This window comes from Nocardioides humi, from assembly GCF_006494775.1.
GTDB classification, from domain to species: Bacteria; Actinomycetota; Actinomycetes; order Propionibacteriales; family Nocardioidaceae; genus Nocardioides; species Nocardioides humi.
Genome location: NZ_CP041146.1, coordinates 4045996 through 4159430, shown reverse-complemented (window position 1 = coordinate 4159430; position 113435 = coordinate 4045996). Strand labels below are relative to the sequence as shown.

The 113435-nt window shown below is 73.3% G+C and carries 107 protein-coding genes and 5 pseudogenes (2 of these 112 only partly in view); 35 read left to right on the top strand and 77 right to left on the bottom strand.

Going from position 1 to position 113435, the window contains the following annotated elements:
• The 11 genes and pseudogenes from FIV44_RS20225 to FIV44_RS20175 form a co-directional block, all read right to left on the bottom strand.
• Positions 1-995, bottom strand: the 5' portion of a protein-coding gene (locus FIV44_RS20225; protein ID WP_141006019.1) for a hypothetical protein. The gene continues 187 nt to the left of window position 1, outside the view; 995 of the gene's 1182 nt are visible here — the first part of the coding sequence; its start codon is at positions 993-995; the stop codon falls past the left edge of the window.
• A gap of 54 nt (positions 996-1049) precedes the next feature.
• Positions 1050-2480 (bottom strand): adenylosuccinate lyase, encoded by a 1431-nt coding sequence (gene purB / locus FIV44_RS20220; protein WP_141006018.1) that lies wholly within the window; start codon positions 2478-2480, stop codon positions 1050-1052.
• A 27-nt stretch (positions 2481-2507) separates the two neighbouring features.
• Positions 2508-3215 carry a DUF6891 domain-containing protein gene (locus FIV44_RS20215; protein ID WP_141006017.1) on the bottom strand — a complete coding sequence of 236 codons (708 nt, stop codon included), beginning with the start codon at positions 3213-3215 and terminating at the stop codon, positions 2508-2510.
• A 12-nt stretch (positions 3216-3227) separates the two neighbouring features.
• Positions 3228-3782, bottom strand: a complete 555-nt coding sequence (locus FIV44_RS20210; protein WP_181410711.1) for a Uma2 family endonuclease — start codon at positions 3780-3782, stop codon at positions 3228-3230.
• A gap of 124 nt (positions 3783-3906) precedes the next feature.
• Positions 3907-4419, bottom strand: a complete 513-nt coding sequence (locus FIV44_RS20205) for a GNAT family N-acetyltransferase (RefSeq protein WP_141006015.1) — start codon at positions 4417-4419, stop codon at positions 3907-3909.
• Positions 4412-4816 carry a type II toxin-antitoxin system VapC family toxin gene (locus tag FIV44_RS20200; protein WP_141006014.1) on the bottom strand — a complete coding sequence of 135 codons (405 nt, stop codon included), beginning with the start codon at positions 4814-4816 and terminating at the stop codon, positions 4412-4414. Before FIV44_RS20200 ends, FIV44_RS20205 begins: the two co-directional genes overlap by 8 nt.
• Positions 4813-5034: a type II toxin-antitoxin system CcdA family antitoxin gene (locus FIV44_RS20195; protein ID WP_141006013.1), complete on the bottom strand. Its 222-nt coding sequence runs from the start codon at positions 5032-5034 to the stop codon at positions 4813-4815. Before FIV44_RS20195 ends, FIV44_RS20200 begins: the two co-directional genes overlap by 4 nt.
• The gene (locus FIV44_RS20190) at positions 5022-5381 is read right to left on the bottom strand and encodes a hypothetical protein (protein ID WP_141006012.1); all 360 of its coding nucleotides are present in this window, start codon (positions 5379-5381) and stop codon (positions 5022-5024) included. The genes FIV44_RS20195 and FIV44_RS20190 overlap by 13 nt, the downstream gene beginning before the upstream one ends.
• 73 nt (positions 5382-5454) lie before the next feature.
• Positions 5455-5973: a GNAT family N-acetyltransferase gene (locus FIV44_RS20185; RefSeq protein ID WP_141006011.1), complete on the bottom strand. Its 519-nt coding sequence runs from the start codon at positions 5971-5973 to the stop codon at positions 5455-5457.
• Positions 5966-7236 (bottom strand): annotated as a pseudogene (gene purD / locus FIV44_RS20180) (phosphoribosylamine--glycine ligase). Before purD ends, FIV44_RS20185 begins: the two are co-directional and overlap by 8 nt.
• A gap of 71 nt (positions 7237-7307) precedes the next feature.
• Entirely contained in the window at positions 7308-8609 is a 1302-nt protein-coding gene (locus FIV44_RS20175; RefSeq protein ID WP_246086514.1) for an adenylosuccinate synthase, read from the bottom strand.
• Positions 8610-8823: 214 nt separating this feature from the next.
• Between FIV44_RS20175 and FIV44_RS20170 the strand changes: the two genes are divergently transcribed.
• Positions 8824-10269, top strand: a complete 1446-nt coding sequence (locus tag FIV44_RS20170) for a diguanylate cyclase (RefSeq protein ID WP_141006009.1) — start codon at positions 8824-8826, stop codon at positions 10267-10269.
• Here the strand turns inward: FIV44_RS20170 and FIV44_RS20165 are convergent.
• Together FIV44_RS20165 and FIV44_RS20155 are read right to left on the bottom strand one after the other, a co-directional pair.
• Positions 10262-11707 carry a carboxyl transferase domain-containing protein gene (locus FIV44_RS20165; protein WP_141006008.1) on the bottom strand — a complete coding sequence of 482 codons (1446 nt, stop codon included), beginning with the start codon at positions 11705-11707 and terminating at the stop codon, positions 10262-10264. The genes FIV44_RS20170 and FIV44_RS20165 overlap by 8 nt on opposite strands.
• A gap of 208 nt (positions 11708-11915) precedes the next feature.
• Positions 11916-12746 (bottom strand): helix-turn-helix domain-containing protein, encoded by an 831-nt coding sequence (locus FIV44_RS20155; RefSeq protein ID WP_141006007.1) that lies wholly within the window; start codon positions 12744-12746, stop codon positions 11916-11918.
• A 111-nt stretch (positions 12747-12857) separates the two neighbouring features.
• On the opposite strand from FIV44_RS20155, the gene FIV44_RS20150 reads away from it, so the two are divergent.
• Both FIV44_RS20150 and FIV44_RS32440 read left to right on the top strand, forming a co-directional pair.
• On the top strand, positions 12858-13451 hold the full coding sequence (locus FIV44_RS20150; protein ID WP_141006006.1) for an NADPH-dependent FMN reductase: 594 nt from the start codon (positions 12858-12860) through the stop codon (positions 13449-13451).
• A gap of 39 nt (positions 13452-13490) precedes the next feature.
• A complete protein-coding gene (locus FIV44_RS32440; RefSeq protein WP_246086513.1) occupies positions 13491-14210 on the top strand; it encodes a class E sortase in 720 nt (239 codons plus the stop codon).
• On the opposite strand, the gene FIV44_RS20140 is transcribed toward FIV44_RS32440, so the two are convergent.
• Both FIV44_RS20140 and FIV44_RS20135 read right to left on the bottom strand, forming a co-directional pair.
• Positions 14199-15470 carry an MFS transporter gene (locus tag FIV44_RS20140; protein ID WP_219996103.1) on the bottom strand — a complete coding sequence of 424 codons (1272 nt, stop codon included), beginning with the start codon at positions 15468-15470 and terminating at the stop codon, positions 14199-14201. The genes FIV44_RS32440 and FIV44_RS20140 overlap by 12 nt on opposite strands.
• Entirely contained in the window at positions 15463-15930 is a 468-nt protein-coding gene (locus FIV44_RS20135; RefSeq protein WP_181410710.1) for a MarR family winged helix-turn-helix transcriptional regulator, read from the bottom strand. Before FIV44_RS20135 ends, FIV44_RS20140 begins: the two co-directional genes overlap by 8 nt.
• Positions 15931-15979: 49 nt before the next feature.
• On the opposite strand from FIV44_RS20135, the gene FIV44_RS20130 reads away from it, so the two are divergent.
• From FIV44_RS20130 to FIV44_RS30680, 3 genes are all read left to right on the top strand, one after another.
• Positions 15980-16876, top strand: coding sequence for a diacylglycerol/lipid kinase family protein (locus tag FIV44_RS20130; protein WP_181410709.1), 897 nt, complete (start codon positions 15980-15982; stop codon positions 16874-16876).
• A 19-nt stretch (positions 16877-16895) separates the two neighbouring features.
• A complete protein-coding gene (gene lysS / locus FIV44_RS20125) occupies positions 16896-18575 on the top strand; it encodes a lysine--tRNA ligase (protein ID WP_181410708.1) in 1680 nt (559 codons plus the stop codon).
• A gap of 88 nt (positions 18576-18663) precedes the next feature.
• Entirely contained in the window at positions 18664-18837 is a 174-nt protein-coding gene (locus tag FIV44_RS30680; RefSeq protein WP_181410707.1) for a hypothetical protein, read from the top strand.
• A gap of 106 nt (positions 18838-18943) precedes the next feature.
• Here the strand turns inward: FIV44_RS30680 and FIV44_RS20120 are convergent, their stop codons facing one another.
• Positions 18944-19366, bottom strand: a complete 423-nt coding sequence (locus tag FIV44_RS20120) for a DUF3151 domain-containing protein (RefSeq protein WP_141006003.1) — start codon at positions 19364-19366, stop codon at positions 18944-18946.
• Between the two features lie 41 nt (positions 19367-19407).
• Between FIV44_RS20120 and FIV44_RS20115 the strand changes: the two genes are divergently transcribed.
• The gene (locus tag FIV44_RS20115) at positions 19408-20907 is read left to right on the top strand and encodes a DHA2 family efflux MFS transporter permease subunit (protein ID WP_342778839.1); all 1500 of its coding nucleotides are present in this window, start codon (positions 19408-19410) and stop codon (positions 20905-20907) included.
• Positions 20908-20922: 15 nt separating this feature from the next.
• Here FIV44_RS20115 and FIV44_RS20110 read toward each other — a convergent pair whose 3' ends face one another.
• Complete coding sequence (locus FIV44_RS20110; protein WP_141006002.1) at positions 20923-21786, bottom strand: alpha/beta hydrolase; 864 nt, start codon at positions 21784-21786, stop codon at positions 20923-20925.
• 232 nt (positions 21787-22018) lie between these two features.
• Between FIV44_RS20110 and FIV44_RS20105 the strand changes: the two genes are divergently transcribed.
• Positions 22019-23008, top strand: a complete 990-nt coding sequence (locus FIV44_RS20105) for a helix-turn-helix transcriptional regulator (RefSeq protein WP_181410706.1) — start codon at positions 22019-22021, stop codon at positions 23006-23008.
• Between the two features lie 28 nt (positions 23009-23036).
• On the opposite strand, the gene ilvA is transcribed toward FIV44_RS20105, so the two are convergent.
• Both ilvA and fbaA read right to left on the bottom strand, forming a co-directional pair.
• On the bottom strand, positions 23037-24329 hold the full coding sequence (gene ilvA / locus FIV44_RS20100; RefSeq protein ID WP_141006000.1) for a threonine ammonia-lyase IlvA: 1293 nt from the start codon (positions 24327-24329) through the stop codon (positions 23037-23039).
• A 2-nt stretch (positions 24330-24331) separates the two neighbouring features.
• Positions 24332-25363, bottom strand: coding sequence for a class II fructose-bisphosphate aldolase (fbaA, locus tag FIV44_RS20095; RefSeq protein WP_141005999.1), 1032 nt, complete (start codon positions 25361-25363; stop codon positions 24332-24334).
• A 113-nt stretch (positions 25364-25476) separates the two neighbouring features.
• Here fbaA and FIV44_RS20090 point away from each other — a divergent pair, with 113 nt between their 5' ends.
• Together FIV44_RS20090 and FIV44_RS20085 are read left to right on the top strand one after the other, a co-directional pair.
• Positions 25477-26085, top strand: coding sequence for a hypothetical protein (locus tag FIV44_RS20090; RefSeq protein ID WP_141005998.1), 609 nt, complete (start codon positions 25477-25479; stop codon positions 26083-26085).
• Positions 26082-26579 carry a SigE family RNA polymerase sigma factor gene (locus tag FIV44_RS20085; protein WP_141005997.1) on the top strand — a complete coding sequence of 166 codons (498 nt, stop codon included), beginning with the start codon at positions 26082-26084 and terminating at the stop codon, positions 26577-26579. Before FIV44_RS20090 ends, FIV44_RS20085 begins: the two co-directional genes overlap by 4 nt.
• Positions 26580-26585: 6 nt before the next feature.
• Here FIV44_RS20085 and FIV44_RS20080 read toward each other — a convergent pair.
• Positions 26586-27232: pseudogene (locus FIV44_RS20080) on the bottom strand (TrmH family RNA methyltransferase).
• 97 nt (positions 27233-27329) lie between these two features.
• On the opposite strand from FIV44_RS20080, the gene FIV44_RS20075 reads away from it, so the two are divergent.
• The gene (locus FIV44_RS20075) at positions 27330-28112 is read left to right on the top strand and encodes a DedA family protein (RefSeq protein WP_246086511.1); all 783 of its coding nucleotides are present in this window, start codon (positions 27330-27332) and stop codon (positions 28110-28112) included.
• 45 nt (positions 28113-28157) lie between these two features.
• Entirely contained in the window at positions 28158-28598 is a 441-nt protein-coding gene (locus FIV44_RS20070) for a VOC family protein (RefSeq protein WP_141005996.1), read from the top strand.
• Between the two features lie 131 nt (positions 28599-28729).
• Here FIV44_RS20070 and pyrE read toward each other — a convergent pair whose 3' ends face one another.
• Positions 28730-29275 carry an orotate phosphoribosyltransferase gene (pyrE, locus tag FIV44_RS20065; RefSeq protein ID WP_219996102.1) on the bottom strand — a complete coding sequence of 182 codons (546 nt, stop codon included), beginning with the start codon at positions 29273-29275 and terminating at the stop codon, positions 28730-28732.
• 151 nt (positions 29276-29426) lie between these two features.
• Between pyrE and FIV44_RS20060 the strand changes: the two genes are divergently transcribed.
• Both FIV44_RS20060 and FIV44_RS20055 read left to right on the top strand, forming a co-directional pair.
• Positions 29427-30002, top strand: a complete 576-nt coding sequence (locus tag FIV44_RS20060) for a Uma2 family endonuclease (RefSeq protein WP_181410705.1) — start codon at positions 29427-29429, stop codon at positions 30000-30002.
• A gap of 11 nt (positions 30003-30013) precedes the next feature.
• Positions 30014-31186 carry a pyridoxal phosphate-dependent aminotransferase gene (locus tag FIV44_RS20055; protein ID WP_281285750.1) on the top strand — a complete coding sequence of 391 codons (1173 nt, stop codon included), beginning with the start codon at positions 30014-30016 and terminating at the stop codon, positions 31184-31186.
• 45 nt (positions 31187-31231) lie between these two features.
• Here the strand turns inward: FIV44_RS20055 and FIV44_RS20050 are convergent, their stop codons facing one another.
• Entirely contained in the window at positions 31232-32251 is a 1020-nt protein-coding gene (locus tag FIV44_RS20050) for a hypothetical protein (protein ID WP_141005993.1), read from the bottom strand.
• Between the two features lie 73 nt (positions 32252-32324).
• Positions 32325-34343, bottom strand: a complete 2019-nt coding sequence (locus FIV44_RS20045) for a fibronectin type III domain-containing protein (protein ID WP_141005992.1) — start codon at positions 34341-34343, stop codon at positions 32325-32327.
• A gap of 137 nt (positions 34344-34480) precedes the next feature.
• Here FIV44_RS20045 and FIV44_RS20040 point away from each other — a divergent pair, with 137 nt between their 5' ends.
• Positions 34481-36997, top strand: coding sequence for a LuxR C-terminal-related transcriptional regulator (locus FIV44_RS20040; RefSeq protein WP_141005991.1), 2517 nt, complete (start codon positions 34481-34483; stop codon positions 36995-36997).
• Complete coding sequence (locus FIV44_RS20035) at positions 36994-37512, top strand: helix-turn-helix domain-containing protein (protein WP_141005990.1); 519 nt, start codon at positions 36994-36996, stop codon at positions 37510-37512. Before FIV44_RS20040 ends, FIV44_RS20035 begins: the two co-directional genes overlap by 4 nt.
• Positions 37513-37548: 36 nt before the next feature.
• Here FIV44_RS20035 and clpB read toward each other — a convergent pair whose 3' ends face one another.
• Both clpB and FIV44_RS33310 read right to left on the bottom strand, forming a co-directional pair.
• The gene (gene clpB / locus FIV44_RS20030; RefSeq protein WP_141005989.1) at positions 37549-40155 is read right to left on the bottom strand and encodes an ATP-dependent chaperone ClpB; all 2607 of its coding nucleotides are present in this window, start codon (positions 40153-40155) and stop codon (positions 37549-37551) included.
• 137 nt (positions 40156-40292) lie between these two features.
• Complete coding sequence (locus FIV44_RS33310; RefSeq protein WP_141005988.1) at positions 40293-44165, bottom strand: InlB B-repeat-containing protein; 3873 nt, start codon at positions 44163-44165, stop codon at positions 40293-40295.
• 743 nt (positions 44166-44908) lie between these two features.
• Between FIV44_RS33310 and FIV44_RS20020 the strand changes: the two genes are divergently transcribed.
• Together FIV44_RS20020 and FIV44_RS20015 are read left to right on the top strand one after the other, a co-directional pair.
• A complete protein-coding gene (locus FIV44_RS20020) occupies positions 44909-46405 on the top strand; it encodes a helix-turn-helix domain-containing protein (protein ID WP_181410704.1) in 1497 nt (498 codons plus the stop codon).
• Positions 46406-46608: 203 nt separating this feature from the next.
• Positions 46609-47244, top strand: coding sequence for a DUF2238 domain-containing protein (locus FIV44_RS20015; RefSeq protein ID WP_141005986.1), 636 nt, complete (start codon positions 46609-46611; stop codon positions 47242-47244).
• A gap of 13 nt (positions 47245-47257) precedes the next feature.
• Here the strand turns inward: FIV44_RS20015 and FIV44_RS31520 are convergent, their stop codons facing one another.
• The 10 genes from FIV44_RS31520 to FIV44_RS19965 form a co-directional block, all read right to left on the bottom strand.
• Positions 47258-48199: an Abi-alpha family protein gene (locus tag FIV44_RS31520; RefSeq protein ID WP_219996101.1), complete on the bottom strand. Its 942-nt coding sequence runs from the start codon at positions 48197-48199 to the stop codon at positions 47258-47260.
• Positions 48200-48269: 70 nt separating this feature from the next.
• On the bottom strand, positions 48270-49604 hold the full coding sequence (locus tag FIV44_RS20005; RefSeq protein ID WP_246086509.1) for a DUF445 domain-containing protein: 1335 nt from the start codon (positions 49602-49604) through the stop codon (positions 48270-48272).
• A 147-nt stretch (positions 49605-49751) separates the two neighbouring features.
• Positions 49752-50189, bottom strand: coding sequence for a heat shock protein transcriptional repressor HspR (locus tag FIV44_RS20000; protein ID WP_141005984.1), 438 nt, complete (start codon positions 50187-50189; stop codon positions 49752-49754).
• Positions 50189-51382 carry a molecular chaperone DnaJ gene (gene dnaJ, locus FIV44_RS19995; RefSeq protein WP_141005983.1) on the bottom strand — a complete coding sequence of 398 codons (1194 nt, stop codon included), beginning with the start codon at positions 51380-51382 and terminating at the stop codon, positions 50189-50191. Before dnaJ ends, FIV44_RS20000 begins: the two co-directional genes overlap by 1 nt.
• A gap of 33 nt (positions 51383-51415) precedes the next feature.
• Positions 51416-52003, bottom strand: a complete 588-nt coding sequence (gene grpE / locus FIV44_RS19990) for a nucleotide exchange factor GrpE (protein WP_141005982.1) — start codon at positions 52001-52003, stop codon at positions 51416-51418.
• Positions 52000-53859 (bottom strand): molecular chaperone DnaK, encoded by a 1860-nt coding sequence (gene dnaK / locus FIV44_RS19985; RefSeq protein ID WP_141005981.1) that lies wholly within the window; start codon positions 53857-53859, stop codon positions 52000-52002. The genes grpE and dnaK overlap by 4 nt, the downstream gene beginning before the upstream one ends.
• A gap of 361 nt (positions 53860-54220) precedes the next feature.
• Positions 54221-54829, bottom strand: a complete 609-nt coding sequence (locus FIV44_RS19980; protein WP_141005980.1) for a hypothetical protein — start codon at positions 54827-54829, stop codon at positions 54221-54223.
• Positions 54830-54886: 57 nt separating this feature from the next.
• On the bottom strand, positions 54887-55141 hold the full coding sequence (locus FIV44_RS30675) for a helix-turn-helix domain-containing protein (RefSeq protein WP_181410703.1): 255 nt from the start codon (positions 55139-55141) through the stop codon (positions 54887-54889).
• A gap of 40 nt (positions 55142-55181) precedes the next feature.
• Complete coding sequence (locus FIV44_RS19970; protein WP_141005978.1) at positions 55182-55628, bottom strand: nuclear transport factor 2 family protein; 447 nt, start codon at positions 55626-55628, stop codon at positions 55182-55184.
• A gap of 28 nt (positions 55629-55656) precedes the next feature.
• On the bottom strand, positions 55657-56145 hold the full coding sequence (locus FIV44_RS19965) for a nitroreductase family deazaflavin-dependent oxidoreductase (protein ID WP_141005977.1): 489 nt from the start codon (positions 56143-56145) through the stop codon (positions 55657-55659).
• A 45-nt stretch (positions 56146-56190) separates the two neighbouring features.
• On the opposite strand from FIV44_RS19965, the gene FIV44_RS19960 reads away from it, so the two are divergent.
• Both FIV44_RS19960 and FIV44_RS19955 read left to right on the top strand, forming a co-directional pair.
• Complete coding sequence (locus FIV44_RS19960) at positions 56191-57084, top strand: TIGR03619 family F420-dependent LLM class oxidoreductase (RefSeq protein WP_141005976.1); 894 nt, start codon at positions 56191-56193, stop codon at positions 57082-57084.
• Positions 57084-58253 carry a hypothetical protein gene (locus FIV44_RS19955; RefSeq protein WP_141005975.1) on the top strand — a complete coding sequence of 390 codons (1170 nt, stop codon included), beginning with the start codon at positions 57084-57086 and terminating at the stop codon, positions 58251-58253. Before FIV44_RS19960 ends, FIV44_RS19955 begins: the two co-directional genes overlap by 1 nt.
• A 172-nt stretch (positions 58254-58425) precedes the next feature.
• Here the strand turns inward: FIV44_RS19955 and FIV44_RS31515 are convergent, their stop codons facing one another.
• The 11 genes from FIV44_RS31515 to FIV44_RS19910 form a co-directional block, all read right to left on the bottom strand.
• The gene (locus FIV44_RS31515) at positions 58426-58710 is read right to left on the bottom strand and encodes an alpha/beta fold hydrolase (RefSeq protein ID WP_219996100.1); all 285 of its coding nucleotides are present in this window, start codon (positions 58708-58710) and stop codon (positions 58426-58428) included.
• Positions 58698-59261, bottom strand: coding sequence for an alpha/beta fold hydrolase (locus tag FIV44_RS19950; RefSeq protein ID WP_219996099.1), 564 nt, complete (start codon positions 59259-59261; stop codon positions 58698-58700). Before FIV44_RS19950 ends, FIV44_RS31515 begins: the two co-directional genes overlap by 13 nt.
• Before the next feature lie 14 nt (positions 59262-59275).
• On the bottom strand, positions 59276-60421 hold the full coding sequence (locus FIV44_RS19945; RefSeq protein WP_219996098.1) for an ABC transporter substrate-binding protein: 1146 nt from the start codon (positions 60419-60421) through the stop codon (positions 59276-59278).
• A gap of 8 nt (positions 60422-60429) precedes the next feature.
• The gene (locus FIV44_RS33305; RefSeq protein ID WP_219996097.1) at positions 60430-60855 is read right to left on the bottom strand and encodes an ABC transporter substrate-binding protein; all 426 of its coding nucleotides are present in this window, start codon (positions 60853-60855) and stop codon (positions 60430-60432) included.
• Between the two features lie 34 nt (positions 60856-60889).
• Positions 60890-61684, bottom strand: coding sequence for an ATP-binding cassette domain-containing protein (locus FIV44_RS19940; protein ID WP_141005974.1), 795 nt, complete (start codon positions 61682-61684; stop codon positions 60890-60892).
• Positions 61668-62843, bottom strand: a complete 1176-nt coding sequence (locus FIV44_RS19935; protein WP_141005973.1) for an ABC transporter ATP-binding protein — start codon at positions 62841-62843, stop codon at positions 61668-61670. Before FIV44_RS19935 ends, FIV44_RS19940 begins: the two co-directional genes overlap by 17 nt.
• Positions 62765-63649, bottom strand: a complete 885-nt coding sequence (locus FIV44_RS19930; RefSeq protein WP_141005972.1) for an ABC transporter permease — start codon at positions 63647-63649, stop codon at positions 62765-62767. Before FIV44_RS19930 ends, FIV44_RS19935 begins: the two co-directional genes overlap by 79 nt.
• Positions 63646-64590, bottom strand: coding sequence for an ABC transporter permease (locus FIV44_RS19925; RefSeq protein WP_141005971.1), 945 nt, complete (start codon positions 64588-64590; stop codon positions 63646-63648). Before FIV44_RS19925 ends, FIV44_RS19930 begins: the two co-directional genes overlap by 4 nt.
• A 153-nt stretch (positions 64591-64743) precedes the next feature.
• Positions 64744-65808 (bottom strand): extracellular catalytic domain type 1 short-chain-length polyhydroxyalkanoate depolymerase, encoded by a 1065-nt coding sequence (locus tag FIV44_RS19920; RefSeq protein ID WP_141005970.1) that lies wholly within the window; start codon positions 65806-65808, stop codon positions 64744-64746.
• A complete protein-coding gene (locus FIV44_RS19915; RefSeq protein ID WP_141005969.1) occupies positions 65805-67205 on the bottom strand; it encodes an FAD-binding oxidoreductase in 1401 nt (466 codons plus the stop codon). The genes FIV44_RS19920 and FIV44_RS19915 overlap by 4 nt, the downstream gene beginning before the upstream one ends.
• Positions 67206-67253: 48 nt before the next feature.
• Entirely contained in the window at positions 67254-69173 is a 1920-nt protein-coding gene (locus FIV44_RS19910; protein ID WP_141005968.1) for a helix-turn-helix domain-containing protein, read from the bottom strand.
• A 113-nt stretch (positions 69174-69286) separates the two neighbouring features.
• Between FIV44_RS19910 and FIV44_RS19905 the strand changes: the two genes are divergently transcribed.
• Complete coding sequence (locus FIV44_RS19905) at positions 69287-70225, top strand: PfkB family carbohydrate kinase (protein ID WP_141005967.1); 939 nt, start codon at positions 69287-69289, stop codon at positions 70223-70225.
• Between the two features lie 118 nt (positions 70226-70343).
• Entirely contained in the window at positions 70344-70487 is a 144-nt protein-coding gene (locus FIV44_RS19900) for an SRPBCC family protein (RefSeq protein WP_219996096.1), read from the top strand.
• 65 nt (positions 70488-70552) lie between these two features.
• Here FIV44_RS19900 and FIV44_RS19895 read toward each other — a convergent pair whose 3' ends face one another.
• Positions 70553-71401, bottom strand: a complete 849-nt coding sequence (locus FIV44_RS19895; protein WP_219996095.1) for an aldo/keto reductase — start codon at positions 71399-71401, stop codon at positions 70553-70555.
• Positions 71402-71483: 82 nt separating this feature from the next.
• Here FIV44_RS19895 and FIV44_RS19890 point away from each other — a divergent pair, with 82 nt between their 5' ends.
• The gene (locus tag FIV44_RS19890; protein WP_141005965.1) at positions 71484-72281 is read left to right on the top strand and encodes an SDR family oxidoreductase; all 798 of its coding nucleotides are present in this window, start codon (positions 71484-71486) and stop codon (positions 72279-72281) included.
• Positions 72271-73434, top strand: a complete 1164-nt coding sequence (locus tag FIV44_RS19885; protein ID WP_141005964.1) for a sulfotransferase family protein — start codon at positions 72271-72273, stop codon at positions 73432-73434. Before FIV44_RS19890 ends, FIV44_RS19885 begins: the two co-directional genes overlap by 11 nt.
• A 13-nt stretch (positions 73435-73447) precedes the next feature.
• Here the strand turns inward: FIV44_RS19885 and FIV44_RS19880 are convergent, their stop codons facing one another.
• Positions 73448-73807: a VOC family protein gene (locus FIV44_RS19880; RefSeq protein ID WP_141005963.1), complete on the bottom strand. Its 360-nt coding sequence runs from the start codon at positions 73805-73807 to the stop codon at positions 73448-73450.
• A gap of 105 nt (positions 73808-73912) precedes the next feature.
• On the opposite strand from FIV44_RS19880, the gene FIV44_RS19875 reads away from it, so the two are divergent.
• Positions 73913-74203, top strand: coding sequence for a hypothetical protein (locus FIV44_RS19875; RefSeq protein WP_141005962.1), 291 nt, complete (start codon positions 73913-73915; stop codon positions 74201-74203).
• Positions 74191-75255: a hypothetical protein gene (locus FIV44_RS19870; RefSeq protein WP_141005961.1), complete on the top strand. Its 1065-nt coding sequence runs from the start codon at positions 74191-74193 to the stop codon at positions 75253-75255. The genes FIV44_RS19875 and FIV44_RS19870 overlap by 13 nt, the downstream gene beginning before the upstream one ends.
• 162 nt (positions 75256-75417) lie before the next feature.
• Here the strand turns inward: FIV44_RS19870 and FIV44_RS19865 are convergent, their stop codons facing one another.
• The 4 genes from FIV44_RS19865 to FIV44_RS30665 are packed head-to-tail and all read right to left on the bottom strand — an operon-like array spanning position 75418 to position 80261.
• A complete protein-coding gene (locus FIV44_RS19865; RefSeq protein ID WP_246086508.1) occupies positions 75418-76827 on the bottom strand; it encodes a cytochrome P450 in 1410 nt (469 codons plus the stop codon).
• Entirely contained in the window at positions 76827-76982 is a 156-nt protein-coding gene (locus FIV44_RS30670) for a hypothetical protein (protein WP_181410702.1), read from the bottom strand. The genes FIV44_RS19865 and FIV44_RS30670 overlap by 1 nt, the downstream gene beginning before the upstream one ends.
• Before the next feature lie 40 nt (positions 76983-77022).
• Complete coding sequence (locus FIV44_RS33300) at positions 77023-80055, bottom strand: helix-turn-helix transcriptional regulator (protein WP_181410701.1); 3033 nt, start codon at positions 80053-80055, stop codon at positions 77023-77025.
• Between the two features lie 53 nt (positions 80056-80108).
• A complete protein-coding gene (locus FIV44_RS30665; RefSeq protein WP_181410700.1) occupies positions 80109-80261 on the bottom strand; it encodes a hypothetical protein in 153 nt (50 codons plus the stop codon).
• 192 nt (positions 80262-80453) lie between these two features.
• Here FIV44_RS30665 and FIV44_RS19855 point away from each other — a divergent pair, with 192 nt between their 5' ends.
• Entirely contained in the window at positions 80454-81125 is a 672-nt protein-coding gene (locus FIV44_RS19855) for a nitroreductase family protein (protein WP_141005959.1), read from the top strand.
• Positions 81125-83095, top strand: a complete 1971-nt coding sequence (locus FIV44_RS19850; RefSeq protein ID WP_141005958.1) for an ABC transporter ATP-binding protein — start codon at positions 81125-81127, stop codon at positions 83093-83095. Before FIV44_RS19855 ends, FIV44_RS19850 begins: the two co-directional genes overlap by 1 nt.
• 46 nt (positions 83096-83141) lie before the next feature.
• Here FIV44_RS19850 and FIV44_RS19845 read toward each other — a convergent pair whose 3' ends face one another.
• The 6 genes from FIV44_RS19845 to FIV44_RS19825 are packed head-to-tail and all read right to left on the bottom strand — an operon-like array spanning position 83142 to position 90523.
• A complete protein-coding gene (locus tag FIV44_RS19845) occupies positions 83142-85073 on the bottom strand; it encodes a cation:proton antiporter domain-containing protein (RefSeq protein ID WP_246086507.1) in 1932 nt (643 codons plus the stop codon).
• Positions 85073-86950, bottom strand: coding sequence for a Na+/H+ antiporter NhaA (gene nhaA / locus FIV44_RS19840; RefSeq protein WP_219996094.1), 1878 nt, complete (start codon positions 86948-86950; stop codon positions 85073-85075). The genes FIV44_RS19845 and nhaA overlap by 1 nt, the downstream gene beginning before the upstream one ends.
• A 9-nt stretch (positions 86951-86959) precedes the next feature.
• Complete coding sequence (locus tag FIV44_RS32415) at positions 86960-87316, bottom strand: thiamine pyrophosphate-dependent enzyme (RefSeq protein WP_246086506.1); 357 nt, start codon at positions 87314-87316, stop codon at positions 86960-86962.
• A complete protein-coding gene (locus FIV44_RS19835) occupies positions 87316-88560 on the bottom strand; it encodes a thiamine pyrophosphate-binding protein (protein WP_246086505.1) in 1245 nt (414 codons plus the stop codon). Before FIV44_RS19835 ends, FIV44_RS32415 begins: the two co-directional genes overlap by 1 nt.
• The gene (locus FIV44_RS19830) at positions 88557-89507 is read right to left on the bottom strand and encodes an o-succinylbenzoate synthase (protein ID WP_141005957.1); all 951 of its coding nucleotides are present in this window, start codon (positions 89505-89507) and stop codon (positions 88557-88559) included. Before FIV44_RS19830 ends, FIV44_RS19835 begins: the two co-directional genes overlap by 4 nt.
• Complete coding sequence (locus FIV44_RS19825) at positions 89504-90523, bottom strand: AMP-binding protein (RefSeq protein WP_246086504.1); 1020 nt, start codon at positions 90521-90523, stop codon at positions 89504-89506. The genes FIV44_RS19830 and FIV44_RS19825 overlap by 4 nt, the downstream gene beginning before the upstream one ends.
• Positions 90524-90599: 76 nt before the next feature.
• On the opposite strand from FIV44_RS19825, the gene FIV44_RS19820 reads away from it, so the two are divergent.
• The 4 genes from FIV44_RS19820 (at position 90600) to FIV44_RS19805 (ending at position 93346) form a co-directional block, all read left to right on the top strand.
• Positions 90600-90842: a ribbon-helix-helix protein, CopG family gene (locus FIV44_RS19820; protein ID WP_141005955.1), complete on the top strand. Its 243-nt coding sequence runs from the start codon at positions 90600-90602 to the stop codon at positions 90840-90842.
• A gap of 14 nt (positions 90843-90856) precedes the next feature.
• The gene (locus FIV44_RS19815) at positions 90857-91105 is read left to right on the top strand and encodes a type II toxin-antitoxin system RelE family toxin (protein WP_141005954.1); all 249 of its coding nucleotides are present in this window, start codon (positions 90857-90859) and stop codon (positions 91103-91105) included.
• Between the two features lie 74 nt (positions 91106-91179).
• Positions 91180-92454 (top strand): MFS transporter, encoded by a 1275-nt coding sequence (locus FIV44_RS19810; RefSeq protein WP_141005953.1) that lies wholly within the window; start codon positions 91180-91182, stop codon positions 92452-92454.
• Positions 92455-92464: 10 nt separating this feature from the next.
• Positions 92465-93346, top strand: a complete 882-nt coding sequence (locus FIV44_RS19805; protein WP_141005952.1) for a 1,4-dihydroxy-2-naphthoate polyprenyltransferase — start codon at positions 92465-92467, stop codon at positions 93344-93346.
• Positions 93347-93376: 30 nt separating this feature from the next.
• On the opposite strand, the gene FIV44_RS19800 is transcribed toward FIV44_RS19805, so the two are convergent.
• Positions 93377-93640, bottom strand: a complete 264-nt coding sequence (locus tag FIV44_RS19800) for a DUF4229 domain-containing protein (protein ID WP_141005951.1) — start codon at positions 93638-93640, stop codon at positions 93377-93379.
• Positions 93641-93722: 82 nt separating this feature from the next.
• On the opposite strand from FIV44_RS19800, the gene FIV44_RS19795 reads away from it, so the two are divergent.
• Positions 93723-93971 carry a hypothetical protein gene (locus FIV44_RS19795; RefSeq protein ID WP_141005950.1) on the top strand — a complete coding sequence of 83 codons (249 nt, stop codon included), beginning with the start codon at positions 93723-93725 and terminating at the stop codon, positions 93969-93971.
• A gap of 10 nt (positions 93972-93981) precedes the next feature.
• Here the strand turns inward: FIV44_RS19795 and FIV44_RS19790 are convergent, their stop codons facing one another.
• From FIV44_RS19790 to hemL, 9 genes and pseudogenes are all read right to left on the bottom strand, one after another.
• Positions 93982-94941 (bottom strand): hypothetical protein, encoded by a 960-nt coding sequence (locus tag FIV44_RS19790; RefSeq protein ID WP_141005949.1) that lies wholly within the window; start codon positions 94939-94941, stop codon positions 93982-93984.
• Complete coding sequence (locus tag FIV44_RS19785) at positions 94869-95186, bottom strand: hypothetical protein (protein WP_141005948.1); 318 nt, start codon at positions 95184-95186, stop codon at positions 94869-94871. Before FIV44_RS19785 ends, FIV44_RS19790 begins: the two co-directional genes overlap by 73 nt.
• Position 95187: 1 nt before the next feature.
• Positions 95188-95715 carry a hypothetical protein gene (locus FIV44_RS19780; RefSeq protein WP_141005947.1) on the bottom strand — a complete coding sequence of 176 codons (528 nt, stop codon included), beginning with the start codon at positions 95713-95715 and terminating at the stop codon, positions 95188-95190.
• Positions 95716-95799: 84 nt separating this feature from the next.
• On the bottom strand, positions 95800-96837 hold the full coding sequence (ccsB, locus tag FIV44_RS19775; RefSeq protein WP_141005946.1) for a c-type cytochrome biogenesis protein CcsB: 1038 nt from the start codon (positions 96835-96837) through the stop codon (positions 95800-95802).
• Positions 96834-98317: pseudogene (resB, locus tag FIV44_RS19770) on the bottom strand (cytochrome c biogenesis protein ResB). The gene ccsB and the pseudogene resB overlap by 4 nt, the downstream one beginning before the upstream one ends.
• Before the next feature lie 74 nt (positions 98318-98391).
• Entirely contained in the window at positions 98392-99156 is a 765-nt protein-coding gene (locus FIV44_RS19765; protein WP_141005945.1) for a cytochrome c biogenesis CcdA family protein, read from the bottom strand.
• Between the two features lie 9 nt (positions 99157-99165).
• The gene (locus tag FIV44_RS19760; protein WP_141005944.1) at positions 99166-99732 is read right to left on the bottom strand and encodes a TlpA disulfide reductase family protein; all 567 of its coding nucleotides are present in this window, start codon (positions 99730-99732) and stop codon (positions 99166-99168) included.
• Positions 99729-100424, bottom strand: coding sequence for a histidine phosphatase family protein (locus tag FIV44_RS19755; RefSeq protein ID WP_141005943.1), 696 nt, complete (start codon positions 100422-100424; stop codon positions 99729-99731). The genes FIV44_RS19760 and FIV44_RS19755 overlap by 4 nt, the downstream gene beginning before the upstream one ends.
• Positions 100421-101730, bottom strand: a pseudogene (hemL, locus tag FIV44_RS19750) (glutamate-1-semialdehyde 2,1-aminomutase). The gene FIV44_RS19755 and the pseudogene hemL overlap by 4 nt, the downstream one beginning before the upstream one ends.
• A gap of 222 nt (positions 101731-101952) precedes the next feature.
• Here hemL and FIV44_RS19745 point away from each other — a divergent pair.
• Positions 101953-103194, top strand: coding sequence for a lytic transglycosylase domain-containing protein (locus FIV44_RS19745; protein ID WP_141005942.1), 1242 nt, complete (start codon positions 101953-101955; stop codon positions 103192-103194).
• Between the two features lie 206 nt (positions 103195-103400).
• Here the strand turns inward: FIV44_RS19745 and hemB are convergent, their stop codons facing one another.
• The 9 genes and pseudogenes from hemB to FIV44_RS19700 form a co-directional block, all read right to left on the bottom strand.
• Positions 103401-104393 carry a porphobilinogen synthase gene (gene hemB / locus FIV44_RS19740; protein WP_141005941.1) on the bottom strand — a complete coding sequence of 331 codons (993 nt, stop codon included), beginning with the start codon at positions 104391-104393 and terminating at the stop codon, positions 103401-103403.
• A 23-nt stretch (positions 104394-104416) separates the two neighbouring features.
• Complete coding sequence (locus tag FIV44_RS19735) at positions 104417-105760, bottom strand: hypothetical protein (protein WP_141005940.1); 1344 nt, start codon at positions 105758-105760, stop codon at positions 104417-104419.
• Positions 105761-105764: 4 nt separating this feature from the next.
• Positions 105765-106286, bottom strand: coding sequence for a SigE family RNA polymerase sigma factor (locus FIV44_RS19730; protein WP_141005939.1), 522 nt, complete (start codon positions 106284-106286; stop codon positions 105765-105767).
• 163 nt (positions 106287-106449) lie between these two features.
• Entirely contained in the window at positions 106450-108120 is a 1671-nt protein-coding gene (locus FIV44_RS19725; RefSeq protein WP_141005938.1) for a bifunctional uroporphyrinogen-III C-methyltransferase/uroporphyrinogen-III synthase, read from the bottom strand.
• Positions 108117-109125 (bottom strand): annotated as a pseudogene (gene hemC, locus FIV44_RS19720) (hydroxymethylbilane synthase). Before hemC ends, FIV44_RS19725 begins: the two are co-directional and overlap by 4 nt.
• Positions 109122-110429: a glutamyl-tRNA reductase gene (locus tag FIV44_RS19715; protein WP_141005937.1), complete on the bottom strand. Its 1308-nt coding sequence runs from the start codon at positions 110427-110429 to the stop codon at positions 109122-109124. Before FIV44_RS19715 ends, hemC begins: the two are co-directional and overlap by 4 nt.
• Positions 110426-111115: a redox-sensing transcriptional repressor Rex gene (locus FIV44_RS19710; protein WP_141005936.1), complete on the bottom strand. Its 690-nt coding sequence runs from the start codon at positions 111113-111115 to the stop codon at positions 110426-110428. Before FIV44_RS19710 ends, FIV44_RS19715 begins: the two co-directional genes overlap by 4 nt.
• Positions 111116-111247: 132 nt before the next feature.
• A complete protein-coding gene (locus FIV44_RS19705; protein WP_141005935.1) occupies positions 111248-111493 on the bottom strand; it encodes a glutaredoxin family protein in 246 nt (81 codons plus the stop codon).
• Positions 111490-113109: a class I adenylate-forming enzyme family protein gene (locus tag FIV44_RS19700; RefSeq protein WP_141005934.1), complete on the bottom strand. Its 1620-nt coding sequence runs from the start codon at positions 113107-113109 to the stop codon at positions 111490-111492. The genes FIV44_RS19705 and FIV44_RS19700 overlap by 4 nt, the downstream gene beginning before the upstream one ends.
• 42 nt (positions 113110-113151) lie before the next feature.
• On the opposite strand from FIV44_RS19700, the gene FIV44_RS19695 reads away from it, so the two are divergent.
• On the top strand, positions 113152-113435 hold the start of the coding sequence (locus FIV44_RS19695; RefSeq protein ID WP_141005933.1) for an HAD family hydrolase. Its footprint extends 595 nt past the window's final position; the window shows 284 of its 879 coding nt (coding positions 1-284); its start codon is at positions 113152-113154; the stop codon falls past the right edge of the window.

Below are 113435 nucleotides of genomic sequence, written 5' to 3'. Positions count from 1 at the left end.
TTCTGCGTATAGGTCAGCGGGTCGGGATACCCGCCGCACCGGGTCTGCATGCGGCCGTTCCAGCCGACGATGCGACCCTTCTTGACCGAGAAGGTGACGCCGTTCTTGCTGCGGTAGATCCCCGGCCGCGGCCTGGCGGGCGCGGCCACCGGCTTGACCTTCAGCTTGCGGGAGGCGCTCGCGCTGCCGCTGACGACCGTCAGCTCGACCGTGGTCCGCTGCTTCCTGGTCAGCTTGATCGGCACCGACACCCGCGTCTCCTTCCCCGCCGCGAGCGTGCCGACGACGACCTCGGAGGACTTGATCCGCTTGCCCGTGGCCCGCAGGACCACGCCGGTGGCATCGACCTCGCCCGGATTGCGCACGGTCACCCAGTAGCGCCGCGCGACCTTGGGCACCAGCTTCAGCTTGCCCTGGCTGGCTCCGAACAGCTCCACCTCGCCCACGGACACCTGCGGCGCGACGTACGTGTTGGTGAGCGGACCGATCATCACGTCGTAGTCGGCGGCCGTGCTCCCCACGTAGTCGGGACCCACCCGCGCCACCACGCAGTCCCACGATCCGCTCGGCGGCGTCTCGACGCCGGTCAGGTCGTAGGACACCTTCGTGCCCGTGTCGCTCCGCCGGTTCGAGATGACGCAGTTGCCACCCGACTGGCGCCCGAGTCCGATCTGGACGATATTGTCCCCGGTCGACGGCGGTGCCGCCTTGAGCGTGATGTTGGCGGTGACCATCGCGTACGAGCCGCCCGCCGGGTACTCGACCACGACACTCGCCTGCTGGATCTGCCGGTACGCCGGCGTTCCCGCGGCCGGCTTGCCCGGGATGCTCGTGGTCAGGGTCGCCGTCTGCCGGACCAGCGCGTCGGCACCGGCGGGCGGTGTCAGCAGCACCGGCAGCGAGGCCGCGGCGAGGACGGCCGCCGTCGCGGCCGCGAGGCGGCGGCGGCCCCGGATCGTCAGCGTGGTATCTCGTGGGGTCGTCGACGCTGTCACGCCGGGGCTCCTCCCCGGCCGATCCGGCGCCCAAACCCGAGACCGGGGCAGCGGTCAGAGGATCGCGCCCGGGCTGTAGCCGGCGGCCGCGGGGTGCGCGGCGACGAGGGCCTCGACCTGACGGCAGACCTCCTGGGTCTGCGCGACGGCGGCGCCGGTGAAGGTGATCGGCTCGGCGACCAGCGACTGCAGCTGGTCGGTCGTGAGGCCGAGCCGGTCGTCGGCGGCGAGCTTGGCGAAGACGTCGTTCTCGGCCTGGCCCTGGCGCATGGCGAGCGCGGTGCCGACGGCGGCCTCCTTGATCGCCTCGTGCGCGCTCTCGCGGCCGACGCCGTTGCGGACCGCGGCCATCAGCACCTTGGTGGTGGCGAGATAGGGCAGGTAGCGGTCCAGCTCGCGCTGGATCACCGCCGGGAAGGCGCCGAACTCGTCGAGCACGGTGAGGAAGGTCTGGAACAGCCCGTCGACGGCGAAGAAGGCGTCGGGGAGCGCCACCCGTCGTACGACGGAGCAGGAGACGTCGCCCTCGTTCCACTGGTCGCCGGCGAGCTCGCCCACCATCGACAGGTAGCCGCGGGTCACGACGGCCAGGCCGTTGACCCGCTCGCAGGAGCGGGTGTTCATCTTGTGGGGCATCGCCGAGGAGCCGACCTGGCCCTCCTTGAAGCCCTCGGTCACCAGCTCGTTGCCGGCCATCAGCCGGATCGTGGTGGCGAGGTTGGACGGCGCCGCGGTCAGCTGCACCAGCGCGGAGAGGACATCGAAGTCGAGGCTGCGCGGGTAGACCTGGCCGACGCTGGTGAGCACCCGGTCGAAGCCGAGGTGCTGCGCGACGCGCTGCTCGAGATCGGCGAGCTTCCCGGCGTCCCCGCCGAGCAGGTCGAGCATGTCCTGTGCCGTGCCCATCGGGCCCTTGATGCCGCGCAGCGGGTACCGGCCCAGCAGGTCCTCGATCCGCTCCACCGCGATCATCAGCTCGTCGGCCGCCGTCGCGAACCGCTTGCCGAGCGTGGTCGCCTGCGCGGCGACATTGTGGCTCCGGCCGGCCATGACGGTGGCCTCGTGCTCGGCGGCGAGCCGGGCGAGCCGGGCGAGGGTGGCGATCGCACGGTCCCGCAGGAGGGTGAGGGACTGCTTGACCTGGAGCTGCTCGACGTTCTCGGTGAGGTCGCGGCTCGTCATGCCCTTGTGGATGTGCTCGTGCCCTGCGAGCGCCGCGAACTCCTCGATCCGCGCCTTCACGTCGTGCCGGGTGATCCGCTCGCGGTCGGCGATGCTCGCCAGGTCGACGCCCTGCTCACCCTGGGCGACCACCTTCTCGTAGGCCTCCACGACACCGTCGGGTACGTCGATCCCGAGGTCGCGCTGCGCCTTCAGCACGGCGATCCAGAGCCGGCGCTCGAGGACGATCTTGTGCTCCGGCGACCAGATCGCGGTCAGGTCGGCGGCGGCGTAGCGGGTGGCGAGGACGTTCGGCACGGTCACGGGTGCTGATTCTCCCACGTCACCGTCTCAGACCCGGACGACGGTGTCGACGTCGTCGAGCAGGATCCGGGTGTGGAGCTCGCGGTTCCACTCGACCGTGACGCCGTGCCGCTCCAGGACCGGGATGACCTCGCCGACCATCAGGTCGACGGTGAGCCGCTCGTACGTCTCGTCCTTCTGCTCGTCACTGAGCGCCAACCACTCCTGCTCGTCCATGAACGCGTCCAGGAACGCCCCGTAGCCGACGTACGTCGACCGCGAGCCGATCAGGCTCTCGGTGTCCTGCTGGTGGTAGTAGACATAGCCGCGCCAGCTGCGGGAGTCGTCACGCTCGTCGGCGATCTCGGCCGAGGCGCAGGTGCCGCAGCAGGAGAAGTTCTCCCGGGCCACGATTCCGGCATCGGCCAGCGCCGCGAACGCCGCCGTCAACGGCAGCACGTCGTCGGGCCCCCAGTCCGCCTGCTGAGCCCGGCGCGCCGCCAGCACCGCGTCGAACGCACGGTCGGCCTGCTCGTCGCCGATCCCCTCAGCCGCGATCTCCTCGTCCCAGATGTCGAGGATGTCGGGCTCGGCGCTGGTGAGCACCTGGTCCCAGAGGAACGCCCGGAGCCTGGCCTCGGTGTCCGGTGCGAGACCGAGCTCGGCCGGGAGCCGGAATCCCTCCGGCTGCTGGTTCATCGGGTGGGCCGGCGGGTCCGGCTCGGGCAGCCGCAACGGCTCCGCGTCTCGGGTCATCGGACAACCGGGTCAGCCGGCGAGGATGACGGGGAGGTCCACGGCCATGGTGCCGTGACCGGGCACGGTGACCTCGCCGGTGGGCCGGACGTCGTCCAGCCGCAGCAACGACTCCCAGCGACCGTCGACCAGTTCATAGATGTCGAGGCTGCGCGCCTCGGGGTCGACGATCCAGAACTGACCGATGCCGGCCTCGGCGTACTCCGGCGCCTTCTCGAAGGCATCGATGAGGTGAGTGCCCGGGGAGAGGACCTCGACCACGAGGATCGGCGTCTCCTCGACCGGCTCCTTCTCCGGCCGGTGGTCGAACACCATCAGGTCGGGGCGGCGGACCCGGTTGCGCGGGAGTCGCAGCGGCACGTCGGTGTAGATCTTGAGGTCCGGGAACGTCCGCCTCAACACGCTGTAGAGACCAAGACCGGAGTCGCTGTGATCGAGGTTCGGCGGGACGTTCACGATGACGACCTCACCGTCGACCCATTCCGACTTGGGCTTCTCGGGCAGCGCCCACCACTCGTCGTACGACATGCGGATCCGCTCGAAGGCGGGCACGCGGACCTCGGACACGACTGCTCCTGCTGCTGGGGACACATCGACGCTCCTTCCATTCTGCGCTCCGGGGCGGAGCGAAGGAAGGTTGCCGACTTCTCCGGTGGCGGGAAACATCGAGTCGGCGTCATCCACAGCCGGGTCAGCGCGCCGGGCGCACCAGGACCAGCTCACCGTCCTCGTTGCTGCCGCGGACACCGGTGAACCCGGCCTTGGCCGCGACCCGCAGGCTCGCGGTGTTGTCGGGGGCGATCGACGCCCGGACCCGTACGCCGGCCGCGTCGGCGCGGGCGAGCAGCGCACCGAGCGCCTCGGTGGCCAGGCCGTAGCCGCGCGCCGGCCCCACCAGCCCGTAGCCGACCTCGACCTCGGGCACGTCGTCGTCCGCCGGCTCGGGCGGCCCGAAGAAGCCGATGGAGCCGATCACGACCTGCTGCTTGACGGACACGATCGACCGCGGCCCCCACGGGTCGCCGTCGCGCCACAGGGTCGCGGCGCCGCGGTCGTCCTCGCGCGGGAACTCCGGGTGCCAGCCGGGCAGCCGCCCGCCGTCGCGGATCGCCGTCACCGTGGGCTCGTCCCACAGCACCAGCCGGAGCCGCTCGGTCACCACGCCCGCCGGCTGGGTGTCCGGCTGGGTGCTCGGCTCAGTCATCGAGGTCCTCCGCCGCTGCCACGATGACCTCGCACGGCGGATCGGAGCGCTTCAGCCGCGCGTCCGTGGTCAGCAGCGGGCAGGCCAGCCGTTCGGCGAGAGCGACGTAGAGCCCGTCCAGCGCACGCACTCGATCGTTGAGCGCCAGCGCCCTCGCCAGCAGCTCGTCGTCGAGGGGCACCTGGTCCTGCGACAGCGCGGCCGCATCCGCCATCGCCGCCGCGGCGGCGGCCGCATCGAGCAGGCCACCGCGCGCCATCCGCGCGACGGCCGAGAGCACCTCGGCGAGCTGATGGCCCGGGGCGGCGATCGGCTGCTCGAGGTGCTCCAGCACGGCCGGCTTCGCGGGCTGGTCGGTCACGACGTCGACCAGGGCCGAGGCGTCGAGCACGATCATGCGCCGAACTCGTCGCGGACGTCGTCCATGAGGGCCGCGGTGTCGATCCGCCGGGTGGTGCGCGTCGGGCGCGTGCGCGCCGCGGCGATCCAGTCCGCGTTGGCACGCGCGCTCAACGCATCCCGGAAGGCCTGCTGCGCGATCGACGAGATCGGCAGGTCGGTCCGGCGGATCTCGTCGTACAGCGCGTCCGGCACGTAGATGTTCACCTTCGGCATACCCCCATTATACCCCCACGTCGCTCGCGGTGTTCCCGGCGCGCTCCTGGCTCAGTCATCGAGGGCAGGCCGGCCGTGCGCGCCATGAACCAGACGTGCAGGTGCTCGGCGCCGTCGCCGATCCGCTGGACGCGGGGCTCGGGCGTGCAGATCCGGCAGTCCACGCCGCCCTCGCCCTCGCGCGGCTCCTCGGGCGCGGGCGCGGCCAGCGGCTTGGCCGCCAGCGCCCCGTCGACGACCTCCCACGGGAAGACGTCCCACGCCGCGACGGACGGCAGCGGCAGCCGCCCGTGCTCGTCGGCGGCGGCCATCACCCGGGCATGGACCTGTTCGGCGGACTCAGCCATGGCGCCACTCTGCCACCGGACCCGGACCGGTCGTCGCGTTCTCCACAGTCGCGAGGGTCGCCCCTCAGCTTGCTCAGCCGTCGAGCATCCGCTGCCACCAGGCCACGTCGATCCACCGGTCGAACTTGCGACCGACCTCCCGCATCACGCCGACCTGCTCGAACCCGCATGCCCGGTGCAGGCCCTCGCTGGCGTCGTTGGGCAGCGCGATGCAGGCCAGCGCGGTGCGCATGCCCGCGGCCCGCGTCCGGGCCAGCAGCTCGTCGTACAGGAGCCGGCCGATGCCGCGGCCGGTGGCGGCGGGGGCGAGGTAGACGGTGACCTCGCGGGTGCGGTCGTAGGCGCCGCGGTCGCGGAACGGGCCGGAGTACGCGAAGCCGAGGACCTCGCCGCCGGCGACCGCGACCAAGAAGTGGTCGCCCGGATGCGTCGAGGCGAGCTTCCGCTCCCAGGTCGCCCGCGGTGGCGGCGCGGTGTCGAAGGTGGCGTGGCCGTCTCGGACCTCGCGGGCGTAGATCGCGGCGACCGCGTCGAGGTCCCCGTCCTTCGCCGTCCGTACGACGACGGGCCGGTCGGCCGGCGAGTCAGTCATCGGTCAGGGACGCGCCCTCGACCACCCCGAGCGGCTCGGCGGCGATGTCGGAGCGGCGCTGGAGACCGTCGAAGGAGACCAGGTCGGCGGCGGCGTACGCGCGGGCGCGGGCGTCGGCGACGTCGTACCCGACCGCCCGGACGGCGAGCACCCGACCGCCGGCGGTGACCAGGCTGTCGTCGGCCAGCGCGGTGCCGGCGTGGATGACGTCGACGTCGGTGACGCCGTTGGCGCGGCCGACGCCGGTGATGACGTCCCCCTTCGACGAGGACTCGGGATAGCCGGCGGAGGCGAGCACCACGGTGACCGACGCGCCGTCGCGGAACCGCGGCGCCTCGACGTCGGCGAGGCGTCCCACCGCGGCGGCGTGCAGCAGGTCGCCCAGCGGAGAGTCCAGCAGCGCGAGCACCGGCTGCACGTCGGGGTCGCCGAAGCGGCAGTTGAACTCGATCACCCGCGGCCCGGCGGCGGTGAGCGCAAGGCCGACGTACAGGCAGCCGACGAACGGCGCACCGCGGCGTGCCATCTCGTCCAGCGTGGGCTGCACGACGGTCTCGACGACGGTGGCGGCGAGGTCGTCGGGCGCCCACGGCAGCGGGGAGTAGGAGCCCATGCCGCCGGTGTTGGGGCCGCGGCCACCGTCGAAGATCCGCTTGAAGTCCTGCGCCGGCTGCAGCGGGTACGTCGTGCGCCCGTCGCAGACCGCGAACAGCGACACCTCCGGCCCGTCGAGGAACTCCTCGACGACGACCCGGCCGCACCCGGCCGCATGCGCGAGCGCCTCGGCCCGGTCCCGGGTCACCACGACGCCCTTGCCGGCGGCGAGCGCGTCGTCCTTGACGACGTACGGCGGCCCGAACCCGTCGAGCGCGGCCACGACCTCCTCGGGGTGGTGCACGTCCGCGAGCCCGCGGTCGGCACTCCCGCGGCGGCCATGACCTCCTTGGAGAACGCCTTCGAGCCCTCGAGCATCGCGGCCTCCCGGGACGGCCCGAAGACCGCGATCCCCGCATCCCGTACGACGTCCGCGACCCCGGCGACGAGCGGCGCCTCCGGTCCGACCACCACCAGGTCGACGCCGAGCGAGGCGGCGAGGGCGGCGACCGCCGTACCGTCCATCGGGTCGACGTCGTGCAGGCTCGCGAACGCGCCGATGCCCGGGTTGCCCGGCGCCGCATGGACCTCGCTCACCCCGGGGTCACGGGAGAGTGCGAGGGCGAGCGCGTGCTCGCGGCCGCCGGTACCGATCACGAGGGTCTTCACGGGCGACGATCCTATGAGTTGGGTGGGTGAGAGTGACTCACGGACCACTCTCACCCGCCCGACTCGGGCGATCAGCGCAGCGGGTGCCGGACGACCGCCTGCTCGCGCTCGGGACCGACGCCGATCACCGAGATCCGCGCACCGGAGCGCGCCTCGGCGTACTCCACGTAGTCCTGGGCGGCCTTCGGGAGCTCCTCGAAGGTGCGGCAGTGGGAGATGTCCTCGAACCAGCCGGGGAGGTACTCGTAGACCGGCACCGCGTGGTGGAAGTCGGTCTGGTTGACCGGCATCTCGTCGTACCGCCTGCCGTCGACGTCGTAGGCGACGCAGACGGGGACCTGCTCGAGGCCGGTGAGCACGTCGAGCTTGGTGAGGACGAAGTCGGTGACGCCGTTGATCCGCGCGGCGTAGCGGGCGATCACCGTGTCGAACCAGCCGCAGCGGCGCGGGCGGCCGGTGGTGGTGCCGTACTCCCAGCCAGCCTTGCGGAGGAACTCCCCCTTGTCGTCGTGCAGCTCGGTCGGGAAGGGGCCCTCGCCGACGCGGGTCGTGTACGCCTTGACGATCGCGATGACCTGGTCGATCCGGGTCGGCGGGATGCCGGAGCCGGTGCAGGCGCCGCCCGCCGTCGCGCTGCTGGAGGTGACGAACGGGTAGGTGCCGTGGTCGACGTCGAGCAGCGTCGCCTGGCCGGCCTCCAGCAGGACCACCTCGTCGCGGTCGAGCGCCTCGCCGAGCAGGAGCGCGGTGTCGCAGACGTACGGCGCCAGCCGGTCCGCGTGGCTGCGCAGCTCCTCGACGGTCTGCTCCACCGACGGCCCGCGGCGGTTGTAGATCTTGGTGAGGATCTGGCTCTTGAGCTCGAGCGCGCCCTCCACCTTGGCGGTGAGGATCTTCTCGTCGAACAGGTCCTGGACCCGGATGCCGATCCGGTTCATCTTGTCGGCGTACGTCGGGCCGATCCCGCGGCCCGTCGTACCGATCCGGCGGGAGCCGAGGAAGCGCTCGGTGACCTTGTCGAGGGTGCGGTTGTAGTCGGCGATGACGTGCGCGTTGGCGCTGAGCTTGAGCGAGGAGGTGTCGATGCCGCGCGCCTCGAGCCCGTCGATCTCCTGGAACAGGACGTCGATGTCGACCACCACGCCGTTGCCGATCACCGGCGTGCAGCCCGGGGTCAGGATGCCGCTCGGCAGCAGGTGGAGGGCGTACTTCTCGTCGCCGACAACGACCGTGTGGCCGGCGTTGTTGCCGCCGTTGAACTTCACGACGTAGTCGACCTGGCTGCCGAGGTGGTCGGTCGCCTTGCCCTTGCCCTCGTCGCCCCACTGGGCGCCGACGATCACGATTGCTGGCATTCTCGCGTGCTCCTCCACCCGGCTGTCAGAAAAGCAAGCAGCCCCGGGCAAGACCGGGGCTCTTGCGGCGTCACGCTATCAAAGGCGTCGAGCCGCCGGACGCGCCGAGGAGCCGCATCCACTCATGGAACGGGGCCGAGCGGGCACCAGAGGACATGCACCAGGCCCGAACGTGATGATGAGCCTCGTACGCTGGATGCAGCCCCGCGACCCCCGCCTCGCAGGACGCTCCGTGTCGACGCTGTGCGGCGTCGCGGCCGCCGTCACCGTGGCCACCGCCCCGCTGCAGCACCAGCACCTCCGCACGGGACTCGTGCTGGCCGGCGGACTCATCCTGATCGTCGTCGTGTTCAGCCTCCTCTCGCGCCGGCTCGACGCGTCCCACGAGCTGGGCTGGGCGCTGGGGCCGTTCCTCGCCGTCGCCGCTCTGGTGGCCATCGACCTGCTCACCCACGATGCCGCCCTCACCGCGCAGGTCTTCCTCCTGTTCCCCGCGCTCTACGGCGCCTCCCAGCTGGCGCCGATCGGCGCGACCCTCCTCACCGGAGCGTCGGTGATCGGCGAGCTGGTGGTCGTGCTGGTCCAGCTTCCGCTGCGCGAGGCGGTGGTCGACGGCAGCTACGTGATCGCCGCGCTGGTCACGTCGGCGGTCCTGCTCGGCGCTGCCAGCCAGCGCCACGCGCGGACGGTCGCACAGCTCGAACGGCTGGCGGCGGTCGACTCCCTGACCGGGCTCGCCACCCGGCGCGTCCTCGAGAAGGCCGCCGCCGCGGCGCTGTCCGACGCGGACGGCGACGCGGGCACCTCGCTGATCCTGATGGACGTCGACGACTTCAAGTCGATCAACGACACTCACGGCCACGCGGCGGGCGATGACGTGCTCGTCCAGCTCGCCGGGCGCGTCCTCGCGCTCAGCCGGTCCGGCGACATCGTCTGCCGGATCGGCGGGGACGAGATCGCGATGCTGCTGCCCGGCCGCGCCGAGGCGTCGGCCACCGATCGCGCCCAGCGGATCGCGGCCGCCGTGGAGCACGAGCCCTTCCAACTGGCCGACGGCACCGAGCTGGCCGTCTCGGTCAGCGTGGGCCGTGCGCACGCGCCGGCCGGGAGCGCCGATCTGCGCTCGCTCTACGCGTCGGCGGACGCGGATCTCTACGCGACCAAGCACGGCGGGCCCGCCCGGCCCGGCCCCGGGAGCACGCGGAGGACCAGGCGTAGGCACGCGTCGAGACGCGGTGGCGTGCTAGAACAGGTTCTAGTCCTGGGATGCTCCAGGACGCCGATCCGACCACCAGGAGTCACCATGGGCGCCCGCCGCGAGACCATCCTCGAGACCATCCAGCAGTACGTCGACCTCGTCGCCACCGGCAGCTCCGCCGACGTCGTCGCCCTGTACGCCGACGGCGCCACCGTCGAGGACCCGGTGGGCTCCGAGGTGCGCACCACCCGCGAGCAGATCGCCGAGTTCTACGGCGCCCTGGACGGCCTCGAGCAGTCCGCCCGGCTGCTGCACACCCGGATCGCCGGCAACGAGGCCGCCTTCGCGTTCGAGCTGGTGACGAAGGCCGGCGAGCAGACCTACACGCTGGCGCCGATCGACGTGATGACCTTCGACGACGACGGCCGGATCCTGTCCATGCGGGCGTTCTGGTCCGGCGAGGACATGCTCGTCAGCTGACCGGACCCGGGTCGGCGAGGCGGGCGGCGATCTCGGCGACGACAGCCCGGGCGAGCGTCTCGGGGGTGTCCCCCTCCAGCTCGGGTACGACGCCGTGGACGTCGCCGTCCGCGAGCAGGTCGAGCGCGCCGACCTTCTGCGCGGCCGCCATGTCCGCGGCGTGCGACGGGTCGCCGTGGACGATCACGCTCGCCCCCTCGGGCGGGAGCGGGGAGAGCCAGCCGCGCTCGGCGGCCAGCACCGTCCGGGCGGGCAGCAGGGCGAGCGCACCGCCGCCGCAGCCCTGCCCGAGGATCACCGAGACCGTGGGGACGGTCATGGTGACCAGGCCGGCGAGGCAGCGGGCGATCTCGCCGGCGATCGCGCCCTCCTCGGCGGCCTGGGAGAGCTCGGCGCCGGGGGTGTCGATCACCGTGACGAGGGGCAGCCGGAGCTCCTCGGCGAGCTCCATGGCGCGGCGGGCCTCGCGCAGCGCACCCGGCCCCATCGGGGTCGCCGGCGTCTGGCGGGAGCGGTCCTGGCCGACCAGCACGCAGGGCTGCCCGTCGAGCCGGGTCAGCGCGATCAGCACCGAGTCGTCGCGCTCCCCCTCGTCGGTGCCCTTGAGCCGCAGGGTGCTGGCGGCGCCGTACCGCAGCAGGTCCCGCACCCCTGCGCGCTCCGGCGCACGGGTCGCCTCGATGTCCTCCCAGACCGGGTGGTCGAGCACGGTCCCGCTCGCGACCGGCGTACGACGCTCCAGTGCGGGCGCGGACGCCGGGTCGACGAGCACGCCCAGGGCGTGGTCGACGAGCGCCGGCAGGTCCTCGACCGGGACGACGGCGTCGATCACGCCGTGCGCGGCGAGGTTCTCGGCGAGCTGGACGCCGGGAGGGAACGGCCGGCCGTTGAGCGCCTCGAAGACCTTGGGGCCGAGGAAGCCGACGAGCGCACGCGGCTCCGCCACGGTCACGTGGCCCAGCGAGCCCCAGGACGCGTAGACGCCGCCGGTCGTGGGGTGGCGCAGGTGCACGAGGTACGGCAGTCCGGCGCCACGGTGCTCCATCAGCGCGCGCGAGATGTCGACCATCTTCACGAAGGCGCGGGTGCCTTCCTGCATCCGGGTGCCGCCGCTCGACGTCGAGGCCAGCACCGGCAGTCCCTCGGCCGTCGCCCGGCGTACGGCGGCCGCGATCCGGGTGGCGGCGGCGACGCCGATCGACCCGGCCAGGAAGCGGAACTCGTTGACGACGAACGCCACCGGCCGCCCCCGCACGGTGCCGCGGCCGGTGAGCACCGACTCGTCGGTGCCGGCCTTCTCGGCCGCCGCGCGCAGCTCGGCCCGGTAGGCCGCCGGGTGCCCGCTGATGTCGACCGGCGTGTCCCACGACTCGTAGGAGCCCTCGTCGAGCACCAGGTCGATCAGCTCACGTGCGGTCCAGCGGCGCGGCGTACCCATGGCCCGGATCCAACCACGGGCCTCCCCGGCGCACGTGGGCAACAAGTGCCGAAATGGATCAGCCCCGCAGGTAGGTCAGCACGGCGGACACGCGGCGGTCGCTGTCCGGGGCGAGGTCGAGCTTGGCGAAGATGTTGCCGTGGCGCCCGTGCGGTCCATGCTGCGCGGCAGCTCGCCGAGCGAGGCGGTCGGCGGTTGAGACGATGGGCTACCGGACCGCGCGCAGCGACCCGCTGGCAGCCCGGTGCAGCCGGTCGAGCGCGGCGGCGGTCACCTCGTCGGCCGGCAGCAGGACGACCAGCTGCTGGGCGTCGTCCGCCGGGAGCTCGAGCACCTCGCGGTCCAGCCGCAGCTCTCCGACGTCGGGATGGTGCCACCGCAGCGAGCCGTGCCGGGGCACCGCGACGCCGCTGAGGCGACGGGTGAACTCCTCGCCGCCGGCGGCGCCGAGCTCCTCGACGAAGGCCGCCGCGCGGTCGCCGGCGATGCCGGTCCAGATCGACAGCGCCTGCTGGTCGGCCACCCGGTCCCAGTCGGGGAAGGTGCTCCGTGCGCGCTCGTCGGTGAAGACGTAGCGGGTCAGGTTCGGCTCCGGGTCGTCGAGCAGGCCGACGGCGACGGCGAGCCGCTCGTAGCCGGACGTGTACGCGAGCAGGTCCCCGAACCGGTTCGTCACCACGGCCGGCCCGGGCTCGAGCTGGTCGAGGATCGCCCGCACCGACGGGCGGACCTGCGTGCGTCCCGGCTCGCCGGCGAGGCACTGGCCCGCGGAGACCTTGGTGACATTGCGCAGGTGCTCGCGCTCCGACGGGTCCAGGCGCAGCGCCTCGGCGATGGCGGTGACGACCTGCACGGACGGGTTGCGGTCGCGGCCCTGCTCGATCCGGGTGAGGTACTCGACGCTGATCCCGGCGAGGGCCGCCAGCTCCGAGCGCCGCAGGCCCGGTGCGCGGCGGCGTCCGGTCGTGGGCAGGCCGACGGTCGCGGGCGGCGTCGCGTCCCGCCGTGCTCGCAGGAAGTCGCCCAGCGGAGTGGCCATGCCGCCACGATACGGCGCTCCGGCGGACGACCGCGGTGCCGAAGGTGGCCCTGTCGGAGCCAGCCTGATCCCGGTCTGGTTGCCGGCGGCCGGCCGGAACAGAGTGGCGCCATGACCGACAACAGCAGACTCGCCGTCGTCGTCGGCAGCGTCCGGGAGGGCCGGTTCGGACCGGTCGTCGCGGCCTGGGTCGCCGAGCAGGCGCGCGCCTTCGGCGGCTTCGACGTGGACGTGATCGACCTCGCCGACTTCGACATCCCCCTGGCCCTGCCGGCCGGATCGCCCAAGGAGCCCGGCTATCCACGACCGGAGGGGATGACGGACCTGACCGCCCGCCTGGAGGCGGCGGACGCGTTCGTCCTCGTCACGCCCGAGTACAACCACAGCTACCCCGCCTCGCTGAAGGCGGCGATCGACTGGCACTTCACCCAGTGGGCCGCGAAGCCGGTCGCGTTCGCGAGCTACGGCGGGGCGGCCGGCGGGCGCCACGCGGTGCTGCACCTGGAGAACGTGCTGACCGAGCTGCACGCGGTGACCGTGCGCGACGGGCTGGCGTTCGTGAACTACCCGCTGGCCTTCGACCTCGACGAGGGCCGGCCGGCCGACGCGAGCGCCACGACCTACGCCAAGACGCTGCTCGCCCAGCTCGCCTGGTGGACACCGGTCCTGCGCACGGCCCGCGAGCGGGCGCCGTACCCGGGCTGACCCTTCGGGCGGCGCCCACCGCGTCGTACAGTCGAGGGCGTGGTCGGACGCGCTCTCCGCGTCACCCTCCTGGGCCTGGTGCTGGCGGGCTGCTCCGCCGATCGGACCGGTGACCAGGAGCCCGCCGGCGCGCCCTCGGCGACGGCCTCCTCCGGCGCACCGGGCACGGCCACCCCGGCACCGTCGCCGACACCGTCGGCGGCACCGTCGCCGACACCGGAGCCCGAGCCGTCGGACGGCCGGCCCCGGCCGGCGCGACTGACCGTCCCGCGGCTCGGGATCGAGGACCTGCGGATCGAGCCCTATCGCGGGATGACCGACGACGCGCCGGGGACCCGGATCCAGGACCGGGGACTGGCCGCCAGCCCGCACGGACCCCGCGGCGGCGTCGGTCCCGGCGGGATCGGCAACTACCAGGTGACCGCCCACCGGCTCTCCTCCACGCAGGCCTTCCTCGACCTGCCGCGACTGCGCAAGGGCGACCGCGTGGTGGTCGAGGCCGGCGCGGTGCGGTACGTCTACCGGGTCACCGGCACCCGGCGCACGTCGTTCCGCTCGCCGGAGTCGCTCGAGGAGCAGCGCGCGGCCGTCCCGGGGAGCCCCGGCGTCGCGCCGACCCAGGCGATGATCACGCTGTCCACCTGCGCGACGCCGGAGGATCACGCCGCCGGCAACTACTGGTCCGACGAGCTCGGCAATCCGGAGCACCGGATCGACAAGATCGGCGTCCTGGTGCGCGCCCGGCCGTCAGGCGGGTAGCCGGCGCAGCGTCGCGGGACGGCAGACGAGGAGCGCGGCCAGGGGCGCGAGGGCCATCACCACGATGGCTCCCCGCACCGAGACGAGGTCGGCGACGGCGCCCACCGCCAGGGCGGCGATCGGGCGCGATCCGACGAAGCCGACCATCCACAGGGCCATCACCCTGCCGCGCAGCACCTCGGGCACGCGCAGCTGGACCGCGGTGCCGACGGCCGTTGCGGCGATGCTGAACCCGGCGCCCACGAGCCCGTAGCCGACGAGCGACGGCACCACCCCCTGCGCGGCCGCGGTGACGACGGACCCCGCGGTCATGGACAGCAGCCCCAGCGCGACGAACCATTCCGTGGTGATCGCCCTCCGCAGTACGGCGAGTGCCACCAGCCCGAGGACGGCACCGACGCCGAACGCGGTGCTCAGATTGCCGACGAGCGCGGCGCCGCCACCGAGCTGCTCGGCCACCGCCGGCGCGAGAGTGAGCGTCGGCTCGGACCCGAGGCCGATCGCGGTCACGGCCAGCAGGAGCAGGAGGAGCGGACGATCGCCGAGCACGTGACGCAGCCCGGCGCGCACCGAGTAGTCGGTGTCGGCCGCACGCGGCGCCCGCGCCGGGACCCGCACCGGGAGGATGGCGACGAGGAACAGCGCGTGCCCGGCGCCGGCGACCGCGAACCCGGCAGCGACGTCGAGATGCGTGACGACGAAGGCGCCCAGCGCCGGGCCGACGACCCGGGCGATCGTCCCCGGCGCGGTGTTGAGCGTCATCGCGGCGGGGAGCTCCTCGCGCGTGACCAGAGCGGGGACGATCGACTGCATCGCGGGACCGCCGACGACGAAGCCCAGGCCGATGACGAAGGACCCCACCAGCACCGCGCCCGCCGAGGCCCAGCCGCGGGGGTCCGCGAGGCCGTACCAGAGCACCAGGCCGCCGCTCCCGAGCAGGCACAGCAGGCGGCCGACGATGAGCTGCCGCCTCACGTCTCCGGCGTCGGCCCATGTGCCGCTGAGCGGGGTGAGGAAGATCTGCGGACCGAACTGGGCGACCGCGACCAGACCCACCGCGACGGCGGATCCGGTCGCGGTGTACACGGCGATGGCGGCCACCACGGAGTGCACCCAGATGCCGGTGACCGAGAAGACCTTGCCCCAGGTGAGCAGCCCGAAGTCGCGATCGACGAGGAGCCGCATCGTTCCTCGGGCGACGATGACCTGCGGGACCGGACCGTCGGCGGTCGCCGCCAGCGCCGGAGCCGGCTCAGCCATGGCGGGCCTCGACGTCGTCGTAGCCGGCGAGCAGGCGCTCGAGCAGGTCGCAGAGACGGCCCAGGTCCTCCGGTGCCAGCCCGGTCGTGGCCTCGGCCAGGATCTGCTGCCTGTTGGCGGTCGCCCGGTCCAGCGCGGCACGACCGGCGCTGGTGAGATCGAGCCGTGCCCGGCGGAGGTCGTCGGCGCACGCGGCGCGCTCCAGCAACCCGCGGCGGATGGCCGCGCCCACGGCGCGACTCGCCGTGGACTGCTCGACGCGCAGGTCCGCCGCGACCTCGTTGATGGACGGCCTCTCCCCCGCCGCCCGCCGTCGCTCGACGACCCGGAGCATGCTGAGCGCCTCGACACCCGGCCCCACGTCGACACCTTCGAGGAGCCGGTCCCGGTAGCCCGGCCGGCGCACGGCGCGCACCAGCCGGAGCACCTGCTCGTCCAATCGGGTCAACTCGTCGCTCATAAAATATGCATAGTACATGCATAAGAACGGCCCTGCCTATGCTGGCCCCATGTCGGCCGGCGCGGACCTCCTGCTGATCACCAACAGCGACGCCGGTACGGCGGACCGGGAGGCCGTCGACGCGGCCGTGGCCGTGCTCCGGGAGGGTGCCGAGACCGAGGTCCGCGCGACCTCCGGGCCCGCCGAGCTCGACGACCTGCTGGCCCGGGCCGGCGACCGGACGATCGTCGTGGCCGGCGGCGACGGCAGCATCCATGCGGTCGTCCAGGCGCTGTACGACCGGGAGGACCTGGCCGGGCGGACGCTCGCGCTGATCCCGCTCGGCACCGGGAACGACTTCGCCCGCACCCTCGGCGTACCGCTCGAGCCCGAGGCGGCGGCCCACGCGGTCCTCGCCGGGACGCCGCGCCGCACGGACCTCGTCGTCGACGACGGCGAGCAGGTCACCGTGAACAGCGTCCACCTCGGCGCGGGCGCGGAGGCCGGGAAGCGCGGCGCCCGCTGGAAGGCGCGGCTGGGCCGGATCGGGTACCCGATCGGTGCGCTGCAGACCGCGATCAGCCCGCCCAGCCTGCGGGTCCTGGTCGAGGTCGACGGCGAGGTGGTGGTGGACGTCGACCAGCCGGTGCTGATGGTCGCGGTGGGCAACGGCGCGTCGGTCGGCGGCGGCACCGAGCTCACCCCGGGCGCCGAGCCCCACGACGGCCAGGTCGACGTGCTCGTCGCGACGCCGGTCTCGCCGGTCGCCCGGCTCGGCTACCTGCTGCGGCTGCCGTTCGGGCGCCACGAGGAGCACGCCGACGTACGGATCCTGCGGGGGCGCACGGTCCGGGTCAGCGGCACGCCGTTCGACTGCAACAGCGACGGGGAGATCGAGGGGCCGGTACGGTCCCGGACCTGGCGGGTGCTGCCGGCGGCGTACGCGATGGTGGTCCCGCCGCGGTAGCGCAATAGGCTTGGGCGCCGTGGCACGAGGACAGCGCAACCAGCAGGGCGGCCAGCAGGACCCCGGCGACTGGGTGACCCGGACCGCCGACCTGGCGCTCCGGCACGCCGAGACCGTCAACGGCGGCACCCTGCCCGCGCTGGTGACCTGTGCGTCCGGGATCAGCCCGTCGGGGCCGATCCATCTCGGCAACCTGCGCGAGTTCCTCACCGTCCACTTCGTGGCCGAGGAGATCCGGCGGCGCGGGATCGAGGTCCGGCACCTGCACAGCTGGGACGACTACGACCGGTTCCGCAAGGTCCCCGCCGGCGTCGACCCCGCGTGGAACGAGCACATCGGCCGGCCCCTGTCGGCGGTCCCCGACCCGACGGCTGAGTTCCCGAGCTGGGCCGAGCGCTACAAGGCGCCGCTGCGCGCCGCGCTCGCGGAGATGGGCTGCGACATGGTCGAGGTGAGCCAGACCGAGATGTACCGCTCCGGCGCCTACCGAGAGCAGGTGCTCACCGCGATCCGGAAGCGCGGTGAGATCGAGACCGTGATGGCGCGGTTCCGCACCAAGAAGGCGGAGGGCGAGGAGGACGACGAGGGCTCGGCCTCGGGCGACCTGTCCCGGTTCCCCTACAAGCCCTACTGCCGCGGCTGCGGCCGCGACACGGTCACCCTCACCTCCTACGACGACGCGACCACCGATCTCGCCTACACCTGCGACGTGTGCGGCGACTCCTATGTCACGAATGTCGCCACGCAGGACGAGGGCAAGCTGGTCTGGAAGGTCGACTGGCCGATGCGGTGGACGTTCGAGGGCGTGCACTTCGAGCCCGGCGGCGTCGACCACGCCTCGCCCGGGTCGTCGTACACGGTCGGCAAGGAGATCGTCGGCCCGGTCTTCGGCGGCACCGCGCCGTCGTTCGTGGGCTACTCCTTCGTCGGCGTCGCCGGCATGCCGAAGATGTCGTCGTCCAAGGGCGGGGTCCCCACCGCGGCCGAGGCGCTGCGGATCCTGGAGGCCCCGATCCTGCGCTGGCTGTACGTCCGGCGGCAGCCGAAGCAGGCGTTCAACGTCGACTTCGGCCAGGAGGTCCTGCGGCTGTACGACGAATGGGACGCGCTGACGCGGAAGGCCGCGATCCCGGAGAAGCGGGACGCCGCGGTGCTCGCCTGGGAGCGGGCCTCGGCCACCTCGACCGCCGGGACGCTGCCGACCCCGGCGGTCGTCGTACCGTTCCGGATGCTGTCGTCGGTGGCCGACGTCACCGCCGGCTCGCGCGAGATCACCGCCCGCACCGTCGGCGCTCCCGAGGCGGACCTGGAGCCGCGGCTGACGAAGGCGGCGACCTGGATCACCTCGTACGTCGACCCGGAGGACCGCACCACGGTCCGCGCCGCCGCCGACGCCGAGCGGCTGGCCGGCCTGACCGAGGACGAGTCCCGCTGGCTGGGCCTGCTGCTCGACGGCCTGCCCGCCTCGTTCGACGCCCCGACGACCGGCGACGAGCTGACCACGCTGATCTACGGCGTACCCAAGCTGGCCCGCGGCCTCGCCGTCGACGACGCGCCCACCGACGAGGTGAAGGCCGACCAGAAGGCGTTCTTCCGGCTGCTCTACAACCTCCTCGTCGGCGCCGAGCGCGGCCCGCGGCTGCCCACGCTCTTCGCCGCCCTCGGGCCGGAGAAGGTGCGCTCCCTGCTCGCGCCCTGACCGCCGCGCCCGGAAATCTCCGAAATCCGCGTGATGAACCACCGCCGACTCCGTCCGGTCAGGTGTACGTCTCGGACTAGGAGATCTCATGCGGACCAACCAGCTGACCCACAAGCACCGCGCGACCGCCCCCGTCCCGGCGGGTGAGCGGCCGGCGGCGACCCGGGCGCACCGCGCCTCACGGCCCAGCGACCTGCCGATCGCGGCCGCCCTCGGCATCATCCTGCTGCTCGTCGCCGCCTACCTCGCCGTCCGGGCCTGACATGCGGCTGTGGCTGCCCTCGCTGGGCGCCGCGCTGAGCACGCTCGCGCGCGACCTGTGGCGGTCCGCCCGCCGCTGAGCCGCCGCTGAGCCGCCGCTCGCGGAGTCAGGCCAGCAGCTCGTCGTACGCCGTCGGGCTGGAGTCGCGCAGGAACGTGGAGCAGCGCTCCCACTCGTCGGCCTCGCCGATCGCGCGGGCGGCCAGGGCCAGCAGGGCGAGGGCGCGCAGGAAGCCGCGGTTGGGCTCGTGCTCCCACGGGACCGGCCCGTGGCCCTTCCAGCCGTTGCGGCGCAGCAGGTCGAGCGAGCGGTGGTAGCCGACGCGGGCGTAGGCGTAGACCGTGACGTCGTCGGCACCCTCGTCGCGGGCCTGCTCGGCGAGGCTCGCCCAGGCGAGGGGCGACGACGGGAGGCGGCGTACGACGGCGGCGGGTGCCTGGCCCTCGGCGAGGAGGGCCTCGGCGGGGTCGACGGGCAGGTGCGTGGGGGGAGGACCGGCCATCAGGTCGGTGCCGGGCGTGATGCTCATGGCTCCATTGTGGCGGCGGGGAACAGGATGTCGGTGCCCGGGTGTTGACTCTCTCCGTGACCCAGAGCGCACCCACCTCCCCGGCGTCGAGCGCCGCCCCCACCCCGGAGAGCAATCCCTGGCCGGCCCTGTGGGCCCTGGTCATCGGGTTCTTCATGATCCTGGTCGACCTGACCATCGTGACCGTGGCGACGCCGACGATCATCGAGGACCTCGACGCGTCGGTGAACGACGTCGTCTGGGTGACCAGCGCCTACATGCTCGCGTACGCCGTGCCGGTGCTGATCACCGGACGACTGGGCGACCGGTTCGGCTCGAAGTACCTCTACCTCGCCGGCCTGACGGTCTTCACCCTGGCGTCGCTGTGGTGCGGCCTGACCACGACCGTCGAGGCGCTGATCCTGGCCCGGGTCGTGCAGGGCTTCGGGGCCGCGATGATGACGCCGCAGACGATGGCGATCATCACCCGGATCTTCCCGCCGGCCCAGCGCGGCAGCGCCATGGCGGTCTGGGGCGCCACCGCCGGCGTGGCCATGGTGGTCGGCCCGATCCTCGGCGGCGTCCTCACCGACGGCCTCGGCTGGGAGTGGATCTTCTTCATCAACCTCCCGGTGGGCCTGGTCGCGTTCGCGATGGCGTGGCGCCTGGTCCCCGCCCTGCCGACCCACGAGCACCGGTTCGACTGGCTGGGCGTCGCGCTCTCGGGCGTCGCCATGTTCCTGCTCTGCTTCGGCATCCAGGAGGGCCACCAGATGGAGTGGGCGCCCTGGATCATCGCGATGATCGCCGGGGGCCTCGCGCTGCTGGTCACCTTCGTCGTCTGGCAGCGGCTCAACCGGGCCGAGCCGCTGGTGCCGCTGAGCCTGTTCAAGGACCGCAACTTCTCGGTCTCCAACGTCGCCATCGCCTGCATGGGCTCGATCGGCGCGTCCTTCGGCTTCCCGCTCATGCTCTACGCCCAGGCGGTGCGCGGCGACTCGCCCACCGAGGCGGCCCTGCTGATGCTGCCGATGGCCGTGATGTCCATCTTCCTGGCCCAGCCCGTCGGCAAGCTGACCGACCGCCTGCACCCCCGTCAGGTCCTCGGCTTCGGGTTCGCGATCAGCCTCGTCGGCTTCCTGCTGCTCCTGTGGCGTCTCGAGCCCGGCATCGCGGTCTGGGAGATCGCCGCCCCGATGGCGGTCATCGGCATTGGCAACGCCTTCATCTGGGCGCCGACCGCGGCGACCGCGAACCGCAACCTCCCGATGCACCTCGCCGGTGCCGGAGCCGGCGTCTTCAACGCCGTCCGCCAGGTCGGCTCGGTGCTCGGCGCGGCCGCCATCGCCGTACTGATGGACGCCCGTCTGGCCCACTACCTCCCCGGCGCCGCCGCCCACGGCGAGGCCGGCGCCGCCAAGATCCCCGACCCCCACATCGCCGAGCTGTTCAGCAAGGCCATGCAGCAGTCGCTCTGGCTGCCCGCCATCATGTACGCCGTCGGGCTGGTCGCCGTGCTGTTCTACGAGAAGCCACGGCACGAGGGGTTCGGGGCCCACTGACCCGAGCGGCGCTGCTCAGCTCGCGAACCGCCTGACGAAGTCGAGACTGAGCAGGGCGACCTCTTCCCATCCGCTGTCGATGGTCAGCGAGTGGCCGCGGCCGGGTATCTCCACGTATTCCGTGACCGCCGACTTGTTCTTCGCCTGGCGCTCGTATGTCGCGCGCGAGATCGCCGGAGGAACCTGGTGGTCCAGCTCGCCCGCGGTGACGAGCATCGGACCGCGATCGCTCGCCTTGTTGTCCGCCTTGGCCTCGGTGTGCGGGTTGATATTGGCGAAAGCCGCCTGGAAGACCGGCACACCCGACCCGGCGACGTGGCAGCTGTCGTAGAGGGCGCGGGCCTCGTCCTCGTCGACGGCGTTCGCGAAGCCGTAGCGGAACTGCTCGAAGGTCAGCGCGACGGCGCGATGCCGGTTCGCCGGATTGGTCAGGACCGGAGCGGATGCCTTCAGCGCCGCGGCGGGGAGCGGCAGGACGCCGCGGGAGGGGGCCGGGTCGATCGCGACGGTGGCCAGCGATGCACCGCGGCCGGCCAGGATCTGGACCAGCAGGCCGCCGAAGGAGTGGCCGATCAGCACGGGCTTGCGGTCCAGGCCGTCGAGGATCGTCTGCTGGTAGGCGGCGATGTCGCCGATGCTCTTCTTCGCGAAGACCGTCGGGTCCTCGCGCGCGACGACGACGTCGGGCGGGTCGTCGGGCCATCCCGGCGTGACGGCCGCGTAGCCGGCGTCCTCGAAGAACGCCGCCCACCTGTCCCAGCTGGAGTCGAGCAGCCACAGACCGTGCACGAACACGACCGGCTGCCGCCCGGACTCGTTGGCGGCGGCGACCTCGGCGAGGTCGGCGGTGGCCGGTTGGTACTCCACGTCGTCGGACATCGAGAGCTCCTCGGTGGTTGAGCAGGAACGGCGTCGCGCCGATGCTAGGTCCGTGCGTGATCCAGCGGTGTGCTGTGCGTGCACGATCCCCGTCCTGCGTGCACGATGGGACGTCGAGCGGCCGGGGCCTCGACCACGAGCACCTTGACCGCCGAACCGGGCGGACCTAGGTTCTGCTTCACCACGCATGCTCGTCGGCACGCGGACGTTCCTCTTGGGCGGAGTGGTTGCCTTGCGCCTCTACGACTCACGACTCCTCGCGCCGGACGACCGGCTGGACAAGCTGCACGACGCCTATGCCTCCAACCTGTGGGCGAGCCGGCTCGAGGTCCCCCGCGACCAGGCGGGCGGCACCCTCACGACCAGCCTCGACTACTTCCCCCTGGGCACCTGCGCCGTCGTCCAGACGTCGTCCTCCAGCTTCCGCCTGTCACGGACGCCTTCCCTGATCGCCCGTGATCCGTCGGCACTGCTCAGCCTGCCCATCGTCTCCGGCGGCGAGCTGGAGTACCTCGGCGAACGGAGGGTGGTGGGCAGCGGTGACCTGTCGGTGATCGACTCCGAGCAGGTGCAGAGCTTCCATCAGCCGCAGCACGGCTCCGGCACCCTGTTCCAGCTCCCGCGTGACCTGCTCGCACTGCCCCCAGACGTGATCCTCGAGGGATCGCGCCATCTCGAGCACAGTCCGCTCTACCCCGTCGTCCGCGGCTACCTCCACGACCTCTTCCGGCACATCGAGCCGATCTCGCAGGATCCGGTCGCGGCCTCCGCGGCCGAGCAGAGCGGCATCGAGCTGGTGCGCGCGCTCCTCGTCTCCGCCGCTCGGCCACGCGACGGTCTCCGCGACGCCTTCGCCGAGACCTTCGTCAGCAGCGCGCTGGCCTACGCCCGCCGGCATCTGAGCGACCCGTCACTCACCCTGGGACAGGTCGCGGTCCGGCTGAACGTCTCGAGGCGGTACGGGTACGCACGCTTCGCCGAGGCGGGGATCTCGTTCGAGCAGTGGGTCATCGAGCGGCGGCTCCACGGGGCCCGGGCCGCGATGATGTCGCCTGAGCGCAGCCAGGTGACGATCGAGGCCATCGCGCATACGTGGGGGTTCCGCGACGCGAGCCACTTCGTCCGGCGGTTCCGCCAGGCCTTCGGCTGCACGCCCACCCAGTGGCGCCGACGTGCGTCAGGCACGTCCCCCGGTCGGGACGACGACCTCTTGGCGCCCTGACCTGAGGAGCCGCGTGGCCGGCCTCCGGTCAGGACAGCACGAACCCGAACAGCGGGCTGTCCGGCGGCACCTTCTCCACCCGCAGTCGCGACTCCTCCATCCGGGCCAGCAGCCCGGCGAGGTCGTCGGCCGACTGCATCTCGATGCCGACCAGCGCGGGGCCGGTCTCGCGGTTGTTGCGCTTGGTGTACTCGAAGAGCGTGATGTCGTCGTCGGGGCCGAGCACGTGGTCGAGGAAGCGGCGCAGCGCGCCCGGCTCCTGCGGGAACTCCACCAGGAAGTAGTGCTTGAGCCCCTCGTGGACCAGCGCCCGCTCGACGATGTCGGCGTAGCGGGAGACGTCGTTGTTGCCGCCGGAGACGACCACGACGACCCGGCTGCCGGGTGCGAGATCGGCGAGTCCACCCGCCGCCGGCAGCCGGAGCGCGGCGGGGGCCAGGGCGCCGGCGGGCTCGGCGATGATGCCGTCGACCTGGTACAGGTCGAGCATCTCGACGCAGATCAGGCCCTCGGGCACGGCCGCGACCGACAGGTCGACGAGCGCGCGGGCCTCGGCGACGGCGCGGTAGGTGAGGTCGCCGACGCGGCGTACGGCGGCGCCGTCGACGAACGGGTCGACGGTCTCGAGCTCGACCGGGCCACCGGCCGCGAGCGCCGCGGCGAGGGAGGCGGCGCCGGCGGGCTCGGCGGCGACGACGCGTACGCCGGGCAGCCGCTCGCCGAGGACGGTGAGGCAGCCCGCGATCAGGCCGGCACCGCCGACGGGCAGCACCAGCGCGTCCGGCGCCCAGCCCAGGTCGGACGCCTGGGCCAGGATCTCGGCGGCGACGGTGCCCTGGCCGGCGACGATCCCGGCGTGGTCGAAGGCCGGGACCACGGTCGCTCCCGACGCGGCGGCGAAGTCGGAGGCGGCGACCGCCGCGTCGTCGTACGCCTCCCCGGCGATGACGACCTCGACCTGGTCGCCGCCGAGCGCGGCGACCCGGTCGCGCTTCTGCCGCGGCGTGGTGCGGGGCAGGAAGATCGTGGCGTGGACCCCGGCGCGGGCGCAGGCGAAGGCGACGCCCTGCGCGTGGTTGCCCGCGCTCGCACAGGTGACGCCCCGGGACCGCTCCTCCTCCGACAGCCCGGCGAGCACGGTGTACGCGCCGCGGGCCTTGTAGGAGCGGACGGGGGTGAGGTCCTCGCGCTTGAGCCAGACGTCGAGCCCGGTCAGCGCCGAGAGCCGGTCGGCCCGCTGCAGCGGCGTCGGCGGGATGACCGGGCCGAGCAGGGCGGCCGCCCGGTCGACGTCGGCCGCGGTGGGAAGCTCCGGAGCCACCGTCAGCCGACGGACTTGCCGGCCGAGCGGAGGTTCTCGGCGGCCTCGACGACGCGCGCGGCCATGCCGGCCTCCGCCGCCTTGCCCCAGGCGCGCGGGTCGTAGGACTTCTTGTCGCCGACCTCGCCGTCGACCTTCAGCACCCCGTCGTAGTTGCGGAACATGTGGTCGGCCACGGGGCGGGTGAAGGCGTACTGGGTGTCGGTGTCGACGTTCATCTTCACCACGCCGTAGTCGACCGCGGCGGCGATCTCCTCCGCCGTCGAGCCGGATCCGCCGTGGAAGACGAGGTCGAACGGCTTCGCGTCGGCCGCGAGACCCAGCTCGGCGACGACCGCCGCCTGGGCGTCGCGCAGGATCTCCGGGCGCAGCTTGACGTTGCCGGGCTTGTAGACGCCGTGGACGTTGCCGAAGGTGAGGGCGGTCAGGTACCGGCCCTTCTCGCCGGCGCCGAGCGCGCGCACGGTGGCGAGCGCGTCCTCGGGCGTGGTGTAGAGCTTCTCGTCGATCGCGCCGACGATGCCGTCCTCCTCGCCGCCGACGACGCCGACCTCGATCTCGAGGATGATGTGGGCCGCCGCGGCCGCGGCGAGCAGCTCCTCGGCGATCTGCAGGTTCTCGTCCAGCGGTACGGCGGAGCCGTCCCACATGTGCGACTGGAACAGCGGCGCCTCGCCCCGGCCCACCCGCTCGGCGGAGATCGCGATCAGCGGGCGGACGAAGCCGTCGAGCTTGTCCTTCGGGCAGTGGTCGGTGTGCAGCGCGATGTTGACCGGGTAGCTCTTCGCGACCTCGGCGGCGTACGCCGCGAAGGCGACCGAGCCGGTCACCATGTCCTTGACCGACGGCCCGGAGAGATACTCCGCGCCACCGGTCGACACCTGCACGATGCCGTCGGAGCCGGCGTCCGCGAAGCCCTTGAGCGCCGCGTTGAGGGTCTGCGAGGACGTGACGTTGATGGCCGGGAAGGCGAACGCGCCCGACTTCGCGGCGTCGAGCATCTCGGCGTACTTCTCAGGGGTGGCGATGGGCATGCTGCTGGCTCCTGCACGGGGTCCGGTTACGTCCGCCTCAACCTACCGCGACAACCGATCGGTGTCGGCGCGCGTATCCCTGGTTGAGTGACCACCCGAGAACGGAGGACCCCGTGCAGGACATCATCGACCGGCTGGAGGCCGAGCTCGGCGGCCCGCCGCCGGCCCCCACCTTCGACGTCGGTACGACGATCGCCACCGGCCGCCGCGCCGTACGACGTCGCCGACTGGCCGCGGCCGGCGCGACCCTGGCGCTCGCGCTGGTCGCCGGCGGTGCGGGCTGGGCCGCGACGACCCGGTTCGACGGCGCCGAGCGGACGCTGGTGGTCGCCGTCGCACCCGGCGTCTCCGCCGAGGGGCTGGGCTCGACGGACGGGCTCGTCGACGAGTCCCCGGCGGGCTACGACCCGCAGGACGACGACACGATCCTGGTGCGCAGCGGTTGGGAGGTGGTCGAGCGGATCGAGGACCCGGTGACCGGCAGGGACACGGCCGACGGCGGGGGCCCGATCGCCGACTCGGTGGGCCTGGGGCTGCGCAAGGGGGCCACGACCACGTGGGTCGTGCTCTGGCGTCTCACGTCCTCCACCGGCCAACCCCGCACGTCGGCCGGCGGCGGGATCGCCGAGACGGACACCGAGTCCGGCTACGACACCCTCGCCGGCTGGCTCGAGCACCAGCGGGCGCTGGCCTTCACCGACGCCGACGGGGGCGACCGGTGAGGCGCGCGGACCGGGAGGCGGCGTACGTCGAGTTCGCCACCGCCCGCCGCGACCAGCTCCGCCGGATCGCCTACGGCATGTGCGGCGACTGGCACCGCGCCGACGACCTGGTGCAGACCGCGCTGGTCCGCCTGTACGTCGCCTGGCCGCGGGTCACCCGGCACGGCACCGAGGACGCCTACGCCCGCAGGATCCTGCTCAACGCCGCCATCGACGAGTCCCGCCGCGCCGTACGCCGGGAGCTGCCGACCGACGCCCTGCCCGACGTCGCCGCCTCCCCCGGCCTCGACGTCGAGGACCGCGACTCGCTCGTCGCCGCGCTCCAGACGCTGCCCGCCCAGCAGCGGGCCGTCGTGCTCCTGCGCCACTGGCTCGGCCTGTCGGTCGCGGAGGTCGCCGCCGAGCTCGGCATCGCCGAGGGGACGGTCAAGAGCCACACCTCGCGCGGGCTGAGCGCGCTCCGGCACCGGCTGGAGGCGCCGGAGCCGGCGTGACGGCCCTCATCCCCGCCAGGCCTCGTCCCCGCCGAGGTCGGCGTGCTGGCGCACCCACGCGTGCATCGCGATCGCGGCGGCCGCCGAGGCGTTGATCGAGCGGGTGGAGCCGAACTGGGCGATCGAGAAGGTGCCGTCGCAGGCCTCACGCGCGGCCGCGGACAGGCCGGGCCCCTCCTGACCGAAGAGGAAGCAGACCCGCTCGGGATCTCCATGGTCTCCAGGTGGGCGGAGCCGGGGAGGTTGTCGATGCCGAGCAGCGGTACGCCGGCGGCGGCCAGGTGGGCCTGGAGGTCGGCGACGCTCGGGTGGTGCCGGACGTGCTGGTAGCGGTCGGTGACCATCGCGCCGCGGCGGTTCCAGCGGCGGTTGCCGACGATGTGCACCTCGGCGGCGAGGAAGGCGTTGGCGGAGCGGACGATGGTGCCGATGTTGAAGTCGTGCTGCCAGTTCTCGATGGCGACGTGGAAGCCGTGGCGGCGCCGGTCGAGATCGGCGACGATCGCCTCCATCGACCAGTAGCGGTAGCGGTCGACGACATTGCGGCGGTCGCCGTCGCGGAGCAGCGCGGCGTCGTACACCTCGCTTCCGGGCCCCTCCGGCCACGGCCCGTCCCACGGACCGACGCCGACCTCGGGCCGTCCGTGGGGCATCGGGTCGTACGGCGCGCGCGCCTCCTCGTCCACGGGCTCGTCCACGGATCGCACCCTAACCGTCACCCCGTTGGGCCGCGGCCGGTAGCGTGGCGTCGTGAACTCGCTGGTCGCGACCCCGTTCGTCGTGCCGATGCTGCTCGGAATCAAGTGGCTCGACCCCGAATGGCTGCAGCACGAGTACGGCACCATGTTCATCTGGATCGCGATCGGCATCGTGTTCGTCGAGTGCGGGCTCTTCTTCCCGTTCCTGCCGGGCGACACGCTGCTGTTCGCGCTCGGGCTGTTCATCGCGGGCAGCAACAAGACCGGCTACTCCGTGATCGGGATCTCCAACGAGCCCGTCGAGCTCGTCATCGCCTGCGTGCTGCTCATCATCGCCGCCTTCGCCGGCAACGTCGCAGGCTACGAGATCGGCCGCAAGCTCGGCCCGCCGCTGTACGAGCGCGAGGGCCGGATCCTGAAGCGGAAGTACTTCGACAACACCAGCGCCTTCTTCGACAAGCACGGCAACAAGGCGCTGGTGATCGGGCGGTTCGTCCCGTTCGTGCGCACCTACATCACCGTCGTCGCCGGCGTCACCCTGATGGACCGCCGGCGCTTCTTCACCTGGAGCGCGATCGGCGCCGTCCTGTGGGTCGTGTCGATCACGCTGCTGGGCTACTTCCTCGGCGCCGCGATCCCGGCCCTCGGCGAGAACATCGACTACGTCACGCTCGCCATCCTCGCCTTCTCCGCCATCCCACTCGGATGGGAGTGGTGGCGGCACAAGCGGCCCGCCGCGAAGCGGCGCAAGGGGCTCGCGACGAGCCCCGATCCCGCCCCCGAGGCCGCCCCGAGCGTTCAGTCGTCGAGGAGCGATGAGTTCATCTCGAGGTGACAGTCTGCCCCGGTATCGAGTCCACCACGACACCCGGGAGCAGCCATGGCGATCCACCTCGCCCCCTACGTCAACTGGCGCGGCCAGGCCCGCGAGGCGATGGAGTTCTACCAGTCGGTCCTCGGCGGCGAGCTGAGCGTGATGACGTTCGCCGACATGGGCGGCACCGCGGCGGGCGTGGCCGAGGCCGAGGGCGAGGCCGACTGGGTCATGCACTCCGCGCTGAGCGTGTCCGACTCGGTGCTCCTGATGGGCGCCGACCACCCCTCGCACGTGCCCGGTGAGCCGCAGACGCAGCAGGTCAGCATCAGCGGCCCCGCCGAGGACGGCGACACCCTCCGCGCCTGGTGGGCGGGCCTCTCCGAGGGCGCCACCGTCCACGAGCCACTGGCCCCGGCCCCCTGGGGCGACAGCTTCGGGATGCTGAGGGACAAGTACGGCGTCGACTGGCTGGTCAACATCGCTGGTGCGCGCGGGGAGGGCTGAGCCCGGCTGCATGGATCCCCGGATGTCCGGGGATCCATGCGCTTGTCAGGGGTTGCAACACCTGACAAGCGCATGAAGAGCCCCACCGGCGTGACCGATGGGGCTGATGTGACGGGCGCCCCGCCGCGGGATCAGCCCCGGGCGGCGGCCCGGGCCGCGTCCAGCTCCGCCTTCGTCAGCACGGCCCGCACCTCGAGCCCGACGTCCGCCAGCGGGTTCTCCCCCGCCGGGCTGCGGTCGATCGCGCACACCACCGTCTCGACGACCGCACCGCCCGAGCGCAGCGCGCTCGTCGCGTCGCGCACGGCTCCCCCGGTGGTGATGACGTCCTCGATCAGCACGACCCTGCGGCCGTCGTACGACGGGCCCTCCGCGAGCTTGGCGGTGCCGTACTCCTTGGCCTTCTTCCGCACGAACACCGCCGGCAGCCCCACGAGCTGGCTCACCGCGGTCGCGATCGGGATGCCGCCCATCTCCAGGCCGCCGAGCAGCTCGGCGTCGGCCGGCAGCAGCTGCGCGACCTCGCGCGCGACCCGGGCGAGCAGGAGCGGGTCCGCCTCGAAGAGGTACTTGTCGAAGTACTCGTTGCTCACCTGACCCGAGCGGAGCACGAACTCGCCCGTCAGGCGGCAGGTGGCGTCGATGTCGGCGGCGAGGGCGGTGTCGGTGGTCGTCACGAGTCCTGAGGCTATTGCCTTCCGGGCGCCTGTGGACAACGCGGGCTGTCGTCGGACCCTCACGCCATGCTTGGTCTCCCTCCCGTTCTCGGGTCATCATGGAAGGAGCACCGATGTGTCACTGCCTGTCCCCTACCCCGCGAGGCAAGCCATGTCCGCCCTCACCCCGGTCAGCGCACCCGGCATCGAACGGATCCCGATGTCCTTCGAGGAGTTCCGGTCGTTGCCGGACAAGCCGAAGGCCGAGTGGGTCGACGGGGTGGCGGTGATCTACACCATGGCTCCCGTCTCGCGACACGCGTCTTTGCAGTACGAGCTCGCCCACTGGTTCCGGACTCGATTCCCCGACCTGTGGGGCGGGACCGAGGCGGACACCTGGCTGCCCGCCAACCGGATGCGCAGGCCTGATCTGGCGCTGACCGTCCGCACTCCGACCGGTCCCTGGATCGAGGGCACCGACGATCCGCCGCTGATCGTCGTGGAGATCCTCTCCCCGACCACGCGGAGCGAGGACCTGATCCGCAAGGGCCCGGAGTACGCCTCTGCCGGCATTCAGCAGTACTGGATCGTCGACCCCGACGACGATCCGTCCATCGAGGTCAACCAGCTCACCGACGGCGAATGGGTCGAGGTGGCGCGCGTGACCGAGGCGAGCCCGACCGCCACCGTCACGGTGCCCGGGCACGACGAGGTCGAGCTCGACTTCCGGGAGGTGTTCCGGCAGTAGGGTCGGTTCCCGTGCACCCTGCAGCTCATCGCGTCGCCGGCATGGGCGAGACGATCTTCGCCGAGATGTCCGCGCTCGCCGTCCGCACCGGCTCGGTCAACCTCGGCCAGGGCTTCCCCGACACCGACGGCCCGCCCGAGATCATCGGCGCGGCCGTCGACGCGCTCCGAGGCGGCGCCAACCAGTACGCACCCGGCATCGGCGTCCCCGCGCTGCGGCACGCGATCGCCCGCCACCAGCGGCGCCACTACGGCATCGACCTCGATCCCGACTCCCAGGTCGTCGTGACCACCGGCTGCACGGAGGCCATCGCCGGCGCGCTGCTCGGGCTGGTCGACCCGGGCGACGAGGTGGTGGTGCTCGAGCCGTACTACGACTCCTACACGGCGATGATCGACTTCGCCGGCGGCGTACGACGCCCGGTGACCCTGCGCGCGCCGGACTTCCGGCTCGACCCGGCCGAGCTCGAGGCGGCGGTCTCGGACCGGACCAGGCTGATCCTGCTCAACACCCCCCACAACCCGACCGGCCGGGTGCTCGACGCCGCCGAGCTCGCCGCCGTCGCCCGGGTGGCCCGGCAGCACGACCTGCTCGTCGTCACCGACGAGGTCTACGAGCACCTCACCTTCGACGGCCGGCGGCATGTGCCGATCGCGACCCTGCCCGGCATGGCCGAGCGGACGCTGACCCTGTCCAGCGCCGGGAAGTCCTGGTCGGTCACCGGCTGGAAGGTGGGCTGGGCGACCGGTCCGGCGGAGCTGGTCGCGGCGGTGACCGCGGCCAAGCAGTGGCTCACCTTCACCTCCGGCGCTCCCCTGCAGCCGGCGGTGGCCGCGGCGCTCGACGCCGGCGACGCCTTCCCCGCGGCCCTCGCGCGCGATCTCCAGGCCCAGCGCGACCAGCTCGTCGCGGGGCTGCGCGCGGCCGGCCTGACGACCTACCTCCCCGAGGGCACCTACTTCGCCACCACCGACGTCACCGACCTCGGCTGGGCCAGCGGCAGCGACTTCTGCCGCGCGCTGCCGGAGCGCGCCGGTGTCGTGGCGATCCCGTCGGAGGTGTTCTACGACGACCCCGACGCGCCCGGCAGCGGCCGCCACCTGGTGCGCTGGGCGTTCTGCAAGCAGCCCGCGGTCATCGCCGAGGCGGTCCGCCGGCTCGGCGCGGCCGACCTGCGCGCCTGAGCCCGAGATCGGGCCCGCGCCTGAGCCCGAGATCGAGCCCGACGCTCAGCGCCCGGCGTACCACCGGGCGACCTCGGGCCGGATCAGCAGCCAGGTGCTCCCGGCCAGCATCGCCACGAGGATGACCAGCGGCCAGACCCCGAGGGACAGCAGCAGCGCGAGCAGCGCGGCGCACCCGCCCGAGATCGCCAGCGTGATCCGGGCCCAGTTCTGCCCGACGAGGGCGAGGACGGCGAGCACCGCCGCGCCGAGCGCCCAGGCGGCCACCCCGCCGAGGAGCAGGTAGACGCTCGCGACGACGTCCGCCTCGGTCACCTGCGAGGTGTCGAGCCAGGACGGCTGGTCGCGGACGACGTCGGCGAACACCTGCTCGCGGTGCTGCGCCACCCAGGTCCCGACCAGGGCCAGGGCGAGCACGACCAGGCCGGAGGCGATCCAGGTGAGCACGCACGCGGCGACCAGTGCCGGCGGGCGGGCGCCGCGGTCCACGCGACCCCGGGCACCCGGCGGCGGGAGCGGCGCCGGACCGGACGGGGGTACGACGGCAGGCGGCGCCGGCGTCCCGGGCGGAGCCTGCGCCCCCGGTGGCCGGAGCGCGGCGAGCCGGGCGGCACGCCGCTCCTCGTAGCGCTGGATCCACGGGCGTCCGGCGTACCAGTCCCGGGTCGGCTGGAGCCACAGCAGCGCGATCCCGGCGAGCACCATCGGCGCGAGGAAGCCGGCCGTCGCCAGGCCGCCGACGAACAGCAAGGGCGCGAGCACGGTGAGCGCGACCCGCGCGCCCGCCGAGCGCTTGAAGACCTGGATGCCGAGGATCGCCGACGCCGTCGCCGCACCCGCGCCGACCAGGCACAGGATGCGGATCGCGGTCGCCAGGCCGTCGACGCTCAGGCCGAGGTTGGCGGTCATCGGCTCGGTCAGGACCCGCTGGAGCTCCTCCTGGACCTCCAGCGTGTGGAGGGAGGAGATCCGCTGCCAGGCGGCGAGCACGACGAACACGGACCCGCCGACGATCAGCGCACCCGCCAGCGTCGCCTGTCCCGGGCGGGGCTGCTCCTGGCTCATGGCTCCATTCCACCAGACCGGCCCAGCCCCGCCGCGACCCGCCCGGACCGGCGGCGGCCGGCCCGGCCGGGCGTCACGTCGTACGGATGCGGAGGGCGTCGATGGTGACCTTCTTCCTGCCGACCACCACGATCCGGATCTTCTTCGCCTTCTGCGTCGCCGACCAGCTCCTGATCGGGAGGACCTGGCCGTGCCGGGTGCTCGCGGACTTCAGCGAGATCTTCGCGATCCTCTTCTTGCCGTAGTACACGACGACCTTGCCGCACCTCTTGCACGTGGTGGCGACGAGCTCCAGCCCGGCGGCACCGACCTTGCCCTTCGTCACCAGGGCCGCGCCGGGTCTCTTGGCGGTCCGCGCACCACCCTGGTGATAGCCGGCGCCCTTGACCGCCTTCCACCTGCCCTTCCGCTTCAGCGCCGACTCGTCCAGGGTGGTCCAGGATCCGGGGGTCGCCGCCGGCGGGGCGCCGGGTGCGCCGGGTGCCCCGGGGTCGCCGGGCTGGCCCGGACCGGCCGGCGCCGCCGGCGTGGTGAAGCTCGCGGAGAGCCCGGACCAGGCGCCCCAGCCCTTGCTGTTCTGCGCCCGCACCTGGCAGCGGTACTGCCTCTCGGGCGTCAGCCCGGACACCGTTGCCGGCGACGCCGCCGACAACGCCGTCCGACTGGCACCGCCGTCGCTCGACACGCACTCGGTGCCGTACGCCGTGATGGTGTCGCCGCCGTTGGCGGCCGGCGCCGCGAAGGTCACCCCAGCGGTCGTCGCCGACGTGGCGGTCGCCGTCACGCCGCTCGGCGCTCCCGGCGGGGTGGCGCCGAGCGCGATGCTGCTGTAACCGCTCCACGCTCCCTCCACGCCGGCCGCGTTCGTGGCCTTCACCCGACAGTTGTAGCGCCGGCCGGGGATCAGGTCCGAGACGGTGTGCGTGGTGCCGGGGCCTTCCGAGGATCCCGCCGGCACGTGGTTGTCGCCCTCCTGCCAGCACTGCACCCAGTAGCTGCTGATCGGGCTGCCACCGGTCGACGCCGGCGGGGTGAAGGTGGCCCGGATCTTGGTCAGCTCCAGCTCGGTGAGGACCAGATCGGTCGGCGCGCCCGGGGCGGAGGGCGTCGGCGGCACCATCGGGAAGGACAGCGACCCGGCGGACCAGGACCCCCAACCGACGCTGTTCTGCGCCTGCATCCGGCAGCTGTACCGCTTGCCGGCAGTGAGCCCGGACACCGTGATCGGTGAGCTGGGACCGGTGGCGCTGCCCGTGACCCCGCCGTCCTGTGAGAAGCACTCGACACGGTAGGCGGTGATCGCCGACCCGCCGTCGTTCGCGGGCGGGGTGAAGCCGACGCTCACGCTCGTGGCGGAGGGGAACACCTGGACGCTGTTCAGCGACGGTACGCCGGGAGGCGCGCCCGACGGGGCGGTCGGAGCGTAGAAGCTCACCTGCGGCCTGAGGGTGGGGTTGTCGTTGCCGTCGGCGACGTCGACCTCGGAACGGATGACGCTGCCGTTCTGCACGCTCGTCGCCTTGATCGGGACGACGAACTCCCACTGGGAGTCGTTGTAGCCGTTCGTGTTGCTCGGCAGCGGCCACCCGCCGTACCACCCCGACTTCGTGCTGGTGTACCTCCCGTCGGCGGCGATCGCGGACCACTGCGGGCACTCCTGGCCGTTCGTCACCGGCGCCTGCGTCCCCTGGGGAGGCTTGTAGTAGCACTCGATCGGCTCGCTGGTGTCGAAGACCACCCCCGAGGGCAGCACGAACTTCGGGAACGCGAACGGCGTGTCGCAGTGCGTCCCGATCCGCGTCAGCACGGTCGTCATGTACGACGTCTGCCCCACCCTCGGCGAGGTTCCCAGGGTCCCGTGGTAGGCGTTGACGGCATGGATGCCGGGCTCCGGGTACGGCGTCCCCCAGACGATCGACGGGCAGTTGAGGATCGTGGACTGCTGCGAGGTGCCCACGATCCAGTCGTCCGCCGCGTGCGCCGTCCCGGGCGTGACGACGGGGATCACGAGCCCCAGGGCCAGCGCCACCACGGCGGTCAGTCGGCGGATCGCGTGCCGGCCACGACGGCGGCGAGATGGGACGGGGAACATCGAGACTCCTCGAGGGGTGGGCAGACAACGGCGCGGTGGCGCCCGCCCACCCTGATCCGTGCGCTCCTCGCAGCGCATCGTGCTTCTGCGCCACGTGAACGCGCCCTTCAGCAAGCCCTTCTCGATACCCTCCGGGCGTGGGCACGCTGCTGGTGGCGCGGGAGGACGAGGTCGACGCGGTGCGCGCCTCGCTCACCGCGAGCCCGGCGGGCATCGTGGTGTTCGGCGAGACCGGGGTGGGCAAGACCGCGCTGGTCCACGCCGCCCTGGCGGGACGGCGCGTGCGGGAGGGCGGGTGCCTGGCGACCCTGTCCTGGGCGCCGTACCTCGCCTTCCGGCGGGCGTTCGGCGACGACCTCCCGGACGAGTGCTGGGCCGGTGACGCCGAGTACGCCGCCGAGCGGATCGAGCGCGCGCTCGGCGACGACATCCTGCACGTCGACGACGTCCAGTGGGCCGATCCCGACACCCGTCGGGTCCTGCACGCGCTCGTCGGACGCGTTCGCCTGGTCGCCACCGTCCGGCGGGGCGACCCGGGCGCCGCCGACCCGCTCGAGCAGCTGACGGCGGCCGGACTCGGGCGGCTGAACCTCGAGCCGCTCGAGCCCGCGGACGCCGGCGAGCTCGTCCGGCGCCTGCGGCCCGCACTGACGCCGAGCGAGGTGACCTCGCTGGTGGAGCGGTCCGGCGGCAACCCGCTGCTGCTCGAGGAGCTGGCCGACGCCGACGCCGACATCGCGACCCTGCACCGCGCCGTCCTCGCGCGCTGCCGGCAGCTGCCGGAGCCGCAGGTCGAGGACCTCGCCCTGCTGGCGCTCGCGGGCCAGCCGCTCGCCGCGACCGACCTCGACGACGCGGCCGGCCTGGTCGAGTCCGGCATCGTCGTGCACGAGCACGGGTCGCTCACCATCCGGCACGCCCTGATCGGCGAGGTCATCGACGATCTCCTCACCGAGGAGCGCCAGCTGCGGGCTCATCGCCGGCTCGCGGACCTGCTCACCCATCCCGGTCAGCGAGCCCGCCACCTGCTGGCGGCCGGCGAGCTCGAGGCCGCTCATGCCGCGGCCATGCGCGCGGTGGCCGAGGCGCTCACGCCCGGCGAGCGGATCGCGCACCTGGGGACGGCGGCGCGGTGCGTCGACCCGGTCGAGGGCGCGGAGTTCCGGCTGCGCGCGGCGGAGGAGGCGAGCGCGGTCGACCTGCTCGACGTCGCGGCCTCGCTGCTGGACGGGCTGCCCGATCGACCGGACCTGCGCTTCCGCGTCGCCCGGCAGCGCTACGCGCAGGCCGTTCATGTCGGCGACACCGCCGCCCTGCCCGGCCTCGCCGCGCGCATGGCGGACCTGGCCGCGCCCGGCACCGGCGAGGAGGTGCTGGCGCTGATGGACCTGAACTACGCGATCCTCACCACCACCGGCAGCCCCGAGGGCATGGCGGAGGCGCTGGGGGTGGCGGAGCGCGCGATGGCGCGCGCCGAGGAGGTCGACGCCGAGCGATCCGCCGCCCTGAAGGCCTTCGCCGACACGCTCCTGGTCTCGGGCGACGACCGCTGGCGCGACGCGATGCCCCGGGCGCTGGCCCGGGCGCGCGCCGAGGGGAACCTCGCCCGCGAATGGCGCATCGCCAGCAACTGGGTCGAGGCGTACCAGTCCTACGGTCCGCTGGCCGAGGGGCTGGCCCTGGCCGACGAGACGGCCGCGCGGTTCGACGCCCTCCGCCTGGTGGCGATCCGCCGCAACTTCGAGTTCCACCGCTTCGAGCTCCTGCACAGCCTCGCCGACTACCCGGCCATCATCGACGGCGTCCCCGAGCTGCTCCGCGCACCCGGGCTGCCGGCACTGGTCGAGGTCGACCTGCACTGCATCCTCGCCGAGGCCGAGCTCCAGACCGGGCAGGTCGAGGACGGGCTGGCGCGACTGGCCTCCGGTCCCCCGACCTCCACCGAGCGCGGCCAGGTCGAGGTGCACCGGATCCTGGCGGAGACGCACCTCGACGCCCTGCGCGGCGACCTCGCCGCCGAGCAGCTCGCCGCCCTCGACCGCTACGACCTCCCCCAGCTGAGCCGGACCATGGTCGCTCCGACCCGGGCGTGGACCGCGCGGGCACTGGGCGAGCCCGCGCCGCGTCGCCCGGACCTGCTGCCCGAGACGGGGATGCTCTCCGGGGTGGCGCCCGAGCTCGACGGGATCGACGCGGTCCGTCGGGACGACTTCACCGCCGCGGCCCGGCACTTCCGGATCGCGGCGGAGCGGTACCGCGACGGGTTCGTCCCCCGGATGGTGCGCTGCCTGTGGTTCGTCGGCGAGGCGCTCCGCCTCGCCGCGGACCCCGCCGCCGAGGCGGCGCTGATCGCGGCCGAGGACGAGTCCCGCAGCCACGGCATGGTGGCGATCCGGGTCCACTGCGAGCGCTCGCTGCGGCTGCTCGGCGTACGACGCTCGGCGGTGGTGGCGCGCAGCGGCGACTCCCCGCTCACCGAGCGCGAGCACGAGGTCTCCCTGCTGGTGGCCGACGGCCTGACCGACGCCGACATCGGCTCCCGGCTCGGGCTGCAGCGCCGGACCGTGCAGACCCTGCTGGCCAACGCCCGGGCGAAGCTCGGCGCCGAGAACCGCGCCCATCTCGTCCGGCTGGTCACCGAGGACGCTCCGTGAGCCTTCCGTTCGTGGTCGTCGAGGGACCGGCCGAGGTGCTGGCCGATGCCCACGCGGAGCTGGTCTCGCTCGGGTGGGAGGTCACCGAGGACCTCACCGCGTCCGCGCGGTCGGGCGATCGGGTCTGGTCGCTCGCGGTCACCGACGACGCCACGGCCGCCCTCGCCGTCCTCGCGGCGGTCGAGGGCGCCGGGCTGCTGGTCGACGCCCGCGCCGAGCGCGCCACCGTGGATCGGCTCTGCGACGACCTGCGCCGGCTGGGCCGCCTCGACCACCGCATCGGCGATCCCGGTCCGCTGCTGAGCGCCGTCGAGCGCCGCCTCCTCGACCTGCTGTCGGACGGCGTCGGCCTCGGGGCGGCCGCGACGCGACTGCACCTCGCCCGCCGGACCGCCGACCGGCGGCTGGCCTCGGCCCGGTCGACGCTCGGCGTCGAGACGACGACGCAGGCGATCGCCGCCCATCGCCGCCGGCTCGACCGCCTGCCCCGCCCCGGTGGCTCCGCGCCGGGCTGAGCGTCGGCCCCTCGCCGCAGAGCGCGCGGCCAGACCTCAGGCGGTGGTGAGCACCAGCCCGTCCTCGCCCCGGTCGACCGTGACCGCGCCACCGTCGGCGACCTCGCCACCGATCAGCATCCGCGCGAGCGGGTCGCCGATGGCGGTCTGGATCAGGCGGCGCAGCGGCCGTGCGCCGTACGCCGGGTCGTAGCCCACGTCGGCCAGCCACTCCCGCGCCCCGGGGGTCACCGAGAGCGAGATCCGGCGGGCGGACAGGCGGGCCTCCAGCGAGCGCAGCAGCAGCTCGACGATCTGCGCGAGATCCTCGCGGGTCAGCGCGTCGAAGGTGACGATCTCGTCCAGCCGGTTGAGGAACTCGGGCTTGAACGACGCCCGCACCATGCCCAGCACCGACTCCTTCTGGACCTCGGGCGACAGCGCCGGGTCGACCAGGAACTGCGAGCCGAGGTTGGAGGTGAGGATCAGGATCGTGTTGCGGAAGTCGACCGTGCGGCCCTGGCCGTCGGTCAGCCGCCCGTCGTCGAGCACCTGCAGCAGGATGTCGAAGACCTCGGGGTGCGCCTTCTCGACCTCGTCGAGCAGGACCACGGAGTACGGGCGCCGGCGGACCGCCTCGGTGAGCTGGCCGCCCTCGTCGTACCCGACATAGCCGGGAGGGGCGCCGACGAGGCGGGACACGGAGTGCTTCTCGGAGTACTCGCTCATGTCGATGCGCACGATCGCGCGGTCGTCGTCGAACAGGAAGTCCGCGAGCGACTTGGCGAGCTCGGTCTTGCCGACGCCGGTGGGGCCGAGGAACAGGAAGGAGCCGGTGGGGCGGTTGGGGTCGGAGATCCCGGCCCGCGCCCGTCGTACGGCGTCGCTGACCGCGCGCACCGCCTCGGCCTGCCCGATCAGGCGGGCGCCGATGACCTGCTCCATGTCGAGCAGCTTGGCGGTCTCGCCCTGCAGCAGGCGGCCCGTGGGGATGCCGGTCCAGGCCTCGACGACCTCGGCGATCTGGGTCGCCCCGACCTCCTCGCCGACCAGCTTGTCCTCGGGCGACTCGCTGTCCTCGACCGCCTCGACGGCCTTGATCTGCTCCTCCAGAACGGGGATCTGGCCGTAGAGGATCTCGCTGGCGCGCCCGAGGTCGCCCTCGCGCTGCAGTCGCTCGGCCTCGATCCGGAGCTGGTCGAGCTGGCGGCGCAGCGCGCCCTCGCCCTCGAGCTCGGACTTCTCCCGCTCCCAGCGGGCCTCCAGGCCGCGCAGCGACTCCTCCTTGTCGGCGAGGTCGGCGCGCAGCGCCTCCAGCCGGTCGACGGAGGCGGCGTCGGACTCCTTGGCGAGCGCGAACTCCTCCATCTTGAGCCGGTCGACCTGGCGGCGGAGCTGGTCGATCTCCTCCGGGGAGGACTCGATCTCCATCCGCAGCCGGGACGCGGCCTCGTCGACGAGGTCGATCGCCTTGTCCGGGAGCTGCCGGCCGCTGATGTAGCGGTCGGAGAGCGTCGCGGCGGCGACCAGCGCGGCGTCGGTGATCCGGACGCCGTGGTGGGCCTCGTACTTCTCCTGGATGCCGCGCAGGATCTGGATGGTGTCCTCGACCGACGGCTCGCCGACGAAGACCTGCTGGAAGCGGCGCTCCAGCGCGGGGTCCTTCTCGATCGACTCGCGGTACTCGTCGAGCGTCGTCGCGCCGATCATGTGCAGCTCGCCGCGGGCCAGCATCGGCTTGAGCATGTTGCCCGCGTCCATCTGGCTGTCGCCGCCGGCGCCCGCGCCGACGACGGTGTGCAGCTCGTCGATGAACGTGATGACCTGGCCCTCGGACTGCTTGATCTCGTCGAGCACGGCCTTGAGCCGCTCCTCGAACTCGCCGCGGTACTTCGCGCCCGCGACCATGCCCATCAGGTCGAGCGAGAGCACCCGCTTGCCCTTGAGGGAGTCGGGGACGTCGCCGTCGACCACGCGCTGGGCGAGGCCCTCGACGACGGCCGTCTTGCCGACGCCGGGCTCGCCGATCAGCACCGGGTTGTTCTTGGTACGACGGCTCAGCACCTGGATGACCCGGCGGATCTCCTGGTCCCGGCCGATCACCGGGTCGAGCTTGCCCTCCTCGGCGGCGGCGGTGAGGTCGACGGAGTACTTCTCCAGCGCCTCGTACGTCGACTCGGCATCCTGCGACGTGACGCGGCGGTTGCCCCGGACAGCGGTGAGCGACTCGCGCAGCGAGTCGGCGTCGAGGCCCGCGTCGGTGAGCACCGTCTGCGCGGACGACTCGACGGTGGCCAGCGCGATCAGCAGGTGCTCGGTGGCGACGTACTCGTCCTTCATCGACCGGGCGAGGTCGAGCGCGGAGGCGAGGACGCGGGTCAGCGCGGCCGAGCCGGCCGGCTGCTGGACGGTCGCGCCGCTGGCGCGCGGCAGGGCGTCGCGGGCGGTGGACGCCGCGTGGACGAGCGCGCTCACGTCGACGCCCGCTCTGTGCACGAGGTGGGCGGCCGCGCTACCGCCTGTGTCATCTTGCTGCAGCAGCAGGGCGACGAGCAGGTGGATCGGCTCGACGGTGGTGTTGCCCGCCGTGGTCGCGGCGAGTTGGGCGGCCTCGATCGCCTCGCGGCTGCGCGTGGTGAACTTGTCGGCCCCGAATTGGCTCATGTGCAGAGTCTCTCCTGTGTCGTTGGGATGATCGAGTTACTACCCCAACATCAGGAAAGTTGAGTCTGTTCCACTCAACATCGCGCTATCTTCGCGAGCTGGAGGGATCCCCGGACATCCGGGGATCCGTCCAGCCCTCACCGGTGCCGGACCACCACGTCGACGAACCGGTTGCGCGGCGCGCCGCCCTTCCTGGTCGCGGTGTTGCCGACGCCGACCACCCGGACCTTGGTGCGGACCTGGACGCCGCGCCGGACCAGGTAGGCGCAGGCCGCCTTCGCCCGGCGCACCGACAGCCTGTGGGCGATCCGGTTGCCGACCCGGTTGCCGGTCCGGGCCGTGTGGCCGACACAGGTCAGCACGGACACCTGCTCGGCCTGCGCGGCGATCCGGTCGAGGAAGCGCTTGCCGGCGGCGGTGAGCCGGGCGCCGTCGGGTCCGAACATCGCGCTCGCCCCGCGCCGGGTCTGCTTGGGCGCGAACAGCAGCGACGGCCGCTCCGCGTGCCGGGTGAGGCCGTTGTCCAGCACACCGATCGCCAGCAGGGTGACGGCCACGCCGCCGAGGGCCGGCCGGGTGAGCCGCCGGCCCGCCCGGGTCAGCCTGACCTGCACCACGGCGTCCGCCGTGCTCGCCGTCGCCTCGCCCTGCGCCAGGACGACGGTGCTGCCCTTGTGCCGGGTGGTCACGGTCGCCGCACAGCTGCGCAGCGTGCCGGTGGTGGCATGGCAGCGGACCTCGAAGCGGTCCGCCGTCACGATCACCGGGTGCGCGTCCACCGTGAGGTCGCCCTCCGGGGCCCAGTGCGCGTAGAGGGTGACCGGCGCGGTGACCAGCGTGGCGAAGGCGTACGGCGTGCTGCCGCCGGCCGAGGTGTACCACCCGGTGAAGCTGTAGCCCGCGCGGGTCGGGTCCGCCGGCCGGCCGACCGCCGTGCCGTACGCGACCGAGACCGGGGCGACCGCGGAGCCTCCCGCACTGTCGAAGGTCACCGTCACGGGCGCGCGGACGGTGAGCGTGGCGGCCCGGGTCTCGGCGGTGCCGGCCGGATTCGAGAAGACGGCGCGGTACCGGTTGCCGTCCATGTCTTCCGTGACACCGGTCAGGTCGAGCGTCTCGGAGGTCGCTCCGGACACGTCCGCCCAGCCCGTGCCGTCGTCGACCTGCCACCGCACGCCGGGCGCCGGACGTCCCGAGGCCGCGGCCGTGAAGCCGGCGTCGGCCCCGGCGTTCACCTCGGCGTCGTCGGGCTCGAGCGTGACGACCGGCGCGGTCTGCACCGTCAGCGTGGCCGGCGTGGTGGTCAGGGGGCCGCCGACGCTGTTGCTGAACCGGACCCGGTACCGGTAGCCGTCCATCGACGCCGACACGTTCGGCACGGTCAGGGTCGTCGGCTGGCCGGACACGGTGGCGATCTCGCCGCCCTCGGCGACCCAGTGCTCGCCTCCGTCGTGGCTGACCTCCCATCTCGCCACCGGGTCCGGGACCCCGGTGGCCGTCGCCGTGAAGGTGGCGTCCACGCCCTCGATCGCCGTCACGTCGTCCGGCTGGTCGGTGATCACGGTGGCGACATCGGCCAGCGTCCAGTGCGCCGTGAGGGTCAGGTCGTCGGTGACGATCGTCGCGAAGTCGTACGCCGACTCGCCGTCGTACCAGCCGTCGAAGGTGTAGCCGGGGCGGGTCGGGTCGGCCGGCGCGTCGACGGCGGTCCCGTAGGGCACCTCGACCGGTGCGACGGCCGAGCCGCCCGCAGGGTCGAAGGTGACCGTCACCAGGCTGGCCTGCTCGACCGCGCCCGCGTCGCAGGCGGCGCCCTGGAAGCGGGCGGCGCCGGTCTGGTCCTTGCCGGCACCGACGGCGGCCGGGCAGTGCGCGACGCCGGCGGGGACCAGGTCGACCGCGGGGCTGGTCGCGGCGGGCTTGAAGGACGCGGTCGGGCCGCCGTGGTCCCCGAGCGAGCCGAGCGCCAGATCGCTCACCTCGCCCTGGCTGCCGGTGGCGGTGAGGTCGCAGGTGTCGTCGTCGACGAGGTTGTGGCCGCCGTCGTTCACCGGCCCCGCGCAGGCACCGCCGGCGGCGTCCGCGACGATCGAGCCGGTCAGCGTGACCAGGCTGGCGTCGCCCTCGACCACCCCGCCGCTGATGCCGGCGATGGTGCTGCCGGTGAAGGTGACCGCACCGGTGGTCGTGCCGGGGTCGACGTACACGGCGCTGGTGAGGCCGGTGAAGGTGCTGTTGCGCACCTCGACCGTGCCGCCACAGGCGCGAACGCCGTAGTACGGCCACCACTCGGGGGCGCTGGTCACCAGCACCCGGTCGAGGGTGATGGCCCCGGAGCAGGACAGCGCGAAGTCGAGCCGGAGGTCGCGGAGTGTCAGGGAGGGCGTGTGGGGCGCGTAGATGTAGACCCCCGAGCCGATCCGGGTCCCGTCCGGGTGACCGACGATCGTGACGTCGCGGTCGCTGCCGGTGAAGGTGGCACCGGCGGGGAACACCCCCGGTCCCAGGTGGATGGTCGCGGTCGCGGCGGCCTGGCCGTACGCATAGCTCAACGTCGCGCAGGCAGCCGCGGGAGACGAGCAGTCACCGGTGTCGGCACCACCGTTCTCGGGCATCTCGACGTACACGTCGGCCGGCGGTCCCGCGATCTCCTCGACCGAGCCGGCGTTGCACGCGGTGCCCTGGCGGCGCTCGGCACCGGTCTGGTCGGTGACCGTGCCGGTGACAGCCGGGCAGGCCGTGGTGCCGAGCGGGACCGCGTCGACCACGGGGCTGGCGGCCCACGGCAGGAAGGTCCTGGTCGGCCCGCCGTTGTCGGCGAGCGCGCCGAGACCGACATCGGACACGTGCTGCGTGGTGGCGTGCGAGAACCGGTTGGCCCCGCTGCCGCAGCCGTCCTCGACGTTGTGCCCCTGGTCGACGATCTTGCTGCCGTTGCCGAACGAGCCGCACGGGCCGCTGACGATCGAGCCGGCCACGTTGATCACGCCGAACGCGTTGCCGCCCAGGGAGTAGCTGGGGCTTACCACGGTGCTGGAGACGAGGTCGACGGTGGCGCCGAAGGTCTGGACGCCGGCGCCGGCGATCGTGCTGTTGCGGATGGCCATCGTCCCGTTCCCGCTGATCGCGATGGCCGCGTCGTCGTCCTCGTTGAGGACCGTGACCCGGTCCAGGCTCACGTCGCCCTCAGCGGCGAGGTTCTGCTGGCTCGTGGAGAGCAGGGTCAGGTCCCGGAACGCCAGGTCCGCGTCGCCGCCGGTGAAGATCCGGCCGTTGACGGTGCTGCCACCGGGATCGCCGACCACCGCCACGGTCTTCGTGCCGTCCAGCGTGCCGCCGCCGGACGGGACCGTCCCCGGCCCGACATGGACGGTCCCGCCATCGGCCACCTGGCCGTAGGCGTACCTCAGCGTCGCGCAGGCCGTCCCCACCACGGCGCAGTCGCCGGTGTCGGTGCCGGCGGCCGCGACGTACACGTCCTCAGGAGCCGGCGGTACGACGGTCGGGTCGGCGTACGTGATGCTGATGTAGCCGTCGCCGCCGGTCGGCGAGGTGTGCGGGTTGGCGCCGACGGTGTAGCTCACCTCGGTCACCGAGGCGTCGGCATGGCTCGACCCGCCACCTCCTCCGCCGCCGGCGAGGCCGGCGAAGGAGACCGTGCCCTGGCCACCGCCGTACCAGCCCTCGCCACCGCCCGCGGCCGCCGCACCGGCGGTCCACCCCGACATGTTGCCGAAGCCGCCGCCGGACGTCGCGGAGCCCGAGCGGCCGGTCCGGGTGGTGACCCCGTCGGTCGCCGTACCGCCCGCGCCGCCGGCCGCGGCCGTGCCACCGCCGCCGCCCTTGCCGGTGCCGCCGGAGGTGTCGCCGCCGGGAGCGCCCACCTCTCCCCCGTCGCCGCCCGCGCCGCCGGTCTCCGCGGCCGCGTCGTCGGACCGGCCCGCGCCGCCACCGCCGCCCGCGACCAGCAGGGTCGACCAGGTGTCGGAGCCCTCGTCGTAGGCCTCCACCCGGCTGGCCCCGCCGCCACCGCCGGAGGCGTCCTCCCGGAGCCCCCGCCCCAGATGCCGCCCTCGGAGACACCGGCGAAGATGCCGTCCCCGCTGGTGGTGCCCGCTCCGCCCACGCCGCCGGGCGTGATCCGGTAGCTGACGCCGGGCGTGGTGGCGACGGTGCCGGTCAGTGAGCCGCCGGCGCCGGGCGTCGCGTCGCCGAAGGCGGCGGTGCCACCGGCCGCACCGACCAGGGTGAAGGTCGCGCTGGTCACCCCGTCCGGCACGGTCCAGTGCTGGAAGTCCTCGTCGGGGCCGAAGGTCTCCGTGCACCTGCCCGGGACGGTGGCGCAGTCCCAGGCGGCGGCCGCGGCGGGCGGAGCCCCCTGCATCGCGACGGCGGAGCCGGCGGCGCCGGCCAGCAGGGTGAGCACGAGGGAGCGGGACAGGCGTGACCTGCGGGAGCCGGGCATCGAGGAACCTCTCGGGGGCCGATCGGGAGCAGGCCCATCGTGGACCGCGCTCCCCCGGTGCCGGGCCGGATTGCCCGCCGAAGCCTCAGATGTCGCCCGGCAAGTCACCCGGTGACGTCGTGTCGCGGCCGGCCGAGTCCCCCGCTGCCCCCAGAGCAGGACGCGACCCCACATCGCGCTGTCCACGGCCGGCCGCGCGGAGGACGACGTTCGCACACGTCCGGCGCGGGGAGGTGATTGTTTCGGCAGCACTGGTGCGTGAAACGCGCCCCTGTCAGCATGGCGGACGTGGCTCGGCACTCCGACGAGATCGACGACCCCTCGCCATTGGCGGGCGCGCGGATCGACGTACCGGCACGGATCGGCTGGCTGCTGCGGACCAACCGGGTGGCGGCGGGCGTCCCGCTGCGGGAGTTCGCCGCCCGCGCCGGGAGCGGCGACGGCAGCCACCTCTCCCCCGCCACGCTCTCCCGCGTGGAGACCACCGGGCGGCGCAGCGGCGTCGTCGTCGCGGCCTACGAGCAGGCGCTCGGGCTGCCCTACGGCCATCTCCGGGCCCCGCTCGACGTCCTGTGCCGGACCTTCTCCTACGCGCCCGCCGACGCCGAGCCGTTCGTCCCCGAGCCCACCCTCGCGGCCTTCTCCGCGGCCTGCGACGCGGTCGCCGGCGAGCCGGACGGCCACGACTGGCTGCGCTTCGCGGAGTACCACGCGCTCAGCCCGTTCGGCCTGCCCGAGACGGGCGTGCGTCCGTTCGTCGACCGGCTGGCGAGCGAGGTGGGCCGGGCCACCGGGACCGCCTACCAGCTGCGCTACGAGGCGCTCGCCAAGCTGCGCTGCAGTCCGTACGCCGACGTGGTCGCCGCCGCCGTACGACGGGCGGTGGACGTGCCCGGCATGCAGCGCCCCGCCGACCTGCTCAGCGCGGTGACCGAGCGGCCCGGCCCGGAGCTGGCCCGCTGGTGCGGCGAGCTGCTGTCCGACCCGTCGTGGCAGGTGGCGCGGGCGGGCTGCCTGGGGATCCAGAACATGCGCAGCGTGGGCGGGCTGCGGCGCACCGACTGGTATCCGCTGGTCCCGGTGTTCGCGGACGCCTGCGACGCCGCGGCCGGCGACCCGCTGCGGGCGCCGATCCTCAGCGCCACCCTCGCCTGCTGCCCGCCGGAGTTCCGCACCAGCGTGCAGGAGCGCCTCCGGCACCCGCTCGTCGCACCGCGGCGGGCGGCCGCGTGGACGCGCACCCGGCGCAACCGGCACTTCACCCACGCCGCCACCCTGGCCGCCGGGATCTCGCGCGCGAGCGCCGGCGAGACGATGCTGGCCCGGCTGCTGTTCGAGGTGCTCTACGACTTCCGGGCCACCCACGTGGTCACGTCGTCGTTCCTGCTGGCGGCCTCGCCGTTCGCCGACGCCGTGCGCGAGCAGCTGTGCGCGACGGCGCTCGACGGCCCCGACGAGACCACCCGCCACGGCGCGGCCCTCGCCTTCGCCAACCTGATGGTGCCCTTCGAGCGCGCGGATCCCGCGCCCTGGCTGGCCGCGGAGGACCCGGTCGTGCGCGGCGCCGGGCTCACCGTCTGCGGGTTCGCCGGCGCGCCGCTGCCGCCCGCGCTGCTGCGGACGTACGTCGTCGCGGACGACGAGCTCGCCCGCGACGCCCTGTTCGCGGCCGGCATGTCCGGCCAGCCCGAGCTCGACGAGATCGCCGCCGACCCCGCCCTGCCCGCCGCCGTCCGCGCCGGCGCCCGGTGGTGGCGCGCCGAGGGCGGCCGGATCGTGCGCTAGATGAATGAGTCCAAGGGATCGTGCTGCGAGCGGCGCTCGGCGCCGCGCTCGCAAGGCGCCGAGGCGAAGGCATGCTGGACGCACGTCGAGCATCGGCAACGCCGCGAGCGTGGATGCTGAGCGTCGCGCAGCGTGCGAGGCCTTCGACTCATTCATCTAGCCAGCGTGCGAGAATCACGGCTCACCGACGACAGGAGCGCCGTATGAGCCGGGTCGCTGCCGTCCGCTACCCCGCGACGCCGTTCCTGCGGACGGCGGACGTGGCCGCCAAGGGGATGCTCGTCCTGCTGCTGCTCCTCGCGGTGATCGATCCCGACGGCAGCAACCTGCGGGACAAGGCCGCCGAGGCGCGGGCGATCGGCTATCCGCTGGCGTCCTTCACCGTGCCGGTGATCTGGCTGCTGTGGTGGAAGGACCGCGCGCCCTTCCCCTGGCTGCCCGACCTGCTGGTGACGCTGACCTGCTTCACCGACATCCTCGGCAACCGGATGGACCTCTACGACCGGATCGTCTGGTTCGACGACGTCATGCACTTCGTCAACACCGGGCTGATCGCGACCGCGGTCATCCTGCTGACGCTGCACCACAGCGCGAGCCGGATCCGCGTGGTCGAGCGGGCGCTCGCCGTCGGCGCCACGGCGGCGATCGCCTGGGAGATCGCCGAGTACGCCGCCTTCATCCACGGCCACTCCGAGCGGGCGTTCGCCTACGAGGACACCCTCGGCGACCTCGGGCTGGGCGTCCTCGGCTCGATCACCGCGGCGCTGGTGATCCACCACCTCTGGCGCCGCGGCCAGCTCCGCGAGAGCGTGGCCCGGCCGGAGCCGCTCGACCGCTGACCCGGGAGCGTGCTCAGCCGTCGATCTCCGGCGGGGTCTCGTGCTCGGGCAGGTCGTCGCTCGCGGCGGTCCGCTCGTCGACCAGCGCCAGCTTGCAGAACTCCTCGCCGAAGGGCGTGAGGTGGATGCTGCGCCGGACGACCTTGGCGAACTTCACCGAGTGCAGCGCCGCGAGGACGTCGGGCTGCGCCTCGAGCACCTGGTACTCCAGGTGGTCGTGCACCGGCTCGCGGGAGAACCAGACCAGGCCGAGCCGGAACAGGTTGTTGAGGTACGACGGCACCTGCTCCAGGTAGCGGAGGCCGGCCCGCGGCCCGACCATGTTGAGCCCGGGCGCGATCAGCTGGCTGCTGACCATGCCGATCGGCCCGCCGGTGCGGACGTCGACCGACGGCTGCGGGCCGTCGCGCAGCATCATCACCAGGATCCGGGCCTCGTCGGGCGCGAGCTCGTCGAGGATCCGGTCGAACGCCGGGTGCCGGTCGTCCTGACTCCACACGTCGCGGGAGCGCTCGAGCAGCTCGTTGCCGCGCTCGCGCAGGGACTGCGGTCGCGACGCGATCACCTGGCCGTCGACGACCGGCGTCACCATCGTCTCGCGCGGCCGGTCGGCGCTGGCGCCGAGGGTCTCGCCCGCGCGCATCAGGGCGGTCGCGACGGGCACCCCGCCGGACACCTGCTTGGCGACCTCGCCGAGCGCGCCGACGTACGAGCCGACATCGCGGATCAGCGCGGTCGCCTCGTCGCGGCTGGTGACGGCGCGGCCGACCCGCATCCAGTTGCGGGTCGTGGTCCGCAGCCCCCAGCCGGCGGTGTGCAGCGCGGCCGAGCCGGCGACCCGCGCCAGCCCGGGCAGCGAGTCGGCGACGGCAGGGCCGGTCAGCGCGGGGAGCCGCGGCAGGCCATCCTTGTCGAGGTCGTCGTCGGTCATGTCGCCCTTCCGGTGCTCGGACATGTGTTCACGGGGGAGGTCACGGCGGGAACCCAGGTCCGGACCGGGGGTGGGTCCAGCAAGCACCGACTGGTCATGATGGTGGGAACCCGGGGATCCAACCCCAATTGAAGATGCCCAGGTGGATGAACCCGCCGGCGGCCCCCATGATCGCGCCGTGGGCGTAGAGCATCCACTCGTCCTCCTTGATCGCCGAGCGCATCATCTCGACGAAGTCGCGCGGCGGCAGCTCCTTGGTGCGCCGGGCGATGAGCACCCGGATCTTCTCCGACTGCTGGCGGCTGAAGTCGGCGTCGCGGAACGGCGTGATGGTGCGGCCGACCGCCTCCTGCGCGAAGGAGTCCTTGATGCTGTCGTACCGCCGCCCGCCCATCGCGACGTTGACCGCGCCGCGCAGCGGGCCGGCGGCCTTGTCGATCGCGGGCCGCATCGCGGTGGCGATCATCTGCCGGGTGCGATCGCCGCGCGGGCCGTCCATGAGGAAGTCGCCGATCCGCTCGAGCGTGATCACGTCGTCGGCGATGATCCGGGCGTAGACCTCGGCGCACTCGTCCTGGCGGCGCAGGAACAGGCCCTGCACCTTGATGCCGAGGATCCGCCGCTCCTCCGGCGGGTCGAAGATCAGCCACATGCCGAGCAGGTTGGTGGTCCAGCCGACGACGATGCCGAGCAGCGGCAGCAACCACCAGATGTGCCAGGTCTGGTCGACGATCGCGACCGGGATGCCCAGCAGGAAGCCGAAGATGAAGCCGAAGGCGACCATCAGGTTGAGCTCGCGCTGGCCGACGTCCTTGAAGACCTTGACCACCAGCTCGGGGTTCTTCCGGAAGTGGTCGATGACCATGATCTTCGGGTCGAGCAGCTGGTTGATGTGGACGCCGATCTCGTCGGTGATCGTCTTGACCACGCCCGGCAGCTGGGCCTGGACCCGGTCGATGACGGCCTGGCGCACCGGGCGCGGCAGGTCCCGCCACAGCCGCGGGTGCTCGCGCATCATCACGTCGTCGACGAGCGCCGGGAGGTCGGGGCGGAAGACCGCGACGATGTGCTCGGCGATCTGGTCGGGCTCGAGCTGGGCGTAGAACTCGGCCGGCGTACCGAGCTTGGCGATCACCTTGTCGACGGCGATGCTGCCCATCTTGGCGGCGCGCGCGGGCACGATCCCCTGCCAGCCGAGGCCGCCCTCCATCCAGCCGGGCACCTCCTGCAGCTTGCGCGGCAGCACGCCGGCCACCTCGCGCAGGCCGGGGATCCGGAAGCCGTGGAAGTCGATCGGCTTGAAGAGCATCCACAGCCCGGACCAGTTGATCAGCCAGCCGATGATCCCGGTGAAGAAGGGGATCGACACGAAGGCGAACCAGTCGACGTGGTCGGCCCAGTCCCTGAGCCAGTCCAGCACTGCGTCCACGCGCACCTCTCGTCCCGTGAGTCTCGCCGGCGTGCCCCCATGCACCCGGACAGACCCGACGGGTGGAGGTTAACGCCTGTTGTGGCGAACGGCACAGGGATCTCAGGTCACGGTGTCGCACCAACCTGCGCCGACCCCACCGCGGTGTCAGGGGTTGCGGCGCCAGACGACGACGGACTGGCCGACGGTCGTGCCGGGGAGGGCGGGGAGGTTGCTGCGCGGGAGACTCGGGCGCGTGGAGGTGGCCTGGCGGAGCGCCTCGCGGGTGGCGTCCAGCTCCGCGACCAGCTCGGCGTTGCGGGACCGCAGCGCGGCCACGGCGTTCTCGAGGTCGAGGATCCGCTTGACGCCCTCGATGCCGATGCCGGCGGCGGTGAGCTGGGCGATCTCGCGCAGCCGCTCGATGTCGCGGTAGGAGTACCGCCGGCCGCCGCCGCCCGTGCGGCCGGGCGTGATCAGCCCGACCCGCTCGTAGGTCCGCAGCGTCTGCGGGTGCAGGCCGCTGAGCTGGGCCGCCACGCTGATGACGTAGACGGCGTCCTCCTCGCCCGGAGGCCCCTGCGGCGGTCGGGCGGCGGCGGCCATCAGCCGGCGTCCTGGAACAGGCCCGACCGCAGCTGGGTGTCGGCGGTCGCGGCGGCGTACGCCTCCAGGGCCGCCCTGGCGTCGGCGTCGAGGGTGCTGGGCACCTGCACCTCGACCGTCGCCAGTAGGTCGCCCCGCGAGCCGTCGGCCTTGGCGGCGCCCTTGCCCCGCACCCGGAAGGTGCGGCCGTTGGGCGTGCCGGCCGGGACCTTGAGGGTCACCGGCGCAGCGCCGAGCGTGGGGATCTTGATCTCGGCACCGAGCGCGAGCTCCGCGAACGAGACGGGTACGTCGACGGTGAGATGCTCGCCCTTGCGGCCGAACACGCGGTGCCCGGTGACCTTGACGGTGACGTAGAGGTCACCGGCGGGGCCGCCGTTCTCGCCCGGCGCGCCCTTGCCGCGCAGCCGGATCCGCTGCCCGTCCTTCACCCCGGCCGGGATCTTCGCCTGGATGGTCCGGGTGGACCGGCCCAGGCCCGAGCCGTGGCAGGTGGGGCAGGGGTCGTCGTACACGAGCTGGCGTCCGCCGCAGGTCGGGCACGTCTCGTTCATCGAGAACGCGCCGCCGACGGAGGCGGTGACGAAGCCGCTGCCGTCGCAGGTCGGGCACACGTGCGGCTGGGTGCCGGGCTTGCCGCCCGTCCCGTGGCAGGTCGCGCAGGCGCCGTCGGAGCTGACCCGCAGCGACACGGTCGCGCCCTCGAGCGCCTCGGTGAAGCCGATCGTGGCCGTCGTCTCCAGGTCGGCGCCGCGGGTGGCCCGGGCCCGGGCGCGGCCCCGGCCGCCCCCGCCGAACAGGTCGCCGAAGAGGTCGCCGAACCCGCCGCCCCCACCGCCCGCGCGGTCGCGGAGCAGGTCCTCGACGTTCACATTGCCGCCGAAGCCACCGCCGAAGCCGCCGGCACCGCCGCCGAAGCCGGCCCCCGCGGGGAACCCGCCGCGGCTGAACATCTCGCGGGCCTGGTCGTACTTCTTGCGCTTGTCGGCGTCCCCGAGGACGTCGTACGCCTCGGCCACCGCCTTGAACCGGTCGTGCTTGGCGGTGTCGTCGGGGTGCGAGTCGGGGTGGTTGGCGCGCGCGAGCTTGCGGTACGCCTTCTTGATCTCGTCCTGCGTCGCCGACTTCGCGACCCCGAGCTCCTTGTAGAAGTCCTTGGTCGCCCAGTCGGACCGGATCCCGTCGTCACTCATCTCGCACGCACCTCCCTTCGTTCATGTCTGTCGTCAAGCCGGGTCGACCACCAGCACCTGCGCTGCGCGGACCACCCGGTCGCCGATCTTGTAGCCGGCCTTCGCGACCACCTTGCACGTCGTCACCTCGACCTCGGCGTCGGTGCCGATGTGCGAGAGCGCCTCGTGGATGGTCGGGTCGAACGCGTCGCCCGGCTCGCCGAACTTCACCAGGCCGAGCCCGGCGACGACGCGCTCGAGCTGCTCGGCCACGGCCTTGAAGCCGCCCTCGAGCGGCTCGTGCTCGCGGGCCCGGTCGATGGTGTCGAGGACGTCGATGATCGGCGTGAGCGCGGCGTACGTCGCGTTCTCGCGGAGCAGCTCCCGGTCGCGGTCGACGCGGCGCTTGTAGTTGAGGAACTCCGCCTGCAGGCGCTGCAGGTCGAGGGTCCGCTCCTCCAGCTCCATCCTCGTGACGGCGAGCTCGTCGGCCTCGGGGGTCGCCTCCGCCTGCTCGGCCGCCGTGTCGGCGGGCTCCGACGCCGCGGGCGGCTCCGGTGCCTCGGACTGGTCCTGGCCCTCGGGCGAGGGAGCCGCAGTCTCCTGCGGCTCCCCCTCCGGGGTGAGGTTCTCCTCGGTCACTTGGCGTCGCCCTCGGGGTCCTCGTCGACGATCTCGGCCTCGACGACGTCGTCGTCCGACTCACCGGTCGCGCCGGTGGTGCCCCCCGCCGCGGCGGACTCGGCCTCGGCGGCGGCGTACATCGCGGCACCCATCTTCTGGCTGGACTCGCCCAGCTTGGAGATGGCGCCGGTGAGGTCCTCGGCGCTGGACTCCTGGTTCTCGAGCACGCCCTTGAGCGCCTCGAGGTCGGTGGTCACCTCCGCCTTGACGTCGTCCGGGATCTTGTCGCCGTTGTCGGCGAGGAACTTCTCGGTCGTGTAGACGAGCTGGTCGCCCTGGTTGCGGACCTCGACGGCCTCGCGACGCTTGGCGTCCTCCTCGGCGTACTGCTCGGCCTCCTTGACCATCCGGTCGATGTCGTCCTTGGACAGCGCGCTGCCGCCGGAGATGGTCATCGACTGCTCGCGGCCGGACGCCTGGTCCTTGGCGGAGACGTGGACGATGCCGTTGGCGTCGATGTCGAAGGTGACCTCGATCTTCGGTACGCCGCGCGGGGCCGGCGGGAGGCCGGTCAGCTCGAAGTTGCCGAGCGGCTGGTTCTGCGACCAGATGGCCCGCTCGCCCTGGGCGACCTTGATCTCCACCGACGGCTGGTTGTCGTCGGCGGTGGTGAAGATCTCCGAGCGCTTGGTCGGGATCGTGGTGTTGCGCTCGATGAGCGTGGTGAACACGCCGCCCTTGGTCTCGATGCCGAGGCTGAGCGGGGTGACGTCGAGGAGCAACACGTCCTTGACCTCACCGGCGAGGACACCGGCCTGCAGGGCCGCGCCGACGGCGACGACCTCGTCCGGGTTGACGCCCTTGTTGGGCTCCTTGCCGCCGAGCAGCTCCTTGACGAGCTCGGTCACCGCGGGCATCCGGGTCGAGCCGCCGACGAGGACCACGTGGTCGATGTCGGCGACCTTGACGCCGGCGTCCTTGAGGACGTTCTGGAAGGGCGCCTTGGTGCGCTCGAGCAGGCTCGCGGTGAGCCGCTGGAACTCCGCGCGGGTGAGCCGCTCCTCGAAGTGCAGCGGGCCGTTCTCGCCGTGGGTGATGTAGGGCAGGTGGATCGTGGTGTCGCTCGAGGAGGACAGCTCGATCTTCGCCTTCTCCGCGGCCTCCTGGAGGCGCTGGGCGGCGATCTTGTCGGCGGAGAGGTCGACGCCGTTGGCGTCCTTGAACTTCTTGACCATCCACTCGACGATCGCGTTGTCCCAGTCGTCGCCACCGAGGTGGTTGTCGCCGCTGGTGGCCTTCACCTCGACGACGCCCTCGCCGATCTCCAGCAGGGACACGTCGAACGTGCCGCCACCGAGGTCGTAGACGAGGATGGTCTGGTCGTCGCCCTTGTCGAGGCCGTACGCCAGCGCGGCCGCGGTGGGCTCGTTGACGATCCGGTCGACCGTGAGGCCCGCGATCTCGCCGGCCTCCTTGGTGGCCTGGCGCTGCGCGTCGGAGAAGTACGCCGGGACCGTGATCACCGCGTTGGTGACGGTCTCGCCGAGGTAGGCCTCCGCGTCGCGCTTCAGCTTCTGCAGGATGAACGCCGAGATCTGCTGCGGCGTGAAGTCCTTGTCCACCGGGTCGCCGATGTGGGTGGTCCAGTCGGTGCCCATGTGGCGCTTGACCGACCGGATGGTGCGGTCGACGTTGGTGACCGCCTGGCGCTTCGCGACCTCGCCGACGAGCACCTCACCGCTCTTCGCGAAGGCGACGACGGACGGCGTGGTCCGCGCTCCCTCCGCGTTGGCGATGACCGTGGGCTCGCCGCCCTCGAGGACCGCGACGACGCTGTTCGTCGTACCGAGGTCGATGCCGACAGCTCGTGCCATGTGTGTTTCCTCCGTGAGTTCAGATGTGGATGCAAGTTAGTTGAGCCGGATGGACTCAAGTCTGACACAGGCTGCAACGGCGGCCCGCGCCGGGTTGTTCCCGACGGGGCGAGGAGATCTCCGGGGCCGGGGGCCGGTGGCGGCGCGTGGCGGCGCGTGGCGGCGCGTGGCGGCGCGTGGCGGCGCGCGCTGTAACACGTTGTTTGCCGGTGTACCCGCCGCGCGCCTGCTCTAGCAGCCCTGCACAGACCGGGCCGACCGACGTCATGGGGCTGCTAGAGCAGCGATCAACGTGTTACAGCGAGCCCGAGCCACGCCCCGGAAACCCCGGACGCGTCCCCGGCCGACTCCATCAGATCAGTCAGCCGACGGTGACGCTGATCTCGTTGCTCACGGTGCCGCTGTCGCGGTCGACCACACGGAACCGGTTGACCCCGCTGACGCCGGTGAAGATGTAGCTGGAGAAGGTGCCGTTGGTGACGCCGACGCTGGCGGGGAAGTCGGCCCAGTCGCCGTTCTCGAAGCGCTGCACCCACAAGATCGCGCCCTCGCCGCCCGGGTAGACGCCGCTGAAGTAGATCCGCTCGCCGCTGGCGACCGCGGTGGCGAGCGCCTGCAGCGAGATCTCGCCGGACGCCGCGGACTCGCTGGTGGTCTCCGACGTCGGCTCGTCCTCGGGGATGTCGGTCTCGGTGGTGTCGGTGGTGGCCGGCTCGTCGGTGTCCTCGGTGTGGAGGGTGACCAGCGGGCCGGTCTCCTCGTCGGTCTCCACGGGCGTCGGCAGGTACATCGACTGCCGGACCGTGGACCGTGCCGAGGAGTCGCCGTCGTCGCTGCCGAGCCCGAGCACCTTCGTGCCGACCAGGGCCACCACGCCCAGGATCAGGCCGACACCCAGCGCCACCGCGACCAGCGCCACCAGCCCGTTGAGCACGGGACGTTCGGAGGGGGACTGCCGCTGGTCGCTCACCCGCCCATTGTCCGTGTCCCCTGGTCGGCAGCCAAACACGCGGGCCACCGGCGGGACTCAGAAGCAGCCCGGGCTCAGTCCGGTCGCCGCCCGGAACGCGGCGCCGTACGACGCCGGCGACCGGTAGCCGACGGCGCTCGCCACCCCGGCGAGCGGGCGCCCCCGGGCGATCTCGTACGTCGACCGGTGCAGCCGGACCCGCGCCCGGAGCGCGACGAACGAGAGGCCGACGTCGCCCTGGACGAGCCGGGTGAGCGAGCGCGGGCTGCGCGCGAGGGCGTCGTCAGCGTCGGCGGGGTGTACCTCCAGCACCTGCTCGTGCGGGAGGCGCGACGCCAGTGAGCGGGACCGCTCAGAAGCCGCGGGTCCAGACGACCTGCTCGTGCAGCCTCCGGGAGCGCCAGCCGTCCGCCGTCCGCACGAAGGTGTGCCGATACAGGCCGCCGACCTCGACCACCCGCTCACCGCCCTTGCCGTCTGGCCGATCGAATGAGGACAGCCGCATCGGGTTGTGGAAGTACGCCGTCACGGCGGCCTCGTCGTGGGAGTCGGCGAAGTCGAAGGCGATCTGCCCGACCGTGTGCAGCCGGTGGGCGGAGAACCCCGGCAGCACCTCGGCGAGCCAGGCCTTGACGACCGGGTAGCTGTCGACGACGCCGCCGCTCTCGGTGTAGTCGATGTGGGCGTCGGGGGTGAAGACGGTGTCGAGGCGGTCGAAGTCGCCCTCGTCGACGGCGAGGGTGTAGCGGGTGATCGCGTCGGCGATCTCGGCGCGGTCGATCAGCTCCTGCAGGTCCACGGGGTTGCTCCTAGCCGGTTCAGCGGGGTCAGCGGGGCTCGAGGACGACGACGGGGATCTCGCGGTCGGTCCAGGACTGGTAGCTCTCGAAGTCGGCGTACAGCTCGACCAGGCGCGGCCACAGCGCGGCCCGCTCCTCCGGTCCGGCCACCCGGGCGCGCACGGCTCGGCTCCGCTCCGCCGGTACGGCGACGGTCGTGTCCGGGTGCGCGACCAGGTTGTGGAACCACTGCGGGTGCTTCGGCAGCCCGCCCTGGGAGGCGACGATCACCAGGTCCGCGCCGTCGCGCAGGTAGAGCAGCGGGGTGGTGAACCGCCTGCCGCTCCTCCGGCCGACGTGGTCGAGGAGCAGCACCGGGACGGGCTTGCGCCAGCCCGCTCCGATCCGCCATGTCGCGCCGATCCGGCCGTTGGTGAGCCGGTAGACCGCGACGTTCGCCTTCGCGCCGTACTTCATGATCGTGCCGACGATCGGCCTGTCGAGGCCGTCGGGACGCTCCTTGGGCAGTGCCGCCATGGGATGACTCTGGCAGAAATCTAGAACAGGTTCTAGTGTGGCGGCATGCGTTTCTCCTTCGCCGAGGGCATGACCCACGCCGACTACTACGCCCCGCTCGCCCAGGCCTGCGAGGCCGCGGGCTACACCTCGATGACGATCGCGGACAGCCTCATCTACCCGCAGGAGTCCGACTCGAAGTACCCCTACACCGACACCGGGGACCGCGAGTTCCTGCTCGGCAAGGAGTTCATCGAGACGTTCATCCTGTGCGCGCACCTGTTCGCGGTGACCTCGACGCTGCGCCTGACGCCGTTCGTGCTCAAGCTGCCGATCCGGCCGCCGGTGCTCGTGGCCAAGCAGGCCTCCTCGCTGGCGTTCCTGTCCGGCAACCGGCTCGGCCTCGGCGTCGGGCTCTCGCCGTGGCCCGAGGACTTCGCGGCGCTCGGCGTCCCGTGGGAGCGGCGCGGCAAGCGGATGGACGAGTGCATGGACATCCTCCGCGGCCTGACCCAGCCCGGCGACGAGCCCACCTTCTTCGGCTACAGCGGCGAGTTCTACGACATCGAGCCGCTCCAGCAGTGCCCCGCCCCGACCGAGAGGATCCCGCTGCTCGTGGGCGGCCACTCCGACGCGGCGCTGCGGCGCGCCGTACGCAAGGGCGACGGGTGGATGCACGCCGGCGGCGACGGCGAGGAGCTCGACCGCCTGCTGACCCGCCTCGCCGAGATCCGCGCCGAGGAGGGCGACACCCGCGGGCCGGACGAGTTCGAGGTCCACGTCATCTCGTACGACGCCTACACGGTCGACGGCGTGAAGCGACTCGAGGACAAGGGCGTCACCGACTGCATCGTCGGCTTCCGGGTGCCCTACATCAAAGGCCCGGACACCGAGCCGCTCGAGACGAAGGTCAAGCACCTCGAGCAGTACGCCGAGAGCATCATCGCCGAGGTCGCCTGATGAGCGCGTCGCTCGGGCTGACCGGCCCGCTGCAGGCGGCGATCGCGGAGGCCGAGGAGCTGATCGCCAACGCCCCGTTCATCCGGATCGAGGCGGACCGGCTCGAGGGCTACGACTACCTCGCCGGCCGGATCCGGATGGCGCTGCAGACCGCCTTCGACTACGACCTCGAGCAGCCGCTCTTCATCAACCCGACGCACCAGTTCTCGCGGCAGGGCCTCGACAACCCCGACGCCGTCTACTTCCACGCCTACCTGCGCGAGGGCGTCTCGTATGTCATCAAGGGGCGGCGGGGCACGTCGGCGGACCTGTCCTTCCAGGTGATGGGCGGGACGTACTCCGCCGACTCGGCCGCCACGTCCCTCATGGCGTTCGACGACCGCGAGCTGTCGATCGACGACGACGGCGGCTTCTCCTTCGCGTACACCGCCGAGCCGGGCGCGAAGACCCTGATCGTGCGCGAGGTCTTCAACGACTGGGACACCGAGACCCGCGGGACCCTGACCATCGAGCGGGTCGACACCGTGGGGCGGGCTCGGCGTCCGCTGAGCGAGGAGGTGCTGCGGAAGAGGTACGAGGTCGCCGCCCGGTCGCTGGTCGGCTCGATCCAGACCTGGTTCGCCTTCCCCCACTTCTTCCAGTACCAGGAGCCGGCCAACACCCTCACCGTCCCCGCCTCCACCCCCGGCGGCCTGTCCTCGCAGTTCTCCTCCATCGGCCACTACGAGCTGGCCGAGGACGAGGCCATGATCGTGAGCGTTCCGCGCTGTGACGACTGCACCTACCAGGCGATCCAGATCGGCTCCGACTGGTACGCCTCCACCGACTACGAGACCCACCAGACCTCGCTCACCAAGGCCCAGGCCTCGGCCGACGACGACGGCGTGATGCGCTTCGTCATCTCCGAGCGGCCGCCCGCACTCCTCGACGGCGCGCCCGCTCCCGCCGCGAACTGGCTGGAGACCACCGGCCACCGCACCGGCCCGATCATGCTGCGCTGGCAGCAGCTGTCGCGCGCGCTGACCGCCGAGGACGGGCCCTCCGTCGACGTCGTCCCGGTCGCCGAGGTGGCCAAGCGGCTTCCGGGCCTGGTGGGGCTCTCGGCGGAGCAGTACGCCGAGCGGATCGCCGCACGGCAGCGCGCGGTCGCGCGGCGGATGATCTCGTAGCGCGGTCGTCCGCTCCGGCGCTCCGCTCAGCTTGGATCCGTGGATGGGCGCCGTAGCGAGCCCATCCACGGATCCAAGCTCAGATCTCGCGGAGCGCCCGGTAACGGTCGGCGAGCACCCGCCGGGCGACGGGGAGACAGACGCGTCCGCGCACCGGCGGGTGCGCCCCGGGTCATCGCACGACGTCCTCGAGGAACGCGAGCAGCGCCGCGTTGAACTCCTCCGGTCGGTCGAGGTTCGCGGCGTGCCCGCAGTCGTCGAGGACGACCGCCCTGCCCCGGGTGGTCGAGGCGGCGGTGATCTCGGCGTGCTCGGCCGGCCAGTACTGGCTGTCGGCGCCCGCGACCATGAGGACGGGTACGTCGGCGCGCGCGACGACGTCGCGCCAGTCCTGCAGCGCGTGGTCCTGCAGCAGCGGGAGGGTGACCGGGTGCAGGCCGGGCATCAGCGCGGCCATGGCCTCCTGCGGGTCGCCGCCCACGCGCCGGGCCAGCACGGCGAGGGTCGCGAGCGTCCGCTCGGGCCCGGCGCCGCGGCCGGTCGCCGGTATCTCCGCCGAGAAGTAGGTGCCGGCGTTCGTGCGGTCGTAGCCGTAGAAGCCGTGCTCCCAGCCGTCCCGTTGAGCATGCGCGGCGTCTGGTCGACGCTCACGACGGCGCGGATCCGGTCGGTGCCGTGCAGGTCGAGGCACGCCCACACCGTGCTCGCGCCCTGCGAGCCGCCGACGACCACGGCGTCGTCGATCGCCAGCTGGGTCAGCGCCTCGTGGAGGTCCTGCCCGTGCCGGCCCATCCGCTGCCCGTAGGCGGGGAAGTCCGACAGCCCGTGGTTGCGGCGGTCCAGGCAGACGACCCGGTGACCGGCGGCGGCGAGCGCGTCGACCTGCAGCTGCCAGGTGAATGCGGAGGCCATGAAGCCCGCGACGAGCACGACCGTCGTTCCCGTCGTGCCCGGGCCCGTGTCGGTGTGGTGCAGCCGGACGCCGTCGGAGGTGCGAACCGTGGTCATGTGGGTGCTTTCTCTCAGGAGGCGGGCGTCCAGGACAGCACGTCGAGCGCGCCGGCATTGCCCACGTCGCCGAAGCTCCCGATGCCACGGGCGAAGGCGTACGCCGGGGTCTGGACCAGCGGGACGAACCACGCCTGCTCCACGACGGCGCGGTTGAGCGCGACGGCAGCGGCCGGGACCTCCTCCTCCGGCGCCGCGGCCATGGCCTCGAACGCGCCGATCACCTCCTCCCCCTTGCTGGCGAACGGGTTGAGCGGCGACGCCGGCGAGGCGAAGTTCTGCAGCGCGTTGGTGAACATGTTGGTGCCGGCGTTGAAGAACACGGCGGCGTACTCCTTGGTCGCCATGTCGGCGATCAGCTGGTTGAGGTCGGCGCCGATGCTCTTCAGCCTCACCGTGACGCCCACCTCCTCCAGCTGGGACGCGACGGCCTGGGCGAGCGTGTCGGTCTGGAACAGGCTCATGGACAGTGCGTCGATCTCGAAGCCGTCGGCGTAGCCGGCCTCGGCCAGCAGCTCGCGGGCCAGGTCCGGGTCGTAGGCGTACGTCTCGTCCAGCGCCTCGTCGTGTCCGTCGGTGCCCACCGGCGCGATCTGCGCCGTGGGGGTGAAGTCGCCGCCCAGCGCGGCGGCGATCGCCTTCCGGTCGACGGCGTGGTTGAGGGCACGGCGCACCCGGACGTCGCCGAGCGCCTCGGTCAGCTCGCCGGCGCGGTCCATGAGGAACAGGGCCTGCACGAAGCCGGGGCCCTCGGCGATGTCGACGCCGCCGGCCTTGCGCGCCTGGCTCACGATGTCGCCCTGGGAGTTCATGTCGACCTGGATCTGGCCGCTCTTGAGGGCCTGCAGGGCCGCGTTGGCGTCCGGGAGGACCCGCACGACGACCTTCTCCCAGTGGATCGCGTCCGGGTTCCAGTAGTTGTCGTTGGGCACGAAGGTGTAGTGGTCGCCGTCCACGGTCTGCGCGGTGTCGAGGACGTAGGCACCCGCTCCGTGCGTCTCGGTCGTGAGCTTCGAGGGATCCGCCAGTCCCGCCGGGCTGATGACATTGCCCCAGTTGGACGACTGGCTGAACACGACCGGGAGGATCGGGTTCGGCGCGTTCAGCGTGACCGCCACCGTCTGCTCGTCGGTGGCCTTCGCCGACTCGACGCCGGTCATGAAGTGGCTCAGGGGCCGGGGTTGGCGATGTAGTGGTTGATCGTGGCTGCCACGGACTCGGCCGTCACGGGGGTGCCGTCGGCGAATTCGGCGTCGGTGCGGATCTTCATCTCGAAGGCCTTGTTGCCCTCGCCGACGTAGCCCCACTCGGTGGCCAGCCCGGGGCTGAGGCTGCCGTCGCTGTTGAGCCGGATGAGCGGCTCGTAGGAGAGCCACTGCACGATGTTCTGTCCGCCGTTGCCGTTCTTGCCGGGGTCGAGGCTCTGCGGCTTCAGGGGCAGGGCGATGGTGAGCGTCCCGTCCGAGCCTGCCCCGGAGGACGCGGAGCCGCCGCAGGCGGCCAGGCCGGTGGCGCCGACGACGGCCGCGATCAGGGCGCTGGCCACGCGCCGTCGCGAGCCGCGCGCACGACGGCGGGGGTGGTGCTGGGACATGACGGTCTCCTTGGATCGATGTGCTGGAACGGAGTCAGGCGATGCCGCGCGAGACACGCGGGTCGGCGATCGGGGCCGAGTCGAGGAGCGAGCGGGTGTAGGGATGGCCGGGTGCCGCGCAGACGGCGGCGGTGTCGCCGGTCTCGACGAGCTCGCCATGGCGCAGGACGGCGACGCGGTGGCACAGGTAGCGCACGACGGCGAGGTCGTGGGTGATGAACAGGTACGTCAGGGACAGCTCGTCCTGCAGCTCCACGAGCAGGTTGAGGACCTGGGCCTGGATCGAGAGGTCCAGGGCGCTCACGGCCTCGTCGCAGACGACCAGCTCCGGACGCGGGACCAGGGCCCGGGCGATGGCGATGCGCTGACGCTGTCCACCGGAGAAGGAGCCCGGATACCGGTCCGCGGCCGACGCCGGTACGCCGACCCGCTCGAGCATCGCGAGGCTGCGTGCGCGCGCCTCCTCCCGGCCGATGTCGGAGCGTGACACGAGGGTCTCGGCGACCGACTGGACGATGGTCCGCTGGGGGTTGAGGGCGAGGAAGGGGTTCTGGAAGACGACCTGCATCCGCTGGCTGAGCGCCCGGCGCTCCCGGCGGGAGGCGTGGGTGATGTCCCGGCCGTCGAAGCGCACGGCGCCGCCGGCGACCGGGACGAGGCCGAGCAGGGCGCGGCTGAGGGTGGTCTTGCCCGATCCCGACTCGCCGACCAGGCCGAGCGTCTCCCCCCGGCGTACCTCCAGGCTCACGCCGTCGAGCACCCGCCGGCCGCGTCCACGGCGGCCGCCGTAGACGACGGTGAGATCCTCCAGCTCAACGAGCGGCGACATCGACGACCTCCTCCTGCAGGGGCGGCAGCGGGACCGCGGCCGGGCCGACCGGGTGCAGGCAGCGCACCCGGCGCTCGTCGAGCTCGACGAGCGGGATGGCGCCGCTGCTGCAGTCCGGGCGCCGCCGCTCGCAGCGCTCGGCGAAGGCGCACCCGGCGGGCCGCGCGTCGGCGGGCGGCACCTGGCCGGGGATGGAGCGCAGTCGCCGGCGGAATCCGGCCTCGGCCGGGTTGGCCTCCATCAGCGCCCGCGTGTACGGATGCCGCGGCTGCTCGAACAGCGCGACGACGTCGCCCTGCTCGACCACGCCGCCGGCGTACATCACCACCGCGCGGTCGCACAGCTCGGCGACCACGCCCCAGTCGTGGGTGACGATGACGATCGCGAGGCCGTCGCTGTCGCGCAGGTCGCGCAGCAGCTGCAGGATCTCGGCCTGGACCGTGACGTCGAGCGCGGTCGTCGGCTCATCGGCGAGCAGCACCTGGGGGCGTCCGGCGAGCGCCCGGGCGATGGCCACCCGCTGCGCCATGCCGCCGGACAGCTCGTGCGGATGGGACGCGAGGACCCGCTCGGGGTCGGGCAGGCGGACGTGGTCGAGCAGCTCCCGGACCCGGCGGTCGACCTCCTGACGCGACCCGCCGTCGTGGTGCCGCACCAGCTCGCGCAGCTGGGCACGCACGGTGAAGGCGGGGTCGAGGCCGGCCACCGGCTCCTGCGGCACGAACGCGACGGCGCTGCCGCGCAGGGCGCGCATCCCACGGTCCGTGAGCGCCAGCGCGTCCCGGCCGCCGACCCGGAGCCGGGCGGCGCTCATCCGGAGACCGGGCGGCAGCAGCCGCAGCAGGGCGGAGAGGGTGAGGGTCTTGCCGCAGCCGGACTCGCCGACGACGCCCACGACCTCGCCGGGAGCGACGACCAGGTCGACCCCGTCGACGAGGGCCGTGTCACCGTGCAGGACCCGCAGGCCGCGCAGCTCGAGCGCCACCTCGCCCGCCGTGGTCTCGGGAGTCGCCTCCCGGCGTACGACGGGGGTGCGCAGCCGGCGCCAGGAGGCGGGCCCGGTCGCGCTCCGGTCGGCGCTCACGTCGCGCACCACGTCACCGAGCACGCCGAAGGCCAGCGCCGTCGCGACGATGATCCCGCCGCTCGGGACCAGCATCCAGGGCTGGTTGGCGATCGCCGCGGACGCGTCGGCGACCAGACCGCCCCAGCTGGGGGTCGGGGCTGGACGCCGAGCGCGAGGTAGTTGAGGCCCGACTCGACCAGGAGCGCGGAGCAGGCGAGGAGCGAGGCCTGGACGATGACCGGCGGCAGCACGCGGGGCAGGACATGCCGGAGCACGACCTGGGCGGGCCGCAGGCCGGCGACCTCGGCCGCCAGGACGTACTCGTCCCGCCGTACCGCCAGGGTCGCGGCGCGGACGATGCGGACCAGGCCGGCCGAGGCCAGCAGGCCGAACGTGACCATCGCCGCCGTCTCGTTGCGGCTGAAGATGGCGAGCACGACCAGGAGGGTGACCACGAGCGGGATCGCGAGGGCGATGTCGCAGGCCCGCATCACGATCCGGTCGACGAGACCGCCGCGGTAGCCCGCGACCAGGCCCACGAGCAGGCCGACGAGCACGAACACGACGACGGCCTGGGCGACCGCGGCCAGGGTGACCTGGCCGCCGTGCAGGATCCGGCTCAGGATGTCGCGGCCGAGCTGGTCGGCGCCGAGCAGGTGCTCGCCGCTGGGCAGTGCGTAGCTGGCGGGCAGGTCCTGCGCGAGCGGACCGTAGGGCGCGACCTGGTCGGCGAGGACGGCGCCGGCCGCGACCAGCAGGATCCAACCGGCGGCGAGGGCCCCGGCAGGGCGGCGCAGCACCCGCAGCCAGAGCCTGCCGCGGCGGCGGCGCGGTGCGGTCTGCGCCGGGGCGAGGCCGGCCCCGGGCGCGACGGCGGTGGTGGCGAGCTGCTCGGTCATCGGCCGGCCTCCATCCGCGGGCTCAGCCAGCCGTAGCCCACGTCGGTGACCAGGTTGGACGCCATCACCACCAGGGTGTACGTGGTGACCACCCCGACCAGGACGGGTAGATCGTGCTGCAGGGTCGCCGAGACGGCGAGCTGGCCGAGGCCGGGCAGGGCGAAGACCTGCTCGACCAGGATCGTGCCGCCCAGGAGGCCGATCATCACCAGGCCGACGACGGTGGTGACGGGGACGGCGGCGTTCTTGAGGCAGTGCTTCAGGAGGATCGCCCGGTCCGGCAGGCCGTTGGCGCGCAGGGCGCGGACGTACTCGGTGCCCATCGCGTCGAGCACCGCACCGCGGGTCTGCTTCGCGATCGTCGCCACGCCGGCGGTGGCGAGCGTCAGCACCGGAAGGGTGTAGGACCGCAGCCAGCCCAGCGGGTCCTCCGCGAAGGGCACGAACCCGGTGGCGGGGAACCAGCCGAGGCGGCTGGCGAAGACCAGGATGAGCAGCAGGCCGAGCCAGAAGGTCGGCACCGCCATCCCGAGCATCGCCAGGGCGTCGGTCACCCGGCCGGCGACACCGCCGCGGACCGCGCCGACGACCCCGATCGCGACCCCGAGCACCGCGGCGATCACGGTGGCGCCCACGATGAGGGTGAGCGTGACGCCGACCCGGCTCCGCAGGATCTCGACCACCGGCTCGTGGGTGAACAGCGAGTCGCCGAGGTCGCCCCGCGCGGCCGCCGCGAGCCAGCCGCCGTACTGGGCGGGGAGCGACCGGTCCAGCCCGAGCTGCTCGCGGACCTGGGCGTACGCCGCCGGGTCGGTGTTGGTGCCCAGGACGGTCCGGGCGGCGTCGCCGGGCGCCAGCGAGGCGAGCACGAACGTCAGCGCCGAGACGATGGCGAGCGAGGGGAGTGACCACAGCAGGCGGTGGAGCACGAGCTGGCGCACGGGCCTGCCTCCTTCGGCATGAGGACGGATGGGGCGTGACGACGGTCACGCGATGGTGTTCATCGGACCACGCAGGGCCGGCGCCGGGCATGGACGAAATCTCTGGACCTGGCAGCGGCCCGGGATGATTTCTCTAGGAAGTGGCGGACGGGCTCATCGGCACCGGCCGCCGAGCGCGGCGGGTGGACCGGCCGGTCCCGTCTGCTCCAGGAGGAAGCGGTAGGCGACCTCCCTCATGTCCGGACCCGCCGGATCCACGTCGAGGTCGAGCAGACCCTGCGGTCGGCCGCCGGAGTAGGCGTGCGCCAGGCCGTGGACCAGCCAGGTCTGGCCGAGGAGGCAGCCGTGGGCGTCGGCGTAGCTCTCCCGGTCGACGGTGCGCCCGCCCCACTGGAGCCGATCGCGCCGCACCGGGCTGCGCGGCACCGAGCCGTTCGCGCTCCGGTCGTCGGACCAGTCGTTGGTCACCAGCCACTGGTGCACGAGGGCGCGCTGCCCGGCGAGGACGGCGGGAACGTCGAGCGTCCCCCACGACACCAGGAACGGCATCCGCCGGGCCCGAGGCCCCATGGCGAGATAGGCCAGCGCGCCCGACTCGTCCGCGGACAGGGTGATGCCCGGGGTGAGGGTCCCGAGGAGGCAGTTCAGACCGCCGTACATGCAGCCCACCTCGGCGTGCAGCGCGTCGTACAGCTCCGGTCGCGTGGCGGCCACGACCACCGCCATGCCCGCTCCCGCGGAGATCCCGCTGACGAGCACCCGGCGGCCGTCGCCCTGCTCGGTCCGGACGGCCGCACGGGTGACGGCAGCGACCAGCGAGCCGACCGGATCGGCCCGCCCGTTGCGCGCGGCCCGCGACCAGTCCCAGATGCCGAGCAGTCCCGCGTCCGGCGGTGCCTGCGGGTAGACGGCGACGAAGCCCAGGCGATCGGCGAGCTCGTTCAGCCCCGACTTCCGGGCGGCCTCGCGCGCGTCCATGTTGCCGCCGTGGAGGTGGACGACGACCGGCGCGTCGCCGCGCAGCCGGGCTGGCCGGTAGGCGTACCAGGTCATGGTTCCGTCGGCCGTGGTGAGGGTCCGGGGTGTCATCTCGGGCGCGACGGCCGAGGACATCCCGGGGGCCGCCGGGGTCGCCGGAGCCGCCGGGGTCGCGGTCGGGACGAGCAGCGCCGTCGCGGCGGCCAGCACGACCGCGGCGAGCGAGGTCACGCCCCTCACCCGACACCCTCGATGGCGACGACCTTGCCGGGGTTGAGGATCAGCGCGGGGTCGAGGGCGCGCTTGATCGCGCGGTGCAGCCCGAGCACCTCGGGCGAGGCCTCGCGCTCGAGCCCCTCGCGCTTGAGCAGCCCGACGCCGTGCTCCCCCGTGACGGTGCCGCCGAGGCCGATCGCGGCGTCGAGGATGTCCTCGAAGGCGGCCTGGGCACGTACCCGCGCGGCGTCGTCGCCCGGCGGAGTGATGAGCAACGGGTGCAGGTTGCCGTCGCCGGCGTGGGCGATATTGGCGATCCGCACGTCGTGGTGCTCGGCGATCTTCTCGATCCGCGCCAGCATCTCGGGCACGTGGTCCTTCGGCACGCACACGTCCTCGGTCAGCACCGGGCCGAGGCGCTCGAGCGCGGGATAGGCGAGCCTGCGCGCCTCGAACAGCGCCTCGGCCTCCCCCGGGTCGGTGGACCGGTCCGCCCAGGTCGCGCCGGCGCCGGTGAAGCAGTCGACGATCCGGTCCGCCACCTGCTCCCCCGTCACGCCGGGCTCGTCCACACGGGCCAGCAGCACCGCCTCCGCGTCGACCGAGAGACCCATGTTCTTCCACGCGTCCACGGCCTCCAGGCAGTGCCGGTCGACCAGCTCCAGGGCCGCCGGCGTGATCCCGGCGGCGCCGACGGCGCGGACCGCGGCCCCGGCGTCGACGACCGACGCGAAGTGCCCGGCCACGGTGATCGCGGCGGGCGGCAGCGGCCGCAGCCGCACGGTGACCTCGGTGACGATCCCCAGCGTGCCCTCCGAGCCCACCATGAGACCGACCAGGTCGAAGCCGGCCACGCCCTTCGCCGTACGACGCCCCAGGCGGACCACCGCGCCGGTGCCCGTGACCACCTCCAGCGCCAGCACGTAGTCGCGGGTCACGCCGTACTTCACGCAGCACAGGCCGCCGGCGTTGGTGGCGACGTTGCCGCCGATCGTCGACCACGGCGAGCTCGCCGGGTCCGGCGGGTACCACAGGCCGTGGCCGGCGACGGCTGCCCGCAGGTCGTCGTTGACCACGCCGGGCTCGACGACGGCCAGCTGCTCCAGCGGGTTGATCTCCCGGATCGCCCGCATCGGCTCCAGCGACAGCACGACACCGCCCTCCACCGCGTTCGCGCCGCCGGACAGTCCGGTGCCCGCCCCCCGAGACACCACCGGCACCCGGTGGCGATGGCAGGCGGCGACGACGGCCTGGACGTCCGCCGTGCTCCGTGCCCGCACGACCGCCAACGGCACGCCGCACGGGGCCCACTCGGCATGGTCGCGGCTCAGCGCCTCGGTCGAGACCGGGTCGGTGACCACCTGCTCGGCGCCCACGGCGTCGACGATCTCTGCCAGCAGCGTGCTCCCGGGGGCGGTCATGCGCCCATCCGACCACCGGCCCGTCCGAGCTGGCGTCGGGCAGAATCTCTACGCTTGCCGGGTCGCCTCGGACGTTTCCTCCACCGGCGAGCGCGGATCGGCCGACGGCGAGGCGAGGACGGCGGCGAGCCGGCGCAGCTGCAGGGCCAGCTGCAGCTCGAGGACCCGATCCGGATCGCGCCAGTCGGGCCCGAGCACCTCCTCGATCCGCTCGAGCCGGTTGTAGAGCGTGTTGGCATGGACGTGCAGCTCCGCGCAGGTGCGGGCATGGTGCTGGGCCTGGCGGAGGTAGACGTCCACCGTGGTCACCAGATCGCGGCCGCGCAGCCGGTCCTGCGCCAGGAGCGCACCGAGGGTCGCGTCGACGAAGTCCGCGATCTGGCCGCGGCCGGCGCTGCTGAACAGGGAGCGGTAGACCCCCAGCTCCGCGGGCTGGGCCACGGCCTGCCCGCGCCCCAGCGCGAGCAGCAGGGTGGCGGTCTGGCGGGCGGCCTCGTACGCCGCGCGGACCTCGCCCACCCCACCGCCGCAGTCCGCGATGCCGATCGCCGCCGGCAGCGGATCTCCACCGAGCGCGACCACGCGCGCCCGGACCGCCGCGGCCTCGGTCCGCGGGACGAGGAGGACGATCTGCCCGGCGTGCTCGGCCGACCAGCCGCGCAGCTCCGAGGCGAGCCGGGCCGCGAGGGCCTCCGCGGGGCGATGGTCGCCGGCACCGGGGTCCAGGACCGCGACGCAGCGCAGCAGGTCCAGGTCGAGCCCGGCCGCCCGGGCCCGGCGCCGGATGCTGCCGGCGTCGACGTCGGGAGCCAGCAGGGCGTGCACGAGCTCGCCACGGGTGCGCAGCTCCGCCTCCGCCACGACCCGCTCCGACGAGATCACGAGCGCCACGGAGACGGCGCCGATCTCGAGCAGGCGCACCGTCTCGTCGTCGACCTCCGGCGAGCCCGGGACGAGCACGCAGCCGGCGTAGCCGCCGCGCAGCGCGACCACCGTGGCGGCGAGCTCGCCGTCGGTCGCGGGGCGCCGCACGGTGCGGGCGTCGGCGAACCACTCCGGCCGAGGGAGGTCCGCGGGCAGCACGAGACCCTCCTGAGGAGCGCCGAGCACCCGCCCGTCGTTGTCGAGGACGACGACCGGCGCACGCACCACCTCGCCGATGGCGGCGGCGACCTCGCTCACGCCGCCGCCGGCCAGCACGATCTCCGTGAGACGGTCGCGCAGGGCGGCAGCCCGCTGGCGGCGTACGTCGAGCTCGCGCAGGCTGGCGTTGGAGGAGCGCAGGTCGTCCAGGGCCTGCTGGTACCGGCCGAAGATCTGGGCGTTGCGCAGCGCGACGGCGGCATGGGCGGCCAGCCCGGCGAGCAGCTCGACCTCCTGCTCGAGGAAGCGGCGGCTGCGGCGCTCGGCGGCCAGCAGCACGCCGATGGTCTCGCCGCCGACCTGCAGGGGCACGCCGAGGATGCCCTCGAGCTGCTCGCTGCGCGCGGCCCGCTCCAACGACTCGCCGCGGGCGAGCCGCTCGTCCGCGAGATAGGACTCGCTCCACATCGGGCGCCCGGTGCTGACCACCTGGCCGCCCAGGCCCTGGCCCTCGCTCAGGACCTGCCCGCGCAGCGCGGATCCCATCGAGCCGTCGGCGCTCTCGATCCGCAGCGAGCCGTCGTCGTGCCGGACCATGATGTAGGCGACGTCGACGCCGAGCAGCTGGCGCGAGCGCGCGACGACCTCCTGCAACACGGCGCTGGTGTCGTGCAGCGAGGCCAGCCTGCGGGCGAGGTCGTTGAGCGCCGCGAGGTTGCGCGCCTGCAGCCGGCGCTCGGCGAGCCTGCTGTGCAGGGTCTCCGCGAGCGCGGCCTCCGCCTCGGTGCCCGCGCGCTCCGGGCCGTGTGCGCCTCGCGGAGGACGCGGTCCCGATGCGCGCGCAGGTCCTCGACGGTGGCGTCCTCGACGAGCAGCGACAGCCACGTCTCCCCGGGGCCGTCGGCCGTCCCGGCGACGTGCTCGCCCGACTCGCTCATCCGGTCATCGTAGGAGGACGGCGACAGCACCCGTCCCGCCGATGCGATAGACATGCCGCCATGCAGCAGGTTGCGCTCGTGGCCGGGGAGTCGCTCGTCGACGTCGTACGCAGTCGCGACGGATCGGTGAGCACGCGCGCCGGGGGCAGCGCGGCCAATGTCGCCGTCGCCCTGGCCCGCCTGGACCGGCCGGTCCGGTTCGCGACCAGCTTCGCCGCCGACGACGCGGGGGCGCTGGTGGCGGATCACCTGCGGTCCGCCGGGGTCGTGCTCGCGGGCGATCCGCACGTCGTCGACCGCACCTCGGTGGCCCGGGCGTCGATCGGCGAGGACGGTGCGGCGGCGTACGAGTTCGCCATCGACTGGCGACTCGCCGAGGACCCCGCGGCCCTCGCGGCACCCGAGGGCGGGGCCGTGGTCGTCGTGCACGCCTGCTCCTACAGCGCGGTGCTGCCGCCGGGCGCGGAGCAGGTCGGGGCCGTCGTCCGGTCGCTGCGCGACACCGCGACGATCAGCTACGACGTCAACGCGCGGCCCGCGCTCACCGGCACCGGTCCCGACGTCGTCGCCCGCATCGAGCGTCTGGTCGCGCTGGCCGACGTCGTGAAGGCCTCGGACGAGGACCTGGCCGCGCTCTACCCCGGCGCGCCGGAGGCGGAGGCCGTGGCCCGGCTGCTCGCATCGGGTCCCGCCGCCGTCGTCGTCACGCGCGGGGCCGACGGCGCCACCGCCGTCACCCGCGGCGGCGTCGTCGACGTCCCCGCGGTCGATCGCGGCCTCGCCGACACCATCGGCGCCGGCGACACCTTCTCCGCCGCGATCCTCGATGCCCTGTGGGAGCGCGACCTCCTCGGCGCCGGCGCCCGGCGCGCACTGCACGCCCTCGCACCGGACGGCTGGCGGGAGGTCCTCCGCCACGCCGCCGCGGCCGCCGCCGTCACCGTCTCGCGGCCCGGCGCCGACCCGCCGTACCGCAGCGAGCTCACCGCCTCACGCTGAGGGCTCTCCACAGGCCGGGGCCGCCGGGCAGCGAGATGTCGCAGGTCCGGACGATGCTGGCCCGTGTCTCGGATCGGTCGAGCTCATCGACGATCCGGCGTTCGCGGGCACGATGACGATGACGTGGTCGGTCGCGCCCGACGGCGGCGGCACGCGCGTGGAGTTCCGCGCCGACGACGTCCCCACCGGGGTCTCCGCCGAGGCCCACGCCGCGGGGCTCGCGGCCTCGCTCGCGAACCTCGCGGGCCACGTCGAGCGCTGAGCGGGGCGCAGGCGCGGTCTCGGGCCGACCTCGAGCTCGCACCCGGTGCCGGCCACCGGCTCCGCTCAGCTCGGGATCCAGTCGAAGGTGTCCGGGTTCGGGCCCTGGCGACCGGCCTCGCCCTTGTCCAGCGCGGCGAGGGCGGCCACCTCGTCGGCGGCGAGCGCGAAGTCGAAGACCTCGACGTTCTCCGCCAGCCGGGCCTTGCTCAGCGACTTGGGGAAGACGATGTCGCCACGGTCGATGGCCCAGCGCAGGAGCACCTGGGCCGGCGTCTTGCCGTGGCGCTCGGCGAGCGCGGTCACGGCCGGGTCGGTCAGCTCGCCGCCGCCCTGCCCGAGCGGGGACCAGGCCTGGACGTGGGAGCCGTGGCCGGAGGTCGCGGCACGGACGGCGTCGTTGGCGAAGTAGGGGTGCGCCTCGACCTGGTTGACGGCGGGGACGACGCCGGTCGCGGCGACGATCCGGTCGAGGTGGTCGGGCTGGAAGTTGGAGACGCCGACGGAGGTGGTCAGGCCGGCCTCGCGCAGCTCGAGGAGGGCCTCCCAGGTCGAGACGAAGTCGCCGTCGTACTGCGTCGGCAGCGGCCAGTGGATGAGGAAGAGGTCGACCTTCTCCAGGCCGAGCTTGTCGAGCGATACCCGCAGCGAGTCCTTCGCCTGGGCGGGGTCGTGGCGGTTGTTGTTGAGCTTGGTGGTGACGTAGAGGTCCTCGCGGGCGAGGCCGGAGCGGGCGATCGCGGCGCCGACCCCCTCCTCGTTGCCGTACATCTGGGCGGTGTCGACGTGGCGGTAGCCGAGCTCGAACGCATCGGACACGACGCGCTCGGTCTCGCCGGCCGGCACCTGCCAGACGCCGAGGCCGAACTGCGGGATGGAGGTCTGGTCGTTGAGGGTGATCGAAGGAGTGGTCACGACCAGGTGCAACCGATCGGCGCGTCGACTATTCCGGCTCCGCCCCTCGACCAGAACTGAAACACGTTCTACTCTGTCCGCCATGGTGGATCTGCTGACCGACAAGGTCGTCGTGCTCTCCGGTGTCGGGCCGGGCCTCGGACGCTCGCTGGGCGAGGAGGCGGCGCGGATGGGTGCCGACCTGGTGCTCGCCAGCCGCACCCCGAAGCGGCTCGAGAAGATGGCCGAGGTGGTCCGGGCGCACGGGCGCCGGGCGCTCGTCGTACCGACCGACATCACCGACGAGGACCAGCGCAAGCAGCTGGTCGAGGCGGCACTCGACGAGTTCGGCAAGGTGGACTGCCTGATCAACAACGCCTTCGGCATCCCGCCGATGGACCCGATCAGCACGCTCGACCTCGACGGACTGCGCACCGCCAACGAGACCAACGTCTTCGCGCCCCTGCGGCTCTCGGCGCTCTTCGCCGACGCCCTCGCGCAGACCGACGACGAGCCGGGCGGCTCGATCATCATGGTCAACTCGTGCGTGGTCTACAGCAGCCAGCCGGAGTACAGCGGCTACAAGCTGTCCAAGGGCACGCTCAAGCACCTCGCCTCCTCGCTCGCGACCGAGCTCGGCCCGCGCGGCATCCGGGTCAACAGCGTCGCGCCGTCGTACATCTACGAGGACGTCAACAAGGCCTACTTCGACTGGCTCGCCAGCGAGTCCGGGCGCACCCACGAGGAGGTGTACGCCGAGAAGGCGGCGCCCACGGACCTCAAGCGGCTCGCCTCGCCCGAGGAGGTCGCCCGGGCGACCCTGTTCCTCGCGTCGGACCTGGCCTCCGCCGTCACCGGAGTCATGCTGAACGTCGACTGCGGCGAGTTCCATGTCGACTGAGGGCCCCCGCCAGCGCCCCGACGTCGGCATCTTCGAGGACATCTGCGCCGCGGCGACCCGCACCACCGGCCTGACCGACTTCGGCTTCGCGGACGCGCCGGGCCACGAGGAGGCGTTCCGGATCCTGGTCGAGGACCTCGGCTCGCCGGAGGCCGGGCTGACCGGGGTCGGCAACTACTTCATGCGCTCGCAGGTCAAGAGCGCGCTGGTCGCGCGGCTGCTCACCCAGGCCCGGTTCGCCGAGTTCCCCGACCATGCGGCGGTGCGGATCGAGCGGCCGATCTTCGTGCTCGGCCTCCCCCGCACCGGCACGACGGCCCTGAGCCGGCTGCTCTGCGCGGACCCCGCCCACCAGGGCCTGGAGATGTGGCTGACCGAGTTCCCCCAGCCGCGCCCGCCGCGGGACACCTGGGAGGACGACCCGATCTTCACCGCCATGCAGGCGGCCTTCCGCGAGCACCACATCACCAACCCCGAGTTCATGGGCATCCACTACTCCGACGCGACCGAGCCCGAGGAGTGCTGGCGGGTGCTGCGCCAGACCGGCAAGTCGCTCGGCTTCGAGTCGCTGGCCCACGTGCCGGCGTACTCCCGCTGGCTGGCCACCCAGGGCTGGACCGACGCCTACGAGCGGCACCGGCGCAACCTGCAGCTGATCGGGCTCAACGACACCGACCGGCGGTGGGTGCTGAAGAACCCCTCGCACCTGATCGCGCTCGACGCGCTGCTGGAGGTCTACCCCGACGCGCTCGTCGTGATGACCCAGCGCGACCCGGTCACCTCCGTCGCGTCCGCCTGCTCGCTCTCCGCCGAGGCGACCGCCGGCCACTCGACCACCTTCGTCGGCGAGACGCTCGGCCGCGACCAACTGGGGCACCTGACCCGGCAGTGGCACGCGTTCTGGCAGGCCCGGGCCAAGTACGACGAGCGCCAGTTCTTCGACGTCGACTACCGCGCGTTCGTCCAGGACCCGGTGGGCACCGTCGGCGCGATCTACGACGCCTTCGGCCTCACCTGGAGCCCCGCGGCCCGACAGGCCGTCCGCCGGCTCGACGAGGAGTCGCGCAGCGGCCCGCGCCGCCCGGCGCACTCCTACGACCTGTCCGACTACGGCATCACCGAGGACGAGGTCCGGGAGTCCTTCACCCGCTGAGTCGCGCCGGCGCTCAGGCCTGGCAGAGGCAGAACGGATGCCCGGCGGGGTCGAGGAAGACCCGGAAGGACGTGCCCGGCTGGTGGGGGTGCTTCGTCGCGCCCAGGGCGAGGGTGGCGGCCTCCGCCTCGTCGAGGTCGTCGACGTCCACGTCGAGGTGCACCTGCTGGGGGACGTCCTGGCCGGGCCACTCCGGCGGGCGGTAGTCGCCGACCTGCTGGAGGTGGATGTGGTGGTCGCCCGAGGACACGGTGGCCCAGCTGCCGTCGGGATCGACCCGGGGCGGCCAGCCGAGGAGGGCGCCGTAGAACTCGGCGAGCGCCTTCGGGTCGGGGCAGTCGAGGACGAACTGGGGATTGCGTGCGATAGCCATGTCCCGACGCTAGGCGCGGCCACCGACACCGGCCCGCACGCTCGTGTCCACAGGCCCGGAGCACCGAGGTTTGTCCACAGGGGCGGGGAGCCGAGGCTGCCGCGCATGACGTTCACCGTGGACCCCGCCGCCCTGCGCCGGGCCGCCCACCGCCTCGACGAGGAGGCGGGCGAGCTGCGCGCCCGGCGTACCGCCGTCGCCGCGCCCGACGCCGGCGCGCTGACCACACTGGTCCGGCTCGCGCTGGCGACCTGCACCGACGGCGCGGCCGAGGTCGAGGCGGCGTTCACGGCCAACGCCGCGGGCCTGCGGTACGTCGCCCGGACGGCCGCCGACACCGACGACCTGGTCGCCCAGCACCTCCTCGACGTGGGGGTGCCGCTGTGGAGCTCCTGACCCGGGTGGCCGGCGCGCCCGGCGACTGCCTCGACGCCGCCCGGGCGCTGCGGCGGCTCGCGTCCGCCCTGGCCGACGCCGACCGGCTGGCGCTGCGGCACCGGCGGTTCCCCGAGGAGGACTTCGCCGGCGACAGCGCCGACGGCTTTCGCGGCGCGTCCGGCGAGCTCGCCGACGGCCTCGACGGGTTCCGGCCGGGGGTGGCGAGGCTGGCCACCGCACTGCGCGGGTACGGCGACCGGCTGGCGGAGGTGCAGGCGACGATGCGCCGCGTGCGGCGTACCGCCCGCGGCCACGGCCTCCTGCACGGCACCGTCGTGCGGCTGCCCGCCGCGCCGGCGCCCGAGCAGCTCCGGGTGCTCCGGGCGCTCGCACCGATCGTCGCCGCGGCGTGGACCGTGCTCGCCCGGGCCGAGGACGACGTCCGCGCCGCCGCCGACCTGGTCGATCCGGCCATCCGGTCGAACCCGCTCGTCGCGGCCTATCCGGCCACCGCCGTACCTCCCTCGGCGGACACCGGCGGCCCGGTCCGCTGGCCGCCCGACGAGACCGCCTGGCCTCCCGAGCACCCGACCCCGACACCCGAACCCACCGGAGGTGGCCCCATGTCCCACGACGTCTCCCTCGCCGTCCCCCGCCGCTGGGCGACCCGCGACGACCCCGCCCCCGGCGTCGCCCTCCACGCCCGGGCGCCGGCGGCCGCGGCCTCCGGCTTCACCCCCGAGCTGGTGGTCCGCACCGGGCCCGTCGGCGACGCCTCCTCGCTGACCGACTGGCGCGCCGACGCGCTGTCGACCCTCGCCCTCCAGCTGGACGACCTCGAGGTCGAGGACGCCGACCTGATCGACCTCGACGGCGAGCCGGTGGCCTACCACCGGTTCTCCCACCGGATCGGCGGCGTCGACGTCGTGTGCGACCAGTGGGCCTGGCTGCACGACGGCCTCGGCGTCACCCTGACCGGCACCGTCGCCCGTGCCGACTACGCCGACTACTGCGACCTGTTCGAGGACGTCGCCGCCACCGTGGAGCTGGTGCCGCGTGCGGCGGCGTGAGCCTGGAGCCGTGGATGGGCGCCGTAGCGAGCGGCGCTCCAGGGGTGTGATCGCAAGGCGCGGGCGCGAGGGCAGTCTGGTTGACTGTTGAGCGTCCGCAACGCCGCGAGCGCGCCGCTGGAGTGTCGCGTAGTAGGTGTCCATCCACGGATCCAGGCTGAATCAGCGCGCGCGGACCCGGATCCGCGCGCCCCGCCGGGGCACGCTGGTGATGTTGCGGACCTTGGGCACCTCGGTGCCGACGGCGGTGACGTCGTACCGGCGGAACACCTCGCGCAGCACCTCGACGCCCTCCATCAGCGAGAATCCCGCGCCGATACAGCGGCGCACGCCGCCGCCGAACGGGATCCACACGTTGAGCGGCGGGACGTCGTCACCGAGGAAGCGCTCGGGGCGGAAGACGTCCGGGTCGGTGAAGCTCGCGGCCCGCTGGTGGCTGACGATGATCGACGGCCCGACGGTGGTGCCGCGCGGGAGGTCCCAGCCGCCGACGGTGGCGGGCTCCATCAGGGTGCGCACGACCATCGGGATGATCGGGTGCAGCCGCATCGACTCCTTGAGCACCGCCTCCAGCCAGGCGTCGTCGCCCTCGTCGACCGCGCGCTGGGTGCGGGCCAGCAGATCGGGGCTGCGGCCGACCTCGACCAGCGCCCAGGACAGCGCGGACGCGGTGGTCTCGTGCCCGGCGAGCAGCAGGGTGACCAGCTGGTCGCGCAGCTCCACGTCGGAGAGCCCGCCCTCGCCGGGTGCGGCGTCCGGGTCGTGGGCGGCGAGCAGCCGGGACAGCACGTCGGAGCGGTCGGCGAGGTCCCCGGCGGTGCGGCGCTCGCGGATCTCGGCGTACATCAGGCGGTCGAGCTCGACCTGGTTGTCGACGGTACGCCGCCAGGGGCCGAGCCGCTGCAGGCGCGGGTACGCCCAGCCGAGCAGGATGGCCGGGCTGATCTCGACGGTGCGGTTGACCGCGGGCCGCAGCCGCGCGCGCCGGTCCTCGTCGGTGACGCCGAAGACGACGCGCAGGATCACCTCGAGGGTGAGCGCGTTCATCCGCTCCAGGACCCGGAAGGCCTCGTCCTCAGCCTTCGTCCGCCGGTGGGCGTCGTCGCGAGCGCCGCCAGGCGGGTGTGATGGCAAGGCGCCGGCGCGAGGGCGGTCTGGTTGCACCGTTGAGCGTCGGCACCGCTGCCAGCGCGCCCGCATGGTGGTGCGCAGCAGGCGGCCACCGGTGGACGGAGGCTCTTGCCATCCGGCGACCTCGGCGGCGGCGACCTCGGCGACCAACGAGCGGTAGCCGCGCAGCGCGTGGCCGAGGAACGCCGGCATCAGCAGCTTGCGGGCGCGGTGGTGCTCGCCGCCGTCCTGCAGGAGCAGGGAGTGCTCGCCCATGATCGGGCCGAGGATCGCGTTCCCGCGCCCGGCGTGGAAGACCTCGGGGTCCGCGGCGAAGATCTCCTTCGTCACGGCGGGCGAGGTGAACAGGACCAACGGGCGGTTGCCCGGGACCAGGTTCAGGGTGAAGGCCTCGCCGTACCTCCGGTGCAGCCACGGGTGGAACTGGTGCCGGAACCGCATCAGCGCCACCGTCTGCACGATCGCCGGCCAGCGCGGGCCCGGGGGAGCCGGTCCATCGGCACCGGCGGCAGGTCGCCGCCGCCCACGACGCTGGTGCGCCGGAAGCGCTGCAGGGTCAGCGGCAGGGTGTCCTCGCGGTCCTCGGTCGTCGTCACCCGATCGACGCTACGCCGCGGTCACCGGCGAGACACCCTCCTACGGTAGGAGATCGTCGCGGCGCGCGATCGCCGCCGCCTCGGTCCGGCCGGAGGCGCCGAGCTTGCCCAGGATGTTGGAGACGTGGACGCTGACGGTCTTGGTGCTGATGAACAGCTGCTTGCCGATCTCGCCGTTGGACCGGCCCTCTGCGACGAGCGCGAGGATCTCCAGCTCGCGCGCGGTGAGCGCGGCGCCGCCGGTGTGGCCGGTCGCGGTCGTCCCCCGGGACGCACCGGACTCGGCCAGCAGGTCGGCCACCATCCCCGGCGCGCGCAGCCGGTCGGCCAGGGCACGGGCCTGGCCGGCCTCGTCGCGGGCACGGGCGGTGTCGCCGGTGAGCCGCAGGATCTGGGAGTACGCCGCGCGCACGCGCAGCAGCACCGGGACGTTGCCGACCTTGGCGGTCGAGTCGAGCGCCGTCTCCCAGGCGGCGAGCAGCTCGTCGCGCCGCGGCCCGTCGGCGCTGGCAGCCCCCTCGGCGCTGGCAGACCCCTCAGCACCGTCGGCGCGGTCGGCACCCGCGAGCCAGTGCACCCGGAGATGCTCGGCGACCAGCCGGTCGGTCCACATCCGGCCCTCGGGACCCCACGGGCCGCTGCGCTCGCGGATCGCCGCGAGCACGGCCTCGCCGTCGGCGAGCAGCCGGTCGGCGCGGGCGACGAGGGTACGGCGCTCGGCGGAGCTGGCCCGAGGCAGCGCGCGGCCGATCGCGGCCAGTGTGGACGCGGCAAGGCGGATCTGGCCGCCGAAGGACTCGCCCCAGATCCGGCCGAGCACCTCCACGACGTCGTCGTAGACGCCGATGGCCGCGGTCGCGTCGCCGCGGTCGGCGTGGACGTCGATCTCGACGCCGGCGCTGTAGACCGCGATGCCGCCCTCGTCCTCCCACAGGGCGCGCAGCGCCTGCAGCCGGGTGAGGACGTCCGCGCCGCGCGCGGCGCGGACCGCCAGGCGGGCGGGCTCGACGATCCCCAGCGGGATGGGCGGCCCGCCGAGCCCGTCGACCGCCTCGACGAGCGCGACCACGTCGTCCCACTGGCCGAGGGCGTAGGCGACCCAGGCCAGCTGCCAGCGGGACTCGATGCTGTAGGGCGCCCAGACCAAGCCGGCCCGCTCCCCCAGGTCCACGGCCGAGCGGAACCAGCGGGCCGCCTGCTCCCAGTCGGCGGAGTCCTGGTAGGACCGGCCCAGCAGCCAGCGCCCACGGAGCTCGGCCTGGAAGGCACCGGCGCGCACGGCGCTGTCGACCGCCGACTCGAGCGCCCGGCGCAGAGCGTCCTGCGCGGTGCCCTCCACGGTCTTGACCCCCAGCCCGCTCAGCGTGGTCTGGATGTCGGAGGCCAGCTCGGGCATGGCCAGGCGCTCCGCCATGGCCAGCGCCTCGGTGGCGAGGGACTCCGCCTCGTCCTGCAGGTCCGGTCGGTAGCTGTCGAGGATCCGCGCGTGGGTGGCCAGGACCTTCGCCCGCAGCGAGCTCTCGCCCTCCGGAGCCAGCGCCACCGCCTCCGCGGAGACCTCCACGGGGTCGAGCTCGGTCTCGGTCATGGAGAGGATCACGGCGTGGCTGTGGAGCAGCCGGCAGCGGTCGAGGTCGGGGCCGTCGGGTGGCAGCTGCGCGAGCCGGGCGGCGACCAGTTGGCCGGCCCGCACGGCGTTGCCTCCGACGATGAGCGCGTTGGCGGCCCAGGACACCAGCTGGGCGTGGTCGACGTCGAGCCGGGCGACCCGGTCGGGGTCCTCCAGCAGCTCGAGAGCCTGCTCGTAGTGGTCGGCCGCCTCGTCCGGCCCACCGACGGCCATCGCCTCGTGGCCCGCCTCGATGCTGGCCGTGACGGCGCGATCGAGGTCGTTGGCGCGCCGCGCGTGGCGGGCCAGCTCGGCCGACGTGCCGCGGGCCGCGCCGGTGGACAGCGCGGCGACGTACCGCGCGTGCAGCCGCACCCGCTCGCCGGGCAGCAGGTCGTCGTAGATCGCCTCGCCGAGCAGGGCGTGGCGGAAGGAGTAGAGGTGGCCGCCGACCTCGAGCACGTTCATCTCGACCGCCTGCCGGATGCCGGCGTCGAGCCGGTCGACGGGCACGTCGGCGGTGGCCGCGAGCAGATCGTGGGTGACCCGCCGGCCGGCGACGCTGGCGACCCGGGCCACGTGGCGGGCCTCGTCGGAGAGACGGTCGAGCCGGACCAGCAGCAGATCGGCGAGATCGCCCGGAACGTCGCCGTCGGCGCACGACCCGGAGGCGACCAGCTCCTCCACGAAGAACGCGTTGCCCTCGGCCCGGTCGACGATCCGGGTCACCGACCGCTCGTCGAGCCCGAACGGGTCGAGCTCGTGGACCAGCGCCCGGACCGCCTCCGCGGGCAGCGGGCCGAGCGCGAGCCGGCTGACCTGCGGCAGCCGGGTCCACTCGGCGACCTGGCGGCGCAGGGGGTGGCGGCGGTGCAGGTCGTCGGAGCGGTAGGACGCCACGATCGCGACCGGACGGGAGAACGCGCGGGTGAACAGGAACCCGAGCATCTCGCGCGTCGACTGGTCGGCCCAGTGCAGGTCCTCGACGACGAGCAGCACCGGCGCCTCGGTGGCCGCCGCCTCGAGCAGTGCGTGGACGGCCACGAAGATGTCGCCGCGGTCGGCGCCGCGGCTGCGGTCGTCGGAGGAGTCCTCGCCGACGACGCGGGTACGGCGGCCCGGCTGGAGCCGGGTCAGGGCCGGGTGGACGGCGGCGACCGCCTCGACCAGGTCGGGGTGGTGGGCGTCGAGCCGGCCGAGCACCTCGCTGAACGGGAGGTAGGGCAGCGCGCTGTCGCCGAAGTCGAGGCAGTGCCCGGCCAGCACCTGCCAGCCGGCCTCGAGCGCGTGGTCGCGCAGCGCCCGCAGCAGCCGGGTCTTGCCGACGCCGGCGTCGCCGGACAGCAGCACCGCCCGCTGCTGGGTCCCGGACTCGGCGGCGCTGACCGCGTCGTCGAGCACCGCGATCGCCTCGGCGAGCTCGGTGTCACGCCCGACCATGGTCAGGCTGCTGTGTGCGGCCACGGGCACCATCATGGCGTCCGCCACCGACAGTGCCGGCACGGGTACGGCGTCCCTCAGCGGGCGCGACGGGCGAGACTGGGGTCGGTCGCGAAGATCCGCCGCAGCCACGAGGCGCGGCTCCGGCCGGCCCGGCTCGCGGCCATCCCGCGGGCCACCTGCTGGCGGCGGTAGTCGTTCTCTGCACTGGTGAAGTAGTCGCTGCTCATGAGGTAGAGACTCGTCGCCTGAGGTAGGCCCGCACATCGGACAACTGCCCTATCCGGGCCGCCCGCCTACCTCAGGTCCTGCTCCGGCGAGCTGCTCTATCTCCGCAATTGAACGGTTCCAGCAGGTTTCTCCTGCGAAACCGTGCTCAATCCGTTCAATTGCGCCGAAACGGCGACCCCTAGGCTGGCCGGATGGAGTTCGCCGAGGTGGTCCGCCGACGCCGGATGACGCGCGCCTACACGGCCGAGCCGGTGGACCCCGCGGTGCTGGAGCGGGCGCTCGACCACGCCACCCGGGCGCCGAGCGCCGGGTTCGCCCAGGGGTGGGCGTTCGTCGTGCTCGACACGCCCGACGCGGTCCGCGGGTTCTGGGCCGCGCAGACCGACGACGCCGGCGAGGACGGTACGCCGGACCGGTGGCTGGCGGGCATGATGACCGCGCCCGTGGTGGTCGTGCCGTGCAGTCGCCGCGACGCCTACCTCGACCGGTACGCCGAGCCGGACAAGCGCCGCGCCGGCCTCGGCACGCACGACGAGAGTCGCTGGGCGATGCCGTACTGGCACCTCGACACCGCCATGGCCGCGCTGCTGCTGCTCCAGTCGGTGACCGACGCCGGCCTCGGCGCCTGCTTCTTCGGGCTGGTCCCCGACCGGGTCGACGCCGTGAAGGCCCGGCTCGGCCTCGCCGACACCGCCGAGGAGGAGGCGCCGCACCCGATCGGCGCGATCACGATCGGCCACCCGGCACCGCCCGCGACGGGGGCGCGGGGGTCGGCGAGTCGCCGTCGTCGTACCCCGTGGCGGGAGGTGGCCCACCGCGGCCGCTGGGGCGCGGGCTGGGGCCCGGCCGGAGGGGACAGCTGATGCCGCGGCCGAGCTCCACGATCACGCATCTGTCCCCCGACGAGCTGTACGGCAACCAGGACGTCCTCCCGCGCGTCGCGCGGCTGCTGCGGCCCTACCGCGCCCAGATCGCGCTGGTGCTGGTGGCGGTCGTCGCGTCGGCGGCGCTGCAGTCGCTGGTGCCCTTCCTGACCCGCGCGGTCTTCGACGACGCGCTCTTCCCGATCGACGGCGGCGGCGCGCGGCTGCACCTGCTGGCGTGGCTGGTCGCCGGGATGTGCGCGATCCCGATCGCGACGGCACTGATCGGGATCGGGCAGAACTGGCTGACCTCGACGGTCGGGAACTCCGCGATGGCCGACCTGCGCGGCGACCTCTTCGAGCACCTGCAGAAGATGGAGCTGGCGTTCTTCACCGCGACCAAGACCGGCGCGATCCAGTCCCGGCTCGCCAACGACGTCGCGGGCGTGCGGACGGTGCTCACCGACACCGCGACCACCATCGTGCAGAACTCCGTCACGGTGACCGCGGCCTTCGTGTCGATGGTCGTGCTGTCGTGGCAGCTGACCGTGCTGACGCTGATCCTGATGCCGCTGTTCATCACCCTGCAGCTGCGGGTCGGACGGCGCCGGCAGCGGCTCGCCCGGCGTACCCAGGAGTCCCTCTCGGAGATGACCGCGATCACCGAGGAGGCGCTGTCGGTGAGCGGGATCCTGCTCGCCAAGGTGTTCAACCGGTCCGAGTCGGAGGTCGCGCGCTACCGGGAGGCGAACCGCCGCCAGACCCGGCTCCAGGTCGAGCAGGCGATGACCGGGCGCACCTTCTTCGCGGTCGTGCAGACCTTCTTCGCGATCACCCCGGCACTGATCTACCTCGTCGCCGGGTGGATGCTCACCGGCTCGCTCCCGGTCGGCGACGGCACCCTCACCGCCGGCACGCTCGTCGCGTTCACCACGCTGCAGGGCCGGCTGCAGATGCCCCTGCTGCAGCTGATGCGCGTCTCGCTGGACGTGCAGACGTCGCTGGCCCTGTTCCGGCGGATCTTCGAGTACCTCGACCTCGAGCCGGCCATCACCGAGCGGCCCGGCGCGGTCGCGCTCGACCCCGATCGCCTGCGGGGCCGGGTCGAGCTGCGCGGCGTGCGGTTCCGCTACCCCGATCCGCGGACGCTGTCCGGCACCTTCCACGGCGACCGGTTCGGCGAGAGCGGTGTACGGATCGAGGACGAGCCGACCGACGACGAGCGCTCGGCCGAGCCGGGCTGGGCGCTCGACGACGTCTCCCTGGTCGTCGAGCCCGGGCAGCTCGCCGCGATCGTGGGGCCCTCGGGCAGCGGCAAGACCACGGCGACGTACCTCGTCCCGCGGTTCTACGACGTGACCGAGGGCGCGGTCCTCATCGACGGGCACGACGTCCGCGAGCTCACCCTCTCCTCGCTCGCCGACGCGGTCGGGATGGTCACCCAGGAGCCGTACCTCTTCCACGGCACCATCCGCGACAACATCGCCTACGCCCGCCCGGGCGCGTCGCCCGCGGAGATCGTGCAGGCCGCGCGCGACGCCAACATCCACGACCGGATCATGAGCTTTCCCGAGGGCTACGAGACGATCACCGGCGAGCGCGGGTATCGGCTCTCCGGCGGCGAGAAGCAGCGCCTCGCGATCGCCCGCGTCCTGCTCAAGGACCCGCGGATCCTGATCCTCGACGAGGCCACCTCCGCCCTCGACACCGAGACCGAGCGGCTGGTGCAGGAGGCCCTGGAGCGCGCCACGCGCTCCCGCACCACCATCGCCATCGCCCACCGCCTCTCCACCATCCGCTCCGCCGACGTGATCTTCGGCCTCGAGGACGGCCGCCTGGTCGAGCGCGGCACCCACCGCGAGCTGATGGCCCTCGGCGGCCTCTACAAGCGCCTCTACGACGAGCAGTTCTCCCGCGAGCCCCACGGCCGCCGGCACTGCGACAGCCGCCGCGCCGACGTCCCGCTGTGAGGCGCCCGGGTTGCAGGAATCGCCGCTGAAGCGGCGAAACTGGCACTTACTGGCCGTTGCAACGGTCAAGAAGCGCAGGAATCACCACTGAAGCGGCGATTCCTGCACCCCCCTCACCCGCTCTGGTGATGCACGAAGCACCAGCGCCAGTCCTCGTCCGGCTCGACCGAGCGCATGACGGGATGCTGGGTCGCGCGGAAGTGGGCGGTGGCGTGGCGGCGGGTGAGGAGTCGCAGCAGCCGACGTTGCCGCAGGTCAGGCACATCCGCAGCGCGACCCAGCGGGTGCCCTCGGCGAGGCAGTCGGCGCAGGCGGGCTCGGCCGGCGGGTCCAGGAGCGGGACGTGGGCGAGGTGCTCGCAGCCGTCGCGGCGCTGGACCCGGCCGGTGGTGCGGAGGTCGGCGCGGGCAGCGTCGGCGGCGTCGAGCATCGACTCCTCGACGTCCAGCATGGCGAGCACGTCGCTGACGACCTCGGACGGTACGGCGCCCGTCGAGCGGATCTCCAGCACCCGGCGGCGCTCCGCGTCGATCATCTCGCCGCGCCAGCGGGCGTACAGGTCGCTGGGGCTCTCCTCGCCCTCGGTGGTGCCGAGCCGCTCCCAGGCGGCGAAGTTGCGCTGCTCGATGCGCTGGACGATCAGCTCGCGGACGTGGTGCGGGTCGTCGCCCTCGGCGGCGAGCTCGTCGAGACGGCGGAAGCCGGCCTTCGCGGCCTGCTGGAGGAGCGTCGCCCGGGCGAGCGCGTCGTCGTGCGGATCGGGCGAGGGTACGCCGAGCCGGCGGGCGAGCCACGGCAGGGTCAGGCCCTGGCCGAGCAGGGTGCCGGCGACGACGGTGAAGGCGACGATCAGCACGATCTCGCGGTGCTCGGTGTCGAGCGGCACGACGAACGCCGCGGCGAGCGTCACCACCCCGCGCATCCCGGCCCAGCCGATCAGCAGCGAGTAGCGCCAGGACACCTTCTCGCCGGTGACGGGGTCGGGGCCGGGCCGCATCAGCAGCGCCCGGGCCGCGAAGACCCAGAGCAGCCGGAGCACGACGACGGCGGCCAGCGTCGCGGCGCAGGCGAGCACCGTCGTCCGGGCGCCGAGCTCGCTGCCGCCGACCTCGCGGATCAGCCAGTCCGCCTGCAGGCCGATCAGCAGGAAGACGGTGTTCTCGAGGATGTAGGCGATCGTGCGCCAGTTGGTGCGCTCGGCGATCCGCGACGGCGCGGTCTGCAGGAGCGGCGCGACGTGCCCGAGCAGCAGGCCGGCGACGACGACCGCCACGACGCCGGAGGCGTGGATCTCCTCGGCGGCGATGTACGCCGCGAACGGGATCACCAGCGAGATGGCGGTGTCCAGCAGCGGATCGGTCACCCGCTTGCGCACGAAGCCCACGACCAGGAAGGTCAGTCCGCCGACGAGCACGCCGCCGCCCGCGGCGACCACGAAGTCGAGCCCGATCTCCCACAGCGTCACCGACGAGCCGAGCGCCGCGATCGCCATCCGCAGCGCCACCAGCGCGGTCGCGTCGTTGAGGAGGGACTCGCCCTCCAGGATCGTGACGACCCGGCGGGGCAGCCCGATCCGGCGGCCGATCGCGGTGGCGGCGACGGCGTCCGGCGGGGCGACGACGGCCCCGATGGCGAGTGCCAGCGGCCAGTCGAGATCGGGTACGACGAGCCGCAGCACCGCCGCGACGCCGAGCGTGCTGAAGACGACCAGCCCCACCGACAGCAGCAGGATCGGGCGGCGGTTGGCGTTGAAGTCGACCAGCGAGGTGGTGACCGCGGCGGCGTACAGCAGCGGCGGCAGCAGGCCGAGCAGCACCTCCTCCGGCTCCAGGTGCACCTCCGGCACGCCCGGCAGGTACGACGCGGCGACGCCCACGACGACGAGGGTCAGCGGCGCCGGCAGGTCGCGCTTCTCCGACAGCGCGGTGACGGTCAGGACCGTCACCGCCACGGCCAGGAGGAGGAGCGCGATCTCCATCAGCGTCCGGGATCCAGCGCCTCGAGCGCGGCGATCAGGCTCTGGGCGTCGAACGGCCCCTCGTGACGGCGCTCGCCGACGAAGAACGTGGGCGTCCCGCGTACGCCGCTGGCCTCGGCGCTGGCCATGTCGCGCTCGAGGCGCGCGACCAGCGCCGGGTCGTCCAGGTCGGCGGCGAACCGGTCGACGTCGAGGCCCAGCCGCTCGGCGTACCCGAGCAGGTCGTCGCGCTCGAGGTGCGCCTGGCTCTCGAACAGCAGCTCGTGCATGTCCCAGTACCGGCCCTGCTCGCCGGCGGCCTCGGCCGCCACGCCGGCGAGGACCGCGTGCGGATGCACGTCGAGGGGGAGGTGCCGCGGGACGTAGCGCAGCCGGTCGCCGAAGTGGTCGCGGACCTCGCGTGCGGCGCCGGTCGCGCGGGCGCAGAAGGGGCACTCGAAGTCGAGGTACTCCACCAGCGTCAGCGGCGCGTCGGACGGACCGTTGACGTGGTCGCGCTCGGGGTCGACCGGGTCGCTCAGCCGGGTCGGCAGGGCGGCGTCGCGCTGGTCGAAGAACCGGGCCGCGACCGCGAACGCCAGCCAGCCGACGACCACCGCGAGCACGGCGGCGAGCAGGACGCCGACCTTGGCCTGGTCCTGCAGCCGCTGGTCGGTGAAGGCGAGGCCGATGATGAGCAGGGAGACGGTGAACCCGATCCCGGAGAGCGCGGCGCCGCCGAGGGTGTGCCCGGCCGCGACGCCCTCGGGCAGCGACCCCAGCCGGAGGCGTACGGCGCCGAGCGCCCCGGCCCCGATGCCGACGAGCTTGCCAACCACCAGGCCCAGCACCACGCCCCAGGTCACCGGCGAGGACAGGGCGTCCCCGAGGACGCCGTCGCGCAGGTCGATGCCGGCGTTGGCGAGCGCGAACACGGGCACGATGACGAAGCTGGTCCAGCCGTGCAGCGCCTCCTGCAGCCGCTCGTTGACCGACACGGCGCGGTTGAGGCTGTGGCGCGCCGCGCGCTGCACCTCGGGCAGCGGCGACTGCTGGAAACGGCGGACCCGCTCCGCGGCCTGCTGCACGAGTCGGCGGTCCGGGTCGGCGGCCGGGACGAGGAGGCCGGACAGCATGCCGGCGATGGAGGCGTGCACCCCCGACTGCAGGGTCGCGATCCACAGCACGACCACCGTGGCGACGTACGGCGAGGCGCGCCACTCCCCCACGCGGTCGAGGACGACGAGCGCCACCAGGCAGGCGCCGGCCACGGCCAGCGCGGTCAGGTCGATCGAGTCGGAGTAGACGACGCCGATGACGGTGACGGCGACGATGTCGTCGATGACGGTGAGGGTGAGCAGGAAGATCCGCAGCTGCGTGGACACGCTGGGCCCGACCAGCGCGAGCGTGCCGAGCAGGAAGGCAGTGTCGGTGCCGATCACCACGCCCCAGCCGGCCGCGCTGTCGCCGGACGGGTTGAGCGCGAGGTAGAGCAGCGCCGGGACGACCATGCCGCCGATGCCGGCGATGACGGGTACGACGAGGCGGCTGCGCTCGGTCAGCTCGCCGACCGAGAACTCCCGGCGCACCTCGAGCCCGATCACGAAGAAGAACACCACCATCAGGCCGTCGTTGACCCAGTGGTGCAGGTCCATGCTCAGCCCGCCGCCGGCGAAGGTCAGCTCGAGGGTCTGGTGCCACAGGCGCTCGTAGCCGTCCGACCACGGTGAGTTGGCCCAGGCGAGGGCGACCAGCGCGACCGCGACCAGCAGTCCCGCGCTCGCGGCCTCGGTGTGGATGAAGTGCCGCAGGGACGGGGCGACGCGGGCGTCTCGCGCTTCCGCCGTCTCCGGCTCCCGCTCTCCGGACGTCGACGGCGAACAGGTGTCGCTGGCCACCTGATCAGCCTAGATGACCAGCTTCCGGATCCGCCGGTCCAGCTCGCGTCGGCCGCTCCGGTCGACGACCGCCTCGACCACCTCGATGCCGCCGTTGGGGCTGGCGAGCGCCTGGTCGAGCTCGGGTCGGGAGGTGACCCGCAGGTGGGGCACCCGGGCCGCCGCGCACAGGCTGGCGAGGTCGTGGCCGTGGGGCGTGCCGAAGAGCCGCTCGAAGGACGCCGCGTGCGCCGGCGCGCCCTGCTCCAGCATGGAGAAGATCGCGCCGCCGTCGTCATTGGGTACCACGATCGTCAGGTCCGGCCGGGGCTCCTCCGGCCCCAGCACCAGCGCGGTCTGGTCGTGCAGGAAGGTGAGATCGCCCATCAGGGCGAGGCTCCGGGTCGAGTCGCGCCGCCCGAGGGCCGCGCCGATCGCGGTGCTGATCGTGCCGTCGATGCCGGCGAGGCCGCGGTTCGCGACGATCTTGCGGCGGGTGCCGACGGTGGTCGGGCGGAGCATGAGGTCGAGGTCGCGGATCGGGCTGGACGCGCCCACGACCAGCAGCCCGCCGGCGGGGAGGGCAGCGTGCGTGGCCGCCGCGACGTCGTACGGCGTGAGGGCGGGCTCGCTCGCCAGCAGCCGGTCGACGCGCCGGGCGAGATCGCGGTCCGCCGTACGCCAGGCGTCGAGCCAGGCGGGGTCGTCGGGACCGTTCTCGGCCCATGCCGGGGCGTCGATCGTGCGGGAGCCCGGGGGCTGACCGGCCACACGCCCCGGCCGGGCACGACCAGCACCTCGACGTCGGCCCGCTCCAGGAGCAGGGTGACCGGCCGTGAGAGCGTGGGCCGGCCGAACACCACGACCCGCTCGATCGTGTCGCCGAGAGCGGTCTCCAGCAGCAGTCGGTAGGTCCGCAGCGCGTTCTCGCCCGTCCGGGACCCGCTCGACGGCTCGGCCAGCAGCGGCCAGCCCGCCGCCTCCGCCAGCCGCCGCGCCGGCGGCCCGGAGTCGTCCCCCGCCACCACGACCGTCCGCGGCCCCTGCCGCAGGTCGGTGTGCTCGCGCCCCATGCGAATTTGTCCCGATTCGGGTGTCTCCACGACGAATTCGCATGGGGCGCGGTGCGGGGGGAGGGCAGGCACAAGCGGGGCGTCGAGCTGCAGGTTGAGGTGGACGACGGCGCCCCACGGAGCGGGCACCGCCTCGAGAGCGGCGACCGACGCCACGTCGTACGACCTCACCAGGGGGCCGAAGATGCCGATCTGGTCGGTGGTCTGGTTGGCGCCGGTCCCCCGGAGCCGGGCGGGACGGTCGGCCGAGACGACGACCAGCCCGACGCCGGCGTGGACCGCCTCCAGGACGGCGGGGTGGAGGTTGGCGACCGCGGTGCCGGAGGTGGTGAGGACGGCGGCGCGCGAGCCCGACTTGGTCAGGCCGAGCGCGAGGAAGCCCGCCGTCCGCTCGTCGATCCGAGTGTGCAGCCGGAAGGCCCCGGCCTGCGCGGCCGCCCACAGCGCCATCGCCAACGGCGCGTTGCGCGAGCCCGGCGCGACCACGACCTCGCCCACCCCGGCGCGGAGCAGCCGCGCGACGAGGGCGTCGGCGAGCACCGCGGGGGTATCGGTCATGGACGCCGATCCTTCCGCACCGCCCGGACCGCGGCGAGCCGGGCCTCCCAGTGCGCGACCCGCTCGGGCGCCGCGACCAGGGCGTCCAGCCGTCCCTCGTCCACCATCGGCCGGACGACGGGCAGCGCGCCGTCGACCGGCAGCAGCGGCTCCCCGACGACGTCGGCGGTGAGCAGCTGCACGGTCGCCAGCCCGCAGGCGTACGGCAGCTCCGGCAGCGCCGCGGCGAGCGCCACGCCCGCGGCGATCCCGACCGAGGTCTCCAGCGCGCTCGACACCACGACGGGCAGCCCGATCCGCTCGGCGATCTCCAGGCAGGCCCGGACGCCGCCGAGCGGCTGCACCTTGAGCACGGCGATGTCGGCGGCCGCCAGGTCGCGCACCCGGTAGGGATCCTCGGCCCGCCGGATCGACTCGTCCGCGGCGACCGGCACGTCCACCCGGCGCCGCACGACCGCGAGGTCCTCGACGCTCGCGACCGGCTGCTCGACGTACTCCAGCCCGCCCGCCGCGCGGTCCAGCCGGCCGATCGCGGCCACGGCGTCGTCGACGGACCAGCCGCCGTTGGCGTCGACCCGGATCCGCCCGTCGGGGCCGAGCGCGTCGCGGACCGCCTCCAGCCGGGCCACCTCGTCGGCGAGGGTCTGGCCAGGCTCGGCGACCTTCACCTTCGCGGTCCGGCAGCCGCCGGCGCGCACGATCTCGTGGGCGCGCTCGGGGCCGACCGCGGGCACGGTGACGTTGACCGGCACCCGGTCCCGCAGTGGCGCCGGCCAGTCGTCGGCCGCCGCCTCCTCGGCACAGCGCAGCCAGGGCTCGGCGACCTCGGCCGGGTACTCCAGGAACGGGCTCCACTCCCCCCACCCCGCCGGCCCCTCCAGCAGCGCGGCCTCGCGGACCGTGATCCCGCGGAAGCGGGTGCGCATGGGGATCGACACCACCCTCACGGCGCCACCTCCCCGGCCTCCACGAGCCGCAGCAGCGCCTGCCGGTCGGGCTTGCCGTTGGGCAGCAGCGGCATCGCGTCCAGCCGGACCACCTCGCGCGGCGCCCAGGCCCGCGGGTGCGCCCCGGCCACCCAGTCCCGCAGGGCTTCGAGGTCGGGCGGCCCCACCACGAACGCCACGACCCGGTTGCCCCACTCGGGATCCGGTACGCCGAGCACCTCCGCCGCGCCCACCTCCGGGTGCGCCCGCAGCCGCTCGGCCACCGCGGGCCCCGGCACGTTGAGCCCGCCGCTCACGATCACGTCGTCGACCCGCCCGATCACGGAGAGCCGGCCGTCCTCGTCGAACCGGCCGGCATCGGCGGTGAGGAACCAGCCGTCCACGAGCACCTCCCGGGTCAGGTCCGGCTGCCCGTCGTACCCGCTGAACAGGGTCGGCCCGGCGATCCGGATCCGCCCGCCCTCGCCCAGCGCCACCGCGACGCCGTCGAGCGGCAGGCCGTCGTACACGCAGCCGCCGGCGGTCTCCGCCGACCCGTACGTCGCCACCACCCGCACCCCGGCGTCCTCGGCGCGCGAGCGCAGCGCGGCACCGATCGGCCCACCGCCGAGCAGCACCGTGTGCGCCCGCCGCAGCGCCGCCCGATCGGACGCCGAGGACAGCATCCGGGTCAGCTGGGTCGGCACCAGCGACACGAACCAGCCCTCGCCCGCGGGCCAGCCGTCGCGCTCCAGCAGCGTCGGCTCGTGGCCGGCGACGAGCGACCGGGCGACCACCTGCAGCCCCGCGACATAGGTCGGCGGCAGCGCGAGCACCCACGGCCCGCTCGCACCGAGCCGGGCGGCGGACGCCCGCACCGACGAGAGCAGCGCGTCACGCGTCAGCAGCACCCGCTTCGGCGTACCCGTCGAACCGGACGTCTCGACCACGACAGGCGCCTGGCCCGTCCCGTCCAGCCAGCCGCGCACCCGCGCCACCACCGCGTCGTACCCGCCCACCAGGCTCACCGCTGCCACACCCGCGAACCTATCGGCCGACACCCCGACCCGGATCTGGTACCACGCGGTACCACTGCTTGCTACGATCGCGACCATGGCGATGAACCTGCGGCTCGATCCGGCCGACGACCGGCTGCTCACCGAGCGCGCCCGGCAGGAGAGCCGCAGCAAGCAGGAGATCGTGCGGCAGGCCGTCCACGACTACCTGAACGACGAGGTTCGTCGCCTCGAGGATCTCGAGGACGACCTGGCCCTCGCCCGCTTCCGGCTGCGCGAGCAGCTTGGCCCGATCGCCTACGTACCCCAAGCCGAGGCTCGGGCACGACTCGGGCTCTGACCCCGCCAGATCTCGTGGTCTACGACGTCATCTGGGACCCCGAGGCGCTGGCGGCGGCCGAGCGGTTTCTCGTCAACGACCGCGAAGGTCTGGCCGCCGTCTTCGACCGCACCGACGCGCTCGCGCACGATCCCCGGCCCTCGACTGCCATGGCCGGGGGCAGCGACCACTGGCGACTCCGCATCGGGGCCTACCGGGTGCTCTACAGGATCACCGACACCACGGTGACCGTCGACGTGATCCACCTCGGCCGCGCCGGCTGACCGGCACCCCGGCTGCGCCGGCCGACCGGTCATCCACCTGACAGACGCCATCCGTCCCGGCGAGGATGATCCCGATGACCATCGGACTCTCGGGACGCATCGCCCGTCTCGCCGGACCCACCTCGCTCGTCCGCCGGCTCTCGGCCCAGTCGGTCCTGTCCGCCTTCGGCGACGGGGTCTTCCTGACCGGCAGCGCGGTGTTCTTCACCCAGATCGTCGGGCTCTCGGCGGCCCGGGTCGGGCTGGGGCTGTCGATCGCGGGACTGGTGACCTTCCTGCTCGCCGTACCTCTCGGCAAGCTCAGCGACCGGTACGGCGCCAAGCGGGTCTGGGCGCTCACCTCGCTGGTCGAGGCGGTGCTCTACCTCGCCTGGCCGGCCGTCGGCGGACTGGGCGCGTTCATCGCGATGATGATCGTGCTGGAGAACGTGTCGTCGGCGAGCCGGTCGGCCCGCAACGCCTACCGCTTCGACGTGTTCCCGCGCGAGGAGCGGGTCTCCTCCAACGCCTACTTCCGGGCCGCCCGCAATGTCGGCTACACCCTCGGGGCGCTGCTCGCCGGCGTCGCGCTCGCCACCAACGACGACAACGTGATCCGCGCCGTGCCCGTGGCCACCGCGGTGCTCCTCGTCCTCAACGCCGCCCTCGTGGCGCGGCTGCCCGCCGCCGTGCACCACGCCGAGGAGGCTCCGCTCGAGGCGGCGCTGGAGGACGCAGGTGATCGCCGCAGCGCGCTGCGCAACAAGGGGTACGTCGCCATGGCGGTCTGCGGCGGCGTGCTCGGCACCCACCAGGTGCTGCTCAACGTCGTCATCCCGCTCTGGCTGGTCGAGGCGACCGACGCGCCGCGGGTGCTGCTCGCCTGGCTGTTCGGCACCAACACGGTGATGGCGGTCGCCCTCCAGGTCGCCGCGGCCCGGGGCGTCACGACCGTCGCCGACTCGCTGCGCGCCCAGCGCCGCGGAGCCTTCTTCTTCGTGCTCTCCTGCGCGATCGTGCTGGTCACCCACGACACCATCGGCTGGGTCACGATCGCGCTGGTCTGGATCGGGCACGTCACCGTGACCGGCGCCGAGCTGTTCCAGTCCGCCGGCGAGTGGGGCCTGCAGGCGGAGCTGTCGGATCCCGCCCGCCGCGGGGAGTACCAGGGCGTCTCGCAGCTCGGGTACACGCTCGGCACCGTGTGGGCGCCGGCGGCGTACACCTTCCTCGCGCTGGAGTGGGGCACTCCCGGCTGGTGCGTGATCGCCGGGATCGTGGTCGTCGCGGCGGTGCTCATCCACCCGGCTGCCCGCGCGGCCGAGCGGCACCTGACCCGGTTGGACGCCTCCGCGAGCCAGCCTGCTTGAATCCCTCTTCATGGCCACAGCAGCGCACTGGATCGCGGGCGCCCGCGTCCGCACCCTCCCCGCGGCGGTCGCGCCGGTGGTCGTCGGCACCGGCATCGCGGTGTACGCCGACCGCGGCGTGTGGTGGAAGGCGCTGCTCGCCGCCGTGGTCAGCCTGGCCCTCCAGGTGGGCGTCAACTACGCCAACGACTACTCCGACGGCATCCGCGGCACCGACGACGAGCGGGTCGGACCGCTGCGCCTGGTCGGCTCCGGACTCGCCTCCCCCGCGGCCGTGAGGCGGGCGGCGTTCCTGGCCTTCGGCGTCGCCGCCGTGGCCGGGCTGGCGCTCGCCGCCACCACGTCGTGGTGGCTGGTCCTGGTCGGCGCGCTCAGCGTCCTCGCCGCCTGGTACTACACCGGCGGCTCGAAGCCCTACGGCTACCTCGGCCTCGGCGAGGTGATGGTCTTCGTCTTCTTCGGGCTGGTCGCCGTCGTCGGCACCACCTGGGTGCAGACCGAGGCGTGGGGGACGCCGGGCTGGGCGTCCGTCGCCGCCGGGACGGGCGTCGGCGCCCTGGCCTGCGCGATCCTGGTCGCCAACAACCTGCGCGACATCCCCACCGACCGGGTCGCGGGCAAGCTGACGCTCGCCGTGCGGCTCGGCGACCGTCGTACCCGCGGCTTCTACGCCGTCCTCGTCGCCGCCGCGGCCGCCGCGGTCGTGGTGCTCGCCGCCCTCACGACCTGGTGGGCGCTGCTCGGCCTCGGCTTCCTGCTCCCCGCCGGCGCCTCCGCGCGGACGGTGCTCGCCGGCGCCCAGGGGCCTGCGCTCATCCCCGTGCTGCAGCGGACCGGGCTCGCGGAGCTGGCCTGGGCGGTGCTGGCCGGCGCCGGCCTCGTCCTCGGCTGAGCCTCGAGGCCGAGCTGCGGCGGGCGGGGCTCAGCCCTCGCCATCCTCCTTGGAGCGCATCTCCTCGTACTTCCTGGAGATCCGCTCCGCACGCCCCTCGACCCGGGCGGCGAACGCGGAGCGCTGCCGCTCGAGCAGGACGTACGACGCGACGCCGCTGATCAGGAAGGCGATCACGATGACCCACAGCACGTCGACGGTGTCGGCGACGAGCAGCCACACCCCCGCCACGACGCAGAACGCGCCGACGAACAGCCCGATGCGCAGGCCCGTGTAGACCAGGAACTCCTTCACGACACCACCCTAAGCAGGGCCGACCTGTCCGCAGTCATCGGGAGGGGACGCGGGGCAACCATTCACGGCCTACTCTGGTGGTGTGAAGCTGTTGCTCGTCGTCCTCGTGTTCGCGGCCGCGACCTATCTCGCGGTCCGCTGGCTGCAGGACCACGGGTACGGCGACCAGCCCGCCCGCCGTCGTACCCCCAAGCCGCAGCCGCCGACCCGGCCGGTCGCGCCCGACGACGACGAGGGCTTCCTGCGCGACCTGGAGTGGCAGCGCCGACAGGAGGAGCGGCACCGGGACGATCATCCCCAGCCGCCCGACAACCCCGATCAGCAGTCCTGATCAGCCCTGATCAGTAGCCGTAGGGCGCGCCGTTCTCGTTGAGGTTCTTCGCGGGGACCGACGGCAGCTCCCACTCGTTGCGGTCGCCCTGGAGGTCGAGCATGGCGTCCTCGACGGCCTTGGCCCGGAACGGGATCTCGTCGGCGTGCTCGACGTTGGCGACGGTCTCGCCGTTGTAGAGGTCGTCCATCGCCTCGTCGTACTTGAGGTAGATCTTCTCGTACACGTGCTTCGTGATCGCCTGGTAGAGCCCGTTGGCCGTCCAGTCCTCGAAGGTCGCCGGCTCGATGTGCAGGTCGGGGGTGCTGTCGCCGGTGGCGATGTGGCCCACGAGGGAGGTGAGGCCCTTGATCGCCTCGATCCCGGTGTTGACGCCCTCGGTCGCGGTCTTGACCGCGGGGATCAGCCGGAGCAGCTTCCACACGTCGGCGGCGATGGCGAGGATGTTGGCGATGTCGACGTCGGCGCCGCCGGGGTTCGGCGGCGTCTTCAGGCCGCACTCGACCCAGAACGCCAGCATGATCTCCAGCGCCGCGCGCACGCTCTCGACGTAGGCCATCGCGGCTTCCTGGGTGCCGTGGATGATCCCGGTCGCGGCCGCGAAGCCGCCGGTGATCTGCGCCGACATCACCGTGAAGAGGGCGAGCGCGTCGTTGTAGTTCTCGTGGAACAGGAAGAACTGGGTGGCGCCCTCCCCCTGCCAGCGCTGCAGCATCTTGCCGATGTCGGTCCACTGGTCGCGCGCGCCCAGGCCCAGCTCGGTCACGACGTCCTGCTTGAGGTCGAGCACGGCGTTGGCCATCGCGTTGGTGTCGACGTGGGTGAACTGCTGGCAGAGGTTGTTGAGGTAGAGCGCCAGGCCGTCCGCCCACCCCAGGCCGTTGTTGTACGACGTGTTCAGGTTGGTCTTGATCTCGGAGGCGACCCGGTTCTTCTCCTCCTCGGTGACGTCGTACGGCAGCCACAGCACGGCCGACGACGACCCGCCGTAGTGCTCGTGCGCCTTGACCTTCCACTTGGCATCGGGGCACGGCGTCGACCAGTCACGGAGGCTGACCCCTGCTGCTGGTAGAGCTCGCGCAGCTCCGGGTCGGGCGGGTCGGAGTGGTTGACGGTCTCGAGGTACTCGGTCGCGAGCTCGTTGCCGCGCAGGTAGCCGAGGTACTTCTCGATGTCCATGCAGATCTTGAAGAACTCGATCCGGTCGAAGGCCATGTCACCAGTTCCTGTCGACGTCGGGTACGTCGGGCTGGTTCTCGCCGCCGTCGCCCCGGTCGGACTGGTCCTCGCTCGGCGGGGTCGGGTCCTCCTCGGCGTCGACGTGGTGCGTCGTACCCGGCGGGCCGTACGGCGGCGGGACCTCCACGTCGTACCCCGGGGCCTCCGGGTTCGGCAGCTCCGTCGTCTCGTGAGGCGTCGGCATGGGCGTGTTCTTGAGCTCGTCGGACATGGCGTCGAAGTCGGCCTTCGCCTGCGCGTCCGTGGCGACGTAGTCGTCGGCGGTGATCTTGATGGCGACCGAGCAGTTGTCCATGGTGGTCACCGCCCGGCCCAGCACCGCGTGCATGTCGCCGCCCACGTGGAGCATCGACGTCAGCACCGCCGGGTCACCGGCGTGGGCGGCCTCGACGTTGAGGGTGGCCAGGCTCGCCTGCAGCTTGTTGGTCAGTCGGGTCAGGTGGTCCGCCTCCGCCGGGATGTCCTTCTTGGCGGCCCGGTACATCATCTCGATCGGGGTCTCCACGTCTCGACGATCCCCGTCCGCGGCCGCGCGAAACCCGGTCCTCGGCGGGTCGGCCGTCCTCGGACGGGTCCGCCGGCGGCGTACCTACCGAAGGGGTCGCCAGGACGGCTGTTCGGCGACGGTTCCGGCGGGTGCGTCGACCACCCGCTCCACGGCGTACGAGTGCTGGCTCGTGGTCGAGAAGTAGTTGATGCCGATGAAGTTGAACCAGAGCGTGCCGAGGCCGACGAGCGCGAGCAGGGCGGCCTTGCGGCCCTTCCAGCCGGCGGTGGCGCGGGCGTGGAGGTAGCCGGCGTAGACGACCCAGGTGATGAACGCCCACACCTCCTTGGGGTCCCAGTTCCAGTAGCGGGACCACGCCTCGTGGGCCCAGATCGGGCCGGTGATGAGGACCGCGAAGGTCCACACGGGGAACGCGAAGGCGTGCACCCGGTAGGCGAGCCGGTCGAGGGCGTCCAGCTGGGGCACCCGGGCCAGCCAGCCGCCGAGCGCGCGCCCGGCCGCCTCCGCGCGCCGCTCGGCGCGCATCCGGACGAGGTAGACGATCGAGGCGATGCCGCCGAGGGTGAAGGCGCCGGTGGCGATCACGGCGGAGATCACGTGGATGACCAGCCACGGCGAGTTGAGGGCCTCGGTCAGCGGCGCGACCGCGTCGTACAGCCAGATCACGGCGACCATCAGCGTGGCGACGACGAACCCGACGACGAGCGGGCCCATCCAGCCGAGCCCGAACCTCTTGTAGAGCACGAGGTAGAGCAGCGCGACGACGAAGGTGCCGGAGAGCGTGAACTCGTACATATTGCCCCAGGGCACCCGGTTCGGGTCCGCGGCCATGCCTCGGCCCACGAGCCCCACGAGGTGCGCCGCGCACGCGATCGCGGTGAGCAGCAGGCCGAGCCGGCCCAGGAAGGCCACCCGGTCCGCCCTGGCCGGCGCACCGCCCGGCTCGCCCGGCTCGCCGGCCTCGTCCGCCGCACCGCCGGCGCCGACCAGCTCGCGCTCGGCGGCCGGCTGGCGCAGCGCGGCCCACTCCGCCAGGTAGACCACCAGGGCGAGGAAGTAGACGATGCCGGCCGTCGCGATGGCCTGGTTGCTGAGCGTCTCCCACGCGGTGTTGCTCACGACTGCCTCACGTTCTCGGATGTCTCCTTGAGCTCCTCGAGCAGGGCGGCCAGGACCTCGTCCATCTCGCCGTTGCCGGAGCGATCGAGTACGGCGACCTCGACCCGAGTGCCGCCGGTGCCGTCCATTGTGCCCGAGGCCCGCACCCACACCCGGCGCGGCCGGATGAACAGCGACGCGCACAGGCCGATCAGGGCGAGGATCACGCCGAGCAGGGCGAGCCCCTTGCCGGGCGTCTGGCTGATCTGGACCCGGATCCACGGGTCGACCCGCTCGAAGGTGACCGACCCGAGCCCGTCGGGCAGGTCGACGGTGTCGCCGGGCTGGAGGTCGACGCGCAGCGGCTTGCCGTCGTCCTTGGTGATCGGGGTGGCCTTGGACTTGTCGAGGACGTAGACCGACTGCGAGCGGCCGTCGTCGAGCCCGAGGTCGCCGGTGTAGGCCAGCATCGACAGGGTGGGGTTGAGGTCGTCGCCGAACACGGTGACCGGGTTGCCGTCGACCATCTCGAAGCTCGGGAAGAAGAGCCCGTCCAGCCCGATCTTGCCCGGCTTGGCGGACGAGGCGTTCACGACGCCGTACGACAGGAAGCTGGCGTCGCGCGGCAGGAACACCGTCGGGCCGGTGTAGGCGATGTCGCCGTTGCCGTCGCGGACGGTGATGACCGGGGCGTACCCGTGGCCGATGAGGAACACGTCGGTGCCGTCGATCTCGAGCGGGTGGTTGACCCGGAGGTCGTAGGTCCGCGGCTCCCCGTCGCCGACGCGGTAGGTCACCGCCGCGGAGAACTTCCGGGCCTGCCCGAACCGCGGGCCCTCCTTGAGCCAGTCGACGGAGAACTCGTCGACGCTGAACCGGAAGTTCTCCATCTGGCTCTGCCGGAACAGGCCGCCGGGCTTGAAGTCGTCGTACTGGGTGAGGTTGTTGCTGAAGGTCGTGCCCTGGACGAGGATCACGCCCCCTGGTAGCCCCACAGCCCGCCCATCGCGACGCCGGCGAGCACGATCAGCAGGGAGAGGTGGAAGACCAGGTTGCCGGCCTCCCGGAGGTACCCGCGCTCGGCCGCCACGAAGTCGTCGCCGTCGCCGGTACGGCGCAGCCGGTGCCGCCGCCCGAGCACGGCCCGGGCCCGGTCCAGGACGTCGGCGGCCGCGACCTCGGTCGAGTACGACGCCTGCACGGGCAGCCGGGTCAGGTGCCGGGGTGCCGCGGGCGGCTGGGCCCGCAGCGCGCGGTAGTAGACGAGCAGCCGCGGGATGATGCAGCCGACGAGTGAGAGCACGAGCAGCAGGTAGATGGCGGAGAACCACGGCGAGCTGTAGACCGAGAAGAGGTCGAGCCGCTCGTAGACCGGCGTGAGCTTGGGGTGCTCCTGCTTCCACCGGGTCACCGCCAGCGAGTCGACGCCGGACTGCGGGATGACCGAGCCCGGGATCGCGGCGAGCGCGAGCAGCAGCAGGAGCAGCAGCGCCGTCCGCATCGAGGTGATCTGCCGCCACGCCCAGCGGCCCAGCTCACGGGCGGTGAGCTCGCCGGGACGGCGCTCCGCGGCGCTCATAGCACCGTCTCGCCGAAGTCGACGGTACGCAGCTGGGCCCACTGCACGACGTGGTCCCACCAGCCGGTGACCATCAGCACGCCGATGAGGACGAGGAAGAGCCCGCCGACCCGCATGAAGGCGAGCTGGTGCCGTCGTACCCAGCCCAGGGCGCGGGAGAGGCGGTGGTAGGCGAGCGCGACGGCGATGAACGGCAGGCCCAGGCCGAGCGCGTAGCAGAGCGCCAGCAGGCCGCCGCGGGCCGCGGTCGCGCCGTCGGCGAAGGTGAGGTTGAGGATCACCCCGAAGGTCGGCCCGACACAGGGCGTCCAGCCGATCGCGAACAGCGCGCCGATCAGGGGGGCGGCGCCGAGCCCGACCGCGGGGACCTTGTGGATGCGCAGGTCGCGCTGGAACGGCGAGAGGAAGCCGGCGAACACCAGGCCGAGCACGATCAGCACGATGCCGAGGCCCAGCTGCAGCTCGTCCTGCCACCGGCGCAGCGACCGGCCGATGGACCCGAACGCCGTGCCGTAGAGCACGAACACGACCGCGAACCCGAGCACGAAGAGCACCGAGCCGAGCAGCATCCGGCCGCGCCTCCGGTCGCCCTCGCCGGCGACGATGTCGGCACCGGAGAGACCGGTGGCGTACGACAGGTAGCCCGGCAGCAGCGGCAGCACGCACGGGGAGAAGAAGGAGACCAGGCCGGCGATCACCGCCACCGGCACCGCCAGCCCGAGCGAGCCCGCGGCGGCCTGGTCGCTGAACCACTCACCCATCGCCGCGCCTCACGCCCCCTCGGCGAGGACGTCCTCGACCACGGTCGTCAGCGTGGTCTTCGACGGGATGGCGCCGTTGATCAGCGCCGCGACCCGGCCCTGCTGGTCGAGCACCACCGTCGCCGGCATGTACGGGGGCGCATAGTCGCCGAGCTCGAGCAGCGTCTCGCTGCCGGGGTCGTAGAGCGAGGGGTAGTCGACGCCCCGGTCGCGCTCGAACGCGGCGGCGTTCTCGGGCGCGAGGTCGCGGATGTTGATGCCGACGAACGCCACGTCGTCGCCGAGCTCCCTCTCGGCCTCGACGAGCATCGGCATCTCCGAGCGGCACGGCCCGCAGCCGGACCACCACACGTTGAGGACGACGACCTTGCCGCGCAGGTCGGTGACGTCCAGCGGCTCGCCCTGGACCGTCGTACCGCTGATCGCGACCGGCTCCTCGCGGTCGGCGGCCGCGACGGCGACGACCTTCCCGTTGCCGGCGACGTAGTCGAGGTCGCCGGTCCCCCCGATGTCGGTGCACGCGGTCATCAGGAGGAGCAGCGCGGCCAGGACGGCCGCGCGGACGGTGCGGCTCATTCCGGGGGCGTCCCCTCGGGCCGGTTCTCCTCCGGCGCGTCGCCCGCCGAGAAGGGGGCGGCGATGTCGCCGGTCGGGATCAGGTCGATCGCCGGCTCGGCGTACGAGATCTCGACGAGCTCCTCGCCGGCGAACCCGAAGGACGTGACCGAGCACAGCGTGCACTGCCGCTTGCGCGGGTCGTGGAGGTAGGAGCGCCGCTCGGCCGCGAGACGGGTGGTCCAGATCGGCAGCTGGTGGGACACCAGCACGGCCTCGTGGCCGGCGGCGTCGCGGCGTGCGTCGTGGACGGCGGCCATCATCCGCTCGACGATGGCCTTGTAGGGCTCGCCCCACGACGGCCGATAAGGGTTGTAGAGGTGGCGCCACAGCAGCGGGTTGCGCAGCGCGTTGTTGCCCTTGCCGAAGGTGAGGCCCTCGAACCGGTTGGCCGACTCGATCACCCGCGGCTCCGCGCCGACCTCGAGCCGCAGGGCGGCGGCCAGCGGCGCGGCGGTCTCCTGCGCGCGCTCCAGCGGCGAGGAGCGGATCACCGTGATGTCGTTGCCCTGCAGCGCCTCGGCGACCCGGTCGGCCATCGCCCGGCCGCGGACGGAGAGGTGGAAGCCGTCGCGGCGGCCGTAGAGGACGCCCTCCGGATTGTGGACCTCGCCGTGGCGGACCAGGTGGACGATCGTGTCAGGGGTGCTCACGCGTTGGCTCCGTACGTCGCGGCGGCGGCGCGGGCGGCCGCCGGGAGGGCGTCGAGGACCTGCTGGACGGCGCGGTCGTCGTGGGCGGACGAGACGAACCAGGCCTCGAACGCCGACGGCGGGAGGTGGACGCCTTGGTCGAGCATCGCGTGGAAGAGGGCGGCGTACGCCGGCACGCTGGTGCGCTGCGCCTCCGCATAGCTCGTCACCGGCTCCTCGGTGAGGAAGACCGAGAACATCGAGCCGGTCGACTGGATCACGTGGGGCAGCCCGGCGGCGGCGAAGGACTCGGCGATCCCGGCGCGCAGCGCGTCGGCGACGACGTCGAGGCGGGCGTAGACCTCGTCGGTCGCGGCGGTGAGCGTCGCGAGGCCGGCGGCGGTGGCGACCGGGTTCCCGGACAGGGTGCCGGCCTGGTAGACGGGACCCTCCGGGGCGAGCTGCGCCATCACGTCGGCGCGGCCGCCGAAGGCCGCGGCCGGGAGGCCGCCGCCCATCACCTTGCCGAAGGTCATCAGGTCGGGGATCCAGCCCTCGACGGCGCCGTCGGTGCCCCACTGGCCGGCCTTCGAGACGCGGAACCCGGTCATCACCTCGTCGCTGACGAACAGCGCTCCGTGGGTGCGGCAGGTCTCGGCGAGGAAGGCGTTGAACCCGGGCGCCGGCGGGACCACGCCCATGTTGCCGGGGCGGCCTCGGTGATCAGGCAGGCGATCCGGTCGCCGTGCTCGGCGAAGGCGGCGGTCACCGCCTCCCGGTCGTTGTAGGGCAGGACCAGGGTGAGCTCGGTGGAGCTGACCGGCACGCCCGGCGTACCCGGGATGGAGAAGGTGGTCAGCCCCGAGCCCGCCGCGGCGAGCAACGCGTCGACGTGACCGTGGTAGCAGCCGGCGAACTTCACGACCACGTCGCGGCCGGTGAAGCCGCGCGCGAGCCGGATCGCCGACATGGTCGCCTCGGTGCCGGAGGAGACGAGGCGGAGCCGCTCGACCGGCGTCCGGTCCACGATCGCCTCGACGAGCGCGACCTCGCCCTCCGTCGGCGTGCCGTACGACGTCCCGCGGGCCACCGCCGCCCGGACGGCCTCGACCACGGCGGGGTGCCCGTGGCCGAGCAGCATCGGGCCCCAGGAGCAGATCAGGTCGACGTACTCGTTGCCGTCGGCGTCGGTCAGCCACGGCCCGGTCGCCGACGAGATGAAGCGCGGGGTGCCGCCCACCGCGTCGAACGCGCGGACCGGGGAGTTCACCCCGCCGGGGGTCACCGCGCGGGCCCGGGCGAAGAGGGCCTCGGAGGCGGAGGTCAGGGGTGCGGACACCGCGCCATTGTCGCCGATGGGCCCCAACCGGCCGTCATCGCGGGGGTGCCTTTGTGCTCACGCCCATAGCACGCCCACGCTCTTGTGCGCGGGATCATGTGACACCCGTAACGTCGGTGTGTCACGATTCGTTGACTCGGTGCACAGGTGGGCACTGAGGGAGTGCCCACGCGATGGGGCCACTCGTGGCCAGGGGAGAGAGTCAGGGACATGTCGAGGAAGCGTCTGGGGCGGCTGCAGCGCGTCGCCACCATCATTCCGCTCGCTCTGCTGTCGGCGGCTTGGACCGCATCGGTCGCCGGCATCGGTGGCATCGGCTCGCCGGTCCAGGCGGCCGAGACGCCCGGTCAGGTGACCGACGGCACCAGCGTGCCCGAGGAGTCCATCGAGGACCCGGCCAGCCTCTCCGACCCGGCCTCGGTCGAGGGCCTGGAGGACGGCAACGAGGCCGGCATCGTGTCGGCGGCGTCCACCAACGCCATCCCCGCCGCCGCGCTCGCGGCCTACCAGCGGGCCGAGACGGTCATCAACTCCGCCGACGCCTCGTGCAACCTCACCTGGCAGCTGATCGCCGCGATCGGCCGCGTGGAGTCCAACCACGGCCGGGTCGGCGGCAACGTCCTCGACAACGACGGCGTGGCGACCCCCGGCATCTACGGCCCGGCGCTCGACGGCACCAACGGCACCAAGGCCATCTCCGACACCGACGCGGGCGTCTACGACAACGACACCCAGTGGGACCGCGCGGTCGGCCCGATGCAGTTCATCCCCTCGACCTGGCAGGTCGTGGGCGTGGACGCCGACGACGACGCCTCCCGCAACCCGCAGGACATCGACGACGCGGCCCTCGCCGCGGCCGTCTACCTCTGCTCCGGCGACGGCGACCTGTCCACGGTCGTCGGCCAGCGCGCCGCGGTCTACCGCTACAACCACAGCCAGGCGTACGTCGACCTGGTCCTCAAGATCATGAACGCCTACCTCGAGGGCGACTACACCTCGGTGCCGAACTACTCGACCGCCGCGGGCTACGTCGTTCCCGAGCCGCCGAGCTTCGACGTCCGCAGCCCCGGGACGATCAAGAAGGGCAAGGGCACCAAGAGCTCCACCACCGGCTCCCCCACCGCCGACCCGAGCACCGGCTCCAACGGCAGCACGGACGGCAACACCGGCAACGGCAACAGCGGTGGCGGCAACGGCAACGGTGGCGGCGGCAACAACGGCGGCGACAACGGCGGCAAGACGCCGACGATCCCGAAGACCAACACGCCCCTCGACCCGGTCGTCGAGGGCGTCGACGAGGGCGTCGGCGCGGTCACCTCGAACCTGATCAGCGGCGTCCTCGGCCTGCTGACCAAGCAGGACGCCGCCAAGGCCTGCCAGGCCCAGTATCCGAAGCTCACCCAGTCGGTGCAGCTCCTCAACTGCCTGCTGAGCTACGGCCTCAAGCCCTAGCCATCCCGCACGACCCGCGTGAGCCCCGGACCTCGATCCCCCCAAGGTCCGGGGCTCACGCGCGTCCTGGGCCGCCAGACGGCCTGTCACCGCGCCTGCCTCGACCGCGGGGCCGGCAGCGTGTCGCCCGCGCGAAGCGCATCGGAGGCAAGCATGGGCCCGGAGGGTCCGTGCGCAGCCTTCGATAGGCGACACGCTCGGCCAGATCAGAGCAGCCGGGCCACCTCGGTTGCCCAGTAGGTGAGGATGACGTCGGCGCCGGCGCGGTGGATCGAGGTGAGCGTCTCGAGGATGGCGGGCTCGCGCTCGATCCAGCCGTGGGCGGCGGCGGCCTCGAGCATGGAGTACTCCCCCGAGATGTTGTACGCCGCGGTGGGCACCCCGAGCGCGCCGGCGGCGTCGGCCACCCGGCGCAGCACGTCGAGATAGGCCAGGGCCGGCTTCACCATGACGATGTCCGCCCCCTCCTCGATGTCGAGCAGCGCCTCCCGCACGCCCTCGCCCGCGTTGCGGCGGCCGTCCTGCTGGTAGGTGCGCCGGTCGCCCTGCAGCGAGCTGTCCACGGCCTCGCGGAACGGGCCGAAGAAGGCGGAGGCGTACTTCGCGGAGTACGCCAGGATCCCGGTGTCGGTGAACCCGGCTCCGTCGAGGGCGGCCCGGATCACCGCGACCTGGCCGTCCATCATGCCGCTGGGGCCGACCAGGCCGGCGCCCGCCCGTGCCTGCACGACCGCCATGTCGGCGTACCGCTCCAGGGTGGCGTCGTTGTCGACCCGGCCGGTGGCGTCGAGCACCCCGCAGTGGCCGTGGTCGGTGAACTCGTCGAGGCACAGGTCGCCCATCACGACCAGCGCGTCGCCGACCTCGGCCACGACGTCGGCGATCGCGACGTTGAGGATGCCGTCGGGGTCGGTGGCGCCGGAGCCGGTCGCGTCCTTGCTCTCCGGTACGCCGAACAGCATGATCCCGCGCAGCCCCGCCTCCGCCGCCTCGACCGCCGCCTTCCGCAGCGAGTCGCGGGTGTGCTGCACGACGCCCGGCATCGAGCCGATCGGCGTCGGCTCGGCGGCGCCCTCGCGGACGAACGCCGGCAGCACCAGCTGGCTCGGCCGCAGCGTCGTCTCCGCGACCAGGTCGCGCATCGCGGCCGTGGTCCGCAGACGTCGGGGACGGATCACCGGGCGCTGGATCTCGCTCATCCCTCCATTGTCGCGCAGGGGCGTCAGCGCCACCTGGCCAGCCACTGGGTGGCGCCGGGGACCAGTCCCCGCGCGTCGGTCCGCTCGCCGTACGGCGTGTCCCAGAGCAGGTAGCCGTCGGGGCTCGGCCCGCCGACCGCCCACGACGAGACACCGTCGGTGACCCGGACGAACCGGCCGCTGCCGGGCTCGTAGACATAGGTCCCGGCGCGCTCCGGCTGGTACGAGGTCACCTGCACCACGCCGCCGGTCACCCAGCCGTCGATGCCGTCGCCCTGGATGGTGGTGACCGGCTCGCCGTCGGTCGTCAGCACCTGGACCCGGTCGTCGCGGCCGTCGGCGTAGGTGCCGCAGTACTGGCTGAGCACGATCCGGTCGTCCACCACGCCGAAGCCGAGCAGGTTGCACCGCTCCCCCGAGTGCGGGTCGAAGTCGTGCTCGGCGCCGGTGGCGAGGTCGCGGACGTGCACCCGGCCGCCCCGTCCGTTGGTGGCGTCGGTCCACACCATCGCGTCGTCGGTGAAGGCGACGTCGCCGACCCGCAGCCCCTCGTCGCGTACGTCGGCCGGGTCGGTCAGCGACACCGACCACAGGTCGTAGGTCTCCCCCTCGGCGCCGGCGTCGTCCGCCTCGCCGTCGGGTCCGGTGGGCCAGCCGCCGGGCGGCGGGGAGCCCACTGTGGCCGGCACGCCGACGTACATCCGTCCGCCCGGGCCGGGCTCGGCCTGGAACAGGTCGGCGCCCGCGGGCAGCCCCGGCCACTCGAGCGTCGACCAGGCGCGGGTCCCGCGGTCGTAGACCGACGCCCGGACCCCGTCCCCCGACTCGCCCCGCGCGCCGAGCAGCACGATCCGGTCGGTCCCGAGCACCGCCGGCCTCAGCTGCCCCTGCTCGTCGAGCGACGGCAGCCAGTCCTTGTCGCCGGTGGCCGGGTCGAGCAGCGCGTAGCGGACCGTGTTCTCGACGCCGTGGGGGCCGTCGCGGAACAGGATCAGCCCGTCGTCGGTGACCCCGTCGTAGTACTGGCCGTTGGCGGACTCCAGGTCCTCGTTGGTGTACTGCGCCAGCACGTCGTAGTCGACGCCCTCCTGGGCCCGGTCGGCGTCGGCGAGCCCGATCACCGGCCCGTCGGGACGAGGTACGCCGCCCGCCGCGGCGTCCCGGCCCGCGTCGGTCTGCCCGGCGAGCACCCCGGCGGTGGCGACGCCGACCACGCCGACCACGGCCGCGGCCAGTCCCCCGGCGAACCGGGCCCGGCGTCGTCGTACCTGCCGGCGGCCGCCCGCCAGCACGGCCGCCAGGTCGATGTCGTCGGCGGGCGGGGTCTCCGCAGCCTCGCGCAGCAGGGCACGCATCTCGTTCACCATGTCGTCACCACTTTCCGGCTCCCAGGGTCAGCTCGCCGAGCGACGAGTCCTCGAACACGGAGCGGAGCCGGTCCAGCGCACGCGCGGTCTGGCTCTTGACGGTGCCCTCGCTGCAGCCCAGCGCCCGGGCCGTGTCGGCGACGCTGAGGTCGTCGAAGTACCGCAGCACCACGCACGCCCGCTGCCGCGGCGGCAGCTCGGTCATCACCTGCAGCAGCGTCGCGCGGGCGCTCACCAGCTCGGCGACGTCGAGCTCGGCCGGTCGCTGGGGATCGGCCTCCACGACCAGCTCCGTGCTCGACCGCCGCCGGGCGTGGTCGAGCACGACGCTCACCAGCGCCCTGCGGGCGTAGGCGTACTCGCGGCCGGCCCGGGTCAGCCGCGGCCACGCGACGTACACCCGGATCAGCGCCTCCTGGACGTGATCCGCCGCCCGGTCCCAGTCGCCGCACAGCAGGTACGCCGTCCGGCGCAGCCGGTCCCGCGCCCCCTGGGCGAAGGCGACGAACTCGTCCTCGTCACGCATCGGTCATCCGCTCCATGACGCACCCAACGCAGTGACCACGCGATCAGGTTGCACGACCCGGCACAAACTCACCTCGCAAATACGCCGACCCGGCGCATCCTTACCTTCTCTCGAGGTAAGGATGCGCCGGGTCGGCGAGTTTTCGGGGTCAGGATGCGCCGGGTCAGGCCTTGCGACGGCGGGCGGAGGGCTTGCGGTCGCTCGGCTTGGTGACCGGCTCGCCGGCCTCGACCATCGCCGCCCGGCGGCTGGCGCCGAAGCCGGCGAGGGCCTCGACGAGCAGCTCGACGTCCGGCTTGGGGGCCAGTACGTCGACGCGCAGGCCGTGCTCCTCGGCGGTCTTGGCCGTGGCGGGCCCGATCACCGCGATGATCGTGGACGGGTGCGGCTTGCCGGCGATGCCGACCAGGTTGCGCACGGTCGAGGACGACGTGAACACGACCGCGTCGAACTTGCCGGTCTTGATCGCGTCGCGGGTCGGCGCCGGCGGCGGCGCGGCGCGCACCGTGCGGTAGGCGGTGACGTCGTCGCACTCCCAGCCGAGGTCGATCAGGCCGGCGACGAGGTTCTCGGTGGCGATGTCGGCGCGCGGCAGGAAGACCCGGTTGATCGGGTCGAGCTGCTCGTCGTACTCCGGCCAGTCCTCCAGCAGTCCCGCGGCCGACTGCTCGCCCGACGGGACGAGGTCGGCGCGCAGGCCCCAGGCGGCGATCGCGGCGGCGGTCTTCTCTCCGACCGCGGCGATCTTGAGGCCGGAGAAGGCGCGGGCGTCGAGGCCGTACTCCTCGAACTTCTCGCGGACCGCCTTCACGGCGTTCACCGAGGTGAACGCGATCCACTCGTAGCGGCCCTCGACCAGGCCGCGCACGGCCTTGTCCATCTGCTGGGGGTTGCGCGGCGGCTCGACCGAGATCGTCGGGACCTCCTCCGGGACACCGCCGAACTCACGGATCCGGTTCGACAGCGACGCGGACTGCTCCTTGGTGCGCGGCACCAGCACCCGCCAGCCGAACAGCGGCTTGGTCTCGAACCACGACAGCTTCTCGCGCAGGTCGACGACGGCGCCGACGACGGTGATCGCCGGCGGGGCGATCCGGGCGGCCCGGGCGTCGGCGGCGATCCGCTCCAGGGTGGAGGTGACCGTCTGCTGCTCGGTGGTGGTGCCGACCCGGGTCATCGCGACCGGCGTCTCCGGCGAGCGGCCGAGCGCGATCAGCTGCTTGGCGATGTCGCCGATCTGGCCGACGGCCGAGAGCAGGACCAGGGTCGGGGTGTCGGCGTACCGCTTCCAGTCGACCTTCTCGCCGCAGGTGACCACGGCCATCTCGCGGTGGTCCTTGGTGGTGAGCGGGATGCCGGCGTACGCCGGGACCGCGCCGACCGAGGAGACGCCCGGCACGACCTCGAACGCGAGGTTCGCCTTGGCGACCGCCTGGGCCTCCTCCGGCCCGGAGGCGTACAGGAAGGGGTCGCCGCCGAGCAGGCGGACGACGCGCACGCCGCGCTTGGCCTGCTTGACGACGACCTTGGCGCGGGCGGCGTGGGTGAGCGGCTGGCCGTCCTCGCCGAAGCCGCCGTCGATGATCTCCGGCTCCGCGGCCGGCTCGTCGCCGACCTGCTCGGCGCGGGCGCGCACCACCGCGACCAGGTCGGCGTGACCGGGCTCCTCGGTGATGACCACGTCGGCGTCCTGGATCAGCCTGACGGCGCGCACGGTCAGCAGGTCGGGGTCACCGGGGCCGGTGCCGACGAAGGCGGTGAAGCCGGGGCCTCCGGGCTGGACCTGGGCGGCGGGAGTCGGGGCAGCCTTCTTGGCTGCGGTGGCTCGCGTCATGGGTTGGGCACCTCTGCAGATCGTGCGGACGGGTGGGAGTTCGGGTCGGGGGAGCGGTTCGGCCGGGCCATCAGCTCGTCGGCGCCGTCGGCCAGCATCTCGGCGCCGAGGTCGCCGCCGAGCTTGGCGGCGTCGGCGGGCCAGGACGCGGGCTCGGGGCCGAGCGCGGCCGATGCGGAGCGGCGTACGGCGAGGGCGCCGTCCTCGGACAGCACGACCGCCCGCAGCCACAGCTCGGGGCCGTCGTCGCCCTCGGCGACCTCGGCGAGCGCACCGATCGGCGCGGCGCAGCCGCCCTCGAGCGTGGCCATCAGCGTGCGCTCGGCGGTGACGGCGGCGCGGGTGCCGGGGTCGTCGAGCTGGGCGAGCAGGCCGAGGGTGGCGCTGTCGTCGGCGCGGCACTCGACGGCCAGAGCGCCCTGGCCGGGGCCGGGAGCACCTGCAGCGGGTCGAGCACCTCGGTGACCTCGTCGAGCCGGCCGAGCCGGGCCAGGCCGGCGCGGGCGAGCACGACGGCGTCGTAGCGGCCCTCGCGGACGCGGCCGATCCGGGTGTCGACGTTGCCGCGTACGCCGACCAGGTCGACGCCGAGGCCGAGCGCCTCGATCTGGGCGACCCGGCGGGGGATCCGGTGGCGACCCGGCTGCCCTGCGGCAGCTCGCCGAGGGTGAGTCCGTCGCGGGCGACGACGACGTCGCGGGGATCCTCACGCGGGGGCACGGCGGCCAGCGCGATCCCCTCGGCGGCGTACGTCGGCAGGTCCTTGAGGGAGTGCACGGCGACGTCGACCTCGCCGGCGAGCAGCGCGTCGCGCAGGGCGCTGACGAACACGCCGGTGGACGGGACCCCCGCGAGCGGGGTGTCCGTGGCCTGGCTGCGGTCGCCGTCGGTGGTGATCTCGACCAGCGCGGTGGCGACGCCGCGGTCCTCGAGAGCCGCGGCGACGTGGCCGGACTGGGTGGTCGCGAGGGCGCTGCGGCGGGTGCCGATGCGCAGGGTCGTCATGACAGGCCCTCCTCGCTGACGACGGGGCGGGTCACGGCGTCGACCGCGTCGGGGTCGAGCGCGAAGAGCTCGGCCAGCGCGGCGGCGTACGAGACCGCGCCCTGCTCGTTGGCGAGCTCCTTGACCCGGACGGTCGGCTCGTGGAGGAGCTTGTCGGCCACCCGGCGGACGGTGTGCCGGATCTCGTCGCGGGTCGTCTCGTCGAGGTCCGGCAGCCGGCCCTCGAGCCGGGTCATCTCGGCGTCGACGACGGCGGTGGCCATCGAGCGGAGCGCGACGACGGTCGGGGTGACGCTGGCCTGGCGGCGGGCGGCGAGGAAGGCGGTGACCTCCTCGCCGAGGATCCGGCGCACCTCCTGGACCTCGCGGCCGGTGGCGCCGCCGTGGAGCAGCTCGGCGAGCTCGGCCAGGCCGACCAGGCGCACGCCCGGCAGCTCGGCGACGTCGGGGGCGACGTCGTGGGGCAGCGCGAGGTCGATCAGCGCGAGCGGCCGGTCGACGCCGGCCCGGACGCGGGACAGCAGCGCCCGGTCGATGAGGGTGCCCGAGGAGCCGGTGCAGCTGATCACGATGTCGGCGCGCGCGAGCTCCTCGCCGAGGTCGGCCAGCCGGACCGCCTCGCCGGAGTTCTGCACCGCCAGCCGGACCGCGCGCTCGACCGAACGGTTGACGATCGACAGGTGCCCGGCGCCGAGGCGGCCGGCGGTCGCGCTGGCGAGGCCCGCCATCGCGCCGGCGCCGACCACGACGACGTACTTGTCCTCGACCGGGCCGACGACCTTCGCGGTCTCGTCGAGCGCCGCGCTCACCAGGGTGGGGGCGACCTGGTCGATGTCGGTCTCGGCACGGGTGCGCTTGCCGACCCGGAGGGCCTGCTGGAACAGCATGTTGAGCGCCGGGCCGACGGTGCCGAGCTCCTGGCCGCGGCGCAGCGCCTCGCGGGTCTGGCCGAGGATCTGGCCCTCTCCGACCGCCATCGAGTCGAGGCCGGCGGCGACCTGGAAGAGGTGGGAGATCGCGCCGTCGTCGTAGTGGACGTAGAGGTGCGGGAGCATCGCCTCCGTCGACTCGCCGGCGCGGTCGACGAGGAGCCGGGAGATCTGCTCGATGCTGCCGTGGAAGCGCTCGACCTCGGTGTAGATCTCGAGCCGGTTGCAGGTCGCGATGACCGTCGCCTCGCTGACGTGCTCGCACGACGCGGCATCGGCGATCAGCTTGTGCACGCCGTCGCGGTCGAGCGCGACCCGCTCGAGCAGGGAGACCGGCGCGGAGTTGTGGGAGATGCCCACCACCAGGACGCTCATGCGGCACCTCCGTCGGCGGGCGCGACGCCGGAACCGTTGGCCTTGCGCTGCTCGTGGTAGGCGAGGATCTGCAGCTCGATGGACAGGTCGACCTTGCGCACGTCGACGCCCTCGGGCACCGCCAGCACGGCGGGCGCGAAGTTGAGGATGCTGGTGATCCCGATCGCGACCATCCGGTCGGCGACGTCCTGCGCGGCGACCGCCGGGGTGGCGATCACGCCGATCGCGACGTCGTGCTCGCGGACGATCTCCTCGAGATCGGCGAAGGGGCGGACGACGACGCCCGCCACGGTCTGCCCGACCAGGCCGGGGTCGGCGTCGAGGAGCGCGACCACCCGGAAGCCGCGGCTGCGGAAGCCGGAGTAGTTGGCGAGCGCGTGGCCCAGGTTGCCGATGCCGACGACGACGACCGGCCAGTCCTGGGTCACCCCGATCTCACGGGCGATCTGGTAGCGGAGGTAGTCGACGTCGTACCCGACGCCGCGGGTGCCGTAGCTGCCGAGGTAGGACAGGTCCTTGCGGAGCTTGGCGCTGTTGACGCCCGCACTCGTCGCGAGGTCCTCGCTCGAGCAGGTGCGGATCCCGCTGTCGGCCAGCGCCGTCAGTGCCCGCAGGTAGACGGGCAGGCGGGCGACCGTGGCCTCCGGGATGACCCGGGCGGCATCCGTCGAACTCCGTGTGGTCACAGCTCCACTTTCCAGCCGCGCAGCCGAACGTCAGTGGCGCGGCTCGTTCACTGTAGGAGTTTGTGAACGTGAGAACAAAATGCCCGCGGACGCAACTCCGCGCGGCGACGGATGGGTCACACCCCGCGGTCGTCAGGAGCGCAGCGCCGCACGCAGCCGGTCGGGGCTCACCCGCCAGAAGTCGTGCTGCCGCCCGTCGACGAAGGTCACCGGGATCTCCTCGGCGAACCGGTCGGCGAGTGCGGGGTCGTCGTCGATGGACAGCTCCTCGTAGCTCTCCCCCAGCTCGGCGCACACGGCCTCGATCACCGCGCGCGCGTCGTCGCACAGATGGCAGCCGGGGCGGCTGTAGAGGGTGATCCGGGGCGCCCGGCTCACTCGAGGATCCCCAGCGCCTTGCGCCGCTCGGCGCCGCGCAGCACGCCCTTGCGGATCTTGCCGGTGACGGTCCGCGGCAGGGTGTCGACGACCTCGATCCGCACCGGCCGCTTGTACGGCGCCAGCCGCTCCTCGGCCGCCGCGCGGACCGCCGCCCGGAGCGCCGTCGCGACCCCCTCGTCCGCGCTCCCGGTGGTCTCGTCGTCGGGGACGACGTACGCGACGACCGCCTCGCCGGTCTGCTCGTCCGGCACGCCCAGGACGGCCGCCTGGCGCACGCCGTCGACGTCCTCGAGGACGGCCTCGACCTCGGTCGGGTAGACGTTGAAGCCGGAGACGATGACCAGCTCCTTGACCCGGTCGACGAGGAACAGGTCGCCGTCGGCGTCGAGGAAGCCCACGTCGCCGGTCGACCACCAGCCGTCGTCGCCGGGACCGTCCTGCCCGTCGGGCCAGTAGCCGCTGAACAGGTTGCGGCCCCGGATCTGGATCTCGCCGGGGTCGTCGGCGGCGGCCGCCTCCAGCGGCTCGCCCTCCTCGTCGACCAGGCGGATGTCGATGCCGTCGAGGGCCGCGCCGACGGAGCCGGGCTTGATCTCGCCGGAGCGCAGCGTGCTGGTGACGACCGGCGAGGCCTCGGTGAGGCCGTAGCCCTGGTGGATCGGGACCTTCGCCAGCGCGCCGAACTCCTCGACCGTCTCGGCCGCCAGGGGCGCGGAGCCGGACAGGATCATCCGGACCGGGCCGAGCCGCTCGGCCAGGGCGTCGACGCCCCGCCAGGCCGGGAACACCGGCGGCGCGACGGGCACGACGCTGCACGCCTCGTCCTCGATCAGGTCGAGCGTGCCCTCGGGGTCGAACCGCTCGGCGAGCACCAGCTTGGCGCGGTGCCGGATCACCCCGCCGAGCACCGCGCCGAGGCCGTAGACGTGGAAGAGCGGCAGGACGCCGAGCACGACGTCGTCGGAGTGCATCATCGGCGGCTCGACGGCGGCGACCTGGTCGACATTGGCCAGCAGCGCGCGGTGGGTGAGCATCGCGGCGCGGGGGCGGCCCGACGTACCGCTGGTGTAGAGCAGGACCGCGAGCTTCTCCGGGTCCGGCAGCGGCGGCACGGGGACGGCGGGCTCGGCGCGGAGGTCGTCGTACGTGCCCTCGTCGGCCTCGGCCTCGGCGCCGACGAGGAGCAGTCGCGGGACCGGGCGGCTCTCGTCGCGGGCGGCGGTCGCCACCTCGCTCCGGGCCAGCGCCTCGCGCACCGCTCCCGCGGTCGCGGCGTCGGCGACCACGAGCCGGGCCCCGCAGTCGACGAGCATCGCGGCGAGCTCGGTGGGCGTGGAACCCGGATTGACGGGTACGGCGACCGCCTGGGCCCGCAGCACGCCGAGATAGGTCGTGACGAACTCGAGCCGGTTGCCCAGCACGAGCATGACCCGGTTGCCGGCGAGCACGCCGTAGCGGCCCAGGCCGGTCGCGATCCGGCCGACCTCGTCCTCCAGCTCGGCCCAGGTCAGGCCCCGTCCCCCGGCCTCCACGACGGCGAGCCGGTCCGGGTGCTCGGCGGCGGCGGACGCGACCAGCGCGGCCACGTCGGGAGCAGCGTCCGGCAACGACATGGAGGGATCCTACGCGCGGCTTCTCCCCACTACGCTGGGCCCATGGTGCCGCCCGCCGACCGACCCCGTCGGCTGAACCTGCAGCAGCGGTCGCGCCTGGCCGGCGAGGCGGCGGCCGCGGCCGCCGAGGTCGAGACCGCGCTCACCCACCCGGCGGACCCGCGCGCGGCGGCGTTCTTCGACGTCGACAACACGGTCATGCAGGGCGCGAGCATCTTCCACCTCGCCCGCGGGCTGTACCGGCGCAAGTTCTTCACGACGCGCGACATCGTGGGCGCGGCGTACAAGCAGGCGTACTTCCGCATCGTCGGGGTCGAGGACCCCGA

Bases quoted from the DNA above. Each gene is read 5' to 3' on its own strand.
- FIV44_RS20215 (WP_141006017.1), bottom strand. From the start codon at position 3,215: ATGACCCGAGACGCGGAGCCGTTGCGGCTGCCCGAGCCGGACCCGCCG.
- FIV44_RS20205 (WP_141006015.1), bottom strand. From the start codon at position 4,419: ATGACTGAGCCGAGCACCCAGCCGGACACCCAGCCGGCGGGCGTGGTG.
- FIV44_RS20200 (WP_141006014.1), bottom strand. From the start codon at position 4,816: ATGATCGTGCTCGACGCCTCGGCCCTGGTCGACGTCGTGACCGACCAG.
- FIV44_RS20195 (WP_141006013.1), bottom strand. From the start codon at position 5,034: ATGCCGAAGGTGAACATCTACGTGCCGGACGCGCTGTACGACGAGATC.
- FIV44_RS20190 (WP_141006012.1), bottom strand. From the start codon at position 5,381: ATGGCTGAGTCCGCCGAACAGGTCCATGCCCGGGTGATGGCCGCCGCC.
- FIV44_RS20185 (WP_141006011.1), bottom strand. From the start codon at position 5,973: ATGACTGACTCGCCGGCCGACCGGCCCGTCGTCGTACGGACGGCGAAG.
- FIV44_RS20165 (WP_141006008.1), bottom strand. From the start codon at position 11,707: ATGGGTACGCCGCGCCGCTGGACCGCACGTGAGCTGATCGACCTGGTG.
- FIV44_RS20155 (WP_141006007.1), bottom strand. From the start codon at position 12,746: ATGGCCACTCCGCTGGGCGACTTCCTGCGAGCACGGCGGGACGCGACG.
- FIV44_RS20150 (WP_141006006.1), top strand. From the start codon at position 12,858: ATGACCGACAACAGCAGACTCGCCGTCGTCGTCGGCAGCGTCCGGGAG.
- FIV44_RS20140 (WP_219996103.1), bottom strand. From the start codon at position 15,470: ATGGCTGAGCCGGCTCCGGCGCTGGCGGCGACCGCCGACGGTCCGGTC.
- FIV44_RS20135 (WP_181410710.1), bottom strand. From the start codon at position 15,930: ATGAGCGACGAGTTGACCCGATTGGACGAGCAGGTGCTCCGGCTGGTG.
- FIV44_RS20130 (WP_181410709.1), top strand. From the start codon at position 15,980: ATGTCGGCCGGCGCGGACCTCCTGCTGATCACCAACAGCGACGCCGGT.
- FIV44_RS30680 (WP_181410707.1), top strand. From the start codon at position 18,664: ATGCGGACCAACCAGCTGACCCACAAGCACCGCGCGACCGCCCCCGTC.
- FIV44_RS20120 (WP_141006003.1), bottom strand. From the start codon at position 19,366: ATGAGCATCACGCCCGGCACCGACCTGATGGCCGGTCCTCCCCCCACG.
- FIV44_RS20110 (WP_141006002.1), bottom strand. From the start codon at position 21,786: ATGTCCGACGACGTGGAGTACCAACCGGCCACCGCCGACCTCGCCGAG.
- fbaA (WP_141005999.1), bottom strand. From the start codon at position 25,363: ATGCCCATCGCCACCCCTGAGAAGTACGCCGAGATGCTCGACGCCGCG.
- FIV44_RS20070 (WP_141005996.1), top strand. From the start codon at position 28,158: ATGGCGATCCACCTCGCCCCCTACGTCAACTGGCGCGGCCAGGCCCGC.
- FIV44_RS20060 (WP_181410705.1), top strand. From the start codon at position 29,427: ATGTCCGCCCTCACCCCGGTCAGCGCACCCGGCATCGAACGGATCCCG.
- FIV44_RS20050 (WP_141005993.1), bottom strand. From the start codon at position 32,251: ATGAGCCAGGAGCAGCCCCGCCCGGGACAGGCGACGCTGGCGGGTGCG.
- FIV44_RS20045 (WP_141005992.1), bottom strand. From the start codon at position 34,343: ATGTTCCCCGTCCCATCTCGCCGCCGTCGTGGCCGGCACGCGATCCGC.
- clpB (WP_141005989.1), bottom strand. From the start codon at position 40,155: ATGAGCCAATTCGGGGCCGACAAGTTCACCACGCGCAGCCGCGAGGCG.
- FIV44_RS20015 (WP_141005986.1), top strand. From the start codon at position 46,609: ATGAGCCGGGTCGCTGCCGTCCGCTACCCCGCGACGCCGTTCCTGCGG.
- FIV44_RS31520 (WP_219996101.1), bottom strand. From the start codon at position 48,199: ATGTCCGAGCACCGGAAGGGCGACATGACCGACGACGACCTCGACAAG.
- FIV44_RS20000 (WP_141005984.1), bottom strand. From the start codon at position 50,189: ATGGCCGCCGCCGCCCGACCGCCGCAGGGGCCTCCGGGCGAGGAGGAC.
- dnaJ (WP_141005983.1), bottom strand. From the start codon at position 51,382: ATGAGTGACGACGGGATCCGGTCCGACTGGGCGACCAAGGACTTCTAC.
- dnaK (WP_141005981.1), bottom strand. From the start codon at position 53,859: ATGGCACGAGCTGTCGGCATCGACCTCGGTACGACGAACAGCGTCGTC.
- FIV44_RS19965 (WP_141005977.1), bottom strand. From the start codon at position 56,145: ATGGCGGCACTGCCCAAGGAGCGTCCCGACGGCCTCGACAGGCCGATC.
- FIV44_RS19960 (WP_141005976.1), top strand. From the start codon at position 56,191: ATGCGTTTCTCCTTCGCCGAGGGCATGACCCACGCCGACTACTACGCC.
- FIV44_RS19955 (WP_141005975.1), top strand. From the start codon at position 57,084: ATGAGCGCGTCGCTCGGGCTGACCGGCCCGCTGCAGGCGGCGATCGCG.
- FIV44_RS31515 (WP_219996100.1), bottom strand. From the start codon at position 58,710: ATGGCCGCGCTGATGCCCGGCCTGCACCCGGTCACCCTCCCGCTGCTG.
- FIV44_RS19950 (WP_219996099.1), bottom strand. From the start codon at position 59,261: ATGACCACGGTTCGCACCTCCGACGGCGTCCGGCTGCACCACACCGAC.
- FIV44_RS19945 (WP_219996098.1), bottom strand. From the start codon at position 60,421: ATGACCGGCGTCGAGTCGGCGAAGGCCACCGACGAGCAGACGGTGGCG.
- FIV44_RS33305 (WP_219996097.1), bottom strand. From the start codon at position 60,855: ATGTCCCAGCACCACCCCCGCCGTCGTGCGCGCGGCTCGCGACGGCGC.
- FIV44_RS19940 (WP_141005974.1), bottom strand. From the start codon at position 61,684: ATGTCGCCGCTCGTTGAGCTGGAGGATCTCACCGTCGTCTACGGCGGC.
- FIV44_RS19935 (WP_141005973.1), bottom strand. From the start codon at position 62,843: ATGCTGGTCCCGAGCGGCGGGATCATCGTCGCGACGGCGCTGGCCTTC.
- FIV44_RS19930 (WP_141005972.1), bottom strand. From the start codon at position 63,649: ATGACCGAGCAGCTCGCCACCACCGCCGTCGCGCCCGGGGCCGGCCTC.
- FIV44_RS19915 (WP_141005969.1), bottom strand. From the start codon at position 67,205: ATGACCGCCCCCGGGAGCACGCTGCTGGCAGAGATCGTCGACGCCGTG.
- FIV44_RS19905 (WP_141005967.1), top strand. From the start codon at position 69,287: ATGCAGCAGGTTGCGCTCGTGGCCGGGGAGTCGCTCGTCGACGTCGTA.
- FIV44_RS19900 (WP_219996096.1), top strand. From the start codon at position 70,344: ATGACGTGGTCGGTCGCGCCCGACGGCGGCGGCACGCGCGTGGAGTTC.
- FIV44_RS19890 (WP_141005965.1), top strand. From the start codon at position 71,484: ATGGTGGATCTGCTGACCGACAAGGTCGTCGTGCTCTCCGGTGTCGGG.
- FIV44_RS19885 (WP_141005964.1), top strand. From the start codon at position 72,271: ATGTCGACTGAGGGCCCCCGCCAGCGCCCCGACGTCGGCATCTTCGAG.
- FIV44_RS19880 (WP_141005963.1), bottom strand. From the start codon at position 73,807: ATGGCTATCGCACGCAATCCCCAGTTCGTCCTCGACTGCCCCGACCCG.
- FIV44_RS19875 (WP_141005962.1), top strand. From the start codon at position 73,913: ATGACGTTCACCGTGGACCCCGCCGCCCTGCGCCGGGCCGCCCACCGC.
- FIV44_RS19865 (WP_246086508.1), bottom strand. From the start codon at position 76,827: ATGCGGTTCCGGCACCAGTTCCACCCGTGGCTGCACCGGAGGTACGGC.
- FIV44_RS30665 (WP_181410700.1), bottom strand. From the start codon at position 80,261: ATGAGCAGCGACTACTTCACCAGTGCAGAGAACGACTACCGCCGCCAG.
- FIV44_RS19855 (WP_141005959.1), top strand. From the start codon at position 80,454: ATGGAGTTCGCCGAGGTGGTCCGCCGACGCCGGATGACGCGCGCCTAC.
- FIV44_RS19850 (WP_141005958.1), top strand. From the start codon at position 81,125: ATGCCGCGGCCGAGCTCCACGATCACGCATCTGTCCCCCGACGAGCTG.
- FIV44_RS19845 (WP_246086507.1), bottom strand. From the start codon at position 85,073: ATGGAGATCGCGCTCCTCCTCCTGGCCGTGGCGGTGACGGTCCTGACC.
- FIV44_RS32415 (WP_246086506.1), bottom strand. From the start codon at position 87,316: ATGGGCGATCTCACCTTCCTGCACGACCAGACCGCGCTGGTGCTGGGG.
- FIV44_RS19835 (WP_246086505.1), bottom strand. From the start codon at position 88,560: ATGACCGATACCCCCGCGGTGCTCGCCGACGCCCTCGTCGCGCGGCTG.
- FIV44_RS19820 (WP_141005955.1), top strand. From the start codon at position 90,600: ATGGCGATGAACCTGCGGCTCGATCCGGCCGACGACCGGCTGCTCACC.
- FIV44_RS19810 (WP_141005953.1), top strand. From the start codon at position 91,180: ATGACCATCGGACTCTCGGGACGCATCGCCCGTCTCGCCGGACCCACC.
- FIV44_RS19805 (WP_141005952.1), top strand. From the start codon at position 92,465: ATGGCCACAGCAGCGCACTGGATCGCGGGCGCCCGCGTCCGCACCCTC.
- FIV44_RS19785 (WP_141005948.1), bottom strand. From the start codon at position 95,186: ATGGCCTTCGACCGGATCGAGTTCTTCAAGATCTGCATGGACATCGAG.
- FIV44_RS19765 (WP_141005945.1), bottom strand. From the start codon at position 99,156: ATGGGTGAGTGGTTCAGCGACCAGGCCGCCGCGGGCTCGCTCGGGCTG.
- FIV44_RS19760 (WP_141005944.1), bottom strand. From the start codon at position 99,732: ATGAGCCGCACCGTCCGCGCGGCCGTCCTGGCCGCGCTGCTCCTCCTG.
- FIV44_RS19745 (WP_141005942.1), top strand. From the start codon at position 101,953: ATGTCGAGGAAGCGTCTGGGGCGGCTGCAGCGCGTCGCCACCATCATT.
- hemB (WP_141005941.1), bottom strand. From the start codon at position 104,393: ATGAGCGAGATCCAGCGCCCGGTGATCCGTCCCCGACGTCTGCGGACC.
- FIV44_RS19735 (WP_141005940.1), bottom strand. From the start codon at position 105,760: ATGGTGAACGAGATGCGTGCCCTGCTGCGCGAGGCTGCGGAGACCCCG.
- FIV44_RS19730 (WP_141005939.1), bottom strand. From the start codon at position 106,286: ATGCGTGACGAGGACGAGTTCGTCGCCTTCGCCCAGGGGGCGCGGGAC.
- FIV44_RS19725 (WP_141005938.1), bottom strand. From the start codon at position 108,120: ATGACGCGAGCCACCGCAGCCAAGAAGGCTGCCCCGACTCCCGCCGCC.
- FIV44_RS19715 (WP_141005937.1), bottom strand. From the start codon at position 110,429: ATGAGCGTCCTGGTGGTGGGCATCTCCCACAACTCCGCGCCGGTCTCC.
- FIV44_RS19700 (WP_141005934.1), bottom strand. From the start codon at position 113,109: ATGTCGTTGCCGGACGCTGCTCCCGACGTGGCCGCGCTGGTCGCGTCC.